The organism is Variovorax sp. SRS16, assembly GCF_901827165.1.
Taxonomy (GTDB): Bacteria; Pseudomonadota; Gammaproteobacteria; order Burkholderiales; family Burkholderiaceae_C; genus Variovorax.
In genome coordinates, this window is the sequence record NZ_LR594666.1 from 5,006,091 (window position 1) to 5,119,272 (window position 113,182).

A 113,182-nucleotide genomic window follows, 5' to 3' on the forward strand; every position below is an offset into this window, starting at 1 on the left:
TCGGCGTCGAAGCTAGTGCTGTGCGGCACCTTGACGGCGCTGGGGGCGCCGTTGAGAGCGATCGACAGGGTGTTGTTGCACACGACACGGATCGTGGTCGGCGTGGCCGTGGTGGCCAGCGTTCCATCGCAGGAGGTCGCGAGCAAGATGTAGCCCTTGACGACATCGGTGCCCTTGAGCGCCGACTCCTTGCCGGTACGCGCCAGCGCCCAGAACTTCCGGCCTGATTTCAGGACACCTGCGGTTTCAAGCTCATAGCCGCTCACAGTTGTTAGGTCTCGATAGAACTCGAGGACCTCCTTGGGCTGGACCACCTGATAGCGGTTGCTCACCACCGACAGCGGTGCCTTGGTGTCGCTGCGGTACAAAACTTTCTGGTCGTCGAACGTCATGATCGAGCCGAGCGCGCCGGCCTGGTCCGCCATGAAGCGCACCGGGGTTTCGCGGATGGTCCAGTCCATGCCGGCTTCTTTTGCCCAGACCTCGATGGGTTGCTTGGCTGGCAGTTGGTTGCCCAAGTCGTGCCACGGTGTTTGGCCGACGTAGGCCATTGATTGCAGAAGGTGAGCCATGAAGATTTCCTTTTTGAGAATTGAACAAAGCGACGCGCATGGCCAAGCCCGCCGCGGGATGCGGCCGATTCGGTTTGCGAGGGAGGAAAAAGGGAGAAAGACAAGCGTGCGCAAGACGCACGCAGTGGGCAGCGAGCCCTGAGGAAACTCAGACCGTTAGAAGGTCTTCGCGTTGAAGGTGTAGCCGCAATCCAGACATTCGCAGTTGTCCAGGAAGTTGTTGTCGACGGCCTCCCCTAAAGTCGATCCGAGTTCGCAGCCGGCGATGCCCCCTGCCAGGCCGCCCAACGCGGCTCCGGCAATGGTGCCCAGCACAGCGCCCGCTGGCCCTCCACCGGCACCGATCGTCGCGCCGGCTTGGGCACCGCGGAGGACGCCGGCAGCGCCACTGGCGGCGCCGGCCAAGGCGCCTAAGGCGCCGGCCGTCTTGCGACCACGGTTTCGCGTGCCAACACGCGTGGAAGAGCATTTGGAACAGGTTGGCATGGATGGACTCCGTTGAATATGGTTGAAGAGGAAAGACCTGCGAGCCCTATAGCAAGCCGCGTTCGGCGAAGCTGACGGCAGCGCTGCGAGTCACCAGGACATGGTCCAGCACCCGTATATCCACGAGCGCCAGAGCTGCCTTGAGGGAGTGCGTCAACAACTCATCGGCCCGCGAGGGTTCGGGTGTGGCCGCTGGGATGGTTGTGGGCCAGGATGACGGTTGCGGCGTTGCGCGCCAGCGCCTCGACGACGACCTCGCGCGGATAGACCGAGGTCTGCGTCAGCGTTCCCCGGAACAACTCGACGATGTCGAGCACGCGATGCATTGCATCCACGAAGACAACGGCAAAGACTTCATGCGGACGGTCTCCCAGAAGGAGGCGCAAGTAGTCACGCACGACATCCGGGGAAGTCAGCGCGTCGGCTGCACGCGCCTCGCGCGCCAGCAGTTGCAAGGCTTGCTGTACGACGCGCGGACGGGAGTAGATCGGGCAGCTCATGCTGCGGGCACCTTGGCTGCGCCAAGAAGACGAACGGGAACGATCATGAACATAGCTCCGGAAATAGAAAAGCCCCGAGCGACAAATCGCGCGGGGCTGGGTTGAGGAAGAAGACTTGAAGTGGATGCGGGACGCGGGGGCTGCGCCTCGCAGGCACTGGCAGCCGACAGCTACCCGGAAGACCGTGCCCTCTCGACGGCGCCGTCGACGTGGCGCTTTACCAGAACAACTGTCAGGATTCCGGCCACGAATGCAATTGCAAACGCGGCAAGGCCTTCAAGAGGCGAATAGGTTTCGATCATCAATTTCTCCTTGGGATCGTGCGAACGAAAGACAGACGAGGGAGACGGAATGCCTGAAATCCCAGACGGCATAGAGCCCGGCATGGCCTGTGCGCCAACCCGGGTGATCGAAAGTCGGGAAAAGTCGAGGCGGAGACTGTTCTTGTACAGGCTCATCACGGTCATATGTGGCTGAGATTTTCTGGAATCGCCAACGCTCGGATGGTCGTTCAAGACGGAACCCGCGAACGGCAAGGACGGACCCAATGCGGCCGGCGAGTTTCGCGAGTTGACCATCCGGAAGCGGTCGGACATGCCCGCCACCAGCGGTGGCCTTATGCGCTACGCCTCCAGCGCTCGTATGCAGCTCTAGCCGAACTGGCAAGTGAAATCGGGGCAAATGGCGCCTTTTAGGCCCGGCTATTCGCGGCTCATTGATGGCCGCGAGCGCCAGCGCCCAGATCCGACGCGGGTACATCAGGGCTGAATCAGGTCATTCGGTCCGGTGTACTCGAACGAGATCTGGTCTGGCGCACCGTTCGACGTTGCCACTGTGAGGCCGACGGCCGTCTGACTGAAGGGATAACGAACTCTGCCCAATTCTCGGTAGTCGCTGCTGTAGATGACGCCGGCTTTCGGTCCGGAGCCGGCGATGCGCAGGGGCATCCCGGGCGGCATCGGTACGCCACCGTTCCACTGAACCGGGCCGGTGTACCCCGTCATAGTCCACGGTGCTACGCTGCCTGCTCCATGCGGAGCAGTGAACTCCTTCCACAGCTCGTGCGAGTTTTCGGTCGGCCAGGTGGGAATGACGCTCCAAGCCAGCACAGTGTCTGAGGCAAGCCACGCACGCATGCCCCTGGCGTCGTCGAAATCCGCGGCAGTGGAGACCACCGCGCTGATGGCGCCAAGCCTCGACGCGAAGCCGGCCTTGATCAGCACCGCAGCCGGAATGGACAACGTTCCCGTCTCGACAGCAGCAACGGCGCTGCCGCTGCCCAGATTCGGCAGCAGGTCGATATCTAGGTCGAATGGATCCTCAACAGGCGCGTGGGCCTGCGCACGAACCCGCACGGCTTCCATTGCCCACGGCAAGTTGTAGACGAATGCATGCTCTATGAGCGATATCGCGTCGTCTGCGTCTTCGTCCCCCAGCTCGGTAACAGGCGCTCCCCTCAGCCACTGATCTAGGAACTTTCGCCAATCGAGCGGCAACGACTTCGGCTTGAACGGGGGGATCTCGAAAGCAATCTCGGCGAAAGTGATGATCGCCTTGACAGCTTCATCGGCCTCGCCGCCGTCTACAGCGGTATCCGCCCTGAGCAGCAAGAACTCGAGCTCGTCGGCCTTCTCATCCAGCTTTCGCCCCGTCTCAAGGCCAACTCCGGCGAGGAAATAGCCGCGCCGTTGCGCCGCTGTGGAGCCGTTCCAGATCAGCTTGGCGCGCGCCTTCAAACCAGAGAGAAGCGCCTTTTGAACACCCTCGCTCTTTCGAGCGAGCCGGCGCATCAGCAGCGATGACGTCAGCACCTCATCGATTTTTGACTCGAGCTCTTCATCAGCAACTTGCGCGTCCCCAAGCAAGCTGAAGATGGCAGTGTCGAGGCTCGTGAGATGACGCGGCCAATCGTCAGCCGCGGCCTCCGCCAACCTTTTTCCTTCTCCAGGCACCGCTGCAAAGCTCCAGGCACCCTGACCTGCCACATACGCCAGCAAGGCATCGACGTCCCTGGTCCCAAGCTTCTTGACCATGCGATCAAGCAGCCAGTAAAGCAGTCGGAAGATGCCGCTCTCCATCTCACGTTGCTTATCGCCGCGAATGAGCCCCTTCCATGCATCTCGGCGCTTGTTGTGCTCGTCGAACATCGGGTAGAGCACCAAGCCTTCAATGTCGACATATGCGCGGCCAGCCCGACCGACGACGTTGCGGAACTCCGACTCGTCGATAGCCTCGCCATGCCTGAAATGCCCATGGAAGATGAGGCTGGTGGCCGCAAGATTAAGTCCCTGCGCGAGCGTGGGGGACGACACCGTAAGCTTCAGGATGCCTTCACGGAGCAAGCGCTCCACCTCCTTGCGGAACTGGGTGGGCAGCTCGCCGTGGTGTACTGCCACGCCCATTCGAAGGCATTTCAAGATCTCGTGGTCCGCGCCGAACCACTCAGCGCCCACGGCCAACGCAGATGCGATGGCGGCGGCCGGCGGCGTCGTGATGGGCTGGAGCAGCCCCTTATTGCTGAGCTCGATGATGCGCTTGGCGAACGGCATGACCGACACGCGGATCGGACAAAAGACCAGAACCGACTGGCCATCCTCAATCAGGCGCCACGCCGTAAAAATGCAAAGGTCGGTCTGCGATCCGGGGATGATCGCCGCGTTTGCTCGATTGGATGTCCTCTTGCCGACTACAAACTTGGGAATGAACGGATGCTCGTCCCCGACCACCACGTTCAGCTGAGCGACCTTGGTCGCGGGGTTCCAGTCAACCTCACCAAATCGAAGCCGCGTTGGGCGCCAACCGTTCTTGATGAGTCCATCGGGCCGGTCGGCCGTGAGCCAAGCGGTGAAGTCAGCGAGTTGGTCACCATCAGGCAGGATCGCGGAAAGGCAGACGATGCGCCGGGAAGCTGCGTCAGGCCTCCGAAGCAGCCGCTGAATCTGTGCCTCGTAGCGCACCTCCCGCTCGCCGAGCCCGATCATGTGGCCTTCGTCGAGGACCACCAACCCCACGTCATCCAAGAGCGTCGGGTCGCTCCGTAGGGCGAAATCGAGCTTCTCGGGCGTCGACACCACGATGTCGCGCGACTTGAGCGTGTCGACATCGCCACTGCTGGCACCGATGCTGCCATAGAGGCTTGAGACGCTTTTGCCGAGCGCGCCAAACGTGCGACGCAGCGAGACCTCGGTTTGCGCGGACAGCGCACGCAAGGGCGTGACGAAAACAACTCGCTTGCCTGCCGCCAGGCACGCGAGGATGCACAACTCTGCGATGCGCGTCTTTCCCGCACTGGTGGGCAGTGACAGCACAAGGTTGGCGTCGTACTCCAGCACACGCTTCGCCGCGTCAATTTGGGACGGCCAAAGCTCAATCTCCGACCGACCTCGGCACAACAGCGCGGTGATGAATAATTTGCGCAGCGATGCCCAATCGCCAACTGCTGCTCCATCGGGACCTGCCATGGGCAGGATCGCGTGGAAGCTGCTGGACCATAGGGAGTCGACGACGTACACCGCCAAGCGATGCACCCACCACTGGCTGACGAAGTTCATGTCGCCAGCGACGGACAGGCCCTGCCTGAGCCGCGCCTGGGCTTCGCGGATGAGTTGCTGTTCGCCCCGCTCCAAAGCGAGCAGCGTCTGGGACATCGCCGACATGAAGTTGCCCTCCAAGCCAAGCAAGAGGGCCTCAGCCACACCTTCGCCGTCTTCCAGGGCCTCCCCCTGACTGTCTACTTCAAAAAGGGGATCCAGCGCAGCCATGACGTTGTCGTCGGAACCGGCGCCGGACTCGAACCAGCCTGCGACCGCACGGTTCACCCCAGCAAGATCCCGCAACACCAGTTGTGCCAGGCATCGCTCAATGACAGACAGGTTGGCCTGCTCGAAATCCGATCTCAGGAGTGAGTAGGCGCGCGCAGAGAATCGCCCCAGGTGGTACGCGCTGCCTGCGACCAAGCGGTGGAAATCCCGCGTCTCATCCAGCTCCCCTCGGGCAACGACCGCCTCGATGGACTCCGCCGCAACCTCGAACGCTTGTCGCGCGGTCGCGAAGTCTCCGCCTAGGTCTAGATACCGCAAGCCATGGAGCAGCAGCGAGTAGCCGAACGAGAGCAGGTCCTCCGACAGAAGCGGACTGAAATCCGGCGCATCGATTGGCAGCTCGCCCGAACGCCAAATCATGCCGCGCGCCTGCCCCCTTGCAAGCAGCTGTTGACGGTAACCCGCCTCAACCGCTTCACTGATGTTGGAGCGCAGTTCCTCGAGTGTGGATGCCATCAGGCCCCAACGGCCGTGAAAACGGCTTTGATGAACGTCTGATGCTCAGGGACTCGCAGCCCGACGTAGTGCTGGGTCGCCCCCCCGGTGTAGCCGCTCAAGTTTGCTTGCAACAGCTTGGTCGTGTCGTTGCCGGTAAAGGCGAACAGCATGTGCGTGATGTCTGTCGGCTTCAACGACTTCTTCAACTGCGCATCGTCGATTGCGTCACGCAGGGGCTTGTCGGCAAGGTCAAGCAGTCGGTCGGCGACGAATCCCATTGAATGGGGCGAAGGCAGCTCGGCAAAGCCCGAAAGCGCTTTACGGGCTGTCGCCACGGTGGAAGCGGGCATGGCCGCATTGCTCTTAGATTCCGCCTTGAGCACAGTGAGCTTGCCTGTAACTGGGTTCAAGTTGAAGCCCAACATGTCGTCACCTCGCATCGACATATTGCGGTGATCCTTGAACTGAAGGCGCTTTATGCCCAGCATAAACGGCGTCTTCTCACGGACGAAAGTTGTGCACAACACCTCGCCGAGATCGCCGGACTTGAGCTGCGCGCTTTCTGGCAGCCTGTTTTGAATCAACTCCGCGACTTCGTGCCGCTGCAGGCGAGCGAACATCTCGGCCAACCGGCTCGACGGCAAGAAGTGATCGGGCATCACATCTGCCACGATGGCGACCGACGCATCAAACTTCGATGCATCTGCGGTCATCATCGTGTGGCTATGCGGCGCAGTGCACCCAACGGTGACCTCCGTGCACCATTCGGCGAAACGCGTCATGCGATATAACCTTCGACTATGGAATGCCCTCGCACCCGCTCGGCCAGCAATACCGATCTCAGCGCGGATGGACTATGACGGCGGGGCCCATGCCGCCGCGCACGTGGGGCTCAGGGAAACAATAGTAACTTACCAGATGTCCGGGTCTCCAGACTCAGCTTCGCAGTTTGGATGCAATGCCCATCAACACATAGATCGCTCGAAAGCCGCCTCCCAAGGACGTGCTGTCGGTTGGTGTCAGGGGTCGGGTGCGGGCGCTGGCGGCTTTACCATTCCAGCGGTGCGTGACATATTGCCAACGCGGTCGAGCACGCGGGCCCGAGCGATGAAAAGTCTAAGGTAAAAGTCAGGCTCCGCATAAGTCCTGCCATAACGATGCGCCTGCTGTCCGTTCTTCCCCTCCTGCTTGTCGCGTCTGCCGCCACCGCCGGCCCGCCCGTATACCGATGCGAGATCGCTGGCAAGGTCAGCTACTCCGACGCGCCCTGTGTCGGCGCCAAGGTGGTCGACGCCACCCCGAATCAAGGCGTCGACAAGATGACCGGCCAATCGCGCAAGGGGAAGGACGTGCAAACCGCCGAGATGAATACCGCGTTCGACAAGGCCCTGCAACCGCTCACCGGCAAGCCGCACGAAGAAATGGATGTCATGCGGCGCAGGATCAAGCTGAGCGCGCAAGACCAGGGCGAGTGCACGCGTCTCGACAGCAACTTGCCGGGCCTTGAGGCCAACGCGGCCGGCGCCACGGGCACGACCAATGGTCGGACGGACGTGGAGTTGTACCAAGCGCGCAAGCGCTTCTTTGATCTCCGGTGCTAAAGGAAGCGGACGATGGCAAGAAGAAGAATGTCGAGTCCGCTGGAGGACTTCCTTGAGGTTGTCGCCCTGCTACCTTGGTGGGGCGGGGTCGTCGTGGCCGTGGTGTGCTACGTGATCCTGCACCGATGGGCACAACCGGTGCCGGTGACGAGCTTCCAGCCGGGCGATGTCGCCACGACGGCTGTCCGATCCGCCGGGGCCATGTTGGCGGTCTACGGGCAGTACATCGTGCCAGTGCTGTGCCTTATTGGCGCAGGCATGTCGGCCTGGCGCCGCAAAGCCCGCCAGACGCTCGTAGGCAACGTCGCACAGGCCAAGGGCGCCGATGCACTGGACGGCATGTCCTGGCGCGAATTCGAGGTGCTGGTCGGCGAGGCCTTCAGGCTGCAGGGCTTCCGCGTGCTGGAGACTGGCGGCGGTGGCGCCGATGGTGGCGTTGATCTGGTGTTGACGAAGGGCGGCGAGAAGTTCCTAGTGCAATGCAAGCAGTGGAAGGCCTTCAAGGTCGGCGTCGACGTAGTGCGCGAACTGTACGGGGTGATGGCCGCACGTGGCGCCACTGGCGGATTCGTGGTGACGTCGGGCACGTTCAGCGGCGACGCTCAAGATTTTGCGCAGGGACGAAACGTCAAGCTCGTCGACGGTGCCCGGCTCTTCGCCCTTATCCGGCAGGCCAAGAATTCGCTATCCACCCCGCGCGAGCCCGAACCAGCAAATAGGCCCCAGCCGGAGTGGACGCCTGCGCCACAGCCATCGTGCCCATCTTGCGGGGCGGGGATGATCAAACGCACGGCGAAGAAGGGAAAGAACGCTGGGCAGAACTTCTGGGGATGTTCAACCTATCCGACGTGCCGCGGCGTGCGCGCCACTGGCGAGATCGGCTAAGCGGCGGGCGGGTGTTCTAGAAGTTCAGGCAAGCAATCTGCAAATTCCCGCTGAATCCTAGACATCGCATTCGCACAAAGCTGATCGCCGGTCAGAACGGCCAGTGTCATGCCAGTCATCGTGGTCAGGCCGTTCGAATTGCGCAGTAGTTGTAGCGCGAGCACAGTGGGAAAGCCATCGGCAGACCGGCTCAAGGCGTGAACGCCTCCGTGAACGAACGAGTTCAGCGCAGGCCAGCTAACTTCCTTAAAGTGAGACAGCATCTGATGCGCCGCGGCCGGTGCCCTGCCCTTCTTCACCAAGTCATCGATCATGTCGCTCGCGCCCGGCAAATTCTTGGCAGCCTGTTCGCTCTCCTTCGCCAGGGGTGCCTGCATCTTGTCCACCGCCGAATCGGGCGCGGCATACAGCAGCCAGACGGCGCGCGTCAGCGCTTCGAACTGCAGGCGCACGAGCCCTACCGCGGACACGGCAAGGGCGAGGGACATAAGCACTTGGACGGCCTGTCCGTGCTCTACCGAAACCAGGCACATTCCCACGGCGGCCTGAGACCGCGGCGCGTCGTTAAAACCGTCCTCGCCGAGGATCTCGAATATGCGATCCTGCAGCCCCTGAGAGCGCCTGAGCATTCGCAGCAGATCGGGCGCAACGTTCGAATGTGTTGTGAGGTCCATCGACTCGAGATCGTAGACCACAGGCGGCGACCCTCGGCCATCCAGAGAGAGAATCGCTGCCGGCCTTGCCCAGCGTGTAGCGCCACGTGTCGTTCCGGTTTGACTGGTAGAAATCGAACATGGTCGGCCTCGGCAATTAGCCGCTGGCAACCAGAGCGTGCAGTTCCTTGGTGCGCTGCTCAGTCAGTTTCGTCTGGCAACCCGCAACTTCAAGTGCCATGGGAGAGCCTCCTGCGATGTCGCCCTTGATGTTGGCGGCAATCTTCGCCTCGCCGCACGTCGCTTCGCGTGTCTTGATCCAAGCCCGCTGCTCGTCGCGCAACGCTGCCTTGCCGGCGTCATCGAGGCGAGCCCTTGCCGCCGTATAGCCGCGCGTTGAGGCATCGCACCGGCCAAGTGCGGGGCTCCGAGCTACCGGTGGGGCGCTGGTGGCGGAATCGCGTCTAGGATTCCTGCTGTGGCGACTCAAGCCAACAAGCGGTGAGCAGCGAAAACCAAGAGATTTATGTTGCTCTGCGTTGACTGAGAATGCCTACATGATGCCTACACGGCGCCAGAAAGCAAAAAGCCCAACCACGAATGGTTGGGCTAAGTACTTGATCCCAAAGGGAAAATCTGGTGGCCTGGGGCTGAATCGAAAAACCAACTGCGGGCCGCGCCAGTACTCATTCCGCAAACGTCACGGTTCTTGGGGTACACGTTTGGGTACACCAGACCTCCGAAGCACATTTTATAGGCTTTGTAGATCCGGCGCGGATCGTGTCGCCACCCGTCGCTGACGGCGAGATCCGGATCGCGCTCCGGGCTGTGCGCCAGGGTACGGGGCGAGCCATCCGCCGCAACGCAAGCCCCGCTAGCCCATCGCGAGCCATTTCAGCGCGACTCGCGAAGGGGTGGCCATGCGCATCCAACACTCAAGGTGCACGTTGGGCGCCGAGCACCTCATTGAAAAGTAAGAGCAACTGGCGAGCGAACATATCCATGTTCAGCGCCCGATTCGCTTCATCCGTTTCGATCGTTCTGATCGCAGTGACGGCACCAACCATCCCGACACAAACATGACCGTATGGGTCCGGCCAAGTCATCTGTCGCTCACCCGCTACCGAGTGACCGTCGAGGAGGCCGCCGAGCGCCGCCCTGGCGCCGCGCCCGACACCGGCGGCCGAAGTTGCCGTCCAGCAAACCGCATTGGCTCCGGCTCAGGCGCTGCCCGCAAAAGAAGCCGAGGAGGCGTTTCGTCGTGACCACCAACAGTAATCACACGAGCCCGATCTTCCCGAACCTTGCCAAGGGCCTCGTGCCGGGTCCCGACCAGCTCTAAGTGGCAGACATCATGTACCCTTAGGTAGGCAGCCATTTCGCGTATCTGACGGCCCATCCTGGATGCAGGCTCGCGCAAGATCGTGAGCTACGCCATCGACAACACGATGGAGACACGGGGGCTTTCACGCTGGGCGCATCGCTCAGGCGGACCTCGACGCCGGAACGCGCCACCGTTGTAACGAGTTCGCTGTCGGGAACGGCCTGATGCTCGATGCGCACCAGCCCGAGGTATCCAGTGCAATATCGCCAACGCCAGAGATGCGACGCAGTTCCTTTTCGACCATTCCGAACTCGGCAGCACAACACATGCTGGGTACGGACAGCAAAGTAGTTGTCTTCGTGCGCGCCGCCAGTGCGACGGCCACGGCTGCCCCCAACTGGCACCCAGCAGGGCCACCTGACCATGTGAGGTCCCGTAATCCGCTACAAACGCAGCATGAGCATCTTGTTTCACCGCGGCATCGGCGCCGCCCTTGGCGCGGCGGCGCTTTTTGGCGCCGGCACACCCTTCGCTAAGCTGCTGCTGGCGCATGCCAGCCCCTGGCTGCTCGCCGGCGTGCTCTACCTGGGTTCGGGTGTCGGACTGCTTGTCTGGCGGCTTGTATCGCGCCCTCCGGCCGTGCGGCTTCGGCGCACAGAAGCAGGTTGGCTTGCCGGTGCCGTGATCGCGGGTGGGATGCTGGGTCCGCTACTGCTCATGACGGGCCTCGTCGGCATGGCTGCTGCCGATGCCTCCCTGCTGCTCAACGCCGAGGGGGTGCTGACCGCACTGATCGCCTGGTTCGCCTTCAAGGAGAACTTTGATCGCCGCATTGCCCTGGGCATGCTCGCCATCGTCGCCGGAGCCATGGTTCTCAGTTGGCCCAGCGAAGCGCGTGCTGGCGCCCTGTGGCCGTCGCTGGCCGTGCTCGGTGCCTGCCTTGCCTGGGCCTTGGACAACAACCTGACGCGCAAGGTGTCGGTGACCGACGCCTCGTTCATCGCCATGACCAAGGGACTGGTGGCCGGCGCTACCAACCTCGCGCTCGCGGTGGCCACCGGGGCCAGTTGGCCTTCTGCCACCGTTCTGGCGGGCGCTGGCGTCCTGGGCCTGCTGAGCTATGGCACGAGCCTGGTCCTGTTCGTGATCGCACTGCGACATCTCGGCACCGCCCGAACCGGCGCGTATTTCTCGGTGGCTCCGTTCTTCGGCGCCGTTGTGGCGATCGGGCTTCTGGGCGAGCCTTTCACCCTTCAACTCGCGTTGGCCGGCGTGCTGATGGCGATTGGCGTCTGGCTTCATCTGACCGAAAGCCATGGGCACCTGCATGTGCATGAGCCGTTGGAGCACGCCCATGAGCACGAGCACGATGAGCACCACCAGCACACGCATGCCGACGGTACACCGGCTGCGGCGAAGCACACGCACTGGCATAGGCATGAGCCCGTGGCGCACGCCCATTCGCACTACCCCGATGTTCATCATCGGCACACGCACTGAGAGAGGTTGGTGCTGCAGCGACGAAAGCCTGATTGCGGGGGCGTTGCTGCCTGTTACCCTTCATTGCAACAACCCTATTGGCAACGGCCCCCGGACGCCCATTGCTAAACTCCGGCCGCCATGCGCTGCATCCTGCTTTTCTTGCTGATCGCACTTCTGCCGTTCCACTCGGCCTGGAGTGCAGCGGCCGCGTTCTGCGAGCATGAAGAAGCGGGTGCAACTGCGCATTTTGGCCATCACGAAGGCCATCACCCTCAGGCCTCGCAGAGTCACGCTGCAGACGAGGTGTCGTCCGCGGCCGATGAAGGCACGGCCAACACCAGTGACGGGGACTACCATCACTTTTTGGGCGCCAATCCCCTGCCCTCCATGCCCAAGTTGCCCGCCCCCGTGTTCGCGGGCGGCCGAGAACCCGCGGAACCCACGGGTTTCTATCCCAGCACCCTGATCGCCGCGCTCGAACGCCCTCCCAAGAGCCTTGCCGAAGTCCTTCGGCGAGGTCAGTTCGAGTGCGCGTAGCCCTTTCTCGATAGAGCAGGAAAGCCAACGCAGCCCGAGCTTCGCCGAATTCCTCCATTCAGTGTTCAGCGGAGAATTCGATGCGCAGGTTTTTCTTGCCGCTCATAGCGGCGGTTCTCATGGTGCGTGTGGCGTCAGCCCAAGGCACGCCACCCCCTTCCAATTCATTGCCCCCTACGGCGATACCTGGCACGCCCGGGTCTTCGTCGCTGTCGGTACGCCAAGCCGTGGAATTGGCTCTGGCGCACAACCCCGAGCTGGCTACCGCCAGCGCGGAAGTCGATGCGACGGGTGGCGCCCGTCTACAGGCACAAGCACGGCCCAATCCCGAGGTAGCGTTCCTGCTGGAGGACACGCGGCGCGAAACCCGCACGACCACCCTGCAGATCAACCAGCCAATCGAACTGGGCGGCAAGCGCGATGCCCGCATCGCAGCGGCCGATCGAGCGACGGACGTGGCGCGGTCCGATCTGGGCGCACGCCGCCACGCGGTTCGTGCGGCGGTCGTCACGGCCTTCTTCGATCTGCTGGCCATCCAGGAACGCGCGCGCGTGTCCGAGGCGTCGCTCGCGCTGACGCAGCGCTCGTCGCGGGCGGCCGCACAACGCGTGCAGGCGGGCAAGGTCTCTCCGGTCGAGGAAACCAAGGCACGCGTGGCCGAAGCCAGCGCGAGGATCGAACTGGCCCAGTTGCGCGGAGAAGAAGTCGGCGCACGCGCGCGCCTCAACAGCGCCATGGGACAACCGCAGGGGAACCATACCCTTGATGGAACGCTGACCGACCTGCCTGCGCCGCTGTCGGAAAGCACCTTGCGCGCACAGCTGAACAGCGCGCCCGCGCTTCGCCGCGCCGAACTGGAGGTCGAGCGACGCAAGGCCATGACGGCCGTGGAAAACGCTCGCCGGATGTCTGACGTCACGATCAGCCTGGGTGCTAAGCGTGACCAGGAGGTGGGCCGCAACCAGGTGGTCATCGGCCTCTCGATTCCGCTGCCCTTGTTCGACCGCAACCAGGGCAATGTGCTCGAAGCGCTGAAGCGCGAAGACAAAGCGCGCGACGAGCTGCTCGCGGCCAGGCTGCAAATCGAAAGCGAAGCGATCCAGGCGCGCGAGCGGCTGGCGGTATCTCGCGCTGAAGCGCAATCCTTGGCCGCCGATGTCCTGCCCGGCGCTCAGAGCGCCTTCGACGCCGCAACCAAGGGGTTCGAGCTGGGCAAGTTCAGCTTTCTGGAGGCCCTCGACGCCCAGCGCACCCTGCTGCAGGCGCGCACCCAGTATCTGCGCGCACTCGCTGAAGCACACCGCGCGAGCGCCGACCTCAACCGGATGCTCGGCGTCGACAGCCTGTCGAACGCTCAATGAAACACGGAAGACTCCCATGAAATCCCCCGAACCCAAAAAGCAGCGCCTCGCCATCGGCGCGGTCGTCATCCTCACCGTCGTCTTGGGCGCCTTCATCCTCGGCAACAAGAAGACCACGTCTGGCGCCGACGAAAACGGCCACGGCCACGAAGAAACCATGGCCAATGACCACAAAGACGAGCGCAAGGACGAGCACGACAGTGGAAAAGCCAAAGAACCCGCGAAGGGCCCGCGCGGCGGCAAGCTGCTGAAGGACGGCAACTATGCAGTCGAGGTCACGATCTTCGAGACCGGCGTCGAACCCCAGTTCAGGCTCTATACCTATCTGGACGGAAAGCCGCTGGATCCGGCACAGAGTCAGGTCCAGTTGACGCTCGAACGGCTGGGGCAGGCGCCTCAACCCTTCAGCTTCCGCAAGGAAGGTGACTACCTGCAAGGCGACGCCATCGTTTCGGAGCCGCATTCGTTCAAGGTCGACGTGAAGGCGGCGCACGCGGGCAAGACTCATCAGTTCGGCTACGAGCAGATCGAAGCCCGGGTGACCATGACCGATGCCCAGTTGAAATCGGCCGGCGTCGAGCTCGCGGCCGCAGGGCCCGCCAAGATCGGCACCACCCTCCGGCTCCTGGGCGAAGTCAAATACAACAGCGACCGCACGGTTCAGGTGGTTCCCCGGGTCGCAGGCCTGGTGGAAGAGGTCTTCGCGAGTGCCGGAGACAACGTGCGCAAAGGGCAGGTGCTGGCGGTACTGAGCAGCCAGGGGCTGTCCGACCAGCGCGCGGAACTGCTGGCCGCGCAGCGCCGCCTGGCCCTGGCGCGCACGACCTACGAGCGCGAACGCAAGCTGTGGGAAGAAAAGATCTCGCCGGAGCAGGACATGCTGCAGGCGCGCACGGCGATGGAGGAGTCCACGATCGCCGTCCAGAGCGCGCAGGGCAAGCTTTCGACGCTGGGCGGCGCGCCGGGCTCCGGCAGCCTGACCCGCTATGAGTTGCGCTCACCGATCGACGGCGTGGTCACCGAAAAGCGGCTGTCGCTTGGCGAGACCGTCAAGGAAGACAGCGCGGTCTTCACCGTGTCCGATCTGAAGTCGGTCTGGGTGGAGGCTCCTGTACCCACGCAGGAGTTGGGCAGCATCGCCACCGGACAGCCGGTCGTAGTGCGGGCCAACGCCTTCGAGGCGCGAGCCGACGCCAAGATTAACTACATCAGTGCGCTGGTCGGCGAGCAGACGCGCAGTGCCATCGCGCGCATCACCCTGGCCAATCCCAAGGGCATCTGGCGCCCGGGCCTTCCCGTGTCGGTCGATGTGGTGATCGAAGAGAAGGACGTACCCGTCGCAGTCGCCGCGGAGGCCGTGCAGGACCTGCGCGACTGGAAGGTGGTGTTCGGACGGTACGGCACCAGCCTGGAGGCCAGACCACTGGAACTGGGCCGCAGCGACGGCGAGCACATCGAGGTGCGCGAGGGCCTGCGCGCCGGCGAGCGCTACGCGGGCACGAACAGCTTCGTCGTCAAGGCCGAGCTGGGCAAGGCTGGCGCGAGCCACGACCACTGAACCGGGAGCGAACCATGAAACAGATCACTGCCGTCATCCGTCCACACCGCCTCGAAGCCGTCGAAGCCGCACTCCACGAGTTGCCGCATCTGCCGGGCTTCACGCTCTTTCCGTCGCAGGGTCACCCGCGCGGGCACGGTCACGACCATCATTTCGCCAACGACGAGTGGAAGCCGGATTCGCATCAGCAAACGGTGCTGATGGTGTTCTGCGCCGACGCCGATGCCCAAAGCATTGTTGAAGCCATCGCGAACGCGGCCTATACGGGACACAACGGCGACGGCATCGTCGGCGTGAGTGAACTCACCGATGTCGTGCGCATCCGCACGGGCGAACGCGGCGACGCCGCGCTCTGAGGCACGACACCATGTTCGAACGCATCATCCGCTTTGCCATCGACCAGCGATGGCTCGTCATGCTCGCCGTGCTGGGCATGGTCGGGCTCGGTATCTTCAGCTACCAGAAGCTGCCGATCGACGCCGTGCCCGACATCACCAACGTCCAGGTCCAGATCAACACCGAGGCACCCGGCTATTCGCCATTGGAGGCCGAGCAGCGCGTCACTTTCCCGATCGAGACCGCCATGGCCGGCCTGCCCAAGCTCGAGCAGACGCGCTCGATCTCGCGCTATGGCCTGTCCCAAGTCACGGTGATCTTCAAGGAAGGCACCGACATCTACTTCGCCCGGCAACTGGTCGGCGAACGCATCCAGGAAGCCAAGGGCAAACTGCCTGGCGGACTGACGCCGAGCCTGGGGCCGATCGCGACGGGCCTGGGCGAGATCTACATGTGGACGGTGGAGGCCGAGCCCGGCGCCCGCAAGCCCGATGGCAGTGCCTACACGCCCATGGACCTGCGCGAGATCCAGGACTGGGTGGTCAAACCTCAGCTGCGCACAGTGCCCGGCGTGACCGAAATCAACACCATCGGCGGCTTCGCCAAGGAGTTCCAGGTCGCACCGTTGCCAGACCGGCTCGTGGCGCACGGCCTGGCGATCTCCGATCTCGTGACCGCACTGGAACGCAACAACGCCAACGTGGGCGCAGGCTACATCGAACGCCGCGGCGAGCAGCACCTGATCCGCTCGCCGGGCCAGGTCGGCACGGTCGATGACATCGGCAACATCGTCATTGCCACCGTCAAGGGCGTGCAGGTGCGCATCCGCGATGTCGCCGAGGTCGGCCTGGGCAAGGAACTTCGCACCGGCGCCGCAACGCAGAACGGCCAGGAGGTGGTGCTGGGCACTGTCTTCATGCTGATCGGCGAGAACAGCCGCGACGTGTCGAGCGCCGTCGACAAGCGCCTGGCGGCGATCAACACGAGCTTGCCCAAAGGCGTCATCGCCAAGACGGTCTATGACCGGACCGTTCTCGTCGACAAGGCGATTTCCACCGTCAAGAAGAACCTGGTCGAGGGTGCGCTGCTGGTCATCGCGATCCTCTTCCTGTTTCTTGGCAACATGCGCGCCGCCATCATCACCGCGACGGTGATCCCGCTGGCGATGCTGTTCACGTTCACCGGCATGGTGAGCAACAAGGTCAGCGCCAATCTGATGAGCCTGGGTGCGCTGGACTTCGGGATCATCATCGATGGCGCGGTGGTCATCGTGGAGAACTGCATCCGGCGGCTGTCCCATGCGCAGGCCACCCTCGGCCGGACGCTGACGCGCAATGAGCGCTTTCACGAGGTGTTTGCGGCGTCCAAGGAGTCGCGCCGCGCGCTGATGTTCGGCCAGCTCATCATCATGGTCGTGTACCTGCCGATCTTCGCGCTGACCGGTGTGGAAGGAAAAATGTTCCACCCGATGGCATTCACGGTGGTCACAGCACTGCTGGGCGCCATGATCCTTTCGGTCACCTTCATGCCGGCGGCCGTTGCGCTGTTCATCACCGGCAAGGTCAGCGAGAAGGAGAACCGGGTGATGCGGTGGGCCAAGCGCGGGTATGCCCCGTCGTTCGACTGGGCCATGGCGCGCAAGCCGCTCGTGCTCACCATCGCCGCAGCCTGCATTCTTCTGTCCGGCTTGCTCTTCACGCGCATGGGCAGCGAGTTCATCCCCAGTCTCGACGAAGGCGACATTGCGCTGCACGCGCTGCGCATCCCTGGCACGAGCCTGACGCAAGCCATTGACATGCAGACGCAGCTCGAGAAGGTGATCAAGGGCTTCCCCGAGGTCGATGCGGTATTTGCGAAGCTCGGCACGGCCGAAATCGCGACCGACCCGATGCCACCCAATGTCGCGGACAACTTCGTGATGCTGAAGCCGCGGAATCAATGGCCTGATCCTGGCCGCAGCAAGGCGGACCTGGTGGCGGCCCTGCAGGAGGCCGTCGGCAAGGTGCCGGGCAACAACTACGAGTTCACGCAGCCGATCCAGATGCGATTCAACGAGCTGATCTCCGGCGTGCGCAGCGATGTGGCGGTCAAGGTGTTTGGTGACAGCATGGATGAAATGAACGAGAACGCCGAGCGCATTTCGCGCGTGCTCGAAGGCATTCCAGGGGCTGCCGACGTCAAGGTCGAGCAGACCACGGGCCTGCCGATGCTGACGCTCAAGATCGATCGCGAGAAGGCAGCGAGGCTTGGCCTGAATGTCGCGGACATTCAGGAGAACGTCTCCGCGGCGCTTGGGGGACAGGAAGCCGGCGCTGTCTTCGAGGGCGACCGTCGCTTTGACATTCTCGTGCGCCTGCCGGATGGTGTGCGCGGTGACATCGAGGCCATCAAGCGACTGCCGGTGCGCCTCCCCGTAGGCGACAGCGGTGCGGCGCGCGGGTTCGTACGGCTGGCCGACGTCGCGACGATCCTTTCGGCCCCCGGCCCGAACCAGATCAGCCGCGAAGACGGCAAGCGGCGAGTCGTCGTGACGGCCAACGTCAGAGGACGCGACATCGGCAGCTTCGTCACCGAAGCGCAGCAGAAGATCCGCGAGCAAGTACAGGTTCCCAGCGGCTACTGGACCCAGTGGGGGGGCACCTTCGAACAGCTGCAGTCGGCCAGCAAGCGTCTGCAGATCGTCGTGCCGGTGGCGCTCTTGCTGGTGTTCACGCTGCTGTTCGTGATGTTCGGCAATGCGAAAGACGGGCTGCTGGTCTTCACCGGCGTGCCGTTCGCCTTGACTGGCGGTGTGCTCGCGCTGTGGCTTCGCGACATTCCCTTGTCGATCTCTGCGGGCGTCGGCTTCATTGCGCTCTCGGGCGTGGCCGTGCTGAACGGCCTGGTGATGCTTTCCTACATCCGCAGCTTGCGCGAAGACGGCATGCCGCTGGACGATGCCATCCGCGAAGGCGCGTTGACGCGCTTGCGACCCGTGCTGATGACGGCGCTGGTGGCATCTCTCGGTTTCGTACCGATGGCGATTGCCGTCGGCACTGGCGCCGAAGTGCAGCGGCCGCTGGCGACCGTGGTGATCGGTGGCATCTTGTCGTCGACGGCGCTTACGCTTCTGGTTCTGCCCATGCTTTACAGGCTCGCGCATGGGCGAGACGCCAAGCTGCACGAAAATCAGCACGACGCGAAGGCCGAAGGGCCGATGCCGCCAGCACAGATCGCCGGCGCGTAGCGCAGGCCTGACCTCGTTCGGTGGACCGGTCGCCCACTTGGGCTACTTCCGCAGCGAGTTCGTCGAACGCCGCCCGTGGCTGGACGACCAGACGTCCTCCGACCTGGTGACCCTGTGCCAATTCCTGCTCGGTCCGGCGAGCAGCCAGGTCGGCATGGCGCTCGGGATGGGACATGCGGGCTGGTGGAGAGCGCTGGCCGCGTATGGCGTTGCCCCCGCCGGTCTGCTACGACGGGGCGACGATCTTGTCGTTTTGATGGCTCGATTGGCGAATTGCCTGCTCGCTCACGACGGGCGAAGCGATCTCTGCGTTGGGCGAGATGCGGGAGAGTTTGCTCCCCACGCTCGGTCAGGTTGGCTATGAGGGTCTGCTGCGTATCGGAGCGCCTCTTGGAGGCTGAAGCGTTGACGCGCCCATCAAAGACCTGATCTGGACAGGCTGAACCAGCGCCGCTGTCCCTAGGGGTGCGCGGCGCCATTTAGGGGCGTCCTACGAGGCCCTGTGCTTCTGGACAGGCGCGCGCCCGTCGGCAAGGCGGGACAATTTGCAACTCCTTTTCGGAAAACTTCCTAGCTTGACAAGAAGTTGCGCGTCGTGGAAATGCCCACAGCAAGAAAGCGCTGGCGCGCGAACTCGACCTGGCCGCCTACTATCAGAGACGGCTGGACGCACCGATCGATCCGACCGACATCCCTCATCTCTGAAACCCGCGACCCATCGAGCACCGTGACGCAGCGAAAACTTATCGGCGTGCTGACGCCGTCTTCCAACACCGCGCTCGAGCCGCTGAGCAGCGCGATGGTCAGTGCAGTGCCCGGCGTTTCCGCGCACTTCTCGCGCTTCACCGTCACCGAGATCTCGATGCGCGATGCCTCGATGAATCAGTTCGACGACAGCAAGATCCTCGAAGCTGCGCGGCTGTTGGCCGATGCACGCGTGGACGTGATCTGCTGGAGCGGCACCTCGGCAAGCTGGCTCGGTTTCGAGAAGGACGAGAGCCTGTGCGCACGCATCACCGAGGCGACCGGCATTCCGGCCACCACCTCGGTCCTGGCGCTCAACGAATTGCTGGCCGCGCAAGGCGCTCGCACCATGGGCCTGATCTCGCCGTATGTCGAGGACGTGCAACGACGCATCATTGCCAACTACGCGCGCATCGGCATCGACTGCGTGGCTGAACGACACCTCGATCTGACGGTGAATTTCTCGTTCAGCGAGGTCGCGCCCGACACACTGCGCCGCATGCTGCGCGAGGCGGCACGGCAGCAGCCGGACGCGATGACTGTCATGTGCACCAACCTGCACGGCGCGCAGTTGGTCGAGGAGATGGAACGCGAGCTCGGCATTCCGATCTACGACTCGGTGGCCACCGTGGTGTGGAAAGCTCTGAAGGTGATCGGCGTCGACATGCGCAGCGTCAAGGGCTGGGGCAGCCTGTTCGGACCGCAGGCCTGAACCTGGATCAACACGCTCCTCCATTGCCAGGGGCGGTAGACATACGCCGCTCGACACCAGCCTTCGGTCTCCCTGTCCCATCGCGTCCAGATTGAACGTGCGGGGCCGAGCCAAGCGGGGCTGGCGCCTCGCTGTCGGGAGACCCAAAAGGAAGGCAATATCCCAGCTGCGACAAATATCACGCACACATGACAAACCCTTGTCTGCCGGTCGTCATTAATCCTTTCCCTTTATCCGATTGGGCCCACTGGGAACTAGACTTGACCAATGTGCCGCCGGCTCGCCGTATTTCTTTTGCTTTTGACTGCGTTTTGGCAGGCTTTGGCAATGGGCGGCCACACCTTTGTGATCGGTGATTCGCACGACATCACACATGCGGCCCTTCACTGGGAAGAAAAGCCGCACCATCACCACCCGGATGGTTCCGTGTCGCAAGACAGTTCCGCGGAATCTGCGCATCACATTTTTGCAGACGGGTGCCTCGTGGCTGCTGTGATTCTTCCCGCGCCGTTGGTTTTGTATTTCCCAGCCAAAGCCAGCCGGCCGATCGCGCCTGGAGCGGCCGTCCGACCTTGGCCGTACCTGGACGGCCTTCGACGGCCCCCTCGTCTGACCGCCTGAAGACGCCCTAGCCGGGGACACGCGCCTCGGAGACTCTCGGGCGTCGTTCGCGCTTACAGTGCCGATTGTTGGCCGCCCTATGCGGGCGGCTGACACTTCGTGCCGTTGATCCATCTGTCAACAAGAGCCCACTCCTCGGCAGGACGTCGAATCTATCGGAGCGACGGCCTCTGCCTCGTTGTCGTGGGATGCCGTGCGTTGACCTCCGCGCTGGCACCACTTAACCGCACACAAATCAGAAATCATGATCTCAACTCTTCTGGCGGCGCCTTGGAGCGTCGCCTCTTATCGTCGGAAGTTCCTCGCAAATCGCGAAGAGAACCTGTTCATGGGGTCCTTTGAAAGCTTCGCCGCCGCCGAAGCTGCGGCCCCCGCCTCAAAGGCCGTCGGCTATGACAACGCCGAGGCTGCAAAGACGCTTTACAGCCATCAGATCTATTTCTGGGACTACCCCGCATTGTTCTGGATCAAGCGTTCGATCGAGGACGGGATGCGAAGCTTCTTCGATCTCGGCGGTCACGTGGGCATCAAGTACTACGCCTTCCGGCGTGTTGCCAACTACCCCTCCGAGCTGCGCTGGCGAGTGTGCGATGTACCTGGCGTGGTCCAAGCCGGCGGACAGCTGTCCGTCGAGCGCGCAGCGACCGGGCAGTTGAGCTTCTGCACTGATTTCAGGGAAGCCAGCGGCTACGACGTCCTGTACGCGTCGGGAACGCTGCAGTATCTGTCCATTCGCATTGGCGAAATCCTCGCGGCGTTGACGGTCAAGCCGAAGCGTATCGTGCTGAACACCACCGCTGTGCATCCCGACCACACGATGCACACGCTCAACAGCGTCGGCTTCGCGGTGTGTCCCTACCGCATCCAGCACCACGATGAGCTCATGGGCGAACTGACGTCAGCCGGCTATCGGCGCCTTGATGGCTGGCGCAACGAGGGCAAGCCGATCAAGATACCGTTCGTTGAAGGCGGCGACAAACCCTATTACGCGGGCTGCTGCTTCGACCAACGCTGAGCAGGGGCCACCGCAGCAGCGGCTCTCGGCTCTTGGGCGTCCTGGTAATCCCGGTGACCACCGCTGCATGAGGCGCAGACAACTGCGATCTCGTGGCCCATGGCGATCCGCGCGAAGTCGTCTTGGCAGGTGCCAGATGGGTTGGCAACTACCGCGCGGCACAGGATCGCTCTTCAGCGGCCCGCTTTCCGCGCGGGTCCAGCAATCGCCTTCCTCATCATCGACGCCACCGACTATGGCCTGAGCTTGCGCTTCGATCTGCCCGCCCACTGCGCGTTCGGGGCTGCGCGAACCGGATCCGCCTTTTTTCTTCGAACCGTCCATCGGCGCAATGGTCGTGACCAAGTTCGGCGACCGAAGCGACAGGCGGATGATGACTGTGGGCGGCATGTTCATGGTGCTTGGGGGACTCAATCCGGCGAAATCGAATGCGAATGGCCGCGAGCATCGGCGCGTCCGGTAGTGCATGAACTCGATCATTCGCACGATGACGATCATCACGTGCACACCATGGGCGCTGCCCGTAGGGCCGCGCGGCCTAGGTACACAACAGCCCTTGTCCCATCCCATGCCCGTGTGCCTCACCACGCATCACCGGGAGGAGCGGGGATGCAATCGGTCGACCAGAAAACCGATGACCGGATCATTGCTCCGCTTCGGCGAGTGGGTCGAAGGCAAGCCAGCTCGCACCCCACAGCTTGCCGCCGAATGGACGCATGTAAGAAGTCCTGGAGAGACATGCTCGAGAGCACCTCGGGTGCTGCCGAGGTTCGGCGAAGCAACGAAGCGCAGACGTAGATGCCGTGATCGCCGCGCTTCGCTCCTATCTCAAATAATGCGTAACCGAATACCCAGGGTTTCCTCGAACGCACCTCGAATGCAAGAGAAGATGCGAAACGACTGGCTTGCGATCAATCGGCAGTCACCACTTTCACATAGAGCTCCATGACGAGCCATCCGACCAGCGCGGCAGCGCCGATCAGCAAGATCACCGACGACACGATCTTGCCTGCGACCCGTGATCCAGCGACTGGTGTTAGAGGGCCTTTGGGCCGAGCTTGTGAAGCGTTGTCCATTCCGCCATTTTGATCTTCAAGGGCCGCATTCGCTCAAAAACCGTGATCTCGCCGAGGATCACCATTCAAAGGTCGTGTCAAGGCGGGCATCAATCCAAAGCGGCAAGCGCCGCACCTCACATCGCCGGATAACCGGCCTCTGACAACGCGGCGACCACGCTCTCCCGGTCTTCTTCAGTCTGAACTCGGACCTTCTTGCTGGGAAGATCGATTTCGACCTGCGCCAGGGTGTCCAGTCCTTTGACGGCTTGGGTGACGCGGCTGGCACAGTGTCCACAGGTCATCGATTGAATGTCGAACTCATACATAAGGCGCTCCTTTTTTGACAGATCCGAAGTCTGAAGATTGCCACCATGGGAGGGTCAACGGGGCACCCCTATTGACCACACCCTTTTGAAGGACGAAGCGCAGGTCGTTTGACCTTTCCATAATGGGAAGGTTGAAGCTAGCGATCTGATTTTCAGGAAGTCATTTATGAACAACAGTGGTGTGCACGGCGGTGGCGGGCTGATGATGATTCTGGACGTGGAGGCCTGAAGCGGCCGCAGGCAAACGAACGGCTTCACTCGGTGTATCGACCCGCCCGCCTAGGTGTCGTTCGTGAAATAGAGGCCCGTGAAGGCCGGGAACGACCGATCAGGGTGGCCCGGCAGGTAGAGCGAACGCTCATGGACGGCCCACTCGTCGCCCAGCGTATAGCCCAACGCCGTCATATCCCCAATAAATGCCGCTCGGTTGTAAACGTGGAAAGGAGAAAAGGAACCCTCGCCGAGGTTCTGCGTGGTAATGAAGTCCTGACCGGTGTACAACGGGAGCTTGTTGAGGAGGATGTGTTTCGGCCTTGTTGTGCATCGCTTCAGCAGATCACTCGGGCGGCCGTCCTCGAAATACTGAATGGCGCCTGCGGAAATCCAGATGTCGACGCCGGAGAGCGCGGGCTCCAGGTCCTCCACGAAGCTGAGCGCCAGAGCGTCGGTTCGCAGCGCCATCTCTCGCCCTATCGAAGCGATGGCGGGCACCTCGACAATTCGCCAGGTCAGTTCCGGAGGCATCTCGAAGTAGCGTCGATAGGCATAGTAGTGAACGCCGACCGATCCGCCGATGTCTAGGACTCGAGTGGCGCCGTGGCGAATCGCGCGCTCGAGCCACCACATCATCGGGTAGTCGTAGGCGAAAATGCGCTTCGTGCGGACCTCAACATATTCGGTGGCGAGCGCGGCCTGATCGAACGCGAGGCTGGGCGGCAACGAGGCGCGTGCTTCCGCGAAGCTTTCGAACAAGCCATAGCAGGAGGCAAGACCTTCTTTGGACACGAAGTTGTTGGCGCCGGCCGAAATTTGACCCCCCCGTGAGGGTTGTGCCGGTTCAAATTTGACCCGGGTGTTCAGCCTACCCTGCTGCTTTTTTAAGCGGTGGGGGTATGAGGATTGATCACCATGGCCATGATTGGCAAGGTCCTGCGGATGCACCACCGCGAGAACAAATCGGTGCGAGAGATCGCGAGGGCAACGAGCCTGTCGCGCAACACGGTGAGGAAGTACCTGCGCGTGCCGGTGGCGCAGCCACCGAAGTACGTGCGCCGAGCGGCCTCGACGAAGCTGACGCCGTTCGTCGAGATGGTGAAGATGTCGTTGTTGGCCGACGCGCGTCGACCGAAGAAGGAGCGGCGAACTGCGCGAGCACTGCTGCAGCAGATTGCGGCGGCCGGCTATGAAGGCGGGTACACCCAGCTGACCGACTTCATTCGAGAGTGGCGAGCGCAGCAAGGGGGTGTTGCTGTCGGCAAAGCGTTCGTGCCCCTGGCATTCGAGCTGGGCGAGGCGTTCCAGTTCGACTGGAGCGACGAGGCGCTGGTGATCGGCGGGATCTACCGCAAGCTGCAAGTCGCGCACATGAAGCTGTGCGCGAGCCGGGCGTTCTGGCTGGTCGCGTACCCGAGCCAGGGTCACGAGATGCTGTTCGACGCCCACACCCGGTCGTTCGCCGCGCTGGGCGGTGTGGCTCGCCGTGGGATCTACGACAACATGAAGACCGCCGTGGACAAGGTTCACAAGGGCAAGGGCCGTACCGTCAACGCGCGCTTCTCGGTGATGTGCGCGCACTATCTGTACGACCCCGACTTCTGCAACGTGGCGTCGGGCTGGGAGAAGGGTGTCGTCGAGAAGAACGTCCAGGACAGCCGCCGGCGCATTTGGATCGACGCGCGAGAGCGGCGCTTCGCCAGCTTCGACGAGCTCAATGCCTGGCTGGGCGAGCGCTGCCGGGCGCTGTGGCAGGAGGTCAAGCATCCCGAGCACAAGCAGTTCAGCGTTGCCGAGATGCTCGAGCACGAGCGGGGGCAGTTGATGCCGATGCCCGCCGCCTTCGATGGCTACGTCGAGGAGGTGGCCCGGGTGAGCAGCACCTGCCTCGTCTCGGTGGCGCGCAACCGTTACTCGGTACCGTGCGAACTGGCCGGCCAGATGGTCAGCACGCACCTGTACCCGACGCGCGTGACGGTGGTGGCCGGCGACGCCCTCGTGGCCGAGCACGAGCGGCTCACGGACAAGGGCAAGACGCGCTACGACTGGCAGCACTACATCCCGCTGGTCCAGAGGAAGCCGGGAGCGTTGCGCAATGGGGCGCCGTTCACGGACCTGCCGCAGCCGCTGCAACGGCTGCGCCGCGCGCTGTTGCGCGAGACCGGAGGCGATCGCCTGATGGCCCGGGTGCTGGCTCTGGTGCCGACAGCGGGACTGGAGGCGGTGCTGGTGGCCGTGGAGTTGGCGTTGGACGGCGCGCCGCCCTCGGGGCGCGTGAGCGTCGAGCACGTCATCAACGTGCTCGCGCGTCTGAACGCGGCGCCGCGGCCGGCCAATGTGGAGACGGCGCTGCAGGTGCTGACACCGCCGATTGCCGACACAGCTCGCTACGACCGGCTGCGCAACATCCAGGAGGCCGACCATGCGTGACGTCATTGCCGAACTCAAGGCGCTGCGCTTGCACGGCATGGCCGGGACGTGGGACGATCTGATCGAGCAGAACAACGCCGAGCTGGAGCGATCGCGTTGGCTCGTCGAGCAGATGCTGCGCGCCGAGACGACCGAGCGCGCCACGCGCTCGGTCAGCCACCAGCTGAACGCGGCAAAGTTCCCGGTGCATCGGGATCTTGCGGGGTTCGACTTCGAGGTCTCTCCGGTGGATCGCAAGCTGGTGCTGCAACTGGCCGACATGAGCTTCACTGATGAAGCACACAACGTCGTGCTGGTGGGCGGGCCTGGCACCGGCAAAAGCCATCTTGCGACGGCCATCGGCGTGGCCGGCATCGTGCAGCATGGCAAGCGCGTGCGCTTCTACTCGACGGTGGACCTGGTCAACGCGCTGGAGCAGGAGAAGGCCCAAGGCAAGGCCGGTCGCATTGCGGCGAGCATGCTGCGCCTGGATGCGGTCGTCTTGGACGAGATGGGATACCTGCCCTTCAGTCAGGCCGGCGGGGCGCTTCTGTTCCACCTGCTCTCCAAGCTCTACGAGCACACCAGCGTGGTGGTGACGACCAACCTGGACTTCGCCGAATGGTCCAGCGTGTTTGTGGATCCGAAGATGACCACCGCGCTGCTGGACCGACTCACCCATCACTGCCACATCGTGGAGACGGGCAACGACAGCTACCGCATCACGCACGCCACGGCCAACACGAAGAAGCGCATCCGCGCTCGGGAACAGGAACGAAAGGAGGCCAAGGCGCCACCGGAAGACCTCGCCTGATCAACGCTTCGAAGGGACAAGGCGCTGCGGGCTTCGCCCTCCGCGCCCTCTAAGACCGAACATCAAGCAAAGCAAGAAAGGAGGAAACAGCTACAGTTATCCACAGTCGGCGACCACGATGCCGGCTTCCATCCCCGGGTCAAAGTTCAACCGGCAGGGTGGGTCAAAGTTCAACCGGCGCCGACAGACACGAAGTGCTTGCGTCGCCAATGCTCCAATACCGGTCGCATGACCGGTCCTTCGAAGATCTCACGGAGTTGTTGGACTGGGTTGTGGGTAGTCATACGTGTCTCCTTCCTTCTGTTGGCCGCCAAACCTCATGCGGCGGATCAGCTCCTTGAAGTCATTGCGTCACCGAGTCATTCGGGCACGATCTTCATGACGGTGATCTTTCCATCGACTTTTTCAGCCAGAAAGCGGACCTTGTCGCCGGCCTGGACCTCGTCCAGCATGGCATCGTCCTTCACTTGGAAAACCATGGTCATGCCAGGCATGTCGAGGTTCCTGAGAGGCCCATGTTTGAGCGTGAGCTTCTTGTTGTCCTTGTCCACCTTGCGAACTTCACCCTCGCTGAGTTCTGAGGCTGCCGAGGACGCAGTGGCGCTGGCGGCAGGCGCCGCGGCGTTGGTGGCGGCCTGGGCTTGGAACACCCCTGACAGGGAGAGTGCGGCGATCGATGCCGCGAGAGCGATGCGAATGTCGATCATGAGAATCCTTTGAATTGAATGAGAGAAGAGTGGATGCTGATCAATCAGGCCTTGTGGTGTGCGGCGTTCGGGCCACGGGGTCCGCACTACTTGCGCGCATATTTGTCGGAGGCTTTGGCCACATTGACCGCGCCCTTCATGCCCGCGTCGTAATGACCCGGCTGCAGGCAAGCGAAGTCCACCTCACCGGCCTTCGTGAACTGCCAGACGATGTCGCCTTTGGTTCCAGGGGCGAGCGACACCTGGTTCGGGTCGTCGTGCTCCATCTCGGGGTTCTTTTTCATCAGCTCGTAGTGCTCCTTGAGCTCTTTCTCGGTGCCGAGCATCAGCTCGTGCTTGAGCTTTCCGGAGTTCGTGATGACGAAGCGGACCGTCTCGCCCTGCCTCACATTGATGTTCGCGGGCGTAAAGCGCATGGCATCGGTCATCTCGATGTTGACGGCTCGAATTGCCTTGGATGCGATGCCTGGCTTGCCGATGGCGTCTGTTTCATCGTGGCTGTCACCGTGGGCACTGGCGCCTGCGGCCGCGAATGCGGTTAACGCAGCGAAGACTGCATAGCGGATGGTTCTCATGAGAATCCTTTCGTTTGGAGTGGTAGAAAAAATCAATGCTCGGAATGCCCGATAGGCTTGCGCACCTGGACCTCGATGTTTTCGGCTGGCATGTTCTGCGCTGGCATGGCCGCGGCGCCGGCGCCGCGCGAGCGAGCTGGCTCCGGCGGCGGTGCGTCGAGTTCGTGGGCCGAGGTCCCCGGCGGATGCTTGAACCAGCCGGGGTTGGCGTAGTCACCGGGCTTCTGGCCCTTGCGCACCTTGACCACGCTGAACATGCCGCCCATCTCGACAGAGCCGAACGGACCTTCGCCGGTCATCATTCGGGCCGTGTTGTCGGGCACAGGCATTTCCATCTCGCCCATGTCGGCCATGCCGCGTTCGCCCATCACCATGTAGTCGGGCACCAGGTTCGCGATCTTCTTGACGACGTCTCGGTGGTCGACGCCGATCATGGTCGGCACCTCGTGGCCCATCGCGTTCATGGTGTGGTGGCTCTTATGGCAATGGAATGCCCAATCGCCCTCCTCGTCCGCCAAGAACTCGATCTGGCGCATCTGGCCCACCGCCACGTCGGTGGTGACCTCGTACCAGCGAGCGCTCTGGGGGGTGGGGCCACCGTCGGTGCCCGTCACGAGGAACTCGTGCCCGTGAAGATGCATCGGATGGTTGGTCATCGTCAGGTTGCCGATGCGAACCCTCACCTTGTCGTTCTGCCGCACGTTGAGCGAGTCGATGCCAGGGAAGACGCGACTGTTCCAGGACCACAGGTTGAAGTCCAGCATGGTCATGATCTTTGGCGTCGCGCTGCCGGGCTCGATGTCGTAGGCATTGAGCAGGAAAACGAAATCCCGGTCGACCTCGGCGATCAGTGGATGCTTTCCCTTTGGATGCGTGACCCAGAAACCCATCATCCCCATCGCCATCTGCGTCATCTCGTCCGCATGCGGGTGGTACATGAAAGTGCCCGGCCGGCGCGCGACGAACTCGTAGACGAAGGTCTTGCCAGGCTGGATCGGCGGCTGCGTCAAGCCCGTGACGCCGTCCATGCCATTGGGCAGCCGCTGGCCGTGCCAGTGGATGCTGGTGTGCTCGGGCAGCCGGTTGGTGACGAAGATGCGCACGCGGTCGCCTTCGACGACTTCGATCGTGGGTCCGGGCGACTGGCCGTTGTATCCCCACAGATGAGCCTTGAAGCCGGGCGCCATCTCGCGCACCACCGGCTCAGCGACCAGGTGGAACTCCTTGACGCCGCCATTCATGCGCCAGGGCAGCGTCCAGCCGTTGAGCGTGACCACGGGGTTGTAGGGCCGACCGGTGGGAGGCGTCAGGGGTGGCATCGTGTCGGGCCGGGTCTGAAGCACTGGCTCGGGCAAGGCGGCCATCGCCACTTGACTCACCGAGGCGGCGGCCATCGCGCCCGTGATCGCGCCTGCGCCGCTCAGAAAGTTGCGTCTGTTCTTCATGTCGTTCAATGGATGGCTGTCCGCTCAATGCGCGGCGCCGAAAGGGGTTTGAGAGGCCGCGCCGGCCATCGACTCGCCCGTGGTCATGGGCTTGCCGATCACCGATGCGGCGAGCGCTGAATCCGCCAGCCAGAACTGCTGCTGGGCGTCGATGGCATGGGTCACGCTCACGATCTGGTCGCGTGCTTCGGCCAACAGCTCGAAGACGCCGATCAGCATCCCGTTGTAGCGGAGGACGTTTTCCTCGGCCATGGACTGGCGCAGGGGCACGATCTCGTCGCGGTAGTGGCGCGCGATGTCATAGGCCGTCCGGTAGGCCGAATAGTCCTCGCGCAATTGAGAGGTCGCGCTCCTGACCGTGGCGTCATAGCGGTTGGCCGCGGCCAGCGTCTGCGCATTCATTACATCGCGCTGGGCAGAACCCCAGTCGAACAGCGGCAGCCGAATATCGAACTCGAACCCGCGGCGGGTATTGCGCGTCCCACTGTCGAACACCGTGTCGTGCCGCACGCCGGCGTCCACGTCGACGAAGGTCGACAGCAGATTGATGCCCTGTGACTTCCCTGCTACATCGAGTTGCGCCCGGGCCAGCTGCACGTCGAGGCGCTGCTGGCTGGCAGTGGTGGCGACCTCGCGCGCGTCGCGTGGCGATTTTGGGAGATCCGGAAGGCGCTCGGGCAGCTGCAGCCTGGCGGCCTGCGAATCGTCCAGGCCCAGGCCGCGGACCAGTGCTTCGCGGCTGGCCGTGGCGGCGTGGCGCGCTGAGGCAAGCTGCGTCGTGGCGTCGGCATAGAAGACCTGCTGGCGCGCGCGCTGAAGCTTGCTGAAGTTGCCGATGAGCTGCATGCGGCGCGCCAGCTCGGCACTGGCTTCGGCCGACTGGTTGACCTGCTCCGCGTACTGGAGCGACTGCTGCGCGGCTACCGCCCGCACCCAGGCCTGCTTCACCTGCGTGACCTGGTCGACCACCGCGCCCGTGAGTTGAATCCTGGCCTGGGCTGCCTGGCTGCGCGAAATCGAAAGCCGTTGCGGAAGCAAGATGAGATCGACCAGGCCGAAGGACAACAGGCGGTCCAGCTCGAGCTCACTGTTCAGGCGCATGCGCTCGAAGGTAAAGACCGGGTTGGGCAATCTGCCGGTCTGGTCGGCCGAGGAGATGTCGGCCCCGCTTTGGGCGATCAGCGCCTGGACGGAAGGACTGTTCGCGAGTGCGAGGCGCACGGCGCCGTCCTCTGACAGCGGCTCGCTCAGCAGCTTGTCGGCGAGCGCTGCGCGGGCCTCGCGCTGTGCTTTCGTTCGACTGAGCTCGAGCTTTCCGCCAGTGAATTGGGATGCGGAGGAATTCGTTTCCTTCAAGGCGTCATCGATGCCGACCGAGGCACATCCCACCAGAAATACGGCGGCGAGCGCGCCCGCTGTGAGGCACAGCACGCGGCTCATGGCTTTTCCTTCGCAGGCTCGGTCATCGGCATCGACATCGAATGGGCCGCACGCGGGTTGACGCCCTCGGCAGGTGCGGCCTTGGCAGGCTCGTCCTTGGAGCCTTCCGAGGCCTCCTTGGCGTAAGCGCGCCAGCCGCCGCGCTGGTAGACGGTCTTGTTGGCCTGCTGCCAGGGGATGGGCTTTTCCTCGGCGAATGGCTTGTAGCCCTCCATGGCCGAATGAAAGGACAGCGAAGGCGCCGGCTCGGCCGATGCAGACGAAGGCGTAGGCGTAGGCGTAGGCGAGTTGGTCTGAGCGGCGGCCGTCAAGGCCACGAGGGCGGGTAAAGCAGCCAGCCAACGGGCTGACGACGAAGTGAACATGGAATCCTCGCGATGTTCATGAACGAAGAGCCGTCAGCGAACCCCGAAGGGTGTGACGACGACGAACGATGAATGGCGTTCAAGGGCGCGAGCAGCAGAGCTGCCCTGCGTGAACGCGATCAGGGGCGAGGAGGTTTGTCGAGGACGCTGGGCGAGACAGTCGCCATGACGCCAGAGGGTTCTGCGAGGTCAGCCTGAGGAAGGCTATAGCTCTCGATGGCAGAGAGCGTCGTGGTGAGTGCCACGGCGTGGCACGCACTGCACGTGCCGCAGGTGCCGCACGCGTGAGATGAATCCGGGAGGTCGCCTACATCGACGTGGTCGACGTGTTCAGCTCTGGCGGCGGGGTCCGAATGAACGCTGGAGCCTGAGTCCGCTTTGGCGTGATTCGCTGTCGCATGGTCTGCCACGCCGTGGTCATGTTTCGCGTGGTCGTGAGAGGCACCGACCAACAATGCTTCAGGCACGGCGCCCGTTTCACAAAACACCATGGCCGCAGCCGCATAACCCTGGAAGGGCACAGCGATCATGACGAGCCAAAGCAGGATTGCGCGGAAGCGGACCATTTGCAAGGATTCTAGATGGGCTTTGCCGACCTGAGATAGTGACCCTCCGCTACCTAAGACTTCCGTTGGTGAAACGAGGTTGGCCGTCGGATTCATGCTGCTACTCCGGCCGACGCACTTGATCCACAACGGCTTCTCGACGGTATGTCTGAGCTCCGAACGCATCACGCCGGACCGTCCGCGCGACACGGTGGTTTACGCGCTGCGACGGGTCAATGAGCTCCGTGCACGTGCTTACGCCCTTTGGGCGCCGAGGCGCGCGGCGTCACGCCGGCAGCAAGTCCTTTCAGGATCCCGCAGTCCCCGGCCGCATTGGCGTCGGAACACTGATCGCGTAAGCGGATGAGTTGCTTTTCCAACGCGCGCAGCTCTCGGATGCGCTGCGCCACGTGGCCGATGTGTTCGTCGAGGACCTCGTTCACGCCCGAGCAATTCTCCTGGGGAGACTCTCTGAAGAGCAGCAGCACGCGAATCTCGTCCAAGGTCATGTCCAGAGATCGGCAGTGCCGAATGAAAGTCAGCTGTGCAGCATGCTCGTCGCCGTAGATGCGGTAGTTGCTCTCGGTACGGGCCGCAGGTGCAAGCAGCTGTTCTCGTTCGTAGAAGCGAATGGTTTCAGTGGGCGTGCTGGTTGCGAGGGCCAAGTCGCCAATTTTCATGAAGGGTCTCCACGCGATTTGCTTGACTTTAAACCAACTACAAGGTTTCCAATGGACGCGAACAAGGAACTTTGAACATGGCAATAGCGAACGAAACCACCTCCACATGCGCTGGCGACGCCTGTTGCGCACCAGCGCTTTCCGCCGTGACAGCGCCGTTGCCAGCCGGCGCAGCAATGTATCGCATACCCACCATGGACTGCGCAGTGGAAGAAAGCGAGATTCGGCGGGCATTGGAGCGTATTGCCGGCATCAAGAGCCTGAATTTTCAGCTGGGCGCGCGCACGCTCGCGATCAATGCGCCGGCCGATGTCGTGCCGCAAGCCCTCGCCGCCATCAGGTCGGCGGGTTTCGATCCGCAACCAGTCGCAGGTCGTCGTGAGGGTGCTCCCAGCGCCGACGATCACGACCACGCCTCCGACGACCACGAACATGGCCTGAGCAGCGGCATCGGCCGCCTTGCCTTGGCGCTCGCTTTGGCAATCGGTGCGGAAGCGCTCCACTTCATGGCTGCAGACGCCACCCTGGTGAAGATCGCGGGGCTCGCCATCGCAGCGCTTGCCATCTGGCTGTCGGGCATAGAAACATTCACTAAGGGTCTCGCCGCGCTGCGCCGGGGTAAGCTCAATATCAACGCTCTGATGAGCGTCGCGGTCGCAGGCGCCTTCGTGATCGGCCAATGGCCTGAAGCGGCGATGGTCATGGCGCTCTACGCGATCGCCGAGCTGATCGAGGCACGAGCAGCAGACCGGGCGCGCAACGCGATCCAGGGCCTGATCGCACTGGCACCGGACCATTCAGAGGTACTGCAGCCGGACCAAAGCTGGAAATCCATTCCTTCGGCCGATGTACCGTTGGAGGCGGTCGTGCGCATCCGTCCCGGCGAGCGCGTCTCGCTTGACGGTGTCATCACCGTGGGCCGCAGTTCGATTAACCAAGCGCCAGTGACCGGCGAAAGCCTGCCGGTGGACAAGGCCGTCGGTGACACGGTTTTTGCGGGGACGATCAACGAGACAGGCGAGTTGCAGTTCCGTGTGACAGCGGCCGCATCGAACACAACGCTTGCTCGCATCATCCACGCGGTCGAGGAAGCCCAAGGAACGCGCGCGCCGACGCAGCGCTTCGTCGACCGGTTCGCCGCGATCTACACGCCGGCGGTCTTTGCGCTGGCGCTCGCCGTCGCCATCCTTGCACCGCTGCTCCTGGGCTTGACCTGGCTCGGCGCGATCTACAAGGCGCTGGTGCTGCTGGTCGTCGCCTGCCCCTGTGCGCTGGTAATTTCGACGCCTGTGACGGTCGTCAGCGCCCTCGCTGCGGCTGCGCGGCGAGGGATCCTCATCAAGGGCGGCACCTACCTTGAAGACGCCCGATCACTGAAGGCCATTGCGCTGGACAAGACCGGCACCATCACCGAGGGCAAGCCCAAGCTTGTGGAGTGGGCAGCGCTGCCAGCCGGGCAGGAAAAAGAGCGCATTGCACGAGTTGCCGCGAGTCTCGCGAGCCGCTCCGATCACCCCGTCTCCAAAGCGATCTTCCAAGGTCTGGCGCTGCAAGCGAGCGAGGTGGATGACTTCGCTGCGCTGGCCGGCCGTGGTGTGCAGGGCGTCATCGAGGGACATACCTACGTATTGGGCAACCATCGCCTGATCGAGGAGCGCCATCAGTGCAGCAGCGACATCGAAACTCTGCTCGAGATTCACGAGAACCAAGGACGTACCGTCACGCTCTTGGCCGATGGCACTGGCGTACTCGCGATCTTCGCGGTGGCCGACACGATCAAGGAGTCGTCCCGCCAGGCGGTGGCCGAGTTGAAGAATCTCGGTGTCATCCCGGTGATGCTGACCGGCGACAACGTCGCAACCGCCAAGACCATCGCGGCGCAGGCCGGAATCGACGAGGCCCATGGCAATCTGTTGCCCGAGGACAAGCGGATTGCGATCAAGAACCTTCAGGAACGTCATGGCGCAGCAGGCATGACCGGCGACGGCATCAACGACGCGCCGGCGCTGGCTCAGGCGAACATCGGATTTGCCATGGGCGGTGCAGGTACCGACATCGCGATGGAAGCGGCCGACGTGGTCATCATGAACGATGACTTGCGCCGCGTTCCGGAGACGATCAGGCTCTCGCGCAAGACCCACGCGGTGCTTTGGCAGAACATCTCACTGGCATTGGGCATCAAGGTCGTTTTCATGGTCTTGGCGCTGTTCGGGAGCGCGACCATGTGGATGGCAGTGTTTGCCGACATGGGTGCCACGCTGCTGGTCGTCGCCAACGGCCTGCGACTGGTGCGTTCATGATGAGGACCGCCTCGGCGCCAAGGCCGCGGTGGGAGCACTGCCCATGAACGCCCTGCACATCGCAAGTCTGGCCATCGTGCTGCACTGCGCTAGCTATTGCGCTGGCTGAAACAAGGGGGCTGGCATTTCTTCGGCCGCTATTGCCTCGCAGCCGCCCTGACCGTGCTGATCCTCGGGTGACCTATGGCTGCGCCAGCACGCACCACCAAAGTTGTGCTTAATCCTGAGTGAAAACTATAATCATTCGTACTTGAGTTTTCGAAAGCTTGCCATGTCTTGGTCACGACGATTCAACCCGCTGATTGCCTTCGTCCTCATGACGTGGGTCGGCTTCGCGTCGGCGGCAATCCCCGTAGAAATGTCCGTCGAAAACAAGGCAAAGCAGGTGTGGCAACTGCTCGACTACGTCGCCGTGGACTACGGCGGCGCCGTGTCGAACGGAGCGGTGCTCAAGGATTCCGAATATGCGGAGATGCAGGAGTTTGCGTCGACCGCCGAGCGGCAATTGGGCGAACTGCCGTCCGGCAACACCAGCGGCACGCTGCGACAGCGGGCGGCGCGATTGCGCAGCGCTGTGGCCAACAAGGAAGACCCTGGCACCGTGGCGCAACTGGCCCACAGCCTTGCCGATGCCGTGCAGAAGGCCTACCCATTCCCGGTCGCACCTGTGTCGTTACCCGATCTGGCACGGGGAGCCCGGCTGTTCCAGGCGCAGTGCGCTGCCTGCCATGGACCGCAAGGCCACGGCGATGGCCCGCTGGCCGCATCGCTCAATCCCAAGCCGATCGCGCTGGCAGCGCGGGCACGAGCGCGCGAGCGCACGTTGTTTGCGCTGCATCAGATCATCAGCAGCGGTGTCGAAGGTACTTCCATGGTGAGCTTCGGCGCGCTGCCCGATGAGGACCGCTGGGCGCTGGCGTTCTTCGTCGGCACGCTGCCCTACTCGGCCAACGACACAGCGGCGGGCGCCAAGCTCTGGCAGGAGAGTGCGCCGGCGCGCCAGGCGATGCCTGGGCTCGATGCACTGACTCAGACCTCGGAGCACGCCTTGGCCGCTCGCCTTGATGGCGAGTCTGCGAAAGCCCTGACCGCCTACCTGCGCACCAACCCGCAAGCCTTGGCGGAAAACAAGCCCGGGGGCACCTCGATCGCCAAGGCCAAGCTGACGCAGAGCGTGGACGCGCTGCGCGGGGGTGATCGGGCGGCGGCGACGAAGCTGGCCCTGTCGGCCTATCTGGATGGCTTCGAGCCGGTCGAGCCGGCGCTGGCGACGCGTGATCGCGCGCTGTTCGAGAAAATCGAGTCGGGCATGGTGGCCTTTCGAGCCAAAGTGGCCGAGGGCAACGTGGACGAGGTCCAGGCCTCTGCGCAAACGCTGCAGCGCCTGCTCGGCGACGCGGACAGGGTGTTGTCCCCCTCGGAAAACGATGCCGTCGCAGCATTCATCGGTGCCTTGACCATCCTGCTGCGCGAAGGCTTGGAAGCGCTGTTGGTCATCGTCGCGATGCTGGCGTTCCTGAAGAAGGCCCAGCGCCAGGACGTGCTGGTCTATGTGCACGCGGGCTGGGTCGTCGCTCTCGCCGCAGGCGGCGTGACCTGGGTGGTCGCAACCTATCTGGTTGGCATAAGCGGCGCGAGCCGTGAGTTGACGGAGGGCTTCTCCTCGCTGTTCGCCGCTGTGGTGCTACTCGGGGTCGGCATGTGGATGCATCAGAAGAGCGTCGCCGGTCGCTGGCAGGTGTACCTGAAGGAGAAGCTCTCGGCGGCGCTCGATAGAAGGGCCGCCTGGTTCCTGTTCTCGCTGGCCTTCGTCGCGGTGTATCGCGAGGTCTTCGAGACGGTCTTGTTCTATGCCGCGCTGTGGACCGAAGGCAATGGCTGGCCGCTGCTCGCAGGTTTGGCCACGGGCATGGCGCTGCTCGCAATCCTGGCCGTCGTATTGCTGCGCACAAGCGCGCGGCTGCCGATCGGTCAGTTCTTTGCAGCGAGTTCGCTGCTGGTCGCCGTGCTCGCCGTGGTGCTCGCAGGCAAGGGCATTGCGGCGCTGCAGGAGGCCGGTCTGTTGCACACGAGCCCGATTCCGATTCCGCGCATCGACGTCCTGGGCGTCTATCCGTCGTGGCAGACGCTGCTGGCACAGTTGGCCGTGCTGCTTGCGGTCGTGGTGGCGTTTCTGATCAACGTGCGTTCAGGTCGGTCGACGACAGCTCAGCAAGCCTGAAGCGCGGAACATTCCTTCGACGAGGCGGAGCTTGCCGGTGAGGCAACACCATCGGGTGTGGCTGGCAACCCGATGCGGCGCCTGCTTGGCGCCGTGACTTGGGTCGGCCTGCAGATAGATGGCGGTCGCAAAAGTGGCGTTGCACCTGCGCGGGAATCAGCTGCAGATCTGCCCGCCAAACAAAAGCCGAACCCTGCGTGATCCAACCGATCCCATGCCAAGGCCTATGCTTCGATAGCAATGCCGCGCCGCCATCTCCATGATCCCAAGACACACTAACAGCATCCTGCGCCAAATTCCGGCCGGCATCTGGGTGCTGGGCTTCGTCAGCATGCTGATGGACATCTCCTCGGAAATGATCCACAGCTTGCTGCCGATGTTCATGGTCTCGACCTTGGGCGCCAGCGCTTTGATCGTCGGTCTGATCGAAGGGCTGGCCGAATCCTCGGCGTTGGTCGTCAAGGTCTTCTCGGGGACGCTCAGCGACTATCTCGGCAAGCGCAAAGGCCTCGCCGTGTTTGGCTACGCCTTGGGCGCGCTGTCCAAGCCACTGTTTGCGCTGGCACCGACCATTGGGATGGTGCTCACAGCGCGGCTGCTCGACCGGTTCGGCAAAGGGTTGCGCGGCGCACCCCGCGATGCCCTGGTCGCCGACCTCGCGCCGGGCCACCTGCGCGGCGCCGCCTTCGGTCTGCGTCAATCGCTCGATACGGTGGGCGCCTTCTTCGGGCCATTGCTGGCCGTGGGCCTGATGCTTCTTTGGGCCAACGATTTTCGGGCGGTGTTCTGGGTGGCGATGGTCCCCGGCCTGTTGGCCGTCGCACTGCTTTTCTTTGGCCTTCGGGAGCCGGAGCATCACCAGGGTGAGAAGCGGATCAATCCGATTCGCCGTGAAAACCTGAAGCGCCTTGGCATGTCGTACTGGTGGGTGGTGGGCATCGGTGCAGTGTTCACCTTGGCGCGGTTCAGTGAGGCGTTCCTGGTGCTGCGGGCACAGCAAGGCGGCATCCCCGTCGCCCTGGTACCACTGGTGATGGTGGCGATGAACCTGATCTACGCGCTCTCGGCGTATCCATTTGGCAAGCTCTCCGATCGCATGAGCCATACCCAATTGCTGACGATCGGCCTGATCGTGCTGATCGCGGCCGACGTCGTGCTCGCAAGCAATGCTCATTGGTGGGTCGTGTTGGCCGGAGTCGCGCTATGGGGCGTGCACATGGGCATCACGCAAGGCTTGCTGGCCACCATGGTGGCGGATACAGCGCCTGCAGATTTGCGTGGCACGGCCTATGGATTTTTCAACCTGGTGAGCGGCGTGGCAATGCTGGTCGCCAGCGTGGTCGCCGGGCTGTTGTGGGATCGCCTCGGCGCATCGGTTACTTTTTATGCAGGCGCGGCCTTCTGCGTGTTGGCACTCACGGGAATGGCCATACGAGTCAAAAAAAGGACGGCCAAAGTCTGACCTGCCATTCTCCCTGCATGCCCAGGTGCTCCGTAGCGGCAACGCTTTCGCTGGAAGGGCTGATGCAGGCACGCGGGCTACGAAGCACGCCAGGCAAGAAATAGAATCCTCCGGATGGCCGATGTCCAAACTGAACTTGCAGGGCTTGCCCGGCATCTGGAATGGCGGCGGGCAGCCATCCTGCAGATCTGGCGCAACACCCTCAGGCGCGATCCCAGCCTGACAACTGGCGACGCACTTCCGCGTGCCCAGTTGAATGACCACATCCCCGAGGTTCTGACTGCATTCGAAAGACAACTTCGGGAGCCCGACGCGGTCCTCAAAGGTATGCGACCCAGCGAGGGGGGTGACGAGGCCGCCGCCCACGGGTTGCACCGCTGGCAGCAAGGCTATGACCTGCGCGAAGTAACGCGCGAATTGGGCCTACTCAATGAAGTCATGGTGGCCGAACTGGACGCCTATGCGCAGTCCGAGCACGCATCGCACGAGGTCATGGGCGCCGCCCGCCGGGCTTGGGCTGCCACTTGCACCATGGATGTGGAGGAGAGTACGGCGCAATTTTTCCGTCTGCAGCGTCTTGAGGCCGCCGGACATGTCCAGGATCTCGAACAGGCATTGCGCGATATCGGCGAGCTGGATCAGCAGCGAGCGGAGCTCTGGCGCCAGATCGCGCACGACCTCAGAGGCAATGTCGGGGTAGTCGCTAGCGCTGCGCACGGCCTCACGCTCAAGGGCGCGCCTGCGGAATATCGGGAACGATTTGCCCACATGCTGGAGCGCAACATCAGGTCGTTGCGACATCTTTTGGATGACGTCACCAGCCTCACGAAACTGCAAGCAGGAGGAGAAAAACGCCAGCTCGCGGAAATGGATGCGGCATCGCTTCTGAGCGAACTGTGCGAAGGCCTTCAGGCATTCGCCCACGTGCGCAATCTGTATCTGCGTGCTGAAGGTCCAGCGCCCTTTGTCGTCGAAGGGGACGCGCTCAAAACCCGGCGTATCGCGCAGAACCTGATCTTGAATGCCCTGAAGTACACCGTAGCGGGAGGCGTGACGGTGACCTGGAGCCTAGGCGATAGCGAGGACAAAAAACGGTGGGCCCTGACGGTGCGAGATACCGGCCCGGGATTTCGAGCCGGCCCCGGGAAACCAGTGGCTGGCGCCCTCAAAGAGGCGACGGAACTAACGCATGCGGCCGACGCCTCGGCAGGCGCCGGGGATTCAGTCCATTCTTCCAGCGACCCTCAGCTTTCGCATTTGTCCAAGGACGATCGACCTGTCCATCATGGACCCGGCGAGGGAATAGGCCTGTCGATTGTCAAGCGGCTATCGGATCTGCTGGACGCATCGGTCGAAGTGGAATTCGATGGTGCTAGTGGGACGACCGTGCGCGTTCTGGCACCGATGAAGTATTCGGAATAGCTTAGAGGCCGAGGCTTGCGGGTCCGGATATTTCACGCCAGCACATGTGGTGGGGGCGCTGGGCTCGTTTCCAGTGTCGGAGGACCGTCAGTGTGTTGGCGCCGTCCGGCCTGTCCACCCGAGGGGGGTCACTCCCCTGGTGGTCAATATTGAATCGGCACCGATAGCGAGCGCAAAGAACGCGCCGAGCACCTCTCCAAGCGCGTCAACTTGCGCTACATCTGATTGACCGTCGAACCGCTCCGGGGTCGTTGCCGCACTGGGCATGACGCAAACCCTGGTGGCCGTCCTTGTGCTGATGCCCTTCTGTCGACGGCATCGCCTAGAAGCGCTTTCCGAAACTCGCGATCTACGGTAAACTACGTACTGAATCACAGAGTTAGTCATGCCGACCCATGCGTTCACCATCTCCAAACTCGCGGACGCTGCAAGCGTCGGCGTGGAGGCGGTGCGCTATTACCAGCGCAGTGGATTGCTGGCTGCGCCGAATCGCGTGGACGGTGGCTTCCGGAAGTACTCGGAAGACGATGTTCGTCGTTTGCGCTTCATCAAACGGGCTCAGGCATTGGGGTACTCGCTGGAAGACATCGCGGAATTGATGTCCTTGAGCACCACACGCGACCGCTTACGCGTTCGGGAGATCACACGCGAACGCGTCGCGGAGATCCGGGAACGCATGGCCGACCTGCAGTCGATGGCTTCGGCGCTGGAGGGTCTGGCCGATTGTTGCGCCCAGGCGCCCGAAGGCTCGGCGTGTTCAATCATCGCCGCGTTGAGCGCCAGCCACGATTCCGATCCGATCATGGACGATGCCGGTCTCATTGCGCAGGCAGGCAGCGCCGGTGGACGTTCTTCCCCGCGCCCACGCGCTGAAGCACGTCGCCACGCTCGCAGGGTGGCCTCTTGACGATGACACGCGCGATGAAGCGATTCGTCTGCCGGCTGATGCTCGGGGTGCTGGTCTTTGGCCAGATGGCCATCGCCGCCTATGCCTGCCCTGCGCTGTCGGGCGCGCCGCAGTCTCTCCCGATGATGGCCATGGGAGCGTCCGTCGCAACGATGCCAGGTGATGAGGCCGGTGCCTCTATGGCCGTGTCGTCCGACACGTCCGCGGCCCCAGACGTCGTCGCCATGACGGGCTGTGACCAGATCGACGACAGCGCCGCCAATCTGTGTGCAGAGCACTGTCGGTTCGGCCAGCAAAGTGCCGACCATGCAGCTGCCCCGACCGTACCCGCGGCACTGCTGACCACCCTCTACACCCTCCCTGTGCAACCCGAACCTGTCGGGCATGGTCGGCCTTCTGCCGACTGGAAATTCAAGCACGTCACGGCGTCGCCACCGCTCGCCATCCTGCACTGCTGCTTTCGCATTTGATCTCCTGACGATGCTGGTGTGACCGGCCTGAGCCGGCCTGCACCAGACCTATCGGTCGCGCTTGCGCGTGCCCGCGAGTTTTCGCTCGCAACGCACAAGTTCCGCTCGACCTGATGACGTTCGTCAACCGGAGATCTCATGTTCATCGATTCCCTTTCTTTTCGGGCGCGCAGTTGTCCTGTGCAGCCGCGCCGTCTCGCTGTCGGTATCGCCGTGGCGCTGGTGATGGGCGCCGGCGCGGCCCACGCCGCCACTGACGCTCTCACTCTCGATCAGGCCCTGCGTCTTGCAGAGAACCGTTCTCGAACCCTCGTGGCCCAGGATGCCACGGCTTCGGCCGCACGGGACATGGCCGTCGCCGCCGGTCAGCGGCCCGACCCCACGCTCAAGGTCGGCATCAACAACCTGCCCGTGAACGGAGCCGATCGATTCAGCCTCACGCGCGACTTCATGACCATGCGTTCGGTCGGCGTGATGCAGGAGTTCACGCGCGAAGACAAACTTAAGGCCCGCTCCGCTCGCTTCGAGCGCGAGGCCGAGGTCGCTGAAGCAGGGCGCAGCCTTGCGCTGGCCAACCTGCAGCGCGATACCGCAATGGCCTGGCTGGACCGCTCCTATCAGGAGCGCATGCGCGACGTGTTGGTGAGCCAACGGGACGAGGCCCGCCTGCAGATCGAAGCCGCCGACGCCGCCTACCGAGGAGGGCGTGGCGCGCAAGCCGACGTTTTCTCTGCCCGATCGGCAGTTGCCCAGATCGACGATCGCATCGAGCAAACCGAACGGCAGGTTGCCACGGCCCGCACGCAACTGGCGCGCTGGATCGGACCGGCCGCGAGCGATCCCTTGGGCACTGCGCCGGCGCTGGAAACAGTGCGCCTGAACCCGCAGGATCTGGAGACACAGTTGGCCCATCACCCCGAAATCGCCGTGATGGAAAAGCAGGAGGAAGTGGCCCAGGCAGAGGCGGACATCGCACAAGCCAACAGAAAGACCGACGTGAGCGTCGAGCTGATGTACAGCCAGCGCGGGCCAGCCTATTCGAACATGGTCTCGCTCAATGTCTCGATTCCGCTGCAATGGGACCAGAAGAATCGGCAGGATCGCGAGCTGACCGCCAAGCTCGCGGAGGTCGAGCGCAAGCGCGCTGAGCGCGAAGAGGCCACGCGCGCGCATGTGGCCGAGGCGTTGGCGATGCTGCAGGAGTGGCACAGCGACCGCGACCGCCTGACCCGCTACGACGGTTCGCTGCTGCCCTTGGCCGCCGAGCGAATGCGCGCCTCGATCGCCGCCTATCGCGGCGGCGCGGGCTCTCTGACCCCCGTGCTGGAGGCCCGTCGTGCCGAGATCGACGTCCGCATCGAGCGTCTGCGCCTGGAAATGGAAGCAGCGCGCCTGTGGGCGCAACTGAACTACCTGGTGCCGGCGGACCACGATATGGCCGCACCGCGGCCCTGAGAACGACCGAGAGAGATTGCTCATGAAAACCAAAACCCTCGTGATGGCCCTCGTCACCACCGGCGTGCTGGGTGCCGCTGGCTACGGCCTCTACGCCCTGGGCATGCACCGCGGCATCGGAATGGCGGCCACGCCTGTCGGAACCGCTGCGCCAACTCCCGCGAACTCCGCAGGCGCCTCGCCAACGCAGGCCGCCGTGCCTGGTGTCGCGCCAGCCAACGAATCTGGCGAGGACGCCACCCGCCGGCACATCGCGGCCGGCATCAAAGCCGGCGACGTCGATCCAGCCAATGGCAAGAAAATCTTGTACTACCACGACCCCATGGTGCCCGGAAGCAAGTTCGACAAGCCGGCCAAGTCGCCCTTCATGGACATGATGATGTCGCCGGTCTACGCCGATGGCGAAGCCGACCAGGGCAACGTCACCGTCAGCTCGCGCATCCAGCAGAACCTCGGTGTGCGCACCGCCGAAGTGACCGAGGGCATGCTTTCGCCTCTGGTGTCGGCCGTAGGCAGCATCGCCTTCAACGAGCGTGACCAGGCGATCGTGCAGGCGCGCGCCACCGGGTACATCGAGCACCTGTACGTGCGCGCCACCCTGGATCCGGTTGCCAAGGGGGAGCCCCTGGTCAGCCTCTACGTTCCGGACTGGATCGCTGCGCAGGAAGAATTCCTGTCGGTACGGCGCATGAAAGGTAACGATCTGGAGGGGCTCGTTGACGGTGCGCGTCAGCGGATGCGCCAGGTCGGCATGGATGATGCCCAGATCGCATTGGTTGAGCGCAGCGGAAAGACCCAGCCGCGCATCACCCTGACCGCGCCCCTCGGCGGCGTCGTCGTCGAGCTGCTGGCGCGCGAAGGCATGACCGTGATGCCCGGCACAACGCTGTTTCGCATCAACGGTCTTGCCACGGTCTGGGCCAACGCCGAGGTTCCGGAGAGCCAGGCCGCGCTGCTGCGCCCTGGGGCAAAGGTGCAGGCCAGAAGTCCGGCCGCGCCAGGCCGCACCTTCGATGGCAAGGTCCAAGCGATCCTGCCCGAAGTGAACCCAGGTACGCGCACGCTGAAGGCACGCCTGGAACTCGCCAACCCTGGCAACCGGCTGGTGCCAGGGATGTTCGTGACGATGAACTTCGTGGACATGCGCCCCGACAAGACGTTGCTCGTGCCCACCGAAGCGGTGATCCAGACGGGCAAACGCACGGTCGTGATACTGGCGGAAGACAACGGACACTTCCGTCCGGTCGATGTCGAGGCGGGCCTGGAGAGCGGTGGCCAGACCGAAATCAAGCGCGGCCTTTCCGCAGGCAACCGTGTCGTCGTGTCGTCGCAGTTCCTGATCGACTCGGAGGCCAGCCTCAAAGGCGTCGAAACCCGCTTGAACAGCGCGCCGGCCGCCATTGCCGCGCCACCGACCCCGGCGGTCGCCAGTGCGCCACGGCATGTCGGTGAGGCCAAGGTCGTCAGCATCGGCAAAGACGCGTTGACCTTGTCGCACGGCGCCATCCCGACGATGAAATGGGGTCCGATGACCATGGACTTCAAGATGCCTCCCGGCGGCGCGCCGCGTGGCGTTCAGGTCGGCGATCACGTGAGCTTCGAGTTCTTTATGGGCGCGGACGATTTGCCGCAGCTCACTCGGGTCACGCCGGTGGCGGCCGAGGCCAAAGCTGCCGCACCCGCAGCTGCGCCGGGAAGCAGGCCATGATCGCCAAGCTGATCCGCTGGTCCATCGCCAATCGTTTCCTCGTGCTGCTGGCGACCGTGATGCTCAGTGCCTGGGGCGTCTATTCGGTGCTTCGAACACCGCTGGACGCGCTGCCCGACCTGTCGGACGTGCAGGTCATCATCCGCACGACCTACCCGGGCCAAGCGCCGCGCATCGTCGAGAACCAGGTCACGTACCCGTTGACGACGACGATGCTCTCCGTGCCGGGCGCGAAGGCGGTGCGCGGCTACTCGTTTTTTGGCGACTCCTTTGTCTATGTGCTGTTCGAAGATGGGACCGACCAGTACTGGGCGCGCTCCCGGGTTCTCGAATACCTCAACCAGGTGCAGTCGCGGCTGCCAGCCCAGGCCAAGGCCTCGCTCGGTCCGGATGCATCCGGCGTGGGCTGGATCTACGAGTACGCGCTGGTCGACCGCAGCGGCAAGATGGACATCTCGCAACTGCGCTCCTTGCAGGACTGGTTCCTCAAGTACGAGCTGAAGACCGTGCCCGACGTCGCCGAAGTTGCCTCGGTGGGCGGCATGGTGCGCCAGTACCAGATCGTGCTCGATCCGGACAAGCTCGCAGCCTACGGCATCCCACACACCAAGGTCGTGGAGGCGATCCAGCACGCGAACCAGGAGACCGGCGGCTCGGTGCTCGAGCTTGGAGAGGCGGAATACATGGTGCGTGCCTCGGGCTACCTGCAAAACCTCGACGACTTTCGCAAGGTGCCGCTCATGACCACTGCCGCCGGCGTGTCGGTGCGCCTGGGGGACGTGGCCCGGTTGCAGATCGGCCCGGAGATGCGGCGCGGTATCGGCGAGCTCAATGGCGAAGGCGAAGCCGTCGGCGGCGTGATCGTGATGCGCTCGGGCAAGAACGCGCTGCAGACCATCGCCGCGGTCAAGGAGAAGCTCAACGGCCTACGAGCCAGTCTGCCCCGAGGCGTGGAGATCGTACCGGTGTACGACCGCTCCGGGTTGATCGAGCGTGCGGTCGACAACCTCACGCACAAGCTGATCGAGGAATTCATCGTCGTTGCGGTGGTCTGCTTCATCTTCCTGTTCCACCTGCGCTCGGCGCTGGTCGCGATCATCTCCCTGCCCCTGGGGATCCTGGCAGCGTTCATCGTGATGCACTACCAGGGCGTCAATGCCAACATCATGTCCCTGGGCGGCATCGCGATTGCCATCGGCGCGATGGTCGACGCGGCGGTGGTGATGATCGAGAACGCCCACAAGCATCTCGAACAATGGAGCCACGAGCACCCTGGCCAGTTTCTCGAAGGGCCGGCGCGCTGGCGGGTCATCGGCGATTCGGCAGCCGAGGTCGGGCCGGCGCTTTTCTTCTCGCTGCTGATCATCACCCTGTCCTTCGTCCCGGTGTTCACGCTGGAAGCACAGGAAGGACGCTTGTTCTCGCCGCTGGCGTTCACCAAAACCTACGCGATGGCCGCCGCGGCAGGCCTGTCGGTGACCTTGATCCCGGTGCTCATGGGTTACCTCATCCGCGGCCGCATTCCGGACGAGAAAAGCAATCCGCTGAATCGCCTGCTGATCGCGGTTTACCGGCCGCTGCTCAACATGGTCCTGCGCGCCCCGAAACTCACGCTCGTGGTGGCAGCCGTGGTGTTCGCCACCAGCCTGTGGCCGCTGCAGCACATTGGCGGCGAGTTCATGCCGAGGCTGGACGAAGGTGATCTGCTGTACATGCCCTCGGCGTTGCCGGGACTGTCAGCAGGAAAAGCCGGAGAGCTGCTGCAGCAGACCGATCGCTTGATCAAGACGGTGCCTGAGGTCGCGAGCGTGTACGGCAAGGCGGGCCGCGCGGAGAGCGCGACCGATCCGGCGCCGCTGGAGATGTTCGAGACGACGATTCAGTTCAAGCCGCGTGAGCAATGGCGCGCCGGCATGACGACAGACAAGTTGATCGAGGAGCTCGACCGCATCGTCAAGGTGCCAGGCTTGTCCAACATCTGGGTGCCGCCGATTCGCAATCGCATCGACATGCTGGCCACGGGCATCAAGAGTCCTGTGGGCGTCAAGGTGGCGGGCACCGACCTGGCTACCATCGATCGCATCACCGGAGAGATCGAGCGCGCGCTCAAGGACGTGCCCGGCGTCAGCAGCGCATTGGCCGAGCGGCTTACCGGTGGGCGCTACGTGGACGTGAACATCCGGCGTGACGACGCCGCGCGTTACGGCCTGAACATTGCCGATGTGCAATCGGTGATCTCGTCCGCGGTGGGCGGCGAGAACATCGGCGAGACGGTGGAAGGCCTGCAGCGCTTTCCGATCAACCTGCGGTATCCGCGCGAGATGCGCGATTCGTTGGAAAAGCTGCGCACATTACCTGTCGTGACCGAACGCGGCCAGCGCCTGGTGCTGTCCGACGTGGCCGACATCCGCATTGCCGATGGGCCGCCGATGCTGCGCAGCGAGAACGCGCGATTGTCAGGCTGGGTGTACGTCGACATCCGGGATCGGGATCTTCGCTCCGCGGTGCAGGACATGCAGAAAGCCGTCGCCGAGAAGGTCAAGCTGCCGCCGGGCTACTCGATCTCCTGGTCGGGCCAGTTCGAATTCCTGGAGCGGGCCACCGCCAAGCTCAAGGTGGTCGTGCCGTTCACGCTGCTCATCATCTTCGTGCTGCTGTACCTGACGTTCGGCGCATTTGGCGAGGCGCTCCTGATCATGGCTGCGCTTCCGTTCGCGCTGGTGGGCGGCATCTGGCTGCTGTACCTGCTGAGCTACAACCTGTCGATTGCGGGCGCGGTGGGCTTCATTGCGCTGGCCGGCGTGTCGGCCGAGTTCGGCGTGATCATGCTGCTGTACCTCAAGAACGCCTGGCAAGAGCGCGCCGACCAGGGCCAGACCACCGAGGCAGATTTGCTGGATGCGATTCGTGAGGGCGCTGTGCTGCGCGTGCGACCCAAAGCGATGACGGTGGCCGTCATCCTGGCCGGCCTGCTGCCGATCATGTGGGGCACCGGGACGGGCTCCGAGGTGATGCAGCGCATCGCCGCGCCGATGGTGGGCGGGATGGTCACTGCACCGTTGCTGTCGATGTTTGTCATCCCCGCGGCCTACCTGTTGATGCGCCGGCCGCGCGAACAAAGATCATCGCGGCGGACGTTCTGGAGGAGTCGTCGTGCAGCCGCTTGAAGGCTCCGGTCGCTTCCGCGCGTTGGCTGCGGTAACGCTTTGCTTGTACCTGGCGCTGCTTCTCGGGACTGCAGCGCGGGCGGCCGTGTCCGTTTCGGCGACTCAGCAAATCGGCCCGATGACGATTGCGTCGATGGCCTCGCGCTCGCTGCCCATCAGCGTTGAGGATTGCCAGACGTGCGCGGCTTGTGCCTTTGCTTCGGCGCCAGCGGCTCACGCATTCACCGGCGAGGGCGAAGCGCGAGAACAAGCACCGGCGGCCTGGCTCGCGCACGCGACATCGGTGCGGGCGCCAACCTGGTTTTTTGACGCTGGAGGCGGGCGACTGCGATGGCCTGTGCGCATCGCGTTCTGCCGGTGGCTGGATTGATCCGATGAAGTTCCCCTCGAGCTTTCAGATCAGACCAACCGTAGGAGAACATCATGAAGAAACTGCTCATTTCCCTCGTCGCCACCCTGCCGCTGGGCGCGGCGTGGCCCGCGTTTGCCGGCCCCGACTTCCAGCTCATCGAGAAAGCACGCGCGGACAGGCAAGCAGCCGTGGCCGCGCAAATGGTCAACGCCAGCAGGGTCGACCGCGCCACTGGCCAGCGGGTGAACTGCCCGCCCGAACCTCTTGCGCTGCCGCTGGACCACGGGCCGCGTGCTCAAACGACACCCGGCGAAAACCGGATGCGCAAGGCGCGCTACGAGGCCCAAGTGAAGGCGTGCACGAACCCCGCGCTGTGAGCGCCTGACAGCACCGTCCGATGCGAGCCATCAGCCCTTGAGCCCGCATCACACCCACCCTTTTGAATAGGACCCAGAAATGAAAAACACCCTTGTATTTGTCGCAGCGACCCTGCTCTTGTCCGGCGCCTACGCTCAAAGCCGATCGCAAGAAGCGGCACCGCAGTTCCGCAGCCGGCCCCAACTCGTGGCCGAGTCTCTCAAGAGCGCCAAGCCACGCGGCATCGTGCAGCTCAACGATGGCAGCACGGCCGCGGGCGCAGGTTCCGGCGTGATGAAGTTCGGCCAGGCCGCATTGAAAGGACAGCAATTCGCCGATGCCCGTGAGGCACGTCCCCACCAACTCGCCCTGCAAGGAGGTACGCCGCAATAACCCTTGGCCGTACATCGGCGAGTGACTCTCAGAAGCGGCCATCGCAGGTGGCCGCTCTCACCCCGGGGCCAGTCAGAAGGCGGCCCCATTTTTAAAGCTCATAAAAGGAAACTCATCATGAAATTCGTTTCAACCGCAACGCTGATCGCCGCTCTGTCATTTTCAGCCGCCACGTTCGCCCAGTCCGGCGACATGGGCAACATGAAGATGGAGGGCAAAGACATGCAGAACTGCATGGACATGAAGGGAATGAAGGGCATGGACATGAAGGACATGGATGCCAAAAAGTGCAAGGACATGATGAAAGGCATGAACGCAAAGGGCACGTCCAAAGCAACCAAGTCCGCGTCTCACGAGGCCGATGCGGTGGTGAAGGAATTCGATGCGGCCCAAGGCAAAGTCACCCTTGCGCACGGCCCTGTCAAAAGCCTCGGATGGCCCGCGATGACCATGGCGTTTGGCGTCAAAGACAAGGCGCTGTTCGACAAGCTCGCAGTGGGCGCAAAGGTCCACGTCGGGTTCAAGAAAGACGGTGACGACTACGTCGTGACTTCTGTCAAATAGAGCATCGAAAACATCGATGTGACCAACGCGCGCAGGATTCCAAAATGGAAGAGCTCTTCAGTGCCTCGTTGGAGATCGTTGGGTCGAATGTCCAGGTCGCCGGAATCGCGACGGTGAAACCCGTCGAGCGCATTTTTTCATCTGCGTGCCGGAACAGAGGGCCCCTACCCTCTCGGAGAGTAGATGCGTTTGCGAAGTACAGACTTTAGAAGGATCAATGTCATGAAGTGCGATATGAAAACAGTCGTCAAGCTTTTGATCGGGTTGGGTGTCGGATTTGTGGTGGCGTATATCGCGTTGCCTGCCGCAAGGGCTTTCATTCTTTCAATTTCACCGCTTCTGCTGGTGCTTGTTTGCCCGCTGGCAATGGGAGGCATGATGCTCGCGATGAAGGAGGGGAAACCCGATGAGAAACCACATGCGCAACCGCCTGCAAGTTCCGGACTTGACCAAGAGAAACTCTAGCAACGCAACACGAGGCGAAAAACCGTGCTCGCATGTGGCACGATCCATGGTTGATGGCCCTGGCATTGCGACAAGCGCGTGTTCGCTGTCCGTTTGAGCGGTTCGTCGTTCTACTCAACGCAGCAGTGCAGATGCCTGACGCCGCCTCTTGGCTCGCCAACCCAGGATCGCGCAACGGTAAGCCGCAAAGCTTTGATTCTTTACTGTCCGAAGAAAGCGATTGAGATATTTTTTGAAGCGCAAGCGGCGCGGCGCATCGGCTCTTGAAATCTGCTCAGTTGCCGGCCGATAGGCTTGATGGCGCTATTCATCGATGCGCACGCCGCGCAATCGCAGCGAGTTGCTAATGACACTGACCGAGGACAACGCCATGGCCGCGGCAGCCATTACCGGCGACAGCAAGATGCCGAAGAAGGGATACAACACACCCGCGGCCAAAGGCACTCCAGCCGCGTTGTAGACAAAGGCAAAGAACAGGTTCTGCCGGATATTGCGCATCGTTGCCTGCGACACCCGCCTGGCGCGCACGATGCCCAGCAAGTCACCTTTCAACAGGGTCACCCCGGAACTCTCCATCGCCACATCGGTACCCGTGCCCATGGCAATGCCCACGTCGGCGGCAGCGAGCGCCGGCGCGTCATTCACGCCGTCGCCGGCCATGGCCACGATGCGCCCCTCGGACTTCAGCCGCTGTACGACCAGGCTCTTGTCTTGCGGAAGCACGTCGGCAATGACTTCGTCGATACCCAACGCCTTTGCGACCGCTTGTGCCGTGGTCTTGCCGTCGCCAGTGAGCATCACGACTCGAATGCCGTCTGCGCGCAGCGCCTTGATGGCTTGGGGCGTGCTTTCCTTGACAGGGTCGGCAATGCCGACAAATCCGGCGAGCTTGCCATCAAGGCCGACGAAGATGACTGTGGCGGCCTGAGCCCGGACCGCTTCTGCCGCAGCGGTCAGGCTTCCTGCATCAATGCCCTGTTCTGCAAGGAACTTGGCGCTGCCGCAGACGACCTGGATGCCCTCGACCGCGCCGACCACGCCCTTGCCGGCCGGCGAGTCGAAACCTGTGACTGGCGACAGCGTCAGCTTGCGCTCCATGGCAGTAGCGACGATGGCGGCGGCGAGCGGGTGCTCGCTCGCGCGCTCCACACTGGCCAGGTGCTGGAGAACCATGTCGCGATCGAATCCAGGCGCCGGCTCGATTTGTGTCACCCGTGGCCGGCCCTCGGTCAGAGTCCCTGTCTTGTCCAGCACCACGGTGTCCACTTTTTCCATGCGCTCCAGGGCTTCGGCATCCCGGACCAACACGCCCACCTGGGCACCGCGCCCCACTCCCACCATGATGGACATCGGTGTGGCGAGACCCAGGGCGCACGGGCATGCAATGATGAGAACCGACACCGCCGAAATCAATGCATAGGTGAAGGCCGGGCTCGGCCCCCATACCTGCCACACCCCAAAGGTCAGTACTGCAATCGCGATGATGAGCGGCACAAACCAGTTGGCCACCTGGTCAGCCATGCGCTGGATGGGGGCACGGCTGCGCTGCGCCGAGGCCACCATGTGTACGATCTGAGCGAGCAGCGTATCGGCGCCGACCTTCTCCGCGCGCATGACCAGGCTGCCGGTCTGGTTCAGCGTCCCAGCCGTGACGCTGGAGCCTGGCGCCTTGACAACCGGCATGGACTCGCCGGTCACCATGGATTCATCGACGCTGCCCTTGCCCTCGACGACCGAACCATCAACGGGTACTTTCTCGCCGGGGCGCACGCGCAGCAAGTCGCCCACCTGCACCGCCTCCAGGGGCACGTGCTCGTCGCTGCCGTCAGATTTGACCCGCATGGCATGCTTTGGCGCCAGGTCCAGCAGCGCGCGGATGGCGCCCGAGGTTTTTTCCCTGGCGCGCAGCTCGAGCACCTGTCCGAGAAGAACGAGCACCGTGATCACAGCCGCCGCCTCGAAATAGACCCCTACCGCGCCGTCCTCCATACGGAACGCCGCAGGAAAGAGCTGCGGCGCAATGGCGCCCACCATGCTGTAGATCCAGGCCACGCCCGTGCCGAGTGCGATGAGGGAAAACATGTTCAGGCTGCGGTTTTTCACGGATGCCCATGCGCGTACGAAGAAGGGCCAGCCGGCCCAAAGCACCACCGGCGTTCCGAGCAGCAGTTGCACCCAGTTCGAGGTCTGCTGGGCAATGAGGTGGTGAATGTCGACCAGATGCCCACCCATCTCCAGGGCAAACACGGGCGCCGTGAGCGCCAGTCCGACCCAAAAGCGCCGTGTCATGTCGCGCAACTCCGGGCTCTCGCCTTGCTCGGCCGTGGCCACCAGAGGCTCCAGCGCCATGCCGCAGATGGGACAGTGGCCTGGCCCCATCTGGCGCACTTGCGGGTGCATCGGACAGGTGTATTCGACGTTGGTGGCGCCGACCGGAGCGCGTTCCATGTTCGCCATATCAGGATGCATTCTGTGATGGGCGTGGGCCGCGTGGTCATGGGCGGCGTGGCTATGGTGCGCGTGCGGGTCTACAGGCGGCGCCGCGGCCGGGGAGGCTTTGAGGTCTGGCATGGCTGCTTCCTTGTTACACAATGATTGTTGACCTTCCCCCAGAGGCAAAGTCAATACTTCATCCGCAGAAAGTGGAAACTCTTTGCCTGCACGCAGCCTGGGCTTCACTGCTCATGATCTCTATGCGCAAACAGATCTTGTGATAGCGTCGAAAGTGTAAAAACGCCAGGCCACGCCGCCGGCCTGATCCTCGCGGCCCCTGATCGGCTCGAACTTCACTTCGACGAAGCCGTCGGTGATCGCTGCATTGGTGCGAACGCACCAGGGAAAATACCCCAGCCGGATTGCATGAGCACGTTGGGTGGGCTCGGTGCACTGGCGTCCCGCTCGACAATCCATCGTGGATTGCCGCGGCCCGTGACCCCGCAAGTCCAGCCCGTCGGCGGGCAGCCGGCCGGTTCTATATCGAAGCCGGGGGTCTGCGCGAAAGGCGCACCGGCCGCGAGCAAGGTCGCTGCGAGCAATATGACGCGCCTCATGGTGGCCTCACGTCTTGGTTGCGCCGCTGGCCGCGAGCCGTGTAGCGACCTTGTCCCATTGGATGTTCTGGAAGAACGCGTCGATGTACTTCGCTGCGGCAGCGCCGAAGTCCATCTGGTAGGCGTGTTCGTACATGTCCATCACCAGGATCGGAGCGGTGGCGGCCGGGCTGTGCGCGTGATCCGGCATCCAGTAGTTTTCCAGCTGTCGCGTATGCTGATTGAAGCCCAGCACCACCCAGCCCGAACCGCCGCTCAGGCCGGCCGCGATGCGACGGAACTCGGTCTCCCAAACATCGAAACTGCTGAAGGCCAGCGCGATCGCCTGGCGCTCAGCGGCGCCCGCCTTGCCGTTGCCGCCGAGGTTGTCGAAATAGTCTCCATTGCCACCTTGCGCACCTGATCGACGGGCACGTAGAGGAGCTCGGGCTCGTTGTCGATGAACCGAGCGATCAGCCAGGGACAGGCGATGCAGTCGATTTTCGGGCGTTCGCGAGTGACCCATTTCATGCGAGTTCTCCGTGGAACTGGGGATGACTCAGCTGTGGCTCAGCATAGGATGGAGCAACAGTCCCAGCAGCGCAGCGGTGAGGACAATGACCGGCTCTGGAAATTTCTTGAAGCGCCACAAGACCGCAACCGTGACGAGCGCGAGTGCGGCGGTGATCCAGTCGGTGATCGAGCGCTGCCCGATGACGATCACGGCCCCGGTGATGGCGCCGATCGCAGCGGCCGTCACTCCGTCGACGAACGCGACGATGGCCGGCCGCTTGCCGTACTTCTTGAAGTAGGGTGCCGGAATGACGGTGAACAGGTAGCAGGGAACGAAGGTGGCCAGGGCGGCCACCACGGCGCCCCAGAAGCCACCAACCAGGTAGCCGATGAAGCCCGTCGTGATGACCACCGGGCCGGGCGTGATCATCGCTACTGCAACCGCGTCGACGAACTGGCGGTCAGTGAGCCACGCGTACTCCTTGACCACACCGCCATAGAGAAAAGGCACGATCGCCAGGCCGCTGCCAAACACGAAGGTGCCGGCATAGGCGAAGTAGGCACCGATCTGGCCGAGCTTGTGCCAGTCGATCGCGTCCAGCGTGAGCCAGGCCGCCACGGGCGCGGCAAAACTGTTGAGGCTGCGGCCGAACTTCGGCGGCGCGCGCCACAGCCACACCAGCACGCCAGCGCCGAGAAACACCCAGACGACCTCTGACTTCGTGATCACCGTGACGGCCGCGCTGATGAGAAAGATGGCCCATAACAGCTTGTCCTTGCCGATGCTCTTGGTCGTGAGCTTGTAGGCGCTCATGGCGATGATGCCGATCACCGCTGCACCGACGCCATAGAAGACCGCCTGCATCCAGCCGATGCCGCCGTATGCGACGTAGGCCGCGCCCAAAGCCACCACCATGAAGAACGAAGGCAGCACGAAGGCCAGGCCGACGACCGTGGCGCCAATCAGGCCGTGGTGCACGAAACCCAGATAGATCGACAACTGGGCCGCCAATGGACCGGGCATCAACTGGGCCAGCGCCAAGCCTTCTTTGTAGTCGCTCTCGGAGATCCATCCGCGCCGCTCGACCAGGTCACGGTACATGTAGCCCACCAGCGCCACAGGACCGCCGAATCCCCATGTGCCCAAGGCAAGCATGTAGCGCACGAGTTGCCACACGGTATATCGCGCCGAGACGGGAGGGCGCTCCAGATCGGTTGTGATTTTTTTCACCGAGTTCATCCGCTTCAAGCCTTGGCGCGCACGGCGTCACGCTCGAAGTGCGCGTACAACGAATCCAGAACACCGCCGATCTCCGCGAGAAGAGCATCGTCGTCGGGAAGACGCTCGCGCGCACCGGCGAGCACCGCTTCGAACCCGGCGCCTTCCGCCACCGAGCCGGCGCCCATGTCCAGCGAACGCACCATCGCGCCCATGCGCATCAGGGCGCGGTCGTCCTCGAGCTCGAAACTCGCCATCAAGGTCTCGAAGGTGACCCGTTCTCCGACGTGGGTGAAGACGGCGCCGTCGAAGTCGAAGCCGAGCGCCCTGCGCGGGCAGTCGCTCGTTTTGGCAAGCCACTGGAAGCGCGCGCCAGGATCGATGAAGCGGCGAATCAGCCAGGCGCTCGCCACCCTGTCAACCCACAGGCGCCGACGTGTCGCCCATAGGCGGCCTTGGTAGTCGGCGGCGTCAAGGCGCGGAATCTGGCCCTCGGTTTCGTGCGGTTCATCCGGCGACAGAACGCCGTCAATGCGTTGGTTGAAGTCGGCCCATGCCAGCTCGGCTTCGAGGCTCGCTTCGCCGGGGAAGAAATCCGTGGCAACGAGCGCTTCGTAGTCACGACGCAGCTTTTTTTGCAGGCGCGTCAGTTCGGCAACGCCCAGCGAGGGAAAGCTGGCCGCGGCTTGTTTCCAGCCCTTGACTGCTGCTGCATAGTCAGCGCTGCGATCGAAGAGCTGGGTGTAGGCACCGGCATCGGTAGGGGTGGCCGGCGTTATCACCATGAGCCAGGCGCTGCCTCCTTCGCGCACGCATTCATCTGCAAGTTCCTGCAGCGCATCTCGATGCTCTGTCTTGTCCGGCAGAAGGTAGGCGCCATCCCGCAGGGCCGCACATCCCATGGCTTTCAGCGCCCGCCAGATCCGCATGCGCGCCGTGGCACCCTGCGTGGGCAGCGAGACGATCAGCAATAGCCATTCGGTCGGGTCGGGCGATGTGTCGAGACGAGGCATGTAGTGAATAATACATTCATGTCTCGATCACTACACTATTCAATGACCTTCGTAGCCGCGCACCGATGAAATCAGCCTCTTTGCCTTGTCGCCGCCCCGGATTCGGCTTTCTGCTGCGAGCCGGTGTCGATGCGGGCGCGTTGCCGTTGCTCGCAGCCAGAGCGCTGCGCGCCTTCGGCGACGGCTACATGGCGGTGCTGCTGCCGGCCTATCTGCTGTCGATCGGGCTCGGCACGCTGGAGGTCGGCATCGTGAGCACGGCGACGATGCTGGGGTCCGCGCTGGCCACGCTCGCGGTCGGCGCCTGGAGATACCGCTTCGCCGGCGGGAAACTGCTGCGCAGCGCGGCCTGGTTGATGGCCGCCACGGGCCTGGGCTTCGCGAGCTTGTCGTCGTTCTGGCCATTGCTGATCGTTGCACTCATGGGCACGCTCAACCCCAGTTCGGGGGGCGACGTGAGCGTCTTTCTGCCGCTGGAGCACGCTCGCCTGGCCGCGGCTGCGCAAGGCCATGCGCGAACCGCTCTCTTTGCACGCTATAGCTTGCTGGGTGCGCTGTGCGCGGCGCTAGGCGCACTGGCGGCCGCCGTGCCGGACTAGCCTCCATGGGGGATGCTCCATTGGGGACTGAGGAGGCCACGAAGCTATTGGGATTCGCGCAGCGTGATCGAGTTGGTGCCGGTGACGCGACTCAAGACTTCGGCCCATGGCGTCATTGAGACGCCGCGGGTCGACGGCGACGCATTGAGTCGGCCAGCGATGCGACCAGTGGCAAGGCCTTTGCCGAGTCCGAAGGCAAGACCGCCCCGCATCGAAGCTCAGACCGGAGGCTGATGCAGATGTGCACTCATGGTGACCGAACCACTTGAGCCGGCGCACGGATCGACTGCCCGCGAGCAAAGGTCTGCAGGACGAACATCGGGCTGCCGCAGCGCGGGCAGAAGAATCTCGGTCGCAGGGTTCGGCCTCGGAGTAAATGCCCGATGTGCGCGCAGCGGCATCAGCTTCCCGCAGCGGAGAGGATAGGACAGACACGGCCGTCCGAAGTTGTGTGGGTCATCCTGCCATCGCCCCCGTAAGCGTTAAGTGATCCCATCTTGACGCCGGATCAGTCAGCGGCCAGTGCGTGGATGATCGGGCAGTTGCCCTTGGTCGACCCCATATCGCTTTGGGTATCGCATCGGTGCAACAGCGCCATCAACGCTTTGCGCATCGCCTTCAGATCGGCGAGCTTTTCATCGATGACCTGCAGCTTGTGCACAGCTAGGTCACGCGTTTCAGCGCAGGCGTGAGCCTCTTCGAACTCGAGCAAGCTGCCGATCTCATCCAAGGTGAAGCCGAGCACTTGCGCCCGCTTGATGAAGCGCACACGTTTGACTGCATCCGGGGCGTAGCGGCGATGCCCGTCCATCGGCTTGTCCGGTTCAGCCATCAATCCGCGTCGCTGGTAATAGCGGATCGTCTCGACGTTCACGTTGGCCTCGTCGGCCAGGCGCCCTATCGTTAAGTCAGTTTTCGTGTGCACTTCTTGACTCCGTACCATGGTACGGAATCTAGACTGTCCGTCATCGAAAAGGTTCACGGAGTTGATGGCAATGTTCAGAGTCAAGGGTTCGCTTCTCGCCGGCGCGATGGCCGCCGTCGGCGCGTCGGTATGTTGCGTTGGACCGCTCGTGCTGCTGACGCTGGGCATCGGCGGCTCCTGGATTGCCAACCTGACTGCGCTGGAGCCGTTGAGGCCGTGGTTCATCGCTGCGACGCTGCTGTTCCTGGGCCTGGCGTTCCGGCGTCTTTACCTGCAGCCGCAGTTCTGCGAGCCCGGTGCCATGTGTGCCGAGCCGATCGTCCTCAAGCGCCCGCGGCTGATCTTCTGGGGTGTCGCGTTGGCGCTCCTCGCGTTGTTGTCCGTGCCTTGGTTGGCGCCGCTTTTCCTTTGAAGGGGCTTCCCATGCGCAACTTGCTTGCCGCTGCGCTTGTCACGCTGATGCCATTGGCGGCACTCGCCGCAACGCCACAGACCGCGGTGTTCGATGTCCAGAACATGACCTGCGAGCTGTGCCCGGTCACGGTGAAGAAGTCGCTGGAGAAGGTATCCGGCGTGAGTCAGGCGCGGATCGACTTTGCCAAGAAGACGGCGACCGTGACGTTCGACGCTGACAAGACCAGCACCACGGCATTGGTCAAGGCCACGACGGACGCGGGCTACCCCTCGACGGTTCACAAGTGATCACCACAGCCCCCCAACTGGAGTCCGTGCTGATCTGCCCCGAGTGCGGCCACGCCAAGCGGGAGGTTATGCCGACTGACGCCTGCCAGTTCTTCTACGAGTGCGAGCGCTGCAAGACTGTGTTGCGACCGAAGACGGGTGACTGCTGCGTGTTCTGCTCGTACGGTTCGGCCAAGTGCCCGCCCGTGCAGATGCAGCGGAGCTGCTCAAGCTGCAGCGCCTGATGACTGCCAACAGTGCGGCAGCAAGGCGTGAATCTGGCTGGGCGGCTGCATAGGCGGTCGATGGAGCACCTCTGGCAGATACATGTAGGAACCGTGACCGTTGGGCCGGGCTCTGTGCAGCGGCCTTATCACCGCGGCAGAGCGCTTTCGAGGGCGCTGCCGCGTTCTTGGGTCTCATGGGCGCCAACCGTAGCTGGCGCTCACCGACGACGCCAGCCATGTCAGGTATTCAAAGGGCCCGTCGACTCCTACGATGTTTGCCGCCACAGGTTGTACACATTGGTCGGCTCGTAAAGTGCTGCGCCCATGTTGCGGCCCCGAATACACCCCAGCACGATACAGGCAGCGCTTGACCCGCGGGGGCCGCGGGGCCGAGGCTTGCACTGAGACCGGCTCTGAACCCAGGAAGTTCGCTGACCCGCCCCTCTGAAGTGAGCATCTTGACTTTGAGCGCATCTACCAGCTTGTCGGGTTGTACCTATTAATCCAATGATCGTTAGAATGAACGCATGAGAGAACTGAAAAATCGACTCTACGAGCAGGTAGCCCGCATCGGCAAGGCCATGGCGAGTCCGAAGCGGCTCGAGCTGATCGAACTGCTGTGCCAAGGCGAGAAGACGGTTGAGGCGCTCGCCGCGCAGTCGGAGATCAGTGTCAAGCTCGCCAGCGCCCATCTCAAGGAGCTTCGACAGGCGCGCCTCGTGGATACACGCAAGGACGGCAAATACGTCCTCTACCGGCTCGTCAGCACAAGCGTCGCCGATCTGTGGGTGACGCTGCGCTCTGAGGCAGAGGAACGATTGGTGGAACTGCAGGTGGCACTGGCGAGCATCGTCGCGCACGGCAAAGACCTCGAAGGCTTCGATCGCAAGGCCATTCTGAAGATGGCCGCGACCGGGGAAGTGCTGGTGCTGGACGTGCGACCCGCCGAGGAGTACGCCACGGCGCACCTCCCACACGCGCGCTCGCTGCCGGTGAACGAACTGAAGAAACGCCTCGCTGAGTTGCCGAAAGACACCCCCGTGGTGGCCTATTGCCGCGGCCCGTTCTGCCTGATGGCCAAGGACGCGGTCGCGTTGCTGCGCCAACGAGGATACCGGGCTTTCCACCTGACCGACGGTGTCGCCGAGTGGCGCGCCCATGGGATGCCCATCGAGGAGTGACCGAGCATGAAGACTCTCTTCATCCCGAACGACGAGACTTGCGGCAGCGAGCGCACGCATAACGGAGCACGCGTGGCTGGCGCCCTGGCCAAGCAGACCGACTGCGAGGTGCGTCTGTTCCTCGTCGGTGATGCCGCAGCGGCGGACCACAACAAACGGAAGGTGCCGGCGGCCTTCTACAACCTGGAAGTGATGCGGGCGCCTTGGTCTGGCACGCGAGCGTCATCGGTGTTTGCGGTGCCTGCATGGATGCAACAGGCGTCCCTGTGGAAGAGCTCATCGAGGGATCCCAGTGCAGCGGCATGAAGGAGCTGGGCTGGCGGACCACCTGAGCCGACAAGATCCTCGTGTTCTGAGACAAGGAGAGCATCATGTTCTTTCGACAACGCACGGCCGCGAACGCGACCCTGTCCTATCTTTTCGGCTGCACCGGCGTGGGCAAGTCGGTGGCGGTCGATGTGGTGGCCGGCGATGAGGACTGGTTCCTCGCCGAGGCCGCGAAGGTGGGCGTACCAATCTCCTATGTGATCGACACCCATGTGCATGCCGACCACTACTCCGGTGGCCCCGAACTGGCGCGCCGGGTCGGCGCCCCGTACTGCTTGCACGAGAGCAACGAGGGGCGAGTGGCCTTCGACTTCACGCCCTTGGCGGATGGCCAGCGGCTGGCTGCCGGCAACGTGGTCGTCGACGTGCTGCATACCCCCGGTCACACGCCGGACAGCGTGTGTCTGCTGGTGAGAGACCTGCGCCGGGGCGATGATCCCTGGTTCGTGATCACCGGCGACACGCTGTTCGTCGGCGCCGTCGGCCGGCCCGATCTGGCCGGGCACGAGCGTGAGATGGCGGCGCAGCTGTACGAGACCTTGCACCGCAAGCTGCTGACGCTGCCGTCCGACCTCGAGCTCTATCCGGGCCATCAGGCGGGCAGCACTTGCGGTGCCGGCCTGTCGGGCAAACCGTCGTCGACCCTTGGTTTCGAGAAGCGGTGGAACCCAAGTCTGTCGATGGGCGAAGCTGCGTTCGTCGAGACTCTGATGCGGGACATTCCGCCGTCTCTACCCGACATGGACGCCATGGTGCGCTTCAATCTCGGCCTCGTGCGCTGAGTTATGCGCACGGCTTCCATCCGGTTGGGATTGCGTGAGAACCTCGGCCAGTTCTCGCTGCTGGTGCTCGTCAACGCCTTCGTGGGCGCGATGGTGGGCTTGGAGCGCAGCATCCTGCCTGCCATTGCCGAACAGGAGTTTCACATCGCGGCGCGTGCGGCGATCCTGTCCTTCATCGTCGTGTTCGGCGTCACCAAGGCGCTGACCAACTACTTCGCCGGTCGCCTGTCCGACCGCTTCGGTCGCAAGGATGTGCTGGTCGCGGGTTGGTTGGTCGCAGTCCCGGTGCCGTTCATCCTGATGTGGGCGCCCGACTGGGATTGGGTGGTTGGCGCCAATGTGCTGTTGGGCGTCAGCCAGGGACTGACCTGGTCCACAACGGTCATCATGAAGATCGACTTGGTGGGCCCCAAGAAGCGCGGGCTCGCCATGGGCCTCAATGAGTTCGCCGGGTACTTTGCAGTGGCGATCAGTGCGCTGACCACCGGCTGGCTCGCAGCTCGGTATGGGCTGCGACCCCAGCCCTTCTATCTGGGCGTCGTCTATGTCGCCGCCGGCTTCCTGCTGTCGTTGCTCGCGGTCCGTGAGACCCGGCACCACGTGATCCATGAGGTGCGCGTGCACCAATCCGAGGATCACGGTGGCGCCTTGAGCCAGAGCGCGATCTTCCGCCGGACCTCGCTGACGGATCGCAATCTCTCCAGCGTCAGCCAGGCTGGGCTGGTCAACAATCTCAACGATGGCATGGCGTGGGGCCTGTTCCCGCTCGTGTTCGCTGCCGCCGGCATGACGTTGGCGCAGATCGGCATCCTCGCCGCAATCTACCCAGGGGTCTGGGGTGTCACGCAGATCGTCACCGGTGCCTTGTCCGATCGGGTCGGACGCAAATGGCTGATCGTTTGGGGTATGTGGGTACAGGCGCTGGGCATCGCTACCACGGCGCTCACCGTGGACTTCGTCTTCTTCGGGCTGGGGGCCGTGTTGCTCGGCATCGGCACGGCGATGGTTTATCCGACCTTGCTGGCGGCGATAGGGGACGTGGCCCACCCGACATGGCGCGCATCCGCGGTCGGCGTCTACCGGCTGTGGCGCGACCTCGGCTACGCAGTGGGTGCGCTGCTCGCCGGAATGACCGCTGACTTGTTCGGTGTGGCAGCGGCACTGTGGCTGGTGGCCGGATTGACGTTGCTTTCCGGTGTGATCGCGGCGCTGCGGATGAGCGAAACCCTGACCAGTCGCAGTTCACTCCCAACTCCTTGACGACCGGACGCGCAATCTCGCTGCGGATCTGGACGAATTTGCCTTCGCCGACCCGATGCGGAAAGCGACGAATCAAAAAACAAAGGCCAGTCGGCCAATCTCGGCTTACGCCTGCCTGGTCTGCGCCGTCGGCATGGAGAGCGGCTGGTCACTCCCGGCGGCCGTGCCAACCAGTCCGGCCGCGATAGCGGCGGCGCACGCCGCCCGACCCCACCCTCGATCACTGCAGGTTGATGAAGACGTCGCTGTCGAACGGAGCCAGGTTCTTGTTGTCGGCGTAGCCCAGGTATTCGCGCGTCTGGAAGATGTTTTCCAGACTCTTGAGAAGCGAGTAATGGTTGTAAGGCGTCTCGCTGACCGTTCCGGGCTTGATGAATTTCGACAGCAGCAAGGCGCCGGTACGGTCTCCGCCAACGCCCTGATAGTGCAGCTTGTATGCCAACTTTGCGGAGACCGGGATAATCGCGTCGTCCGGCCGCTTCACGTTCGGTCCGACCTGTTGGCCGCAGCATGATTCGCCCGGCAGATTGAGCGTGATCGTCGTCACGCCGCCTGACTCGCTCTTGCCGGCCGGCACCATGTCGGCAGACTCATCGAAGTTGATGATGACCAGGCCGTCCTTTTGATATGCGGGCGAGGCCTGGATGATCGGCACCCATTTCTTCAGGAAGGCATTGACCGAGGTCAGGCCACCCTTGTCACCGTTGGCACAGGGTTGGGCGCCGGTGCCGTCGCCATCATGACCGTCGTCGCACAGGTTGGGTGTGATGAATGCAAAGTTGGGCGTGGTGTCGATCGACCGCAAGTCCTTCTGCAGGTTGGCTTCCAAGTTCACGTCATGGCTGTTGCAGTAGGCTTGATCGTCGATGATCGAGTGGAAATACATGAAGGGGTTGTGACGTGTCGCGTACTGATCCCCCTGGGGCACATCGGCCGTGGGCGCCTGTGCCGAGTGCGTGTTGTCGATCGCGCCGATCTTCGGGTGGCCGCAGGTGGCGGCCTCTCGCGTCGGGTCGTTGCCCATGTCACCCATGTAGCCCTTCCAGGTCAGCCTGACCTCGTCAAGCTGGTTGACGAAGGTCTTCACTTCCTTGGGATAGACGCAGCCCATGCCGTTTTTGGCTTTGAGCACCTTGGGATTGGCTGCATCCCAGCCGTCAGCCACCACATCGTTGAATCCCTGGACGCAGTCGCTCTGCGTCTCCTTGGTGGAAGGCTGGCCGCTCATCATGGCGACGTAGTTGTCCAGGCTGACGTGGCCGGTGCCGTAGTACTGCGTCAGCAGCGCGCCCTGCTTGGCCATGGCTTGCAGATCGGGGGCTTGTTTACTCGTGCCAAAGGTGTCCTTGAAGCTCTTGTTCTCCATCGTGATCACGAACACGTGCCGGATGGACTGCTGCTTTGGCGCGACCGGAATACCTCCACGGTTTTCTATCGGACCACTATTGCTGCAACCCGTGGCAGTCCAGGCGATGGCTCCCAGCACGGCGCAAGACAAGAGTGCATTGGCGGCCCGGCGCGACGTCAAGCGTCCTTTTGATGGCATGGTGGGCATATCAGATTTCCTCTCGGCAGGACCCCGCAGCTCTTGAGGGTTGTTCTTGCGGGTTGTCGCCATTGGGTAGTGGGGGTCAAGAACGGCAGGCAATATAGCCGATCGGTAGGTGCGCATAACCATCGGCGTTCAGTCCCCGAGGAGTTGCGCATCGCCGATCTCGCGTACTTCCGCAGGCAGAAGAACGCCGAACACGCGAACCGGAAGCGCGTTGTGGTTGACCGCAGGCAGAGGCATCGCGACCACGTCGAGGTCGGAAGCCGGGTTTTGCTCCAGGCCACGCACGATCACCAGCGCGTAGCGGAACAACTGGTTGAACCAGGGGCGGACCTTCTTGGCGACGGAGAGCGCCTTGCGTTTTTCGATCTTGGCGATGACCTCCAGCAGATCAGGCCGCTTGATGTCGTAGATTGAGCACTTGCCCAGTGTCGGCAGCACGTCCTTGGCAAACACGCGCGGTAGGATGGAGCGCGTGACTATCTCAGGTTGCCGGTGTGTCCCAGTGAATAACGCCCAGGCTGAGGCCAGACCGTCAATCCGTGAGGCTCACGGCCGACCTTGATCTTGTCGACGCTGCCGGATCGGGTGTCAAAACGGTACACCACATCGTCGTATCGGCCCGAGAGCCACAGATGCGCGCCATCGGCGCTCACATTGCCCATGTCCGGGCTGCCGCCACCTGGGATGGGCCAGTTCTTGATGACCTTCCGAGTAGCAAAGTCAATCACCGAGACGCTGCCCTTGCCGCCCGGTTTGCCATGGATCTCGTTGGTGCCGCGGTTGGCTACATACAAGCTCTTGCCGTCGCGACTCGGGTACAGCCCGTGGGCGCCAGCGCCGGTCGGAATGAAGTCGATCTGCCTGAAGGACTCCGCATCGACCACGTGCACGCCGTCGGCCATCATGTCGGCAACGAAGAACACCTTGCCATCTGGCGATGCACGAACATCCTGCGGCATGCCTGGGGTCGTGCAGATCTCCTCGCCCAGTTCGCTGGGGTCAGGAATTTTTTTCGGCTTCTTTCCTGGCCCGGCGATGAGCGCGAGCACCTCCGGGCGCCGGAAGTACTGACTGAGCTTGATCGTGCCGACCACGCGACGATTGACCAGATCGATCTTGGTAATGGCGCCGCCAAACTCGCAGGTAAAGAAGACGAACTTGCCATCGATTGAAAAATCGGCATGGTTGATGCCACTGCATTCCGGCGTCGCAATCGAATACTGCAGACTCATGGTGCGCGGATCGCGGAAGTCCAGCCGTTTGTATGCTTCCGCCACCACGATCGCGGACTGGCCGTCCGGCGTCCAATAGAGGTTGTAAGGATCTTCGACCCGAATCGAGGGGCCTGGTTTACCTGTCTTCGGATCGATGGGCGTCAAGCTGCCGTCCGGTCGTCCTTCGGCATTGTTTGCGACCCACAAGGTGTGCAGATCCCAGGCCGGCACGACGTGCTGCGGATTGATGCCGACCTTGAACGTATCGATCACCTTCAGAGTCGCCGGGTCAATGACGGACACCGTATTTGCGGTGTGATTCGGAACGTAGACGCGCTCCAACGCTCCTGCTGTTGCGGCGCTCATGTGGGTTGCCCCAATCTCGCTGTACAGGTTCTGGGGGTCAACCACGGCCGGCATTCCACGCACCGTGATCACCGCCGCGGCTGGACGGACATCGGATAGCGGCGGCTTGGCGGCGGTCTGCGCCGCGACCCACCAAGCCGCCGACCCCAACAGGACGATCAAAATGGAAATGACTGCTACGCGGTGCTTACGCATCATCGACTCCTTAAATTCCCTGTGCACAGAACGGGATGACGCAGCGGGGTCAGCGCGGAGCGCTCTTCGCGGCGCGGATGGCCGCTACCGTCTTCGCTACGATCAAATCGACACCCATCTGACCCAGGGCCGCACTGGAAGCGCGCGGATCGCCTGCGACGCCATTGGCTTCACCTTCGCTGGGATTGCGAGCCATCTGGGCTGGCCGAACCAACGCGGGATCAATCGCCATCATCAACGAGGTATCAGCCGCGCCTGCATGCACACCAATCTGAGCGTCGTTCAAGCCCTTGGCCTTGAGTGCCTGCACGTAATCGGTCTGGGTAACGCGGTAGTAGTCGCCGATGAAATGAGCCCGGGCAGGCGTCGCCGCCCAGTCGCGATTGAGACGTGTGGCCACCGCCTTGAGTTGGGCCTGGTATCCGCCGTGATCACCGATCAGTACCACATCGACAAAGCCGCTCTGCTTGAAGCTGCGGGCCGCGCCCTCGAGTACGCCCTTGAAGGCGTCGTCCGGCACCGAGATCGTGCCCGCAAAGCGCATATGTCCTGCGGGCGGAGTGATGCTTCCTTCGGGCACATAGGCCACAACCGGCGCGACCAGCGTCTGACCCAGCGACGTAGCGATCCGTCCTGCCAGCACCTTCGCTCGGACATTGTGTTTGCCCAGCGCCATGTGCGGGCCGCTCTGTTCGGTCCCGCCCACAGGAATGATGATAGTGGTCGTGCCGGCGCGAATGGCATCTCGGACCTCGGTCGAGGTCAATTCTTCAAGGTAAACACTGGTGGATGCGGACCATGCAGCGGAGCTGAAAACGACCGCTCCCATCGTGAGCAAGCGAGGTAGATTGAGCATCGAGGTTGGGTGTGTTGGTTGCAGTTACGAAAGGCTATGTGCAATCGAAGAGCGCCATGAATCCGAAATCCATGTGCAGTTGCATGTGACAGTGGAACAGGGAAAGTCCCAACTGGTCCGCGACAAAGTCCAGTTCCATCGTCTGGTAGCCGCCCAGCATGGCGACATCCTTGATCACTCCGCCCGTGGGTTTCCCGGCGATGCTGGCGATCTCAAAGCTGTGGCGATGCAGGTGCATGGGATGAATGTCGTCGCTCGCGTTTTGCATCCTCAGGCGGTAGCGTTTCCCATGTTGGAGGCGGAACATCACTTCCATCTTGTCCATTGAAAACGCCTTGCCATTGATGGTCCAAACATTGAAACCATGGTCGGCCGCGTTCTGCTTTTCGAAGCGCATGTCGATCACATCATCCGGCACCGAAGGTGCAGCGCCCGGCTTGGAGAAGCGTCGGTAGTCCCACGAGAAGGGCTTCGGTTTTGCCCACTGGGGCTTGCCTCGATGGCCGGCATATTCGATAACTATCCCCATGCCGCGTTGACGATCGTCATCCGCCAGGTCGCCCAGCACCCAGACGCCAGGGTGTTTCATGTCGACCACGGCGGAAACACGTTCGGCGGTCCCGATCCACAGGACCGGGACCTCGGCCAGCCTGGGCACGGGATTGCCATCCAGGGCGACGACTTTGAAGGTGTGGCCCGGGAGGGCAAGACTGCGAATTTCCGTGGCGCTTCCGTTGAGCACATGGAAGAGCACGCGTTCGCCCGCCTTCACACGGATCGGGTCCCCGTGACCGAGCATCTGTCCATTGATGGAGAACGCCTGGTAGCCCACCTCATAGCCTCGGACCTTGTCCATGGCAAGGGAGGCGCGCATGGCAGACTCCCCACTTTCCTTCAGGTCGGCTCGCTGCCCTCCGGGCGACAGGAAATCCATTGCCATGTCGCCACCGCGGCTGAACGACGGCTGAAACTCCTTGAGCACCAGAAAGACTTCTCGATCGTAGGCACCGGGTTCGTTTCGCGGTTCGATGTAGACCGGACCCACCAAGCCGTTGTACTGACCGATATTCAAGTCGGCGCCGGCGACAAGATGGGTATGGTAGAAGCGAAAACCTGCGGGTCCCGGTGTCAAGGCGATCCGGCGCATACCGCGCGCCGGGATGAACGGCGTGCCTTCTTCGGCAGCACCATCGACAGCAACAGGTTGGAACTGCCCGTGCCAGTGCAGCTGTTCAGGGGTATCCGTGTCATTGTGAACGTCCACGATCGTGCGCACACCCTCTTGGAGCCGCAGCAGCGGTCCTGGAAACTGACCGTTGTAGGTCGTCGTGGAAACGATGCGGTCGGGCGCCAGTTCGACCAAGCTGGCGCCGATGCGGAGAGTGATGTCTGCTTTGCGTTCAGGCGAAGGGAGCGCCGCAGTCGGGTGGCCCATTTCTTCAGCCAGTCCGGGCATGCTGGCCGCCAAGGAAGTCAGGCTTCCAAGCTTGAGGAGGTCGCGGCGTCTGAGGGGCATGGCAGTCTTTCGAAGGGAAAGCGGACAGTGCAATCTTGTGGGCCAGTAATGGCAGCTTGGGTCGCCCTATGCGGCAGGGCCCGGCAGGTCCGCTCTGTCCTCGAAGAGCTCGCCAAAAAGCTCCATCACCTTGAGCTTGGCGACGGCCAGCGCTTCGCGGCCCTGCGGCGTGATTTCATACACCCGCCGCGAACGCTTCCCATGGCGTTCAGAGCGCGACGACAGGTAGCCCTTCTTCTCCATGCCATGCAACATTGGATACAGCGTCCCGGCGCTGAGTTCGTAGCCATGGCGGCGCAATTCCTCGATGATGCCGAGGCCGAAGATGGGTTCTTCGCCCGCATGGTGGAGGACGTGCAATCGAATCAACCCACCGTACAGATCCTTGTCGGTCATAGGTCGCCTCTCGATGTTGGCCCCTAGACCACGACGCTCAACAGCCATCCTGCGGCCCCGCACCCCAACACCACAAGCCAGGGCGGCAGCTTCCAGAACATCAAGGCGACCAGCGCCATGAGGGCCAGCCCGAAGTCCGCCGGCTTGAAGATCGCGCTGGTCCAGACCGGCTGATAGAGCGCGGCGAGCAACAAGCCCACCACCGCCGCGTTCACACCCATGAGCGCCGCCTGGGTACGCGGGCTGCGGCGCAGTTGTTCCCAGAACGGTAGCGCGCCGATCACCAACAGAAATGAGGGCACGAAGATGGCGACGAGGCACACCGCTGCGCCGATCCAGCCATTGGGCGCGGAATTCATCGACGCACCCAGAAAAGCTGCAAAGGTGAAGAGCGGACCTGGGACGGCCTGCGCCGCACCGTAGCCCGCCAGAAACGTCTCGTTGGTCACCCAGCCGCTCGGGACGACGGCGGCTTGCAAGAGCGGCAGCACGACGTGGCCGCCGCCAAAGACCAACGAGCCAGCGCGGTAGAAGGCGTTGACCATGGCCAGTGTCTGATTTGGCCAAGCCTGCGCAGCGATGGGTAAAGCGGCCAGGAGGCCGAAAAATAGACACAGTAGAGCGGTGCCGATGCGTGGACTGACCGAGATGGGGAGCGGATCGTGAGTCAGGTCCCGGGCCGGCTTGAAGAGCATCAATCCCAGCACGGTCGCCGCCGCGATCACCCCGACTTGTCCCCACGCATTCGGCCACAACAGTGCGACGCAGGCCGACACCGCAGCGATGGAAACCCGCGTCGTGTCCGTGCAGAGATTGCGAGCCATCCCCCACACGGCCTGTGCCACCACTGCAACGGCGACCACCTTCAGACCATGCAGCACCCCCGCAGGAAAGGCGCTACCCCATGTCGACAGGCCCAATGCAAACAACACCAACATGATCGCCGATGGCAACGTGAACCCCGCCCAGGCGGCCAGGGCCCCTGGGAATCCGGCGCGCGACAGGCCAAGCGCCATGCCAATTTGGCTGCTGGCCGGCCCCGGCAGGAACTGGCACAACGCCACGAGATCGGCATAGCTGCGCTCGCTGAGCCAGCGCCGACGCGTCACGAATTCATCCCTGAAGTAGCCCAGGTGGGCGATCGGACCACCAAAGGATGTCAGCCCTAGGCGCAAGAAGACCAAAAATACCGTCCAGGCTCCTTCCTGAGCCGCTTTCTTGATTTCGCCTTCTGCGAACAGCATCCACGACTCCGCTGAGAGAACCAGCGTTATTGTAATCGATTTTCGATATCGAATTGTGATTGTTAGTGCGTGATCCCGAGGCACCCGGGTACCCGGGGCAGCGTGCAGGGCCGAAGCTATGCAACTTTCGACAGCCCGATGCGATCGAGTAAAGCTTGACGGTTGGCCGAGGGAGCGCATCTGAAGATATGCAGTACCAAAGCAATCGCATAGTGCCGCGAGGGGCATGAGATTCGGTGACTTTTTTCTGAAAGTGAGGCAGCGCAGCGCCGTCGAGGCATTGCCTTGGTCGAGATCGAAAGGTCTCTGGCGCCACGGTGAGCCTGCAAACTACCGCAAGCCAATCGTGATGCAGCAAAGCAAGACGGGCTACGTGACTGAGCCGGTCGACTTCGCTGCCGAGCCGTACGCCGCCTTAAAGCCTCGATCTCGCGCGATGAATGCTGCAAGCATGTGCGGAATCAGCGCCGCCGCATCCACCGGCCCATGCAGCCGGCTATGAGCCTCGGCGTACGCATCGAGCAGCGCTTTCAGTTCGCCCGATACGGCGATCGTCAGCTTCACCTTCTCCGCGCGGGGCAGCGCGCCCAAGCTCAATCGCCCAGTGTTCTTGCTCATTGCGAAGACCCCCTCTGAAAAAACAGTGGCTGGTACGGCCGTAGGATGAGGTCCTTGTTCACCATCACCCGCACCGGAAACCCCGGCCGGATGGTCAGCGTGGGTTGAGTACTCATGCTGCGCTTGGTGAGTTCCTGCCCGACTTGATTCACCGAGTCCTGTGCGCCCTCGCGTGTGGCAACGACGATCCGATTGCCGTCGGTGCGGTTCTCCGGTGCGGCCAGTTCCGCACCGACGCCCAGCAAGGTCGACAAAGCCGCTCCGGCAAGAATGCGATCCCAATGCCAATCGACGCCATCCTCCAGGCCGGCATAGCCAGCAGGATCGATCCCTGGCAACCGGTCCAGCGACACCGAGGACGTGTCAGGCAGGACCAGGCGTGACCAAACCAGCAGCACGCGCCGCTGCCCGAACGAAACCTGGCTGTCATAGCGACCAATCAGCCGCGAGCCCTGCGGGATCAACAGGTAGCGCCCCGTGGCCGTGTCATAGACCGCCTCAGTCACGTTGGCGATGACCTGCCCCGGCAAATCGGAGTTGATCCCCGTCACCAGCGCAGCCGGGATGATGGTCCCAGCCATGACCTGATACGGCGAGGCCGGCAACTGCAAGCTGCCCGGATTGCGCGTGGTCGCCTCGCCGGCCTTTGCGACGAATGCTTCCTTCTGATCCTGACGGTTCTGCGCGGCCGTAGGATCCACTGGCTGGGGTGATGCCGATGCCATCGGATTGAAGGACTGATTGCTCGTGGCCGATGTCGGAGAATCGACAGCCGATGCCGCAGCCGCGGCGGCCTTCGCGCCGCCACTGGCGCCGCTGCTGCGAAAGAAAACCGAGGACCGCGCCGCCTCTTCGGCGGCAAGCCGCTCGGCCTGTGCCGGGTCAATGCCACCGGCCGGAACGCGAGTTTCCATCGGCTGCTGCGCCTTCACGATGGCTGGCCCCAGGTCGCCCGGCAGCGGCTCACCCAGCATCGGCACGGCGGACTTGGCCGCGGGCAGCAGCTTCGAATAGTCCTTCGGCAACTGGTCCAGGCCGTCAGCGCGCGAGACACGGTCCACGTTGTAAAGCTCGTTGGCTGGACTACGTTCTCGTTTGGTCGACTGCAGCGACCACAGGGTTCCTCCGAGTACAGCGGCAGCCAGCGTACCGGCGCCGACAGCGAGCATGCGCCGGTTGAGCCGCGTGACCGGGCGCGGCGAAGCACGCAAGGCCATGGACTCCGGATCAACCTTCGGCACCGTGCGTGGGATCTCATCCGGCATCTCAGCGGTACTCATGCTCAGTTCCTTTGCGACGTGGCCACACCATCCGTGCGATCGATGCGAACTGCCTGCGCCTTGTCACCACCGAGTCGCAGCTCGGCGGTGCCAAACAGCCGGTCCACCACGTAGTAAGGCGAGCGGAAGCGGTAGTTCACCAATTGCCCATCACCCAGCGGCCCGATCACGAACAGCGGCGGCAACTCGCCCTGCGCAATACCGCTCGGGAACTGGATGTAGACCCGCTCGCCATCGTCGAACGCGCGCAGAGGCTTCCAGGGCGGGTTGTCGCCCGTGATCGCGTAGCGAAACCTGAGCTTTTCCAGCGTCATGCCGGTTTCAATCGGCGTGCTGGCCTGGGCCTGCTGCGCCTGCTTCTGCAGTGCGACCATCCCGTCCTTCGCATAGTCCCAGGACACCGAAGCCATCCACGCCTGCGGCGTCGAGGACAGTTCCAGCAGGTAGGTACGACGGTTGGTCGTGATGACCAGATTGGTTTTCAGGGCCACGCGCGTGGGCTTCACGAGGATGTTCACGCGCAAAGTCGCGCCGCTGCCGCTGGCTGTGTCGCCCACGATCCAGCGCACCGTGTCGCCGGCCGAGACGGTGACCAGTTCCTCGCCTGCCTGCAAGACGATGACCGTCACGCGGCCCGGACTCGTGTAGACCTGATACAGCGCACCATCCGTATACGGCCAGACCTGGATCGCGTTGATGTAGCCCTCACGTGTCGGCGCGATGCGCGCCTCTTCGTTGGCCTGCGAGACGCGGACCTTCTCGTCGACAGGCTCAGGCGCCGGCTTCGCTTCCGGCTCTTTCGGAAGCGCTTTCAACTGCTCGGGCAGCGGCAACGGCTTCGGAACTTCTACAACCTCGACGGGCTTGATCGGCTCCGGCAATGGTTGAGCTGCCCCGGCAACCGGCTCGTCCAGCTTGATCGTCGGTGGCGGCTTGCGCTGCGTCGCGCAGCCAGCGACGACTCCCAATGTGGCCAACAGAACCAACGGCAATACGGAGACGGACTTACGGAATCGTGCATTCATGGCTTTGCTCCTTTCTTCATATCGGTCGCTTCGAGTTCACGGCTCCAGGACAAACCGTTGACGTAGATGCCCAGCGGGTTCTTGCGCAACCGTTCCTCGGTGCGCGGCGCCTGCAGCACGATGGCCAGCACCGCGGTCCAGCGCTCAAGCCCATCCGCTTCGCCGTTGGCATAGCGCCGCTCCGTCCAGCGCACCTGGAATGAGGAATCGCTGGCGCGCACCACACTGTTGATCTGTACCGCCACTGAGTTCTGTCCGATGCGCGAGAAAGGGTCGTTGGCGCGTGCGTAGTCGTTGAGAGTCGCCGCACCCCGGTCAGTCGTGTAGTCGTAGGCTTCGAGCCAGTTCTGCCGCACCACGATCGGATCGATGGAGAGAGACCTCACATCCGTGACGAAGCGCGCAAGGTGAAACGCGATCTGCGCGTCATTGGGCTTGTAGGGCGTGGCGGCTTCACCGACCGCGCGCACCTGTCCGGCGCTGTCCACCTCCACCACATAGGGCGTCACGATAGACTGTGCCGAACGCCAAACAAGGCCACCGGCCATCAGCAAGGCCAGCGACAGGCAGCCAAAGGCCATCAACCGCCAGTTCTTCGCCTGCACGCGCGCGCTACCGATGCGCTGATCCCAGACCTGCGCAGCAGCCTGGTATGGGGTGACGGGCTCGGGCGTTTCCGAGTACCGCACCTGGGGTCGCTTGAATCGCATGGATGGTTCTCCTCAGGAATTCGAGTCAGGTGTTGGAGTTGTCATGGAGGCTCGGACTGGCGCCGCTGCCGCTGTGATCGCCCGAGCGCAGCGTGTGCGCCGCCGTCGTGGCTGCATGGCCAATGTGCTGTTTGCGGCGCATTTTTTTGGCCCACGCGGGCTCAGGCGCCGAGGCACTCGCTTCGCTCAGATCGGTTGCGAGCTTGCTCGAGGCGGCCGGTGTGATTGCTTCGGACACGAAGTCCGCAACGCGACCCTTGACCGTCTTTGCGCCGGCCGCGACGCGTTGTCCGACGGCGCTCGCGCCGGTCTTCGCGACGTTGGCAAGGCCAGCGCCGGCGGCGCGGACACCGCCACCGCCCGACGCGGCGGCGCCGACCTGGTAGGCAGACTTCGCGCCGCTTGCGACCGCGTTTGTCATGGCACTTGCAGAACGCGCGGCCGCCGCGCCACCGCCAATGGTTGCGCGTGCGGCACCAGGGACTATGCGCGCACCGGCCGCGACGGCTGAACTTCCGGCCGCTCCAACCGTGCCTGCGGCTACGGCAAGTCCTGCTGCGCCGATGGCGGTCCCGGCAACAGCGCCCGCGCCGAGCTGCGGCGCGCCCGATACGAGCCCGGTCGCGATGCCCGGCCCGAAGATGCCCAGACCCAGCATCGCGAGCGCGGCAAGCATGATGACCAGCGCGTGATCGATCGACGGCTCTGCCCCGGCCGGTGTCTGGAACTCCGCGAACAAACCCGTTCCGATGCCCACGATCACCGCCTGCACCAGCACCTTGATCCCGGAAGAGACGACATTGCCTAGCACCCGCTCAGCCAGGAACGCTGTCTTGTTCCAGAGCGCAAACGGCACCAGCACGAAGCCCGCGAGCGTCGTCAACTTGAACTCGAGCAGCGTGACGAAGATTTGCACCGAAAGCACGAAGAAACTCACGATCAGCACCAGCCAGGCCACGAACAGCACGGCAACGGTGTCCAGGTTGGCGAACACCTCCGGGAAGCCTGTCATGTCGCTGATCTGCACCATGATCGGCCGGCCCGCGTCGATACCGACCTTGGCAAGTTGCCCCGGCTGCAGCAGCTGGGCCTGCGTCATGCCCGAGCCCGAGGCCATCAGTCCCAGGCCCGCGAAGGACCGGAACACGATCCCCGCCAGGTGATTGAAGTTGCCGATGATGAAGGCGAAGGCGCCCACGTACAGCACCTTCTTCACCAGCTTGCCGATCACGTCCTCGCCGGCCATGGCCCAGAAGAGACCCGCCAGCGTCATGTCGATCGCGATCAGCGTCGCGGTGAGGAAAGCCACCTCGCCGTGCAGCAGCCCGAAGCCCGAGTCGATGTAGCGCGAGAAGACATCGAGGAAGCGGTCGATGACCGCGACGTCGTCCATGACCTCAGTTCGCCACCGGCGAAGAGGCCGTTGCGGCGGTTGCAGTGGGCGCAGACGCAGCGTTGCGCGTGTACGGCGTCCCGCTGCCCATGAAGCGCTGTCGCGTCGCCTCGGCTACCGCACTGCACTGGGCGTCGCCCACCTTCTCATGGTCAGCCTTGCACTGCGCGCGCAGCTCCTTCAGGCGCTCGGGATGGGCGACCAGCGATTCGACTGACTCGATGGCGGACCCGGAAGGTCCGGGCTTGCCGCAGGCCGACAGAAAGAGCACCACGGCAAGGATCAAGAGCTTCTTCACGGGATGTCCCTCACTGGCTGTAGAAATTGACCGTATAGGGCGTGTACGGCGTGCCGCCGCCCTGGAAACGCCGGCGCACCTCGCGGGCGCGTTCCTGCACCGCGACCTGGCGTGCCTGCTCCAGCGCGGCGGCGCGGTCCTGCGTGATCTGGAGCTGCTGCGCCTGCATGGCCTGGCGGGACTGCAACGCCAGCAGCTGGTTCGTTGCCTGCGTGGCCTGCAAGGCCCCGACGGCCGACTGGCTGCGGCCCACCATGTCGGTCAGCGTCTGTTCGTCCGACGCGAAGTTCTGCACCGCCTGCGATTGAACCTGGGTTGCGGTGCGAAGCGCCTCGAGCGAGTTCTGCCAGCGCTGGCGCGCATCGGCCGCCATCTGGCTGCCCGAGACGGAGGCTGAGTACGCCTGCGGATAGAGGCGCTTGAAATCGCTCTCCATCTGCGTGACGTTGAAAGCTAGTCCCTGCGCCTGCTTGATCAGCTGATCGGTAGCGGCAAGCGCCGACCGCAATTCGGCCAAGGCGCTGAAGTCCAGCCCCGTGAGGTTCCTGGCCTGGTTCATCAGCGACTGCGCCTGGTTCTGCAGCTGCTTGACCTGGTTGTTGATCTGCTCCAGCGTGTTGGCCGCCGTCATGATGTTCTGGACCAGGTTGGTCGGATCGACGACGACCCACTGCGCATGTGCGGCGGGCGCAAGCGCCATGAGGCAAGCCACCGAGGCGGCAATCAGGGTTTTCTTCATGGTGCGTTCTCCTGAAGCGATGGGGATGAGGGGAATGAGGGGAAGGAAGGGATGAGGTCGGCGGCCCAGTCCAGGCCGCGATGGCGCAGCCAGGCGGTCGCAAAGCCCGATGGCACAAGCGAGGTCGGCAGCGCGTCGCAAACCTTGTCGATCTGGCGCTGGTCCTCCGGCGTGGACGCCCCCGCGAAAGCCAGCGCGACCGGCCCAAGCCCAAGGTCGAAGACACGGTTGCCAAGGCGCGACTGGTAGTAGTAGTCCCGCTTGGGCTGCGCCTGCCCAACGATGTCGATCTGCCGGCTGTTGAGTCCGAAGCCCTCGTAGATGACGCGGATCTGCGGCTCGGTCGCCTGCGGGTTCGGCAGGAAGATCCGGCTCGCACAGCTCTCCACGATCGCTGGCGCAATCGTGGAGTCCTTGATGTCCGCGAGCGACTGGGTGGCGAAGATGACAGAAACGTTCTTCTTGCGCAGCGTCTTGAGCCATTGCCGGATCCGAGAGGCAAACACCGGGTCGTCGAGGAAGAGCCACGCCTCGTCGAGGATGAGCAAGGTCGGCGCACCGTCGAAGCGCTCATCGAAGCGCGCGAAGAGATAGCCGAGCACGGCCAGCACCGCCGCCTTGCTGTGCATCAGCTCTTCCATCTCGAAGCCCTGCACGGATGCGGAGCCGAGCCTGTCGGTATCGGCATCGAGCAACCTGCCGTGCGCGCCGCCAAGCACATAGGGCTGCAGGGCCTGGCGCAGCGCATTCGACTGCAGCAGCACGGACAAGCCCGTCATGGTCCGCTGCTCGACAGGGGCAGTGGCCAGGCTGTTCAGCGCCGACCAGACAGTCTCTTTCTCCGGCGGGCCGACGGCCACGCCTTCGTGCACCAGGCGACCTTCGACCCATTCGGCGGCCCACGTGCGATAGGCATCCTGGTCGATGCGCGCCAAAGGCTGGAAGGCGATGCTTCCGTCCGAACCGAGGTCGTAGTGCTCGCCGCCAAGCCCGAGTATGGTTGCCCGCATCGAGCGCCCCATGTCGAACGCGAAGATGCGCGAGCTGGCATAGCGTCGGAACTGCATCGCGAGGATCGCCAACAGCACCGACTTGCCCATGCCGGTCGGGCCGACCACCAGCGTGTGGCCCACGTCGCCGATGTGGGTCACCAGCCGGAACGGCGTGGCGCCATCGGTGCGCGTCACGATCAGCGGCGGCCCGTCGAGATGGTCATTGCGCTCGGGGCCCGCCCACACGGCCGACACCGGCATCATGTGCGCGAGGTTCAGAGTCGAGACAATGGGCTGGCGCACGTTCGCATAGGCATGGCCCGGGATCGACGACAGCCAGGCATCTACCGCGTTGAGCGTCTCGGGGATCGTCACGAAGCCGCGCCCCTGGATCGTTCGCTCCACCGCACGCAGCTTCTCGTCGGCGGCGGTCGCGTCGACATCCAGGACCGTCACGGTCGCAGTCACGTAGCCGAAGGAGACGTTGTCGCTGCCGAGTTCCTGCAGCGCGGCATCCGCATCAGCCGCCTTGTTCGAGGCATCCGAATCGACCAGCGGGCTCTCCTGCTGGAAGATGGTCTCGCGCAGCAGCGCGACGATGTTCTTGCGCTTGGCAAACCACTGGCGGCGAAGCCGAACCAGTTCGCGCTCGGCTTCGGCCTTGTCCAGACAGAGAAAACGCGTGCTCCAGCGGTAGGCGAACCCGAGACGGTTCAGGTCATCGAGCAGGCCCGGCCAGGTCGAGGTCGGAAAGCCCCGCACCGACAGCACGCGCAGATGATGCACGCCGAGCATGGGCGCAAGCCCTCCGATCAGCGGTTCGTCGGCCAACAGCGCGTCGAGGTGCATGGGCACCTCGGGCACGGCGACCGCATGTCGGCGCATGGACACGCAGCTGTGCAGATAGGTCAGCGTCTGCCCGTCACCCAGCCAACGGATCTCGGGCATCACGCCGTCGACCAGCCCGAAGAAGCGTTCGGACTCGGACACGAAGGCTTCGAGCCGCCCTCTCCAATCCGACCCGTCCGTGCCTTCGGTGGAATTGTTCTCGTACAGCAGCCCGGCGGCGCGGGCCTTCGACTCCTCGGGCGGCAGGTACAGCAGCGTCAGGTGGTACGCGCTCTCGAAGTGACTGGCGTCTTCCTCGAAGACAGCGCGCCGCTCCTCGTCGACCAGCCAGGACAACGGCTCCGGGAACGTCGACTCCGGATAGCCGGCCGCCTCACGCCGCTCGGCCTCCACGAAGAATGCCCAGCCGGAGCCAAGGCGTCGCAGCGCGTTGTTGAGGCGCGCCGAGGTGGCGACGAATTCACCCTGCGTCGCACTGTCCAGGTCCGGCCCACGAAAGCGAGCGGTGCGCTGGAACGATCCGTCTTTGTTGAGAACGACGCCGGGCGCAATCAGCCCGGCCCAGGGGAGCCAGTCGGCCAACAGCGCGGGACGCCTGCGGTATTCGGCGAGGTTCATCATGGCGTGTCGTTAATATCGACCTCACACATCCAGCAGGGTGCGGTGCTTGATATGTCGTGCGAAGACCTGCATGAATTGCGGATCCAAACCCGCACCCCACACCGCCAGCAAGTGCCCGACGATCCAGAGCGCGATGCCGGGCAACCAGAGCTGCAGCCCAAGGCCGACCGCTGCCGCCAGCGTGCTATTCGCAATCGCCACGGTGCGCGGCGCGCCGCCGAGCAGGATCGGCTCAGTCAGCGACCGGTGCAGCGGGATCTCGAAGCCGGGAGCGAAGCCCGGCGAAGAACTCGCCGAGAAGGCGGTCGGCGCATTCATGCCGCCACCGCGCCGCCCGCGAAGCTGAAGAAGGTCAGGAAGAACGAAGAAGCGGCGAAGGCGATCGAGAGGCCGAAGACGATCTGGATCAGCCTGCGGAAGCCGCCACTGGTATCGCCGAACGCCAACGTCAGCCCCGTCACGATGATGATGATCACCGCGACAATCTTGGACACCGGTCCCTGGATCGAGTCGAGGATCGATTGCAGCGGTGCCTCCCAGGGCATGTTCGAGCCGGCCGCATGCGCGGGCAGCGCGACGGCCAGCAGCAACGCCGCCCAGACATCCGACCGCAAGGCGCGTCGCAGATACGGTTTTACGGAAGTACGCGATTGCGTCATGACGACTCTCCGGGGGTTGAGGACATAGGTGGGAAGGACGGCCCGAGCTCGGTGTCGAGCCGATAGCCCTGGCCGTCAAAGCCGGTGACACGCACGATCTCGCGCACACGGCGCGCTCGGCCGCGGCCGGCGATGAAGACGATGACATTGACTGCCTCGGCGATGAGGGCGCGCGGGACGGTCACGGAGACTTCCTGGACCAGTTGCTCCAGCCGAGTGAGCGCGCCGTGCGCCGAGCCGGCATGCACGGTCGCGATGCCACCGGGGTGTCCGGTCCCCCAGGCCTTGAGCAGGTCGAGCGCTTCGGCGCCGCGCACTTCGCCCACGACGATGCGGTCCGGCCGCAGCCGCAAGGTCGCGCGCACGAGGTCGGCCATGGTGCTGACACCCGGCTCGGTACGCATCCCCACGTGATCGTCGCTGCGGCATTGCAACTCCACCGTGTCTTCGAGAATCAACACGCGGTCACGGGTCTCGGCAATCTCATCGAGCAACGCGTTCGCCAGGGTCGTCTTGCCCGTGCTGGTGCCACCGGCCACGACGATGTTCAGCCGCTCGCGCACGGCGGAACGAAGAAAGCTGGCTTGTGCCTCGGTCATGATGCCATCGGCCACGTAGTGCACGAGCGTCATGATGCGAAGCGCCCGCTTGCGGATCGCGAACGAGGGTGCCCGCACCACCGGCGGCAGCACGCCCAGAAAACGCTCGCCGGTCTCGGGCAGCTCGGCCGACAGGATCGGCAGGCCCGCATTCACCTCGGCACGCACATGCGCGGCCACCAGCCGGATGATCCGTTCGGCCACCTGCGGTGGCAGCGACGCGCCGGTGGGCGCGCGTCCGGTGCCCAGCCGGTCCACCCACAGCGATCCGTCAGGGTTGAGCATCACTTCCACGATCTCCGGGTCCGCGAGCGCCGCAGCGATCTCCGGCCCCATGGCCGTGCGCAGCATGCGGATGCGCCGCGCCAGTGATGCGTCCGCGGAGGTCCCGTCTCCGGACGTCGATTCAGGCGTTGGATTCACGGTCGATTCCCTGTGTTTCGGTCGCATGCGCCGCATACGCGGCAGGTTCAACAGACGCGCCGGGCGCGAGGTCTTCATGGACTTCGCGCACCAAGCCGCGTCCGCGCTGGATGTGGCGAGCGAGCTGTTCAATGAACTGGACGTAGCGGGCATGGCCTTGCGCGCGTGCGGCCTTTTGATGCCCTTCGGGTACGGGCAGCGAGACCGTGAGGAAGTAACGCACGTACAGCGCCAGCGTCTCGATCAGCACATTCTGGTCGCGCTCCAGGCGGTCGAACTGGCGAGAGAGGCGGTCCAGGCGCTTGGCGATGGCTGCCTCGCGCTGATCCTCGCCATCGGGCGACAGAAACGAGGCCAGCGCGGTGGCGATGACTGCCGACTTCGAGACGCCCTTGTGCACCGCGATCTGGTCCAGGCGCTTCGCGTGGTCGGGCTCGATGAAGATGTTCAGGCGAGTGCGGGGATGATTGAGGCTCATAGCGCAATCCCGTCGTCAGGGTCCAGGGCCGCGAAGCGCGCGGTGCGGGTCAGTTGCCGATCCACCTGGCGGTCCAGATCGCGCGGCGACACCGGTGTGTCGTACTCGTCGCGTTCGTCGTCCAGCATCAGCAAGTCATCTGCCTCGGGTTCGTGCATCGCTTCGCCTGCGACGTCCAACTCGGGCTTGAGCTGGTGACCGCCCTCATCGGCGAAGGCGCCCACATTGGCAGCAGCCGATGTCCCGGGCACGGCCAGCGGGGCCAGCCCGCTCCAATCGTCTTGACGCACCGCTGGCCGATCCGCGTAGACGCTCGAAGCGAGCACGGGTGGTGGCAGCACACGTCGCATGAAATTGCGATCCTGGTAATAGCGCAGCTTCCGCGCCCTGATCGGTGGATGGCCCGATACCATCACCACTTCATCGTCGGACGGCAGCTGCATGACTTCGCCCGGTGTGAGCAGCGGCCGTGCTGTCTCCTGGCGGGACACCATCAGGTGCCCGAGCCAGGGCGCGAGACGATGGCCCGCGTAGTTGCGCTGCGCGCGCAGCTCGGTGGCCGTGCCAAGCGCCTCCGAGATGCGCTTGGCCGTGCGCTCGTCGTTGGTCGCGAACGCGATGCGCACGTGGCAGTTGTCGAGGATCGAATGGTTCTGGCCGTAGGCCTTGTCGATCTGGTTCAGCGACTGCGTGATCAGGAAAGCGCGCAGGCCGTAGCCGGCCATGAAGGCCAGGGCCGACTCGAAGAAGTCCAGCCGGCCGAGCGCCGGGAACTCGTCGAGCATCAAGAGCAGCTTGTGGCGGCGGGCGATGCCGTCCGAGCCATCGAGCGATTCGGTCAGGCGCCGGCCGACCTGGTTGAGGATCAAACGAATCAGCGGCTTGGTGCGGCTGATGTCCGAGGGTGGAACGACCAGGTATAGGGAGACAGGATGGTCGGCCGAGATCAAGTCGGCGATGCGCCAGTCGCAGCGCGAGGTGACTTCGGCCACCGTGGGATCCCGGTAGAGACCGAGGAAGCTCATCGCCGTGGAGAGCACGCCTGAGCGCTCGTTGTCGCTCTTGTTGAGCACCTCGCGAGCGGCGGACGCCACCACGGGATGGGTTGCCTCGCCCTTGTCGCTCGCGAGGTGTAGCGTCGTCATCATCCGGTGCAGCGTGATTTCGAACGGGCAGGCCGGGTCGGACAGGAAGTTGGCGACACCACGCAATGTCTTGTCCTCTCCTGCGTAGAGCACATGCAGGATCGCGCCGACCAACAAGGCGTGGCTGGTCTTCTCCCAGTGGTTGCGCCTCTCCAGCGCGCCTTCGGGATCGACCAGGATGTCCGCGATGTTCTGTACGTCACGCACCTCGTGCATGCCGCGTCTCACTTCGAGCAGCGGGTTGTACGCGGCCGACTTCGCATCGGTTGGGTTGAACAGCAGACAGTGCGAGAAGCGCGAGCGCCAGCCGGCCGTGAGCTGCCAGTTCTCGCCCTTGATGTCGTGAATGACCGCCGAGCCTGGCCAGGACAGTAACGTGGGCACTACCAGCCCAACGCCCTTGCCCGAACGGGTGGGCGCGAAAGCCATCACGTGTTCGGGGCCCTCGTGACGCAGGTAGTTGACATCCTTGTCTGCCGTCTCGCCGAGGAACACGCCGGCCGGCTTCGTCAGCCCGGCCTTGTCGATCTCTTCGCGCTCGGCCCAGCGGGCAGAGCCGTAGGTCGTGACGCGTTTCGCGAGACGCGAGCGCCACACCGCCATACCGATGGCCGCCCCAGCGGCAAGCATCCCTCCGGATGCCGAAATGGCGCCGCCGCGAACAAACACGTCCGGCGCATAGGCGTCATAGAAATACCACCACTCGAACAGCTTCCAGGGTTCGTAGACGGGAACACCCGACAAGTTGAACCATGCCTCGCCCAAGCGTGTCTGATGGCCCAGCGCGTGGGCCGTCCACTGTGTGGCCGCCCAAACGCCGCCCCCGGCCAGGCCCAGCACCACGAAGATCTGTCCGAACAGAATGCCTGTGGGCATCGCCCACCCCCTTTTGCCGTCTTGGTTACGTCCTTGTTTGCGCGCTGGTTCCAGCACGCGGGTGCCGCAGCGGCACCGCGTGCCTGAGTCTGGAATCGAGTCGCCGCGATGAACACCCAGCGGGGCGTGGCGCGGCGTACGCTGGCGGATACGTGAAGACGTAGGTGGCCGGCCCGGATCAGCGTGGCCTGCAGGCCGTGGAGTTCACAGCATCGCAAGGGACACACGGCGTGTCCAACGCCGATGGCGCGGCGCATCGCCGCAATGCAGCCGGGGCTTGTAACGATCAGTGCGAGGTCTTGGCGTGCGTCAGAAAGCGCTGCAGCTCGTCCGTCAACCCGGAGCGCTGGTGCTTGTGCAGCACGCGGGTGACGATGCATTCGTCTTCCCGGATCGGCACAGAAACTACGTCGGTACGGCGCAGCGTGGCGACGTGGCCGGCATCGACCAGACCGACACCCATTCCGGCGGCGATGCGCGTGACATAGCCCGCGAGGCTGCAGGCCTCGCCCGTGATCGTGGGTTGCGGCCTGTAGCGCCGCACGATGGCTCGCATCTGCTGCACTAAACCCGGTTGACGGTCTGCCTGGCAGGAGATCAGCGGAAAGGCCAACAGGTCGGCCAGGGCGAGCGTCTCGAATGCGGCCAGCTCGTGCCCGAGCGGCAGCAGCGCCATCAGCGGGTAGCTCCAGGCCGGCTCCTGGGCAATGGCTTCGTCATCCGGCAGGCCGAAAGAGATGCCGGCATCGATCTCTTCGCGCCGCAGCGCCGCGGCCAATTCGCCGGCGGTCATGTCCGAAAGTTCGAGGGGTGTCTCGGGTGTCAGCGTCTGCCAGCCGGCGAAGCATTCGGACAGCTTGGGCTGGGCGATGCCATCTGCCACGCCGATACGCAGCGGCGCGCGGTAGCGGGCATCGGTCGCACGCACGACGCGTCGCGTTCGTTCCAGCCGGAGGAAGAGCTTGCGAGCTTCCTTGAGCAGGCGTGCACCGGCGGGCGTAAGGCGTAGCTTGCGCGGCATGCGCACGAACAGCAGCACGCCCAGTTGGTCTTCCAGATCGCGGATGGTGCGCGACAGGGGTGTCTGATCGATGTGGATGCGCTCGGCGGCGCGGCGAAAGCTCAGTTCCTCGGCAACGGCAATGAAGTGACGCAGATGCCGCAGCTCAATCATCGTCGCGCGTCACCAGTGAGCAAGCAGGAAAGTGCGCAGCGGCGGGTTATTGATATCGGCACCAGCTCACGGCGGGGCGCCGGCTCAGCAAATGCGCCCCAGGAACTGGACGCTGCGCTCGCTCGCCTGCGGCCCAAAAAAATGCGCCGGCGTGGTGTCTTCAACGATGTGGCCGCCTTCCATGAAAACGATGCGGTCGGCCACTTCCTGCGCGAAACGCGTTTCGTGGGTGACCACCAGCATGGTCATGCCCTTGCCGGCAAGATCGCGCATGACCTTCAGCACTTCGCCGCGCAGCTCGGGGTCGAGCGCCGACGTAGGCTCGTCGAACAGGATCACTTCCGGATCCATCGCCAGGGCGCGCGCGATCGCCACGCGCTGCTTTTGCCCGCCCGACAGGCGGCCGGGGTATTCGCCGGCCTTCTCCAGGAGGCCGACCTGCGCGAGCAGTTCCCGCCCGCGCACGTTGGCCAACGCGCGCTTAACGCCGCGCACCGACACCAGCCCTTCGACAACGTTGTCCAGCGCCGTCATGTGGCCGAAGAGGTTGAACGACTGGAACACCATCGCTGTCTTCTTGCGGATCTCCGTGATCCGGCCCCGCTCGGCCCGGCCGGGCTTCGCCCCCGCGTCGGACACCTCGATGCCGCACACCGACACGCTGCCGCGATCGGGCAGCTCAAGGAAGTTCAGCGAACGGATGAACGTCGTCTTGCCGGAGCCTGACGGGCCCATGATGACCACCACTTCGCCCTGCGAGACGGTGAGGTCGATGTTGCGCAGGACATGGTTGTCGCCGAAGCTCTTGGCGAGACCACGCACCCGCACGGTCGTGTTGGTTTGTCCGTTCATTGGTAACGCCTCGAAAGCCGGCCTTCCAGCCCGGTTTGCAGGATGGTGAGGATCTGGTTGATGACCCAGTAAATGGCGCCGACAATGAGGAACATCTCCATATACCGAAAGGTGGTGGCGCCGATCTGATCGGCCACACGGGTGAGCTCGACCACGGTGACGGTGGAAGCCAGCGAGGTGTCCTTCATCAGCGCGATCAGGCGGCTGCCTACGGGCGGCAGCGCGATGCGGAAGGCCTGCGGCAGCACCACGCGGAACAGCGTTTTCCAGTAGCCCATGCCCATGGACCACGCCGCCTCCCACTGGCCTTTGTCGACGGCCACGATCCCGGACCGGAAGTTCTCGCTCAGGTAGGCAGCCGCGAACAGGCTGAGCGCCAGCAGCGCGGCCGGGATGGGGCCGATCACGATGCCGTAGGCGGGCAGGCCGAAATAGATCAGCAAGATTTGAATCAGCAGCGGCGTGCCGCGGAAGACGGACACGTAGGCGAAGGCGAACCACCGCAGCGGCGTGAAAGGCGAAATTCTTGCCAGCGCGATCAGCAGCCCGAGTGCGCAGCCAAGAAAGAAAGCCGACAGGCCCAGCCCGAGGGTGACGAGGACAGCCTTCTCCAGCAGCGGCAAGGCCCTGAGGAACAGTTCATACATGTGTTCTTCTCCTTTGCCCATTCATTGCGGCGCCGGGACCGCATCGCAGCGCAGCCGTCGAGTGCCGCGCCCCGGTCAGCGCTAAGCGCTTCTGGGACTTCAAAGCCCTATTGCTTCTGTGCGTTGGCGATCTCCGCCGACATGTCGTAGCTGACACCGACCCAGCGCCGGGACAAGCGGTCGATGGTGCCGTCGGCCCGCATGTCAGCGATGGCTTTGTTGACGGCCTGCATCAGTGCCGGCTGGTTTCTCGGCATGGCCGCAGCCGAGAGCTGGTAGGTCAGAATAGGGCCGACTTCTTTGATCGGCAGTTTGTTCACTGTGGCGTATTTCATTCCACCAAAGTGCGAACTGATGGTGGCGTCGATGCGACCAATGGCCAAGTCGTTAAACACCAATCCACTGTGATCATAGGTGACGATCTCGGAGTCCTTCAGGTTGGCGCGCGACCACGACTCGTTGCTGGTGCCCGTGGAGACGCCAATGCGCTTGCCCTTGAGATCAGGCTTATCTTTGATGTCGTTGTTGACGGCCCGCACGAAGATGCGGAAGTCCTCCACACCGTAAGGCGAGCTGAAGTCGACCTCCTTCGCGCGCTCCACCGTCGGTGTCAGGTCGTTCATGACCAAGTCGTACTTGTCGGCCTTCAAGCCCTCTATGAAATTCTTCAACAGATCAGCAATGAATTCGACGCGGGCCACGCCGATGCGCTTTGCTACCTCCTTGGCCACCTCCACGTCATAGCCCGAAGGTTGGTTCTTGTCGTCGAGCAAGCTCCAGGGCGGACTGCTCTGGGTATTGGCGATGCGGATCACGCCCGCCGCTCGTGTGGTGGCAAGGATGTCCTTGCTCTGGGCCCATGTCAGGCTGCCGCTGCACAGCGCGCTCACAACGAAGGTCGAGAGTATGGCGTACCGACTCAGGGATAGGGTATTCATGTGATGGCTTTCGGTTGAAGATTTCGTCTGGCTTATTCGAACTTGATCTGGGCTGTTGTAATAACCTTCTCCCAGCGACTAACGTCTTCTGCCATGAAAATGCGGAGCGCATCAGGCGTACTCGGCGCTGCTTCCATACCCAATTCAGAGAGTTTTGCCAGGACTTCGGCGTCTCCAAGTGCAGCTCGAATCTCGCGGTTCAAAATGTCGATCACATTTGCCGGCGTACCCGCCGTTGTGAGAAAACCGTACCAACTCTGGTATGAGAAGGAAGGTAAACCGGATTCGGCGACAGTCGGAACGTCGGGAAGCATCCTGCTCCTCGTCCTAGAGCCGACGGCAAGCGCTCTGATCTTTCCGCTTTGAATCAAAGGCAAGGCGGCTGGATCGGCAAAGGCGACGTCCACCTGACCACTCATCAGCGCTGTCATGATGGTTCCGCCCCCTTGAAAAGGAACGTGCAACAAATCGATGCCTGCCGATTGCTTAAGCAGTTCACCAGCCAAGTGTTGGGAGTTTCCAACGCCGCCCGAAGCATAGGTGAGCGCTCCAGGCTTGGCCTTGGCCATCGAGATAAGGCCTTTAACGTCCTTGATCGGAGACTGCGCTCCGGTCACCAACAGCGGAGAAATGATGACACCCATGGAGACTGGAGCCAAATCCTTCATCGGGTTGAAACTCAGCTTTCGACCCGATGCCGCCGCGATGGTTGTCGATGGTGTGCCAATCAGCAACGCGTATCCATCTGGGGACGCTCGCGCAACAATCTCGGTCCCGATCAGACCGGTCGCGCCCACTCGGTCCTCGACGATGACTGCCTCCTTCAGCGAGATTGCCATCTTGTTCGCGACCAGACGCGCAAGCAAATCGGGAGCTGAACCCGCGGGGAAGGGGACAACGATTCGGATAGGTCGGGTTGGAAATGCATCGGCAGCCAAGGCGTTGCTCGATACCGCAATGGAAAGCAGGGGAATGATGAGCATCAGAACCGCTCTGCTGTAGATCTTCTTCATGAAAAGCTCCTAATTAGTTGATGCACAAAATAAGGAAAAGATCAACTGGTCGGGCGCAGCGCGGCGTTGGTCCGAACGAGAATCTGTTCAACGCTTCCGTTCTCTACTGGAAGGTCTGACCATGCAGATGTAGATCTTCCCGTGTCCTTCAGTCCCGACGCTGTGGCCAGACAAATCACGCTGTCGGTTGGTTTGATCAGGTCGGCAATTCGAAGACGCTGCACGGCCAAGAAGGGCATGACACTCGCCAGTTCGAGAAAAATTCCTTCTTGCGAAGCCAGTTGCTCCTGCATGGCAACCAAGCCCTCGTTGCCAATCCTTATGGCGACACCTTCGGTCTTCCGAAGCGACCAGAGCGCTTGATACGTGCTTTGCGTGGCTGCCACGGAAGCTGCGAGAGTCTCATAGCTGGCGGCGACCGGCTCGACGATGTCGCCCCCTTTCTGAAGGGCCTCCGACAGAGAACCATGCGCTTCCGCCGCGATGAAACGTGGGAGTGCATGGATTCTCTGCGCGGCCAGGAGATCCATGAATCCCTGACAGATGCCGGCAAGCGCATCACCGTAGCAGACCGGCATTGCCATCCAGTCCGGCGCCTTTCCGAGGTCTGCGTAGATCTCGTATGCGATGGTCTTGTACCCCTCGATGCCGATGGGTGAGCTACCGACCACTGGCGATGTGTAAGGCGAAGTCAGGTACCAACCTGATTGCTCGGTCGCCGCCTTCAGGTAAGACCATCGCAGAGACTTGTCGGCCATCAATACGGCGTGCGCTCCAAACTTGCGAATCTGTGTCAGCATCGGCCCTGACGCACCTGCCATCGACGCAACCACACAGGCCATTCCTGCCTTGGCTGCATACGCTGCGAGAGATGCTCCGGCGTTTCCCGATGACGCTGTTGCCACGACCGTGGCCCCGGTCTGCTTTGCATGAGACACCGCTACGGTGCTGAGACGATCCTTGTATGACTGCGTGGGATTCTGTGTTTCATCTTTCACGTACAGATCCTGAATGCCAAATGCGCGTCCTGTCCTTTTGGCTGAAGTCAGCGGCGTTGAACCCTCACCCAAGGTGACGAAGCTATCGCCTTCTACCGGAAGCAGTGCTTCATAGCGCCACATTCCAAGACCTGCATTTGCGACACCTTCGAAATCGAAGTCGCGATATGTCTGTGACGGGTAACTGACACGAAGATTCGATGGCGCCGTCGGAGCGCAGACAACGCAACCGGATCCTCGGTAGGCCAAAGGGTATTGCGCGTTGCACCGAAGGCACCTTAAGCAGACTGCGCTATTCATGACAAAACGGTCAGATTTCCATCGTCTTCGTGCAGCAACTCAATGCCGTTGGCTCGAACGACTATGGTGTTCTCGACTTGCAGACCGCACCACCCCAACTCGTAGTACGGCGTCTCGACACACATCACCATTCCCTCTTCGATCAACTGATCGTTGCCGGGGGTGAGATTGGGAACGTCGTAGCCATCGACTCCGATCCCGTGTCCGACATGACTTCTGGCGTAGTGCGGAATTCCGGCCTTTCTCGTTGCCTGCACGGCGACTTCGAACACAGCGGAAGCTTTGACGCCGGGCCGTATGACGTCGAACGCAGCCATTACTCCGGCATGCAACGCCTGGTGGTACTTGCGAACTCGCGGATCTGGCTCTCCAAACGTGGCAATTCTCGCGATGTCGGCACGGTAGTGCTTGTATCGTCCACCCACGTCGAAGCGAATGACGTCGCCACGCTGTAGCGTAGCTTTGGAAGGATGCACATTGGGCATTGCGCTGCGCGTACCGAAACCGATGCACCCAAGAACAGGGGTAGCGTCGTCTTGAACTGTCTGCGTGTGGAACGCGCGCGCCATCTCGATTTCGCTGATTCCAACGCGCGCTTGCTTCAAAGCGGCTTTGACTGACCGTTCGGCAATTGTTGCCACAGTGCGGAGTCGGCGCACTTCTTCGTCAGTCTTGACTGCCCGGACCCCTCGGAACAACTCCGTGGCCTGAACCAGCGAGGCACGCGGAAGCTCTCGTGCCAGATGCTCCCATTGTCCTGGCAGCAGACCAAGCTCATCTACAGCCAACGTGGCGGACTCCAAGCCGTCCTTGCGGATGGACTCAATGAGCGCGTTTAGCGCGTTCTTGCCGTCGGGCAGTGCGTAGAGCTCCTGCTGACGCGAGTCCAGTGCTGTCATCGGAGCTTCGGAGGTATCCATATGGAAATAGCCGAATCTTGTGATGTTCGGGATCCATACATCGTCTTGGTCGGCGAGTTGATCCAGCAACGAGGTCGGGGCAAGGATTCGCGAGGCCTGCAGTTCCCTGACCGGTAGCACGACAAACGCTTGAGGCCCGCGTCGAATCCACTGGGAGAGCGCCCAGTAGCCGCTTGAGTAAGTGACGTTTTCTGGCGATGTCGCGACAAATGCATCGATACCGCTTTTGCGGCCGGCCTGGACCAGACGATCCTTGTTAAGAAGACTTGTTTTCATGGGTTCTCAATGGTGTTTGACGGCTGTCGCACCCAGACCTGCACTGCGAAGCGGCAAAGGTTGCGGCTTTGAATTCGGTGAGTACCCGAGTGCGCCCGAGCACTTCGCGGCCGCGCCGACCACAAGATTTGCTATCGCAGCCCAATCCTTCTTGCTGTGCTGCGACGTGAGAAATGCGACGCTGATCGCGGCTATGGCAGCCGCCTGACTGTTTCGGATCACTGCGCCGATGGAGACGATGCCCAGCTCGTTCTCTTCATCCGAGATCGCATAGCCGCGTTTGCGGATGGCTTCCAGTTCGCGATTGAGGGCATCGATGTCGGTGATCGTCCTGGCAGTTCGGGCCGCGTAGGGCGCGGGTCCGAGAACGGCTTGCGCCTCATCAACCGGTAGTTCGGCGATGAGGGCCTTGCCCATGGCTGTCGAATGCGCCAGCACCCGCGAGCCCGCTTCGGCGCGAATCGCGATCGCCCCGCTGCTTTGGACGGTATGCAGGTAGACGACGTTGTTCTGTTGGATGACGCCTAGATAGCCATTGAGCTGTCGATGGTCTGCAAGCAATTTCAGTTCGGCTGCGGCATTCATGTACAGAGCGTCGCTGCGAACCATCGACGACCCAATGGCAAGTGCCCGGTAGCCGAGACGATAGCGACGCGTCTCGACGATCTGCTGCAGATATCCAGCTTCTACCAACGTGTTCGCCAAGCGTTGGGCGATGGACGGGCTGATATCCAGCGCACGCGCCAGTTCACGAATACCCATGGATTCCCCACTGCCGTCGATTGCATCAAGCATCGCGAGACCGCGAAACAAAGATTGATTGGTTGACATATGTTCCTATAATCGGTACAGTGTGCCGATAAATGAATTATCAGTTTCCATTCTTTGCTTGTCAAGGAGGCGCTCGCTATAGGCGCGTGCGCTTTTTGCGAGCTGTGGCCGCGCTTTAGGCAAGAAAAATGGCGAAGTCACAGCAGCTTTGCAACCACTCCAAGGGCGCGTCATTGCGACATCGCGGTTCTGTTCATTGGTCGTGGGCGGAGATGTCCGAAGCACAGAGCCGTTCCAGGCTCTCGTTTACATGGACAGGTTTCTCTGTTTTTGGAATTGCCAAGTAACGGACGCGCCGCGAACTACGGCTGAGACACTCATGCCGAGCTTGGGCTCAATCACCGGACGCCAGGGCACCAGACTGAAACCCAGTCCATCGCTGACCACTGCGAAGCGGCCGCTGGCGAGTTGGACGGAGCGGCGGTAGATACCAGTGGCGATTTCACCGTCAAGGAGCGGGCGATAGGCCAGCCCGATCTGCTCTTGGAGCGCCTTGGCCGCCGTCGTCAATTCGCGCCGTCGCAAGGTGGACAACAGGTTGCCCGCGAGCACGATGCGCGAGCCTCGGTGCTCTGCCAATCCCTGCTCGACTAGGAAGTGCGCGCGGCTTTGCATCGCATCGCGTACCTGGGCACCAAAACCTTGCGCTGCCAAGCCGCTGCCGCCTCCCACCAATTGCTTGTCCAGCCAAGTCGCGCCAACGGCGCGCACCTGCTGGTCGATGGACAGGTGCGAGCGCAGCTCGATGGTCGGGCCCGTAGCTTTCTGCCCATCGTGCTGCCGAGCCTTCTCCGTCAGGTCCGGTGGTACTTGCCAGACGCCATCAGCAATGCGCTCCACGATGCCTGCACGGCGTAAGGCTTCAAGTCGGCGCACGTGGGCATCGACAGTGGATTGCGGATCTCGACCGTTAGCCTGCTTTAGCTGGGCCAGATGCTCGGCGGTCTTGTAGATGCCGTCTCGGGCGCCGGTCGCGATGTTTCGATCAACCACTCGCTCCTGTCCTGGGGGCCTCGCCTCCACGATACCGCCCATCGGCAGCGCCGTCAGGTCGGCACCGGTCGGCAACTTCAGGTAGTGCGCCCGGCCATCGATGCCATCGAGCACCAAGTAGCCCCGGTCATGGAGCTCATCGGCCAAGCCCTTGCCGGCGATGCGCCCGATGAGCGGTGCTGGCAGACTCGCTTCCATCACCAGTTCACGCTCCTCACTTTTCATCGCCCGGTGCATCGCGCGCAGGATGTCTCCGCGCTCGCCCATGGCGGTCAAGGTCTGTTCCATGCGTGGTACCAGCCGCCAGCGGTTCGCGTCGACCCGCTCGGCCAGCGCCATGGCTTCGAGCCGCTGCAGTCGAGCGCGCAGCATGGTTTGGCGCTCGCGGTTGTCCGAGGTTCCGGTCAGGTCCACCACATCGACCACCGCCTGCCGCAGCAACGCGCGGTCCAGGCTGGTCAGTCGCTCCTGCTCCACCTCGCGCAGGAGCCCTTGGCGGATCTCCAACTCGGTGCGCGGACCGAGCCACTCGGTCGCTATCTCGCTGGCACGCATCCGCATGCCGTGGGCCATGTAGTCCGGGGCGATGACCAGATCGTGGCCTTTCTTTCCTTCGCCCGCCCGTCCGCGCAGAACGACGTGGGTGTGCGGGTTGTCCGTGTCCCAATGGTCGACCGCCACCCAGTCCAGCCGGGTTTCCAGGTCCGCCTCCATGCGCCGCATGAGTTCGCGTGTGTAGCTGCGCAGCTCTTCAAGCTCCCCAGCGTCCTCCACCGAGACGATGAAGCGGAACTGATGGCGGTCGCCCTGCCCTCGTTCCTCGAACGCCTTGAGGTCAACGGCGTCAGTCGCGGCGCCGTAGGCGTGGCCGCGCTGGCCGTCGCAGGTGACTCCATCGCGCTCGATGTAGCGCAAGTGCGTGGCAACCGAGTTGGCGGCGGCTTTCTTGAGGACCACGAAGCGGGACTTGACGACCACGCGTCGGGCGTTCGCGCCGAGGCGATTGCCAGCCATGCCCGCAGCCACGCGGCCGCGACCGAAGGTAGATGCTGGCCGCGCACCGCGCGGCCCCGGAGCAACCGCGCCGGCCTTCGAAACCGCCTTCAGGACTTGCGAGACGAAGCGCTGCGAGCGCGGCCCGGAACGCGATTTCGGCGCAGCTGGCTTGACGCGGAAACGGTCGTCATCATGCGCATCCCTACGCGACGCCATGGCTCAAGCTCCAGCGTAGTGGGGCGCACGGCGACGCACACGGCACGCGAACGTCCTGGATGGCCAGTGGCATTGCGTGCCCGCGCGGCACAGGCACTGCAAGGTGCCGTGCCGCGCCAACCCCGCGTGCAGACTGGCTTGGCAGGCCGAGGCGTGCCGACCCTTTTATCTTGCCCTCCGTCCCCGCCCCTCGCATTCGCTCCCGGCTCCGACCCATCGCCAGCCGCGCACGGGGTGCGCACCGCTGCCCAAGGGCCAGCGGCGGTGCAGCAGCCGCTGCACGCTGGCGACCAGACTTCTGCACATCGGAGCGCAGCGCGAACCACGTCGGCGCTGGCAGGGCTGCGGTTCGGCGACACGCCGGCTGTGCAGTTGGGCGCAGCGTCGGCCCACGCGCGGTGCAAGTTCGGCGCTTGCGCGGACGCACACAGATCCACAACGAGATCACCATTCGGCGACGGAGCGAATCAAAGCTCATGGCGTGCCCCACGTCCACAGTGGCCGCGCGATGCCGATCACGGCAGACGCGGCGATGGGACCAAAATAGCGGCTGTCAAACGACGCCGGGTTCGTGTTGCTAAGCAGGAAGAGCTCTCCCCTTCCCAGGTGTCGGCACTGTTGCCAGTCAGTCAGCGGTCGACGCATCCCATCATGCGTTCGCGCGGTCGCGGCAATGTCGCCGTCGATGCGGATCACTTGCTCTTGCACGCATACCGACTGCGGTGCCACAGCGCCTATGCGCTTGAGGAGCGGCACGCCGGATGGCAGGTAGCCGCGCTGCGCCGCGAACGCAGCGACCTCAGCGGGAAGCTGGGCCAGCACGATGCTGCCGACGTGCAGCGAGCCAGGGCTGGCGACGGGATCGACGCTGTACCAGCCGCGCCGTACGCTGTCGCTCGGGTTGTAGATCAGGAGCACCCGGCCGTGCGCCGGCATCGTCAGGACGGCCGGCGCGCACAGCGCCGCGAGGCCGAGGCCCATCCAAGCCAAGAGCAGGCGCCTTCTCGTCGTCATGATGATCGCAGTGCGTAGCCCGCAAGGTGCGCCGCATGCCGCTCGGCGGTGTAGGTCGGCAACGGCTGGCGTGCAGCCAGCCGGTTGCCGACCATGCGCCAGAAGGCCACCGCCGCCGCGCACGGATCGATGCCCGAGGCCTCAATGGCGCCGATCGCTTCGAACACGGCCTTGACCTGCTGTTCGCCATCGGCGCGCAGGAGGATTTGCGCGCTGGGCGCCACGCCGGCGACGCGCTGGGCATCGTCGAACGGCATCGGTGCTTGCAGCACCATGAGCTGCCATAGCGCGGTGCCGTAGTCGTTGCCGATCCACTTCACGCGGCAGCAAACCGCGCCCGGCTCGAACACCGCAACGCGGCGCCAGCGGTCCAGGACGCGTTCGCGCACGGGCTTGCCGAAGCGCAGCCACACGTTCACGCGATGCTCGACGAAGGCGAGCGACACATGCATCTGGCTGGGCATGTGCATGGGCGGAGATGACAGCGCTGACAGCTGCGAACTTTGTAGAGCATGGACATCGGGCTGCGTCACGACGTGTCTCCCCCGAACTCCCGCTCCAGCAGTTCGCGCAGCATCTCGGCCGCAGTGACGCCGCGCCGGAACGCAACCATCTTGATGCGTCCGCGCAGCGCAGGTGTCACATCGATGGTCAGGCGCGCGGTGTAGACCGATGCTTTTGCAGCAACCTCAGGCACATCTGGTTGCCGAACCCATGCCGATGCAGGATCGGCAGCAGGCCTGCGGCCGATCGGCGCCCGCTTCGGCGCCCGCTTCGGCGCCCGCTTCGGCGCAACGGATACCGGTGGTCTGGTCATTGCAACATCTCCCGCACCACTTGGGCGAGCGCCGCGACCTCGCGCGCGGCTGCACATCGCGGCGCTACTTCGCATGCAAGCCGGCCCGCTGCCACGCTGTCGGCGAAGACGATGCGCTGCGAGACTTCTGCGCTCAGGGCAGGGAATGGCTGGTCCGCCAGAGCGGCACGCGCCTCGCGCCCGATGACAGTCCCGACGACGCGACGGTTGACCACGAATGCCGCGCGCAGCTGCGGCCGAAAGACCTTGGCCTCGGCAACAAGGAGCACCATCTCATGGCTGGCCCAGACGTCGTAGGCACTGGGCTGGACCGGGATCAGCACCAGGTCCGCGGCCAGCAGCGCGGAGCGTGCGAGGGCTGCGACCCGGGGCGGTCCATCGATCACGACGAAATCGCTCCCCAGCGCAATCTGCGGCGCCTCCTGGTGCAGCGAGTCCCGCGCAAGCCCGAACACACCGCAAAGCCTCTCCTGGCCGTTCTGAAGACGTCTTTGCGCCCAGTCCAGGGCCGACCCTTGCGGATCGGCATCGAGCAGCGTCACACGACTTCCTGTCATCGCGAGCTCGCCTGCGAGGTGCGTGGCAAGCGTGGTCTTGCCTGCACCGCCTTTCTGGTTCAGCAGCGCGATGACCTTGCCGGGCTGACGTCCACGGCCTTCTGGAAGACGGTTTTCAGCGCCAACGGATGAGGCACTGCCCATTCTTTGGGCGACGGTGTTTTCCCTTTTATCCATGGTTATGTATTCAGTTAGATAAGTTAAGGAAGGCCGATACCGTTGCTGGGCGTGGCTTGCCGGCCGGTCCGTGCGTGTGATTACCCGAGCCCTTTGCGGGCGATTACCCGAGAGCCATGCGGGCGATTCCCCGAGTCCGGCCACAGCTTTTCCACAGAGTCTTCACCATGGGCTGTGGACAAGTCAGTTGCCGAAGCAGAGCGCGGCCAGCTCCGGAAACGCAGCCACTCGGTACCACCCGCGCGCTCGATGGCGAGCCAGTAGCCGGGGAGTGACTGCCGGTGCACCAGGCGCCGTAGCTGCAGCGCGAAATCGCTGTAGCGCTGCAGGCTGGCGGACTTCACATAGAGGTGCCGCAGGTCGAAGCGCCACCCAGCCTGCTGCTTGCCCCCGTGCTTGCGCACCAGCCTGTAAAGCCAGCGCTCGATGCCGCCGGACAGCCGGAAATACGCCGGGTCCAGCGTGAGCACGAGCGCGTTGTCCATGACGCCCGAGAAGAACCAGTCAGCCAGGATCAGCTCGATGCCGTCGGAACGGCCATCCGCGCGCAGGTGCTCCTTCCACTCGTTGATCCACGAGAAGCGGTGCAGCCGCTTGCCCGCGGGCTGGCGAATGGACGTGGCCACCGTGGTGGATTGCAGGCGGTCCAGCGCGGCCTTGAGCATCCGGTAGTCGGTCTGGCCGGTACCGCGCTGGGCGAAGCGCAGGATCTCGTAGGGTGTCGCCGCCATCAGGCGGGAAGGGCGGATGCCGTCGTCGCGCGCCTGCACGATCTGGCTCGCAGCCCAGATCAGCACGTCGGCATCCCAGATGGTTGCGATGCCGTGTTCAGGCACCCCTTCGACGGTGAGCAAGATGCCACCGGCCTCGAAGCGGATGGGCACCACCCTGCGCGACTTCGCCAGCGAGAAGAACGGATAGGCCATGAGGTCCTGTGCATCACGCGGTGCCATGCCGCCCGCCGGCAATGCGCGGAAAAGCTGAAGCTGTTCGCGTTCGCTGGAGCGCTTCGACACGACGGAACCTCGGCTGGACGGGAGCACTTCAGCCAATCAGCGAACCGAATCCCGTTGCACATAGCCGGGATCGGAGGTCATGTCGTAGGCGCGGCTGTCGGCCCAGCTGCGCAGGTCCTCGGCCGCGTAGACCACGCGCGCGCCGAACTTGCGAAAGCGCGGCCCGCCGCCCAGCACACGCTGCTTCTCCAGCGTGCGCGGTGACAGGCGCAGGAGGGCCGCCGCCTCCTCCGTCGTCAGGAATTGCGCCTGCGCAGTCGAAGCTTGGACAGCAAGCTGCGGCGCACCCGCTGCCGTGCCGTGAGAAACCAGAGAACTCGCACCTGCCATGAAGGCCTCCATCGACGGGGGTCACCGACAGGCGGGATGCCGTCGGATGGAGGCAGTCTCGGGAAACGCCGCTCAGTTGAGCAGGGAGATATTCAGTGCACGGGTTCGTCTCCCTGGGCACCAGGGCACTTCCGGCGAACGCCGGCCAAGGCGAGGTAGCCGCCGCGCATCAAACCCTCGGCTCGTGAAATGAGGTACCGGACTTGCGCGCGCACTTCGCTATCGGCATGCCAGTGCCGGCGCACGGCCTCGGCGCCGAACAGGGTTTCGGCAATGTCACGCTGGGCTGCGCCGGCCTGGGTCGCGTCGAGCGCCTGCAGGGCGCGAAGATGCAGCAGGCAGGTGCGGGTCGCAGGCCGTGCAAGCAAAGACTGCGGCAGATGGCCCTCGATCGCCCGGGCGTGCGCCTGGTAGTCGAGCAGGCGCGTGCGCAATCGCGCATCGAGCGGGATCGCAAAAGTGCAGGGCAAGCCGTCCTCCAGCTCAGTGGACAGCGAGGTCCGCAGGCCCCGCAACCCGGTGCCGACTGCCATGACCAACTCCGAGCCCGCATGCGCAAGGCGCTTGCGGCCGAGAATGCGCCAGAGGCTGAAGGTCTGCCGGACTCGTGCATCGTGCGCGGACATGGCGCGCACATGCAGCAGATCCTCGGTGCCGACGATCCACAGAGGCTGCGCGTCGCGCGCATCGAGGTGCGGGTCTTCGCCAACATCGCAAGCCCCAGCGGGGCGCGACGACCTGGCGCCGGCGGAATGCACCGCGAGCCCAATCCGCGCGGTAGCCGGGATGGCGCCGCAGATACTCCCAAGCCAGCGCAGGACCATCGAGGTCCAGCGTATAGAGGTACGCGGCTGGCGCGCGCCAGGGCGCAGCGGAATCGACTGGGTCGCGATGGATCGTCAAGGCGAGAGCTCCATTCGGTGGGCCGGAGAAGCTGCCACGATGCGCGCTGTCATGGGTGGCTTTTGAGGCCACGAGGGGTCGCGCAAAAGGCTTCGCGCTCAAGCGACGTCGGGTGTTGCCTCTCGCCGCAATATGCGAAGGCAGACTGAATTTTCTGTCAGTCGTTGATCGAGCCGTCGCGCATCGCATCGGACGTATAGGCCGACAACGGCTGGCGCGCCTTGAATTTCGGATCGGCCACGATACGCAGGCCTTTCGGGCCGCGCGCATCTTCGAGGGCCGATAGGCTCACATGCCCCAGTTCGGGGAACCCCGTCCCGGCATCGCACAGCCCATAGGCCCTGTCGCCATCGACATCGAGTTCGGTCAGCAGCCAGACCGCCCCAGCGTCGAGCGTGTAGAGCTTGACAACCGGGAGCGGATCAGGAGCTTCACCACGAGCACGGGCCGTCCCGTTAGCCAGCATCTGACTGCGCTGTTGTTCGACTAGGAAAGTCATGAGTTTCTTCCCTGCAGGCGTTCCGGATGCTACTGCTGCCGGTTGAGATAGCGAAGCCACACCGGCTACTCGTCAACGGCTAGATTCGATCCGAAAAGCCTGGTCAGTAAGGATTGAGTTAAAGATAACGTGGTTTAAATTGTGCTGAATCTCGACGCTTCTGTCCATGCAGAAGCGAGCCATTCAGCGGGGGCGGCCATTGGGCGCAACAACCTTCGAGGTTGCGCCCGCCCGTGCCTTCGGGGCTGTGGTGCGCGCAACGAGAACCGAGGAGGGCGTCGCGCAGGAAACGTTGGCGCACCTGGCCGGTATCGAACGTTCACACATGGGCAAGATTGAGCGTGGCGAGCACATGCCCACTCTGGCCCTCGTATTCAAGATCGCCCGCGCGCTCGGCCGCAGTGCCGGCGAGCTGATGCTCGAGACCGAGGCCAGACTGCCGAAGGAATGGCATCAGCCTCCCGCAGAAGGCTGATCCCCGCGGCGCTACGCCACGATACGTCCCGCCATCCGGGCCTCACGCGCATAAGCGCTGATGGGCTTGTCGGCCCTGAAGTACAGATCCCGTTCAATGGGCAGACCCCATTTCCCGCGCAAGCCCTCCAGCTCCGCCAGGCTCACATAGCCCAGCTCGGGAAAACCTTGCCCGAGGTCGCAGAGTCCAAACGCGGTTTCGTCAGAATCGAGTTCGCTCAGCAACCACGTCGCGCCGGCGTCCGGTGTGAACAGCTTGACCACGGGCTGTGGATCGAAGTGGGGGTTCTCGGTCGACTCCCGGCCATTGGCCAGCAGTTGTTCGCGTTGGTCGTCGGTAAGAAGCTTCGTCATAATTTTTCCTTGAAAAAGGATGCAGAGCGGGATTGCCCGAGACCGAAGCCGCACGACGCAGCGCAGCCGTCAGGGTTCGCAGACGGCCGCGGCCGCAAGCGCACGACGTGCGCGCAGACCTTGACGGCGAGAACGCCGTGCAACGATGAAGGGAACAGAAAACCAGCCTCCTTCCCTGTCTTCGCTTGGGGCAAGCGGAGCGCGCAGGCCGGGAACGAAGTGAAGCCCGCAGGCGCCAGGGATGGAAGCCGAAGGGGCGAGACGCCATCGGCGGCTCGATGCGCAGCACGACAGCCCGGCCCGGCACCGCCGGGAGACGCACGAATGCCTTCGGCGCCGATGCGGATGCACGTCGATTCGTAAAACCTGCGATGCATCTCTGCACAAACCCACGAATCCGCAGAAATGCCTCTCGCACATCCACTGCTGCCCGTGCATCCGTAGAACCGCAAAATCGGGGTCACGACGATCCACAGATCAGGAAATCAGAAAACACGGATTGGTGCCAATCCGCACTTTCGCCATTCAGCGCGCACACGCAGATACGAGACGGCCCGCGACGAGTGCGGGCCATTGATGGAACCCAGAGGTAAAACGCCCCACCTGCTGGTGGGGCGCCGGGGCGACGATCAGTCGCCCTTGCTGCGCGACCAGATCAGGTTGTGCGCGCCGTCATCGCCCTCGACCAGACGGGCGTAGATGGTCGCCGGGAACGACGGGTCATCCAGCGTCACCGACAGATAGGGTCGGTCCGCCTTGCTGACTTTCTTCCATGCCGCGCCGATCTCGTAGCCGGTGCCCGCCACGATGCGGTAGTCCGGGGCGTTCTCGCTTTCCTTGTCACTGGGAGCGATCTTGACCTTGACGTTGAGCGTCAGGGTGCGAACCGTGCCGGTGAAGCCGTTGTTCTGTGCGGTGAAAGTGCCGATGTTGGCCATGATGAAATCCTTTCGAAGTTGACCAGGTCCGCGCCCATCGCGGCCTTGGCGTGATCCGGACGGTGCGGGTCCGGGCGCGTCGCACCGAAGGCCGCAACGCAGTGAAGGACCGGAAGGCCCGAGAAATTTGCTTCGCGAGGAAGACCGCAGGTCGGGGAAATTTGTCGGGCCGCACGGTTGCGGCGATGAAGCCCGAGGCGAAGCGCAACGAAGAGAAGCGCCGCCGTGCCCGCGCCAGGACTCACGGCAAATACAAGGCCGTGGGCGTGAACCTGATCCCGAAAGGATGCATAGCCCAGGCACTGGTGCCGCAGCAATGGCCTTCCGGTATGAGCCCGGAGCAGTCCAGGTTCAGCCCGGCTGACCAAGAAAGCGCCACCGGAACGCCCCACGGCGTCGAGGCTGCAGACGTGATGGCATCGGCGGCATGGAGATAGTCAGCCATCCACGGCGAGGGATTGATCCGTGACGCTCGATGACCCATCGTTCCCTGCCGTCAGACCCGCTGCCCGCCGCGGGCCGTCTCAAGCGCATCGACCTTCATGGCAATACGTGACTCGATGCTGGCCCGGTGAGCCGCAACAAGCGTGACAGTCCCGTCGAGCACGAGTTCGTGGTCGTCATGGGCCTGGACACGGAACGTCGCACTGCGCTCACCCAGTCTCTCGACCCATCCCCGTACGCGCAGACTTGTCGTCGGTGGAATCGGACCGCGATGCTCGATGTACACGGTGCGGCCCACCACCACTTCCACCATCGAATCGACATGCATCTGCATTTCGCGAATGCAGATGGATTCGACAACCGCGACCAGGTATCCGGTCGCCAGACATTCGATCAGCGTCTGCGCGTAGGCGCTGCCGTGCGGCAGCCTCGCAAACAATGATCGCGCAGTCTGGTCCTGCGGTACTGCGTAGGTTTCTTCAAAGCAGATTTCGCTGACGCCTTGTTGGTTCATGAGGATGTGAGGAGTGAAATCGTGGAGTTCTCCGAATCCGATCCAGAAGCGAACGCATCTGGATCGGAACTCTCACGATGCTCACGCGATGCACTGGTGCAGCCAACCTAGCGAGGCATACCTGGGCGAACCATGACGTAGAGGTTGCCTCGATTGCGAACTTCCCCGATGCCACTATGTGTCGATCGCCCCACCCGTCGCAAAATGAAAACGCGCGCGGCATACCTGCCGCGCGCGTTTGCGCTCGCACATCCAAGGCCCCGGCCTCCGGCCGGGTCCTCATTCCTATGCGCCTGTCGCCAGTTCCTCGCGGTCCTTGGCCTCGGCAGCGGCTTCATCCGCTTCCAGCACCGCTTCGATCCCCGAAGATGTCGGCGTCTCAGGGCCCGGTTCTGCCTCGCCCCTGAACATCAGCGGCAGCCACCCGGTCCCGGCCGCGAGCCTTTCAGCCTCGCTCGCGATCTCGGCCTTCTTGAGCTTGGACAGACGGGTCACGTGATCGGGCGCAAAGGCCAGCACCGCCTCCAGCGCCTTCGCCTTGGACACGTGCGCGAAGTAGCCTTGAGCGGTCGGCTTCCACCAGTCGTGCATGTCGAGGCTCACGGCCTTGGCCAGCCCGGCGGCAGGCACCTCGTCCTCGCGGGACGCCAGCACGCTGACTGTGGAAGCCACACACACCGCCAACAGCGACAGCAGTTCGCCCTGCGGCAGGGCCAGCAGTTCGGCAAAGAGGGCCTTGGGATCTTTCGGCAAGCGCGCCGCCCAAGCCTCGCTTACCTTGCCCATACCCACCGCCGCAGGAGAGTCCGCCAAATCCGGGGCATGCTGCGCCAGCCCATCCTGCGGTGTGGCGATGATGTCGATCGGCGAACTACCGGAACCGTAGCTGTCGAAGACCACGCGCAGCGCGAGCCGATGCACCATGGCCACCAGCGCCACCTGCGGATGCCGCGCGACCTCTGCCTGCAAGGCGGCCGTGCGGTGCGCGCTCAACCGCTTCGCCAGCTTCTCCGAGATGCCGGGCTTGGCCGACTCATCGGCATCGCCACCGTGGCCGCTGCGCTCCTCGCCTGCCGCGCTGGCCTCCTGCCGCTCCTGCGCCCGCAGCGCCTTGGCCTGTTCCTCGCGCAGCAGCCCACGGTGCACCACCACGCCGCCCATGTGATCCACCGACACCACGGCGCCGGCCATTTCCACCGCGCCGGGCGAATAGATCATCAGGGTCTGCTCGATCGCTTCCAGTTCGCTGCCGAGCCGGTCCAGTTCCTCATGGATCGCGCGCACGCCGTCATCGCTCAGTTCCGCATCTTCATCATCGAGGCGGTCCTGCAGTTCGTTCTGCTTTCCTTCGAGCTTGGCGATGCGCTTGGCCTCGGTCCTGTTCGGATCGCGGCGCGTGCGCCGCACCCGCTCGAAGAGGTGCAACTCGGCAGATGTGGCACGCGGCGCGACCTCCACCCACCCCCAGCCCTCCAGCTGAACCTGTTCGACGACGGCGGCGAGCTTGTTGCGCGCAAGCGTGTCCAGCAACCCGGCATCGGTGAGATAGCCTCCCTGCTGTTCGTCCGAGAACAGGTCGCGGCGCACACCGCCGCCTGCGGCCTCGTAGGCCTCCAACCCGACGAAGCGGGCCAGCGCATCCCGGCTGGCATCGATCTCTTCATGGGTCAGATGCTCGCGCAGCGCCTCGGGGCTGCGCTGCCACGCCGGGCTGTCGTAGAACGCGGCCTCCTGTGCCGCATGGTCGTCCGTGATGGCCAGCGCCATCAACTGGTCGAGGGTCACGGCCTCGGCCTGATAGTCCGCCAGCAGGCGCGGCGAGACGTTGGCGAGCCGCAGCCGCCTCTTGACCACCAACGGCGTCACACCGAAGTCCGCAGCGATGGCCTCCACCGAGCGGCCCTCGGCCACCAGAGCCTTCCATGCGCGCAGCTCGTCCACGGGCCCCATGGCCTCCCTCTGCACGTTCTCGGCCAGACTGGCCGTGCGCGCCAGCGTGTCAGCCACCAGCAGGCAAGGCACCGGCCAATCCTCTGCGATGTGCCGCTTCCTCGCGAGCAGCTTCAAGGCCGCGAGGCGCCGCCCGCCGGCGACGACCTCGAATTCTCCGTCATCGCCGGAAGCAATCACGGTGAGGTTTTGCAGGAGGCCCAGACGCCGGATGCTGGCAGCCAACGCAGCAATCGACGTGCAAGCCTTCCGGCGTACGTTGCGCTTGGACGGCCGCGAACGCAACCGCGAAAGCGGCACCAGTACCATGTTCTGCGCAGGTACGGCCGCTTCAAGGGCGGAATCTTCTGGCGTATCAACAGTATTCATGATCGAACTCCTGTCCCATGTCGGGACGTTGGAAAACAAAACTGGAAAAAACGAAAGCCGAAACTGGGTTCAGAGGGTGGGTCTGTGCATAGGCGCTCTCCTTGGTGTGTGGGCTCCGCAGGGGCCGCGAAGCCCTTTCGCGGCCATAGAGGCCGGCTGGGGCCGGCGCGGGTGCGCCGTCAAGGGAGAACAGCGAAGGCGCTGGCGCGGCCCGCAGGCGAAGCCGAGGACACGGGTGCCGCAGCGGCCCTTGACGGGAGGAGCGCCCGCAGAGGCCAGGCAAGCCGCACGCAGCGCGGCGCGCAGGTGGCGCGAAGCAACGCGCAGCGCCACCGGAGAGAAAGAGATCGAGGGAGTCGGCCAGCAACGGCCGCCAGCCAGGCTCACGCGCGCAGCGCGCACGCAACGGGAAGAAAAAGGGGCCGAAGGCCCCAGCAGCTACATCAGCCCATGCTCAGCCATCGAGTAGATGACCTCGCCACCAACGATCAGGTGATCCAGCACCAGCACGTCAACCATCGCCAGCGCGGTCTTCAAGGTCCGAGTCAGCGCCTCGTCGGCCCGCGAGGGCTCCGCCACCCCTGCGGGGTGCCCGTGGACCAAAAGCAGCGCAGCGCTGTTGCGCGCGAGCGTCTCCTTGACCACCTCTCGCGGATAAACCGACGTCTGTGTCACCGTCCCGCGGAACATCTCCACGTAGTCCAGTACACGATGCTGCGAATCGAGGTGCACCACCGCGAACACTTCGTGCTCCAGCGGCCCATGTCGCAGACGCAGGAAGTCCCGCACCGCCGCCGGCGATGTCAGGATGTCGCTACCACGCACCCGCCCCGCTAGCAGCCGCTGTGCGGCCTGCAGCACTTCATTGGCCTCGGCTGGACGGTATTCGCCCGCGACATCACGAACGAGAAGCGAAACACAAGCGGAAGACTCGAAGGAAGCGAGGGAAGAAAATTGATCGTGCGACATGGTCGGCTCCGTGAATCGGGCGGGATTGCCCGAGACCAGAAGCAGCACGGCGCAGCGCAGCCGTCAGGGTTCGAAGACGGCCGCCAGGACGCAAGCGCACAACGTGCGCGCAGACCTTGACAGCGAGAACGCTGTGCTACGGTGAAGGGAACAGCAAGCCAGCTCCACTCCGTGTTCATCTGCCTAAATTGCAAGCACAGCGCGCAGGCCTGCAGCATCGCGAAAGGCCGCAGGCGTCAGCGATGGAAGCCCGCAGGGGCGATACGCTATCGGCGACTCGATGCGCAGCACGCCCAGCGCGGCCCGGTTTCGCCGGGAGACGCACGCAAATCCGTGGAACCGGAATGTCGTTGTTCCGCTTTTGGCGCCCTCACCCGGTCACAAGATCTCACAAAAGGATGCAGGAGGCTGCCGCCGCTGAAAACCGGGCGGCGCAGCTCTCCTGCGTACGGCCGCGTTGCTGCGGTTAGCAGGCAAGCAACTGGCCGCAAGCATCCCTCGGCTCACCAGAACCGCCACCACGGCCGAGAACGAACCGACAGTGGACGCGTGTCCAGCGGAGCGCTCAGGGTCGCTGCAGGACCCATGCGTCGGCGAAACTCAGCCTCGTAAGCGTGGGCATATCCACGCGCGTGCAGCACGCCACGCAAGGCTTCCCGACGCCAGTCGCGCGCAAGTGCAGAAAGCTCCTCGTCGGAGAGTTCGCTCGGATCCGTCATGGACCGATTTTGGCGCAGCAGAGATTGAGGTCAGCTGTAGACAGCCGATCAAGACGCACCGTCAGAGGCTGAAGATATCGGCCTGAGCCACTCTGCCGCTGCCTCCGAGGGAGACATCGAACGCAGATGAGCGTCGCGCCTGAGATCCACAGCGACCTCCTCCAGTTGCACGGGAGCTACCGTGTGCCAGTGCTCATGCAGCCGCTCGGCGCACTCGGCAATCCATTGGGTCGGCGACAGCTTGTCCATGCCGACATAGTACTGTATGTTTATCCAGTCCGTCCAGTAAAATGCATCGAACCCCAAGAACAACATCGAGGCGACGCCATGATCCATTCCAACCTCGCCCCAGCCACTGCGCGGGTGCTTCCCTTCGCGCCCCCGCAGCGAATCGTCAGAGGCTCGTCCTGGCCCTTTCCAGTGGCAACGCGCGAGGAGTTGAACACCCACGCCGCGCGGGTCATCGCGACCACGTCGCGGCACTGGCTAGTATCCCGATGATCCAAGCCTGAGATGATCGCTTTGGCGGTATGCGCGCCGGTCACGACAGCAGATTGGTTCAGCGCAAGCGGCTCAAATCTTGAATGCACGGGCCGCTGGGCGCATGTGACGCGAAGCGAGAAGTCAGCGCGATAGCTCCTCGAGCGTCTTGCCGCTGGTCAGGGCTTCCTTCAACCACCGTGGCTGCGGCCCGCGACCGGTCCACGTGTGTCCCGCTTCATCGCGATAGAGCAAACTCGACGGACGCCTCTTGGACATCTTTTTTGGTTTGCTCTCGGCCTTCGTCGGCTTGGCGCCTGCGGCGGTGAACTCATCGAGCGTCCTGCCCGCATTCAGAGCATCTCTGAGCCAATGCGGCCGAGATCCGCGACCGGACCAGACATTGCCTTGGCCATCGCTGTACTTTGCGGAGTGACTTGGGGCCGCCGTCTCCTGCTTCGACCTGGTCGGACCGGACTTGGCCCCGACGCCCAGCTGCTCCGCGGTCAGACCGTAGTGCTTGATCGCGACCTTGATCCTGGAAACCACTCCCTGGATCTCACTGTCTCGCAACTTATCCGCCTGGCGTTGCAGCGCTTCAATCTGCTTCTGAATCTGCTTGAAGGTTTGAGCCATGGAGGTTATCTTGAAGTCAATTACAGGCGAAGCTTACTGCTTTCTGAAAGCGCCCCACCGTGCGAGCTTCCAAGCGGCCTCGCATTGCCTCGAAGACTCAGATGAATCGCAACCCAAGATAAGCAAGTTCAACACGGAGGTCCTGCCTCTCGCATGTCGCCCCACTGGGACAATGTCTGCAACGCAAGTGGGCTCCGTCATTCGCGACCGCAGCCTGAGTTCATGGTCTCGTGCACATTCCAGCAGTCCATTTACCCGAGAAATCTCCTCTCCAACAATCAATCTCAATGTTCTACGAACATAGCCTGTCGCCAGCGCGCGGCGACATTTTCTCCATGTCGGCGACTCGATCGAGGCTGCCGCCATCCGGCGTCGAAACCGATCGAATGTTTTCTGGTCAAGCGCTCCAATTGGCACTGCCGACCCGAGACGGAAGTACGCAATCAGCGCTGCTTGGCAGAGCAGACAGTAGACTGCTGGCACCGCCTCCATCTTGAGTCACCGCGCTGACAATCGAGTGAGCTACCCGATCGGTGCGCGAACTCTGCACGCATGCGAGTTTGGAGCCCGAGGGCTCGGTGCTCGCCGACATCGGCGCAGCTCCGAAATAGCGTGTATTCCAGTGTCGGTGCCAATATGAAATTCTGAAAGACGCTCGTAAGGACTCAATGGCTGCTGTATTAGATGACCTGCTCAACGACGGCCGGCTGGCGCGGCTGTTCTCGAAGGATGCCCGCCACTGCGCGCTCCAGCTGTGGATCTTGCAGATCAAGTCCGAGCAATCGATTGAAAATCGCATAGTCTACGGCCGCCTGCTACCCTACAGCCATTCCAGAGACAGCTGGTCAGGCAGCGACGACGACAGATTCCATAGCTTCGGGCAAGTCCAGGCCCAGGTTGCGCGCCTCAACCTGTATGTCAAAAGCGTCCACTGCGCGGACCTGCTACGGCAATTGAGCGCTGGCCGAGCTGTCTCGGCAATCAGCAATGAGCTGAAGCTCGGTCTCGCGGACCTATTGAATGCGAGGTTCGGAACGACCGCGCTCGCCGCAGAGGACCTGGTCTACCGCCCCGTCGCCTACCTCCTCAACCGCGACGCGTTTGACCGGCATTCGTCCTCCAGCCCGCATGGCGGAGCCGGCGCCTTCAGCGCTTCGATAACCCAGACCGACAAGGGGGCGCTGTTCCGCCTGGGCCAAGACTATGACGTCGCCCTGACCGCATCCGTGATCAAGCAACTCAACGCAGATACAGGCCTCGACTTCGGTGGCGCCGATACCACTCGATTTGGCGACCTTGAGTTGCTGGTCTTTCCTGCGCTGGACGACCAGGAGCGGCGCTTGCTGAGCGTGAGCTGGGCCGATGCCCCGCATGCCCTGGTCGCCCGTTTTAATCCGATGCAGGTCCCGCACTACAGCGGCTTCCAGTTCCGCCTGAGCATCGCAAATGACGGCCGAATCGTTCACGCGGTTGTCGCCACGGCAGAACGCGATGCAGAAGACGTGTTTGAGTGCAAGTTCGAACTCGGCGAACAGCTACGCGCGATGACCGACAGCACCGAACTGGAGATCTTCGGCTTCCACGGTGACCATCCCCGCGAGGGTTCACTGTGTTGCCGGTGGCGGATCGGGTACTTCCGGGAGTTTCATCTTCAAGGGCATGTGGCGGGCAACGGGGCTAACCCGGTCAAGTTCGACTGGCTGGAAAAAACAACTCGGCCGTCCGTGTCGACGCGGGTGAAGGCAGCCCTAACGATCAATCGTGGCAACCTGGGATTTACCAACCGCATCGGCGGGCGTGAGGCGGACCCTTGGGTCCCGGTCAACCGCGATCTCATATCTCTTTTTGCGCGGCTCCATCCGCCGCAATCGGAGGGGCAGTTCTTCCTGCGCTGGGGCAAGGGCGACGGCGCAGGACGGCTGCAATTCGTGGAGTGGTTCAGAGCGCTACTGGCCAAGTACCAGCAGCACCAGATGGTCATTTTCGATCCCTATTTCGAGACCGCGGGCTTGGGTTTGGTGTTGCTCTGTGCGGCGCCGGAAGCCAATTACATCGTCTTCAGGTCCCTACCCAAGCCATCCAAGGAAGGCGAAGCTACGCCTGGCGAATCCGACAAGCCTACCTCTGACGGGATTAACAACCTGGTGGCCAGCTGTGAGCACAACCGGCACCTACTGAAGCGCATGAACCTCCGCATCTACGGCCTGAAGGATGGCCGGCTGCATGATCGCTACATTCTGATCATGGGACCTGAAAGGCTACCGGTTGCAGGCTTCAACCTGTCCAACTCGTTTCAGAAAGCCGCCGAAAACCACCCCTTGCTGGTTACTCCGATCCCTGCGGATATTCTGCTCAAGGTTGAGCAATACAAGGTTGGGCTGATTCAGGAAGCCGAGGCGGCGCAGACCGAAGGCGAGGCCGAGAATCCCAACATGCGGCTTCTCTTCGACTCCACGGCGTCGTCAACGGCGCCGCGACGCTACGAGCCACTACGCTTCCTCGAGAAGGCGCTGGCAGGCGACGCGCTGAGCGTATGGACCGGCGAGCCGTCGCTAAAAGGCTTGAGCGGCGATCCGCTGAAGGAGCGGATGGCAGCGCTGATGCTGCTCAAGGATGACTCGCTCACGCTGCCCGAGACGGCAGGCCTGCGCAATTGCCTGGGCCAGCAGGCGGGCGATTTCGCGGACTTTACGGCGACCTGGGAGGTGCTCGGGGAGGTGCTCGCGCATTCACGCGCCGGGGATCGCCGCTTTCGCGAGCTTGAATTCGAGCGTGGCTTTCTGGAGTTCCTGGCGCGGTTTCTCAAGGCATCTTTCTACCGCGCTCACGACGAGGTGGACAAGGAATTGTTCGTGACGGACGCTCGGTTTTTTCGGGCGCCGGTAGAGACCCTGCTACGCAGCTCCTATCACCCACATCACTTGTTTCATGCGACAAAATACGCAGCTCTGACCTGGCCGGAGTACTTCGCCATCAGGTTTCTGTGGTGGTATGCCCCAGACGCCCTGCTCTCCATCGCCGAAGCCCAAGTGGCAAGCGCACCTATGGAGCCTCAAAGCCCGGACGCGGTGCGACTGTCCCTGTTGAGCCAGATCGTCAGCGACATCTCGCTGTCGATACAGTTCGAGATCAGCGAGGTGCAACGGGAACGCCTCGTTCGCAGCCGCAATGGCCTGCTGCAATGGATGGGACTGAATGCGATTGAGATGCAGCTGGAAAAGCCGGAAGGGCTTGCCACAGTTCTGCAGTTAGTGGCCGCCTTTGCCTACCCGGAGCGGGTGCGTGCCCTGGGCTGGATGGTTCATCACGCGGCAGGGAACCCGAAGAAAGCCGAGATCTACAACGGCCTAGTCGCGGCACTACACGAGGCACTGCCGGCGACCGTTCCCGATGGAGAGCTGAGGCGGCTGGTCGACTCCATGCGCGGACATATGCGGCAACTGGCGTGGACCGAGCCGTGGCTGTTCCAGGATGTGATCTCTCCCTTGTTGAGGAACGACCGCGCCAGCACTGACGATGCGTGCGAGATCTGGGTTCAGGAGCTGGTTGCCTTGCTTGGCCCGGAACTGAAGCGCCAGCCGCGGCAGTTTGCCCGAGCGCGTGAGGGCCAGACGACCGACACCGCCGCGTTTCTCTTCGCCTACAGTGGCTCCAAGCGAAAGCAGGCCAGTCTGATGTCCATGCGGGCGATCCTGAAACGGCAGCGACGAATCGTGCAACAGCCCCTCGCCAGCACTTCAGGCTGGGCGCAGTGGGACGATGCCCTGGTGGTATCGATGTGGATTCTGGCGTTCGCCCGAAGGTGTCAGTACCACCTGTGGGCGCGCGGCATGACCGACCGCGAGTTAGAGGAAGTGTCACGGGGCGCCCACGAGCTTGCGATGGTCAGGCCGATGAGCGAATGGCGGTCCGGGGGCGCCGGCAAGCAGGGCGAGCTCGCCGCGTTCCTCGACTAGGCGGCGGAAATTTCCACCTCAAGTGACGAGTCGAAGAGGAAAATTCAATAGCTAGTTCATGAGATGGAATCGGAACAATCAGCTCTTATTTTGGCAAACGCCATGTCGAACCAATCGCCCAATCCGGCACGCTCTCAATCTGCTCGATGAACCTGTTGTGCCCGCGATCGAACCAAAGAAAGAACTACGTATTGAAGTGTCTGGAAATTCCGGGCAAGCAGTCTGTGCGCTACGGATTTTGCGGAACGTCGTCTGTGGCCAGGCACGAGATTCCCCCAATCCGATGGTTTCGATAAGGCGCGGGCATGTTATATGGCGTATGTAGAGACTCTCAATAAGCACTCGCAACGCTGCCGACGAGAGCACGAGACTGCGCGTTGCGCTTGCAGGCAGCGAGCCAGGATTAGGCATGGCCCGAGTCGCCTAAAACCGAAATCTGAAGTACGCTGTGTCTTGTGTTTCAACTTCAACAACTGCCTAGATGCAGTGTTTTAGGCTTCGGCGTGATGCCGACCCGAAAGGACCTGACATGCTTGATTTTCTGCCCGCGTTTTGCCTCGAACAACCCCGGCGTCTGTTGACGCTTGGGCGCGCGCTCGCGTGCGCCGGCTGGCTCATCCTGTTTGCGGGCGCGATAGGCCACGCAGCCACAAGCGCCACGGCGGCAATTCACAGCATCGCCAAACAGGCGGGCGTGGCGAGTACGTTGGCGGATATCTATCCATCCCAGCCCACCTGGTGGGTGCCGGAATCGATCGTTGGCTGTTTACCCGCCGTGATGCTGCTAGCGCTTGGCCTGTGGCTCGTCTCACTCGGCAAGCAGTTGCAGCGCCTCCTTCGTGGCTAAGCGAACCGGCCGTGCCTTGCGCTCAGGAAGGGTGACAGGAATTGTTTCCCTCGTTTGAATCTGTGAGTGACGAGGACGAGCGTGACCTTGCCGGACTCGAACCGGCATGGGGTAAGGTCGCAGCATTCTTTCGCACTGGGCATCGCTTCGGTCATCCCAAAGGGTCGATGCGTTGCCAGTCACTTTTCGAAGTGCATCGCCTTCTCGATGTCTTTCGCAAGCGCTACGAAGAGGGCAATACGCTCTCGCTGCTGCAAGCCATCAGCATGTGCGCGGAAGAAAATCTGCCGTTGCCGCAATGGCTGGCAGAAGCCTTCCGCAAGAGCATGGACAACTTCCTGCAGCCCGGCAAAGTGCATTCGCTTGACGAAGTCTTCACAGCCGCCAACATCCCGACGAACTCGCCCAAGAAGGCGGCTGCTGCCCGTCTTGACTGGCAGCTTGGCGGAAAGATCTGGCACGACGTGTGGGATGCCGTACTGGCAGATGAGACGCTGGTGTCGTTCGATGGCGCAGTCAGCCGGACACTGGCGGCGCGGGACTATGGCGTCGGCAAAACCAAGGCGAAGGCGCTGATCGGCATGATCGAGAAGAGCCAGTCGGAGTTTCTGAACAAGGACGCGTCGCTTTCGGCGTTTTTGACGAAACGGCGAAAACGGATGACGTAGCGTGGCCTCTTGCCTATCGTGACGGCAGTGCGCAGTACAGCACGCTCCTCACGAAAGGATTTATCTTGGTCCGTCTTCCCAAGCTCACCGATATCGCTGCCTTGGTGCAGGTCCTTGAACGCAACCCCTTCGGCGCTCTGGTCTTGCTCCTGCTGACGTTGAGCATTGCCCTGGTCGTATGGGTCGCGCATTGACCCATGCGTGTTCATGCCGTCGCCGTGAAGTGGCTGTTGGTAATGAGTGCCAACAGATTGGAAGCGGATATCCACGATGGTGGCCCGGTACGGCCGAGATCAGTCTGAAGGGGCCTTCGGGCCATGCTTACCGCGCCTCGCCGCGAAATCAGCGCGTGCGGATCGAACAGGAAATCGGCCAAAGCGGATGTGAGCTTCATGCTCACTGCTCTTCCTCAGTTTCGTCACCCCAGTAGCAACTAATTCGCCACGTGCGCGCACTTGTATTGCTTGCGCCGAGGCGCGTCTTGTTGGGTTTTCCCAAGTTTGGTCCGGACGCATCCTTTCGACGTTACTCACAAGGACGTGCTGTGCTCTTCCATCAAACATTGCCTAAGCCCAACCAATCAAAAGCGCCACCTGCCTTCTATCGCCTGCGCGACGTGGTGCGCATCACAGCACTAAGTCGCACCACGCTGTACCGCCGTATCTCGGAGGGACGCTTCCCTGCCCCCGTCCACCTCGGGGGCCGGGCCTCGGCTTGGCCCAGCGAAGCGCTTCAAGCCTGGATCGACGATCCGGACGGGTACCGCTCGAGAAGGCCTGGTTCGTGATGATCGCCACGTGCGGACTGCATCGCGCGCGACCTTTCAAGGCTTGCCAATAGTCCAATCCTGGCCGGGACCACGCCGCGCCTAGACGCGGCTGTACGGCCCCTACTCTCCGCTCTGCCCACGTGCCCCGGTTTGTACGCATGCACGTTGCCTTACGGATCCCTGACCGCACACCCCCGAGCGCTATCGCGTGCGGCCCTTCCCGCGGAAACCGCCGCCGCGGGCCTCCAGCATGCGCCGTGTCTTCTCGAGTTCGGTTTGAAGCAACTCTGCATCCGGCAACACAGTCCTATAGTTCGCCGCCATGATCTTGCTGGGCAGCCCTTCCAGCGCGTACTTCGCCAGCGCATGGCCCTTGTCGGTGCACAGGATCAAGCCGACCGGCGGATTCTCTTCGGGAAGGGTCCAGTTTTCTCTCGCGTAGTTGCAGTACATGTGCATCTGGCCCACGTCGGCGTGGGTTAGCGCCCCAAGCTTCAGGTCGATGATGACGAGGCAACGCAACCGGCGATGAAAGAACAGCAGATCCACGCGGTACCAGGTCTGGTCGATGCGCAGCCGCCTCTGGCGACCGACAAAGCTGAAGTCGCTACCCAGCTCGAGCAGGAAGTCTTCCAGCCGGCGGATTAGTGCTTCTTCCAGGTCGGATTCCGAATACTCATCCTTGAGGTCCAGGAACTCCAGCACATACGGATCCTTCACTGCATCTCCGGGCGCCACGGCATCCTCTGGCCTCGCTATCGCGCCCTTGACCAGCATCGCGGCCTTGTTCCTCGACAACGCGGTACGCTCATAGAACTGGCTACCGATCTGGCGATCCAGCTGGCGCACACTCCACCCTCCACGCAAAGCCTCGGTCTCATAAAACCAGCGCGCATCGCCGTCCTTGACCGCCAGCAGCCGTACGTAGGCAGACCAGGGCAGCGCGAAGACCTCCGCCAGTTCCTCAATGCGTGCTGGTCGGGATGAGCATGTGACACTGAACCCGGCCGCTGGCGGCGTATCCACTGCCGGCGCCTTTGCTCTGCTTCTAGGCGACGGCAGTTCGAGGGATTCGCCAGACACCGTCTGGCGAATTGGCCAGCTCAGAAAGAACGCGCGCATCTGCTGCAGGTTCTGACGGCTGAATCCCCGGCCAAACTGGCGCGTGAGGTCGAGCGAAAGCCGCTCGATTAGCTGTTCGCCATAACTTGCCCGGCGCCGGCCTTTCTGCTCGGCTTCGACTATGCGGCGCCCGATCTCCCAGTAGCTGGCCGTCATCAGCGCATTGACACTCCGGGCAGCCGCCTGCCGTGCGGCATCGAGCAGTTCGACGATGCCGCCACGAAAATCGGCATACCCGTCAGGCGAGCCGACCGCTTTCGCCTTGGTCGTGGAAGCAGTGGCTTTGCTCATGGATTTCTGACCCATGGCACCGCTACTCCGCGATACCGGCCAAAACAGCCACGCGCGATAGCCGCAGGTCATCGGCAGAAGGGACCGCCTTCACCGCCCGCCTCTCGCGCGCTCTTGGCTTTGGGAACGCGGCACCAAGCACCGTCAACACCTTGCCCGCGGCAAGATCATCGAGCAAGTCCGCCCATAGTTGAATCATCTTGCGCCGCTGGGCCAGGAACGTGGTGCGGTCGTAGGCGCTGCCCAGCTCCTCGTCGGAGCCGTGCGCCATGTGTCGCTCGATCACTTCTCTGTCCCATCCGAGGTACTCGCGGATGAGCGTGCGCGCCGTGGCGCGGAATCCGTGACCGGTGATCTCTTCCTTCGTGTCGTAGCCAAGCGTGCGCAACGCGCTATTGATCGTGTTGTCGCTCATGTAGCGGGTTGCTTCCGTGCGCTTGGCCATGCTGCGGAAGATCGGGCCGGTGGGGCCGGTCAGCGGATACAGGTCCTGCAGGATGGCCACTGCCTGCAGAGGCAGCGGCACCAGGTGCGCCGGGGTGCGGCTGTCCCGTTTCTTCCACTCTCTCAGCTTCATCTTCTCGGGTGGGCACCGCCAAAGCTGCTGCTCGAAGCTGAGGTCTTCCCAGTGCGCCAGCCGCAACTGGCCAGGCCTTTGGAACAGAAGCGGAGAGAGCTGCAAGGCGGCACGGGTAATGACATTGCCCTTGTAGGCGCGAA

105 protein-coding genes and 6 pseudogenes (2 of these 111 only partly in view) are annotated in these 113,182 nt (G+C 63.3%); 40 read left to right on the forward strand and 71 right to left on the reverse strand.

What is annotated here, in order from left to right:
- The 6 genes and pseudogenes from E5P2_RS24195 to E5P2_RS24220 all read right to left on the reverse strand — a co-directional run.
- A protein-coding gene (locus E5P2_RS24195; RefSeq protein ID WP_162570642.1) for a DUF932 domain-containing protein crosses the window boundary here: on the reverse strand, window positions 1-572 show its 5' portion. 397 nt of this gene lie to the left of the window's left edge; 572 of the gene's 969 nt are visible here — the first part of the coding sequence; it begins with the start codon at window positions 570-572; its stop codon lies off the left edge, out of view.
- A 156-nt stretch (window positions 573-728) separates the two neighbouring features.
- Window positions 729-1,058: a hypothetical protein gene (locus E5P2_RS24200; RefSeq protein WP_162569665.1), complete on the reverse strand. Its 330-nt coding sequence runs from the start codon at window positions 1,056-1,058 to the stop codon at window positions 729-731.
- Between the two features lie 46 nt (window positions 1,059-1,104).
- A pseudogene (locus E5P2_RS24205) lies at window positions 1,105-1,465 on the reverse strand (JAB domain-containing protein); the annotation flags it as partial.
- A 263-nt stretch (window positions 1,466-1,728) separates the two neighbouring features.
- The gene (locus E5P2_RS24210; RefSeq protein WP_162565134.1) at window positions 1,729-2,154 is read right to left on the reverse strand and encodes a hypothetical protein; all 426 of its coding nucleotides are present in this window, start codon (window positions 2,152-2,154) and stop codon (window positions 1,729-1,731) included.
- Between the two features lie 162 nt (window positions 2,155-2,316).
- A complete protein-coding gene (locus tag E5P2_RS24215) occupies window positions 2,317-5,835 on the reverse strand; it encodes a DEAD/DEAH box helicase (protein ID WP_162569666.1) in 3,519 nt (1,172 codons plus the stop codon).
- Window positions 5,835-6,599 (reverse strand): Hachiman antiphage defense system protein HamA, encoded by a 765-nt coding sequence (locus E5P2_RS24220; RefSeq protein WP_162569667.1) that lies wholly within the window; start codon window positions 6,597-6,599, stop codon window positions 5,835-5,837. The genes E5P2_RS24215 and E5P2_RS24220 overlap by 1 nt, the downstream gene beginning before the upstream one ends.
- A gap of 375 nt (window positions 6,600-6,974) precedes the next feature.
- Here E5P2_RS24220 and E5P2_RS24225 point away from each other — a divergent pair, with 375 nt between their 5' ends.
- Window positions 6,975-7,418 (forward strand): DUF4124 domain-containing protein, encoded by a 444-nt coding sequence (locus E5P2_RS24225; protein WP_232080824.1) that lies wholly within the window; start codon window positions 6,975-6,977, stop codon window positions 7,416-7,418.
- A gap of 12 nt (window positions 7,419-7,430) precedes the next feature.
- The gene (locus tag E5P2_RS24230; RefSeq protein WP_162569668.1) at window positions 7,431-8,303 is read left to right on the forward strand and encodes a restriction endonuclease; all 873 of its coding nucleotides are present in this window, start codon (window positions 7,431-7,433) and stop codon (window positions 8,301-8,303) included.
- Here the strand turns inward: E5P2_RS24230 and E5P2_RS24235 are convergent.
- Both E5P2_RS24235 and E5P2_RS38185 read right to left on the reverse strand, forming a co-directional pair.
- Window positions 8,300-8,977, reverse strand: coding sequence for a DUF6988 family protein (locus E5P2_RS24235; protein WP_162569669.1), 678 nt, complete (start codon window positions 8,975-8,977; stop codon window positions 8,300-8,302). The genes E5P2_RS24230 and E5P2_RS24235 overlap by 4 nt on opposite strands.
- Window positions 8,978-9,113: 136 nt before the next feature.
- Window positions 9,114-9,446, reverse strand: a complete 333-nt coding sequence (locus tag E5P2_RS38185) for a lysozyme inhibitor LprI family protein (RefSeq protein ID WP_269475700.1) — start codon at window positions 9,444-9,446, stop codon at window positions 9,114-9,116.
- 1,290 nt (window positions 9,447-10,736) lie between these two features.
- Here E5P2_RS38185 and E5P2_RS24245 point away from each other — a divergent pair.
- The 9 genes and pseudogenes from E5P2_RS24245 (at window position 10,737) to E5P2_RS24285 (ending at window position 21,872) form a co-directional block, all read left to right on the forward strand.
- Window positions 10,737-11,780 (forward strand): DMT family transporter, encoded by a 1,044-nt coding sequence (locus E5P2_RS24245; RefSeq protein WP_162569671.1) that lies wholly within the window; start codon window positions 10,737-10,739, stop codon window positions 11,778-11,780.
- A 120-nt stretch (window positions 11,781-11,900) separates the two neighbouring features.
- The gene (locus tag E5P2_RS24250; RefSeq protein ID WP_162569672.1) at window positions 11,901-12,299 is read left to right on the forward strand and encodes a hypothetical protein; all 399 of its coding nucleotides are present in this window, start codon (window positions 11,901-11,903) and stop codon (window positions 12,297-12,299) included.
- Between the two features lie 227 nt (window positions 12,300-12,526).
- On the forward strand, window positions 12,527-13,660 hold the full coding sequence (locus E5P2_RS24255) for a TolC family protein (RefSeq protein ID WP_232080825.1): 1,134 nt from the start codon (window positions 12,527-12,529) through the stop codon (window positions 13,658-13,660).
- Between the two features lie 16 nt (window positions 13,661-13,676).
- Entirely contained in the window at window positions 13,677-15,218 is a 1,542-nt protein-coding gene (locus E5P2_RS24260; RefSeq protein ID WP_162569674.1) for an efflux RND transporter periplasmic adaptor subunit, read from the forward strand.
- Between the two features lie 14 nt (window positions 15,219-15,232).
- Window positions 15,233-15,574, forward strand: a complete 342-nt coding sequence (locus E5P2_RS24265; protein ID WP_162569675.1) for a P-II family nitrogen regulator — start codon at window positions 15,233-15,235, stop codon at window positions 15,572-15,574.
- Window positions 15,575-15,585: 11 nt separating this feature from the next.
- Window positions 15,586-18,780 (forward strand): efflux RND transporter permease subunit, encoded by a 3,195-nt coding sequence (locus E5P2_RS24270; RefSeq protein WP_162569676.1) that lies wholly within the window; start codon window positions 15,586-15,588, stop codon window positions 18,778-18,780.
- 4 nt (window positions 18,781-18,784) lie between these two features.
- Window positions 18,785-18,985, forward strand: a pseudogene (locus E5P2_RS24275) (chromate transporter); the annotation flags it as partial.
- A gap of 522 nt (window positions 18,986-19,507) precedes the next feature.
- Complete coding sequence (locus E5P2_RS24280) at window positions 19,508-20,236, forward strand: maleate cis-trans isomerase family protein (protein WP_162569677.1); 729 nt, start codon at window positions 19,508-19,510, stop codon at window positions 20,234-20,236.
- 865 nt (window positions 20,237-21,101) lie between these two features.
- Window positions 21,102-21,872 carry a methyltransferase, TIGR04325 family gene (locus E5P2_RS24285; RefSeq protein ID WP_162569678.1) on the forward strand — a complete coding sequence of 257 codons (771 nt, stop codon included), beginning with the start codon at window positions 21,102-21,104 and terminating at the stop codon, window positions 21,870-21,872.
- Between the two features lie 911 nt (window positions 21,873-22,783).
- Here E5P2_RS24285 and E5P2_RS24290 read toward each other — a convergent pair.
- The 3 genes from E5P2_RS24290 to E5P2_RS24300 all read right to left on the reverse strand — a co-directional run bounded on the left by E5P2_RS24290 (window position 22,784) and on the right by E5P2_RS24300 (window position 24,261).
- Window positions 22,784-22,948: a hypothetical protein gene (locus E5P2_RS24290; RefSeq protein ID WP_162569679.1), complete on the reverse strand. Its 165-nt coding sequence runs from the start codon at window positions 22,946-22,948 to the stop codon at window positions 22,784-22,786.
- A gap of 116 nt (window positions 22,949-23,064) precedes the next feature.
- Window positions 23,065-23,256 (reverse strand): heavy-metal-associated domain-containing protein, encoded by a 192-nt coding sequence (locus tag E5P2_RS24295; protein ID WP_162569680.1) that lies wholly within the window; start codon window positions 23,254-23,256, stop codon window positions 23,065-23,067.
- A gap of 279 nt (window positions 23,257-23,535) precedes the next feature.
- Window positions 23,536-24,261, reverse strand: a complete 726-nt coding sequence (locus tag E5P2_RS24300) for a methyltransferase, TIGR04325 family (RefSeq protein ID WP_162569681.1) — start codon at window positions 24,259-24,261, stop codon at window positions 23,536-23,538.
- Window positions 24,262-24,384: 123 nt separating this feature from the next.
- Between E5P2_RS24300 and istA the strand changes: the two genes are divergently transcribed.
- The gene (istA, locus tag E5P2_RS24305) at window positions 24,385-25,899 is read left to right on the forward strand and encodes an IS21 family transposase (protein ID WP_162569682.1); all 1,515 of its coding nucleotides are present in this window, start codon (window positions 24,385-24,387) and stop codon (window positions 25,897-25,899) included.
- Entirely contained in the window at window positions 25,892-26,692 is an 801-nt protein-coding gene (gene istB, locus E5P2_RS24310; protein ID WP_162569683.1) for an IS21-like element helper ATPase IstB, read from the forward strand. Before istA ends, istB begins: the two co-directional genes overlap by 8 nt.
- A 359-nt stretch (window positions 26,693-27,051) precedes the next feature.
- On the opposite strand, the gene E5P2_RS24315 is transcribed toward istB, so the two are convergent.
- The 7 genes from E5P2_RS24315 to cadR form a co-directional block, all read right to left on the reverse strand.
- The gene (locus tag E5P2_RS24315; protein ID WP_162569684.1) at window positions 27,052-27,399 is read right to left on the reverse strand and encodes a copper-binding protein; all 348 of its coding nucleotides are present in this window, start codon (window positions 27,397-27,399) and stop codon (window positions 27,052-27,054) included.
- Window positions 27,400-27,485: 86 nt separating this feature from the next.
- Window positions 27,486-27,974 (reverse strand): cupredoxin domain-containing protein, encoded by a 489-nt coding sequence (locus E5P2_RS24320; RefSeq protein WP_162569685.1) that lies wholly within the window; start codon window positions 27,972-27,974, stop codon window positions 27,486-27,488.
- Between the two features lie 32 nt (window positions 27,975-28,006).
- A complete protein-coding gene (locus tag E5P2_RS24325) occupies window positions 28,007-29,419 on the reverse strand; it encodes a multicopper oxidase family protein (RefSeq protein WP_162569686.1) in 1,413 nt (470 codons plus the stop codon).
- A 24-nt stretch (window positions 29,420-29,443) separates the two neighbouring features.
- Window positions 29,444-30,859 carry a TolC family protein gene (locus tag E5P2_RS24330; protein ID WP_162569687.1) on the reverse strand — a complete coding sequence of 472 codons (1,416 nt, stop codon included), beginning with the start codon at window positions 30,857-30,859 and terminating at the stop codon, window positions 29,444-29,446.
- Window positions 30,856-31,224 carry a hypothetical protein gene (locus E5P2_RS24335; RefSeq protein WP_162569688.1) on the reverse strand — a complete coding sequence of 123 codons (369 nt, stop codon included), beginning with the start codon at window positions 31,222-31,224 and terminating at the stop codon, window positions 30,856-30,858. The genes E5P2_RS24330 and E5P2_RS24335 overlap by 4 nt, the downstream gene beginning before the upstream one ends.
- A 119-nt stretch (window positions 31,225-31,343) precedes the next feature.
- A complete protein-coding gene (locus tag E5P2_RS24340; protein WP_232080826.1) occupies window positions 31,344-31,886 on the reverse strand; it encodes a hypothetical protein in 543 nt (180 codons plus the stop codon).
- 116 nt (window positions 31,887-32,002) lie between these two features.
- Window positions 32,003-32,449: a Cd(II)/Pb(II)-responsive transcriptional regulator gene (gene cadR, locus E5P2_RS24345; protein WP_162569689.1), complete on the reverse strand. Its 447-nt coding sequence runs from the start codon at window positions 32,447-32,449 to the stop codon at window positions 32,003-32,005.
- A 77-nt stretch (window positions 32,450-32,526) separates the two neighbouring features.
- On the opposite strand from cadR, the gene E5P2_RS24350 reads away from it, so the two are divergent.
- The 13 genes from E5P2_RS24350 (at window position 32,527) to E5P2_RS24415 (ending at window position 49,692) form a co-directional block, all read left to right on the forward strand.
- Window positions 32,527-34,749: a heavy metal translocating P-type ATPase gene (locus tag E5P2_RS24350; protein WP_162569690.1), complete on the forward strand. Its 2,223-nt coding sequence runs from the start codon at window positions 32,527-32,529 to the stop codon at window positions 34,747-34,749.
- 316 nt (window positions 34,750-35,065) lie between these two features.
- Entirely contained in the window at window positions 35,066-36,970 is a 1,905-nt protein-coding gene (locus tag E5P2_RS24355) for a cytochrome c/FTR1 family iron permease (protein ID WP_232080933.1), read from the forward strand.
- Between the two features lie 259 nt (window positions 36,971-37,229).
- Window positions 37,230-38,432: an MFS transporter gene (locus E5P2_RS24360; protein ID WP_162569691.1), complete on the forward strand. Its 1,203-nt coding sequence runs from the start codon at window positions 37,230-37,232 to the stop codon at window positions 38,430-38,432.
- A 114-nt stretch (window positions 38,433-38,546) separates the two neighbouring features.
- Window positions 38,547-39,854: a sensor histidine kinase gene (locus E5P2_RS24365; RefSeq protein ID WP_162569692.1), complete on the forward strand. Its 1,308-nt coding sequence runs from the start codon at window positions 38,547-38,549 to the stop codon at window positions 39,852-39,854.
- A gap of 385 nt (window positions 39,855-40,239) precedes the next feature.
- A complete protein-coding gene (locus E5P2_RS24370) occupies window positions 40,240-40,761 on the forward strand; it encodes a MerR family transcriptional regulator (protein ID WP_162569693.1) in 522 nt (173 codons plus the stop codon).
- A 14-nt stretch (window positions 40,762-40,775) separates the two neighbouring features.
- Complete coding sequence (locus E5P2_RS24375; RefSeq protein WP_232080827.1) at window positions 40,776-41,231, forward strand: hypothetical protein; 456 nt, start codon at window positions 40,776-40,778, stop codon at window positions 41,229-41,231.
- Between the two features lie 138 nt (window positions 41,232-41,369).
- Window positions 41,370-42,686, forward strand: coding sequence for a TolC family protein (locus tag E5P2_RS24380; RefSeq protein WP_162569695.1), 1,317 nt, complete (start codon window positions 41,370-41,372; stop codon window positions 42,684-42,686).
- Between the two features lie 22 nt (window positions 42,687-42,708).
- Window positions 42,709-44,394 (forward strand): efflux RND transporter periplasmic adaptor subunit, encoded by a 1,686-nt coding sequence (locus E5P2_RS24385; protein ID WP_162569696.1) that lies wholly within the window; start codon window positions 42,709-42,711, stop codon window positions 44,392-44,394.
- A complete protein-coding gene (locus tag E5P2_RS24390) occupies window positions 44,391-47,561 on the forward strand; it encodes an efflux RND transporter permease subunit (RefSeq protein ID WP_162569697.1) in 3,171 nt (1,056 codons plus the stop codon). The genes E5P2_RS24385 and E5P2_RS24390 overlap by 4 nt, the downstream gene beginning before the upstream one ends.
- A gap of 423 nt (window positions 47,562-47,984) precedes the next feature.
- Window positions 47,985-48,290 (forward strand): hypothetical protein, encoded by a 306-nt coding sequence (locus E5P2_RS24400; RefSeq protein WP_162569699.1) that lies wholly within the window; start codon window positions 47,985-47,987, stop codon window positions 48,288-48,290.
- A gap of 79 nt (window positions 48,291-48,369) precedes the next feature.
- A complete protein-coding gene (locus tag E5P2_RS24405) occupies window positions 48,370-48,663 on the forward strand; it encodes a hypothetical protein (RefSeq protein WP_162569700.1) in 294 nt (97 codons plus the stop codon).
- A gap of 117 nt (window positions 48,664-48,780) precedes the next feature.
- Window positions 48,781-49,227 (forward strand): copper-binding protein, encoded by a 447-nt coding sequence (locus tag E5P2_RS24410; RefSeq protein ID WP_162569701.1) that lies wholly within the window; start codon window positions 48,781-48,783, stop codon window positions 49,225-49,227.
- A gap of 234 nt (window positions 49,228-49,461) precedes the next feature.
- Complete coding sequence (locus tag E5P2_RS24415) at window positions 49,462-49,692, forward strand: DUF2933 domain-containing protein (protein ID WP_162569702.1); 231 nt, start codon at window positions 49,462-49,464, stop codon at window positions 49,690-49,692.
- A 303-nt stretch (window positions 49,693-49,995) separates the two neighbouring features.
- Here the strand turns inward: E5P2_RS24415 and E5P2_RS24420 are convergent, their stop codons facing one another.
- The 5 genes and pseudogenes from E5P2_RS24420 to E5P2_RS24440 all read right to left on the reverse strand — a co-directional run bounded on the left by E5P2_RS24420 (window position 49,996) and on the right by E5P2_RS24440 (window position 55,466).
- Complete coding sequence (locus tag E5P2_RS24420) at window positions 49,996-52,263, reverse strand: copper-transporting P-type ATPase (protein ID WP_162569703.1); 2,268 nt, start codon at window positions 52,261-52,263, stop codon at window positions 49,996-49,998.
- Between the two features lie 486 nt (window positions 52,264-52,749).
- Window positions 52,750-53,064 carry a Fe-Mn family superoxide dismutase gene (locus tag E5P2_RS24425; RefSeq protein ID WP_197908608.1) on the reverse strand — a complete coding sequence of 105 codons (315 nt, stop codon included), beginning with the start codon at window positions 53,062-53,064 and terminating at the stop codon, window positions 52,750-52,752.
- 53 nt (window positions 53,065-53,117) lie between these two features.
- Window positions 53,118-53,252: pseudogene (locus E5P2_RS37865) on the reverse strand (chromate resistance protein ChrB domain-containing protein); the annotation flags it as partial.
- 28 nt (window positions 53,253-53,280) lie between these two features.
- Entirely contained in the window at window positions 53,281-54,456 is a 1,176-nt protein-coding gene (locus tag E5P2_RS24435; RefSeq protein WP_443083562.1) for a chromate transporter, read from the reverse strand.
- 23 nt (window positions 54,457-54,479) lie between these two features.
- Window positions 54,480-55,466, reverse strand: a complete 987-nt coding sequence (locus E5P2_RS24440) for a chromate resistance protein ChrB domain-containing protein (protein ID WP_162569706.1) — start codon at window positions 55,464-55,466, stop codon at window positions 54,480-54,482.
- A 65-nt stretch (window positions 55,467-55,531) separates the two neighbouring features.
- Between E5P2_RS24440 and E5P2_RS24445 the strand changes: the two are divergent.
- Window positions 55,532-56,062: pseudogene (locus E5P2_RS24445) on the forward strand (MFS transporter); the annotation flags it as partial.
- A 511-nt stretch (window positions 56,063-56,573) separates the two neighbouring features.
- Here E5P2_RS24445 and merR read toward each other — a convergent pair.
- A complete protein-coding gene (gene merR / locus E5P2_RS24450; protein ID WP_443083528.1) occupies window positions 56,574-56,990 on the reverse strand; it encodes an Hg(II)-responsive transcriptional regulator in 417 nt (138 codons plus the stop codon).
- A gap of 64 nt (window positions 56,991-57,054) precedes the next feature.
- Between merR and merP the strand changes: the two are divergent.
- From merP to E5P2_RS24480, 6 genes and pseudogenes are all read left to right on the forward strand, one after another.
- A pseudogene (gene merP / locus E5P2_RS38385) lies at window positions 57,055-57,692 on the forward strand (mercury resistance system periplasmic binding protein MerP).
- The gene (locus E5P2_RS38190) at window positions 57,689-57,916 is read left to right on the forward strand and encodes a GDCCVxC domain-containing (seleno)protein (protein ID WP_162569708.1); all 228 of its coding nucleotides are present in this window, start codon (window positions 57,689-57,691) and stop codon (window positions 57,914-57,916) included. The pseudogene merP and the gene E5P2_RS38190 overlap by 4 nt, the downstream one beginning before the upstream one ends.
- A 509-nt stretch (window positions 57,917-58,425) precedes the next feature.
- Window positions 58,426-59,079 carry an ArsR/SmtB family transcription factor gene (locus E5P2_RS24465; RefSeq protein ID WP_162569709.1) on the forward strand — a complete coding sequence of 218 codons (654 nt, stop codon included), beginning with the start codon at window positions 58,426-58,428 and terminating at the stop codon, window positions 59,077-59,079.
- A gap of 6 nt (window positions 59,080-59,085) precedes the next feature.
- Window positions 59,086-59,385, forward strand: a complete 300-nt coding sequence (locus E5P2_RS24470) for a hypothetical protein (RefSeq protein ID WP_232080828.1) — start codon at window positions 59,086-59,088, stop codon at window positions 59,383-59,385.
- A gap of 65 nt (window positions 59,386-59,450) precedes the next feature.
- A complete protein-coding gene (locus E5P2_RS24475) occupies window positions 59,451-60,188 on the forward strand; it encodes an MBL fold metallo-hydrolase (protein WP_162569710.1) in 738 nt (245 codons plus the stop codon).
- A 3-nt stretch (window positions 60,189-60,191) separates the two neighbouring features.
- Window positions 60,192-61,448, forward strand: a complete 1,257-nt coding sequence (locus E5P2_RS24480) for an MFS transporter (protein WP_162569711.1) — start codon at window positions 60,192-60,194, stop codon at window positions 61,446-61,448.
- Window positions 61,449-61,668: 220 nt separating this feature from the next.
- Here the strand turns inward: E5P2_RS24480 and E5P2_RS24485 are convergent, their stop codons facing one another.
- The 38 genes and pseudogenes from E5P2_RS24485 to E5P2_RS24665 all read right to left on the reverse strand — a co-directional run bounded on the left by E5P2_RS24485 (window position 61,669) and on the right by E5P2_RS24665 (window position 96,962).
- A complete protein-coding gene (locus E5P2_RS24485) occupies window positions 61,669-63,003 on the reverse strand; it encodes an alkaline phosphatase family protein (RefSeq protein ID WP_232080829.1) in 1,335 nt (444 codons plus the stop codon).
- 210 nt (window positions 63,004-63,213) lie between these two features.
- Window positions 63,214-63,477 (reverse strand): annotated as a pseudogene (locus E5P2_RS24490) (phage integrase central domain-containing protein); the annotation flags it as partial.
- Between the two features lie 2 nt (window positions 63,478-63,479).
- Window positions 63,480-64,781, reverse strand: a complete 1,302-nt coding sequence (locus tag E5P2_RS24495) for a YVTN family beta-propeller repeat protein (RefSeq protein WP_443083529.1) — start codon at window positions 64,779-64,781, stop codon at window positions 63,480-63,482.
- A gap of 46 nt (window positions 64,782-64,827) precedes the next feature.
- The gene (locus E5P2_RS24500; RefSeq protein ID WP_174262695.1) at window positions 64,828-65,634 is read right to left on the reverse strand and encodes a creatininase family protein; all 807 of its coding nucleotides are present in this window, start codon (window positions 65,632-65,634) and stop codon (window positions 64,828-64,830) included.
- 34 nt (window positions 65,635-65,668) lie between these two features.
- Window positions 65,669-67,150: a multicopper oxidase family protein gene (locus tag E5P2_RS24505; RefSeq protein WP_162569713.1), complete on the reverse strand. Its 1,482-nt coding sequence runs from the start codon at window positions 67,148-67,150 to the stop codon at window positions 65,669-65,671.
- A 66-nt stretch (window positions 67,151-67,216) separates the two neighbouring features.
- The gene (locus E5P2_RS24510; protein ID WP_162569714.1) at window positions 67,217-67,546 is read right to left on the reverse strand and encodes a PadR family transcriptional regulator; all 330 of its coding nucleotides are present in this window, start codon (window positions 67,544-67,546) and stop codon (window positions 67,217-67,219) included.
- 23 nt (window positions 67,547-67,569) lie between these two features.
- A complete protein-coding gene (gene chrA / locus E5P2_RS24515) occupies window positions 67,570-68,790 on the reverse strand; it encodes a chromate efflux transporter (protein WP_162569715.1) in 1,221 nt (406 codons plus the stop codon).
- Between the two features lie 369 nt (window positions 68,791-69,159).
- Window positions 69,160-69,408, reverse strand: a complete 249-nt coding sequence (locus E5P2_RS24520) for a DUF2274 domain-containing protein (RefSeq protein ID WP_162569716.1) — start codon at window positions 69,406-69,408, stop codon at window positions 69,160-69,162.
- Window positions 69,405-70,688 (reverse strand): TrbI/VirB10 family protein, encoded by a 1,284-nt coding sequence (locus tag E5P2_RS24525; RefSeq protein ID WP_162569717.1) that lies wholly within the window; start codon window positions 70,686-70,688, stop codon window positions 69,405-69,407. Before E5P2_RS24525 ends, E5P2_RS24520 begins: the two co-directional genes overlap by 4 nt.
- Window positions 70,689-70,690: 2 nt before the next feature.
- Window positions 70,691-71,713, reverse strand: a complete 1,023-nt coding sequence (trbG, locus tag E5P2_RS24530; RefSeq protein WP_162569718.1) for a P-type conjugative transfer protein TrbG — start codon at window positions 71,711-71,713, stop codon at window positions 70,691-70,693.
- Window positions 71,710-72,423: a conjugal transfer protein TrbF gene (gene trbF, locus E5P2_RS24535; protein ID WP_162569719.1), complete on the reverse strand. Its 714-nt coding sequence runs from the start codon at window positions 72,421-72,423 to the stop codon at window positions 71,710-71,712. Before trbF ends, trbG begins: the two co-directional genes overlap by 4 nt.
- A gap of 25 nt (window positions 72,424-72,448) precedes the next feature.
- Complete coding sequence (gene trbL, locus E5P2_RS24540; protein ID WP_162569720.1) at window positions 72,449-73,816, reverse strand: P-type conjugative transfer protein TrbL; 1,368 nt, start codon at window positions 73,814-73,816, stop codon at window positions 72,449-72,451.
- A gap of 4 nt (window positions 73,817-73,820) precedes the next feature.
- Window positions 73,821-74,114 carry an EexN family lipoprotein gene (locus E5P2_RS24545; protein WP_162569721.1) on the reverse strand — a complete coding sequence of 98 codons (294 nt, stop codon included), beginning with the start codon at window positions 74,112-74,114 and terminating at the stop codon, window positions 73,821-73,823.
- A 10-nt stretch (window positions 74,115-74,124) separates the two neighbouring features.
- On the reverse strand, window positions 74,125-74,853 hold the full coding sequence (gene trbJ / locus E5P2_RS24550; RefSeq protein ID WP_162569722.1) for a P-type conjugative transfer protein TrbJ: 729 nt from the start codon (window positions 74,851-74,853) through the stop codon (window positions 74,125-74,127).
- A complete protein-coding gene (gene trbE / locus E5P2_RS24555; RefSeq protein WP_162569723.1) occupies window positions 74,850-77,315 on the reverse strand; it encodes a conjugal transfer protein TrbE in 2,466 nt (821 codons plus the stop codon). The genes trbJ and trbE overlap by 4 nt, the downstream gene beginning before the upstream one ends.
- Before the next feature lie 21 nt (window positions 77,316-77,336).
- Window positions 77,337-77,633, reverse strand: coding sequence for a VirB3 family type IV secretion system protein (locus E5P2_RS24560; protein ID WP_162569724.1), 297 nt, complete (start codon window positions 77,631-77,633; stop codon window positions 77,337-77,339).
- A complete protein-coding gene (locus tag E5P2_RS24565) occupies window positions 77,630-77,974 on the reverse strand; it encodes a TrbC/VirB2 family protein (protein ID WP_162569725.1) in 345 nt (114 codons plus the stop codon). The genes E5P2_RS24560 and E5P2_RS24565 overlap by 4 nt, the downstream gene beginning before the upstream one ends.
- Window positions 77,971-78,996 (reverse strand): P-type conjugative transfer ATPase TrbB, encoded by a 1,026-nt coding sequence (gene trbB, locus E5P2_RS24570; protein WP_162570650.1) that lies wholly within the window; start codon window positions 78,994-78,996, stop codon window positions 77,971-77,973. The genes E5P2_RS24565 and trbB overlap by 4 nt, the downstream gene beginning before the upstream one ends.
- Window positions 78,980-79,474, reverse strand: a complete 495-nt coding sequence (locus E5P2_RS24575) for a CopG family transcriptional regulator (protein WP_162569726.1) — start codon at window positions 79,472-79,474, stop codon at window positions 78,980-78,982. The genes trbB and E5P2_RS24575 overlap by 17 nt, the downstream gene beginning before the upstream one ends.
- Window positions 79,471-81,495, reverse strand: coding sequence for a conjugal transfer protein TraG (locus E5P2_RS24580; protein ID WP_162570651.1), 2,025 nt, complete (start codon window positions 81,493-81,495; stop codon window positions 79,471-79,473). Before E5P2_RS24580 ends, E5P2_RS24575 begins: the two co-directional genes overlap by 4 nt.
- A 286-nt stretch (window positions 81,496-81,781) precedes the next feature.
- Window positions 81,782-82,669, reverse strand: coding sequence for a LysR family transcriptional regulator (locus E5P2_RS24585; RefSeq protein WP_162569727.1), 888 nt, complete (start codon window positions 82,667-82,669; stop codon window positions 81,782-81,784).
- Window positions 82,670-82,753: 84 nt separating this feature from the next.
- Window positions 82,754-83,521 carry an amino acid ABC transporter ATP-binding protein gene (locus E5P2_RS24590; RefSeq protein WP_162569728.1) on the reverse strand — a complete coding sequence of 256 codons (768 nt, stop codon included), beginning with the start codon at window positions 83,519-83,521 and terminating at the stop codon, window positions 82,754-82,756.
- Window positions 83,518-84,168: an amino acid ABC transporter permease gene (locus E5P2_RS24595; protein WP_162569729.1), complete on the reverse strand. Its 651-nt coding sequence runs from the start codon at window positions 84,166-84,168 to the stop codon at window positions 83,518-83,520. Before E5P2_RS24595 ends, E5P2_RS24590 begins: the two co-directional genes overlap by 4 nt.
- Window positions 84,169-84,275: 107 nt before the next feature.
- Window positions 84,276-85,106 (reverse strand): transporter substrate-binding domain-containing protein, encoded by an 831-nt coding sequence (locus tag E5P2_RS24600; RefSeq protein WP_162569730.1) that lies wholly within the window; start codon window positions 85,104-85,106, stop codon window positions 84,276-84,278.
- A 32-nt stretch (window positions 85,107-85,138) separates the two neighbouring features.
- Window positions 85,139-86,119 carry a Bug family tripartite tricarboxylate transporter substrate binding protein gene (locus E5P2_RS24605; protein WP_162569731.1) on the reverse strand — a complete coding sequence of 327 codons (981 nt, stop codon included), beginning with the start codon at window positions 86,117-86,119 and terminating at the stop codon, window positions 85,139-85,141.
- Between the two features lie 41 nt (window positions 86,120-86,160).
- Window positions 86,161-87,240, reverse strand: coding sequence for a pyridoxal-phosphate dependent enzyme (locus E5P2_RS24610; protein WP_162569732.1), 1,080 nt, complete (start codon window positions 87,238-87,240; stop codon window positions 86,161-86,163).
- A 173-nt stretch (window positions 87,241-87,413) separates the two neighbouring features.
- Complete coding sequence (locus E5P2_RS24615; protein WP_162569733.1) at window positions 87,414-88,613, reverse strand: M24 family metallopeptidase; 1,200 nt, start codon at window positions 88,611-88,613, stop codon at window positions 87,414-87,416.
- Between the two features lie 6 nt (window positions 88,614-88,619).
- Window positions 88,620-89,444 carry an IclR family transcriptional regulator gene (locus tag E5P2_RS24620; protein WP_162569734.1) on the reverse strand — a complete coding sequence of 275 codons (825 nt, stop codon included), beginning with the start codon at window positions 89,442-89,444 and terminating at the stop codon, window positions 88,620-88,622.
- A gap of 246 nt (window positions 89,445-89,690) precedes the next feature.
- Window positions 89,691-91,649: a DUF3363 domain-containing protein gene (locus E5P2_RS24625; protein WP_162569735.1), complete on the reverse strand. Its 1,959-nt coding sequence runs from the start codon at window positions 91,647-91,649 to the stop codon at window positions 89,691-89,693.
- Between the two features lie 474 nt (window positions 91,650-92,123).
- Window positions 92,124-92,663 carry a S26 family signal peptidase gene (locus E5P2_RS24630; RefSeq protein WP_162569736.1) on the reverse strand — a complete coding sequence of 180 codons (540 nt, stop codon included), beginning with the start codon at window positions 92,661-92,663 and terminating at the stop codon, window positions 92,124-92,126.
- Complete coding sequence (locus E5P2_RS24635; RefSeq protein WP_232080831.1) at window positions 92,660-93,133, reverse strand: DUF2840 domain-containing protein; 474 nt, start codon at window positions 93,131-93,133, stop codon at window positions 92,660-92,662. The genes E5P2_RS24630 and E5P2_RS24635 overlap by 4 nt, the downstream gene beginning before the upstream one ends.
- 59 nt (window positions 93,134-93,192) lie before the next feature.
- Window positions 93,193-93,480, reverse strand: a complete 288-nt coding sequence (locus E5P2_RS24640) for a chromosome partitioning protein ParB (protein WP_162569737.1) — start codon at window positions 93,478-93,480, stop codon at window positions 93,193-93,195.
- The gene (parA, locus tag E5P2_RS24645) at window positions 93,477-94,181 is read right to left on the reverse strand and encodes a ParA family partition ATPase (protein ID WP_232080832.1); all 705 of its coding nucleotides are present in this window, start codon (window positions 94,179-94,181) and stop codon (window positions 93,477-93,479) included. Before parA ends, E5P2_RS24640 begins: the two co-directional genes overlap by 4 nt.
- A 113-nt stretch (window positions 94,182-94,294) precedes the next feature.
- Entirely contained in the window at window positions 94,295-95,230 is a 936-nt protein-coding gene (locus E5P2_RS24650; RefSeq protein WP_232080833.1) for a replication initiator protein A, read from the reverse strand.
- A 36-nt stretch (window positions 95,231-95,266) separates the two neighbouring features.
- Window positions 95,267-95,560: a helix-turn-helix transcriptional regulator gene (locus E5P2_RS24655; RefSeq protein WP_162569738.1), complete on the reverse strand. Its 294-nt coding sequence runs from the start codon at window positions 95,558-95,560 to the stop codon at window positions 95,267-95,269.
- A gap of 92 nt (window positions 95,561-95,652) precedes the next feature.
- Window positions 95,653-96,093, reverse strand: coding sequence for a DUF2285 domain-containing protein (locus E5P2_RS37870; protein WP_232080834.1), 441 nt, complete (start codon window positions 96,091-96,093; stop codon window positions 95,653-95,655).
- Complete coding sequence (locus E5P2_RS37875) at window positions 96,044-96,733, reverse strand: transcriptional regulator domain-containing protein (RefSeq protein ID WP_332107558.1); 690 nt, start codon at window positions 96,731-96,733, stop codon at window positions 96,044-96,046. Before E5P2_RS37875 ends, E5P2_RS37870 begins: the two co-directional genes overlap by 50 nt.
- On the reverse strand, window positions 96,621-96,962 hold the full coding sequence (locus E5P2_RS24665; RefSeq protein ID WP_162569739.1) for a DUF2958 domain-containing protein: 342 nt from the start codon (window positions 96,960-96,962) through the stop codon (window positions 96,621-96,623). The genes E5P2_RS37875 and E5P2_RS24665 overlap by 113 nt, the downstream gene beginning before the upstream one ends.
- Before the next feature lie 166 nt (window positions 96,963-97,128).
- Between E5P2_RS24665 and E5P2_RS24670 the strand changes: the two genes are divergently transcribed.
- A complete protein-coding gene (locus E5P2_RS24670) occupies window positions 97,129-97,437 on the forward strand; it encodes a helix-turn-helix domain-containing protein (protein ID WP_162569740.1) in 309 nt (102 codons plus the stop codon).
- Between the two features lie 11 nt (window positions 97,438-97,448).
- Here the strand turns inward: E5P2_RS24670 and E5P2_RS24675 are convergent, their stop codons facing one another.
- Together E5P2_RS24675 and E5P2_RS24680 are read right to left on the reverse strand one after the other, a co-directional pair.
- A complete protein-coding gene (locus E5P2_RS24675) occupies window positions 97,449-97,790 on the reverse strand; it encodes a DUF2958 domain-containing protein (protein WP_174262696.1) in 342 nt (113 codons plus the stop codon).
- A gap of 629 nt (window positions 97,791-98,419) precedes the next feature.
- On the reverse strand, window positions 98,420-98,728 hold the full coding sequence (locus E5P2_RS24680; RefSeq protein WP_012747205.1) for a DUF736 domain-containing protein: 309 nt from the start codon (window positions 98,726-98,728) through the stop codon (window positions 98,420-98,422).
- 185 nt (window positions 98,729-98,913) lie between these two features.
- Between E5P2_RS24680 and E5P2_RS24685 the strand changes: the two genes are divergently transcribed.
- Window positions 98,914-99,165: a hypothetical protein gene (locus tag E5P2_RS24685; RefSeq protein ID WP_232080836.1), complete on the forward strand. Its 252-nt coding sequence runs from the start codon at window positions 98,914-98,916 to the stop codon at window positions 99,163-99,165.
- Window positions 99,166-99,224: 59 nt separating this feature from the next.
- Here the strand turns inward: E5P2_RS24685 and E5P2_RS24690 are convergent, their stop codons facing one another.
- The 4 genes from E5P2_RS24690 to E5P2_RS38195 all read right to left on the reverse strand — a co-directional run bounded on the left by E5P2_RS24690 (window position 99,225) and on the right by E5P2_RS38195 (window position 104,809).
- On the reverse strand, window positions 99,225-99,686 hold the full coding sequence (locus E5P2_RS24690; RefSeq protein WP_162569742.1) for a thioesterase family protein: 462 nt from the start codon (window positions 99,684-99,686) through the stop codon (window positions 99,225-99,227).
- 285 nt (window positions 99,687-99,971) lie between these two features.
- Complete coding sequence (locus E5P2_RS24695; protein ID WP_162569743.1) at window positions 99,972-102,005, reverse strand: ParB/RepB/Spo0J family partition protein; 2,034 nt, start codon at window positions 102,003-102,005, stop codon at window positions 99,972-99,974.
- A gap of 438 nt (window positions 102,006-102,443) precedes the next feature.
- Window positions 102,444-102,974: a JAB domain-containing protein gene (locus E5P2_RS24700; protein WP_162569744.1), complete on the reverse strand. Its 531-nt coding sequence runs from the start codon at window positions 102,972-102,974 to the stop codon at window positions 102,444-102,446.
- Window positions 102,975-104,317: 1,343 nt separating this feature from the next.
- Complete coding sequence (locus E5P2_RS38195) at window positions 104,318-104,809, reverse strand: H-NS family nucleoid-associated regulatory protein (RefSeq protein WP_162569745.1); 492 nt, start codon at window positions 104,807-104,809, stop codon at window positions 104,318-104,320.
- Between the two features lie 668 nt (window positions 104,810-105,477).
- On the opposite strand from E5P2_RS38195, the gene E5P2_RS24720 reads away from it, so the two are divergent.
- From E5P2_RS24720 to E5P2_RS38200, 4 genes are all read left to right on the forward strand, one after another.
- Window positions 105,478-108,765 (forward strand): VPA1262 family protein, encoded by a 3,288-nt coding sequence (locus tag E5P2_RS24720; protein WP_162569746.1) that lies wholly within the window; start codon window positions 105,478-105,480, stop codon window positions 108,763-108,765.
- A gap of 529 nt (window positions 108,766-109,294) precedes the next feature.
- On the forward strand, window positions 109,295-109,612 hold the full coding sequence (locus E5P2_RS24725) for a hypothetical protein (protein WP_162569747.1): 318 nt from the start codon (window positions 109,295-109,297) through the stop codon (window positions 109,610-109,612).
- Window positions 109,613-109,674: 62 nt separating this feature from the next.
- A complete protein-coding gene (locus E5P2_RS24730) occupies window positions 109,675-110,280 on the forward strand; it encodes a hypothetical protein (RefSeq protein ID WP_162569748.1) in 606 nt (201 codons plus the stop codon).
- A 65-nt stretch (window positions 110,281-110,345) separates the two neighbouring features.
- The gene (locus tag E5P2_RS38200) at window positions 110,346-110,474 is read left to right on the forward strand and encodes a hypothetical protein (protein ID WP_269475701.1); all 129 of its coding nucleotides are present in this window, start codon (window positions 110,346-110,348) and stop codon (window positions 110,472-110,474) included.
- Window positions 110,475-110,485: 11 nt separating this feature from the next.
- On the opposite strand, the gene E5P2_RS24735 is transcribed toward E5P2_RS38200, so the two are convergent.
- The gene (locus tag E5P2_RS24735) at window positions 110,486-110,674 is read right to left on the reverse strand and encodes a hypothetical protein (RefSeq protein WP_162569749.1); all 189 of its coding nucleotides are present in this window, start codon (window positions 110,672-110,674) and stop codon (window positions 110,486-110,488) included.
- Window positions 110,675-110,824: 150 nt separating this feature from the next.
- Here E5P2_RS24735 and E5P2_RS24740 point away from each other — a divergent pair, with 150 nt between their 5' ends.
- A complete protein-coding gene (locus E5P2_RS24740) occupies window positions 110,825-111,067 on the forward strand; it encodes an AlpA family phage regulatory protein (RefSeq protein ID WP_162569750.1) in 243 nt (80 codons plus the stop codon).
- A 183-nt stretch (window positions 111,068-111,250) separates the two neighbouring features.
- On the opposite strand, the gene E5P2_RS24745 is transcribed toward E5P2_RS24740, so the two are convergent.
- Together E5P2_RS24745 and E5P2_RS24750 are read right to left on the reverse strand one after the other, a co-directional pair.
- Complete coding sequence (locus E5P2_RS24745; protein ID WP_162569751.1) at window positions 111,251-112,462, reverse strand: PDDEXK nuclease domain-containing protein; 1,212 nt, start codon at window positions 112,460-112,462, stop codon at window positions 111,251-111,253.
- A gap of 22 nt (window positions 112,463-112,484) precedes the next feature.
- Window positions 112,485-113,182 carry the 3' portion of a tyrosine-type recombinase/integrase gene (locus E5P2_RS24750; RefSeq protein ID WP_232080837.1) on the reverse strand. 649 nt of this gene lie beyond the right edge of the window, so the window shows 698 of its 1,347 coding nt (coding positions 650-1,347); its start codon lies beyond the right edge, outside the window; its stop codon occupies window positions 112,485-112,487.

Excerpts from the sequence above, each read along its gene's own strand:
- trbL (WP_162569720.1), bottom strand. The coding sequence starts at position 73,816 with ATGGACGACGTCGCGGTCATCGACCGCTTCCTCGATGTCTTCTCGCGC.
- istB (WP_162569683.1), top strand. The coding sequence starts at position 25,892 with ATGCGTGACGTCATTGCCGAACTCAAGGCGCTGCGCTTGCACGGCATG.
- E5P2_RS24485 (WP_232080829.1), bottom strand. The coding sequence starts at position 63,003 with ATGCCCACCATGCCATCAAAAGGACGCTTGACGTCGCGCCGGGCCGCC.
- E5P2_RS24500 (WP_174262695.1), bottom strand. The coding sequence starts at position 65,634 with ATGCTCAATCTACCTCGCTTGCTCACGATGGGAGCGGTCGTTTTCAGC.
- E5P2_RS24510 (WP_162569714.1), bottom strand. The coding sequence starts at position 67,546 with ATGACCGACAAGGATCTGTACGGTGGGTTGATTCGATTGCACGTCCTC.
- istA (WP_162569682.1), top strand. The coding sequence starts at position 24,385 with ATGGCCATGATTGGCAAGGTCCTGCGGATGCACCACCGCGAGAACAAA.
- E5P2_RS24230 (WP_162569668.1), top strand. The coding sequence starts at position 7,431 with ATGGCAAGAAGAAGAATGTCGAGTCCGCTGGAGGACTTCCTTGAGGTT.
- E5P2_RS24250 (WP_162569672.1), top strand. The coding sequence starts at position 11,901 with ATGCGCTGCATCCTGCTTTTCTTGCTGATCGCACTTCTGCCGTTCCAC.
- E5P2_RS24285 (WP_162569678.1), top strand. The coding sequence starts at position 21,102 with ATGATCTCAACTCTTCTGGCGGCGCCTTGGAGCGTCGCCTCTTATCGT.
- E5P2_RS24625 (WP_162569735.1), bottom strand. The coding sequence starts at position 91,649 with ATGGCGTCGCGTAGGGATGCGCATGATGACGACCGTTTCCGCGTCAAG.
- E5P2_RS24245 (WP_162569671.1), top strand. The coding sequence starts at position 10,737 with ATGAGCATCTTGTTTCACCGCGGCATCGGCGCCGCCCTTGGCGCGGCG.
- E5P2_RS37875 (WP_332107558.1), bottom strand. The coding sequence starts at position 96,733 with ATGCGCGCGGCCCGAAAGGCCTGCGTATCGTGGCCGATCCGAAATTCA.
- E5P2_RS24610 (WP_162569732.1), bottom strand. The coding sequence starts at position 87,240 with ATGTGGCGCTATGAAGCACTGCTTCCGGTAGAAGGCGATAGCTTCGTC.
- E5P2_RS24465 (WP_162569709.1), top strand. The coding sequence starts at position 58,426 with ATGAGAGAACTGAAAAATCGACTCTACGAGCAGGTAGCCCGCATCGGC.
- E5P2_RS24400 (WP_162569699.1), top strand. The coding sequence starts at position 47,985 with ATGAAGAAACTGCTCATTTCCCTCGTCGCCACCCTGCCGCTGGGCGCG.
- E5P2_RS24215 (WP_162569666.1), bottom strand. The coding sequence starts at position 5,835 with ATGGCATCCACACTCGAGGAACTGCGCTCCAACATCAGTGAAGCGGTT.
- E5P2_RS24595 (WP_162569729.1), bottom strand. The coding sequence starts at position 84,168 with ATGTATGAACTGTTCCTCAGGGCCTTGCCGCTGCTGGAGAAGGCTGTC.
- E5P2_RS24495 (WP_443083529.1), bottom strand. The coding sequence starts at position 64,781 with ATGATGCGTAAGCACCGCGTAGCAGTCATTTCCATTTTGATCGTCCTG.
- E5P2_RS24350 (WP_162569690.1), top strand. The coding sequence starts at position 32,527 with ATGGCAATAGCGAACGAAACCACCTCCACATGCGCTGGCGACGCCTGT.
- E5P2_RS24580 (WP_162570651.1), bottom strand. The coding sequence starts at position 81,495 with ATGCCCACAGGCATTCTGTTCGGACAGATCTTCGTGGTGCTGGGCCTG.
- trbE (WP_162569723.1), bottom strand. The coding sequence starts at position 77,315 with ATGATGAACCTCGCCGAATACCGCAGGCGTCCCGCGCTGTTGGCCGAC.
- trbJ (WP_162569722.1), bottom strand. The coding sequence starts at position 74,853 with ATGAAGAAAACCCTGATTGCCGCCTCGGTGGCTTGCCTCATGGCGCTT.
- E5P2_RS24620 (WP_162569734.1), bottom strand. The coding sequence starts at position 89,444 with ATGTCAACCAATCAATCTTTGTTTCGCGGTCTCGCGATGCTTGATGCA.
- E5P2_RS24690 (WP_162569742.1), bottom strand. The coding sequence starts at position 99,686 with ATGAACCAACAAGGCGTCAGCGAAATCTGCTTTGAAGAAACCTACGCA.
- E5P2_RS24370 (WP_162569693.1), top strand. The coding sequence starts at position 40,240 with ATGCCGACCCATGCGTTCACCATCTCCAAACTCGCGGACGCTGCAAGC.
- E5P2_RS24200 (WP_162569665.1), bottom strand. The coding sequence starts at position 1,058 with ATGCCAACCTGTTCCAAATGCTCTTCCACGCGTGTTGGCACGCGAAAC.
- trbF (WP_162569719.1), bottom strand. The coding sequence starts at position 72,423 with ATGCGATTCAAGCGACCCCAGGTGCGGTACTCGGAAACGCCCGAGCCC.
- E5P2_RS24260 (WP_162569674.1), top strand. The coding sequence starts at position 13,677 with ATGAAATCCCCCGAACCCAAAAAGCAGCGCCTCGCCATCGGCGCGGTC.
- E5P2_RS24340 (WP_232080826.1), bottom strand. The coding sequence starts at position 31,886 with ATGAATCCGACGGCCAACCTCGTTTCACCAACGGAAGTCTTAGGTAGC.
- E5P2_RS24480 (WP_162569711.1), top strand. The coding sequence starts at position 60,192 with ATGCGCACGGCTTCCATCCGGTTGGGATTGCGTGAGAACCTCGGCCAG.
- E5P2_RS24670 (WP_162569740.1), top strand. The coding sequence starts at position 97,129 with ATGCAGAAGCGAGCCATTCAGCGGGGGCGGCCATTGGGCGCAACAACC.
- E5P2_RS24295 (WP_162569680.1), bottom strand. The coding sequence starts at position 23,256 with ATGTATGAGTTCGACATTCAATCGATGACCTGTGGACACTGTGCCAGC.
- E5P2_RS24270 (WP_162569676.1), top strand. The coding sequence starts at position 15,586 with ATGTTCGAACGCATCATCCGCTTTGCCATCGACCAGCGATGGCTCGTC.
- E5P2_RS24575 (WP_162569726.1), bottom strand. The coding sequence starts at position 79,474 with ATGAGCCTCAATCATCCCCGCACTCGCCTGAACATCTTCATCGAGCCC.
- E5P2_RS24700 (WP_162569744.1), bottom strand. The coding sequence starts at position 102,974 with ATGTCGCACGATCAATTTTCTTCCCTCGCTTCCTTCGAGTCTTCCGCT.
- E5P2_RS24725 (WP_162569747.1), top strand. The coding sequence starts at position 109,295 with ATGCTTGATTTTCTGCCCGCGTTTTGCCTCGAACAACCCCGGCGTCTG.
- cadR (WP_162569689.1), bottom strand. The coding sequence starts at position 32,449 with ATGAAAATTGGCGACTTGGCCCTCGCAACCAGCACGCCCACTGAAACC.
- E5P2_RS24600 (WP_162569730.1), bottom strand. The coding sequence starts at position 85,106 with ATGAATACCCTATCCCTGAGTCGGTACGCCATACTCTCGACCTTCGTT.
- E5P2_RS24225 (WP_232080824.1), top strand. The coding sequence starts at position 6,975 with ATGCGCCTGCTGTCCGTTCTTCCCCTCCTGCTTGTCGCGTCTGCCGCC.
- E5P2_RS37870 (WP_232080834.1), bottom strand. The coding sequence starts at position 96,093 with ATGGCAGTCGGCACCGGGTTGCGGGGCCTGCGGACCTCGCTGTCCACT.
- E5P2_RS24605 (WP_162569731.1), bottom strand. The coding sequence starts at position 86,119 with ATGAAGAAGATCTACAGCAGAGCGGTTCTGATGCTCATCATTCCCCTG.
- E5P2_RS38195 (WP_162569745.1), bottom strand. The coding sequence starts at position 104,809 with ATGGCTCAAACCTTCAAGCAGATTCAGAAGCAGATTGAAGCGCTGCAA.
- E5P2_RS24380 (WP_162569695.1), top strand. The coding sequence starts at position 41,370 with ATGTTCATCGATTCCCTTTCTTTTCGGGCGCGCAGTTGTCCTGTGCAG.
- E5P2_RS24525 (WP_162569717.1), bottom strand. The coding sequence starts at position 70,688 with ATGAGTACCGCTGAGATGCCGGATGAGATCCCACGCACGGTGCCGAAG.
- E5P2_RS24385 (WP_162569696.1), top strand. The coding sequence starts at position 42,709 with ATGAAAACCAAAACCCTCGTGATGGCCCTCGTCACCACCGGCGTGCTG.
- E5P2_RS24685 (WP_232080836.1), top strand. The coding sequence starts at position 98,914 with ATGAAGCCCGAGGCGAAGCGCAACGAAGAGAAGCGCCGCCGTGCCCGC.
- E5P2_RS24220 (WP_162569667.1), bottom strand. The coding sequence starts at position 6,599 with ATGACGCGTTTCGCCGAATGGTGCACGGAGGTCACCGTTGGGTGCACT.
- E5P2_RS24290 (WP_162569679.1), bottom strand. The coding sequence starts at position 22,948 with ATGGACAACGCTTCACAAGCTCGGCCCAAAGGCCCTCTAACACCAGTC.
- E5P2_RS24505 (WP_162569713.1), bottom strand. The coding sequence starts at position 67,150 with ATGCCCCTCAGACGCCGCGACCTCCTCAAGCTTGGAAGCCTGACTTCC.
- E5P2_RS24520 (WP_162569716.1), bottom strand. The coding sequence starts at position 69,408 with ATGAGCAAGAACACTGGGCGATTGAGCTTGGGCGCGCTGCCCCGCGCG.
- E5P2_RS24615 (WP_162569733.1), bottom strand. The coding sequence starts at position 88,613 with ATGAAAACAAGTCTTCTTAACAAGGATCGTCTGGTCCAGGCCGGCCGC.
- E5P2_RS24655 (WP_162569738.1), bottom strand. The coding sequence starts at position 95,560 with ATGGCAGGTGCGAGTTCTCTGGTTTCTCACGGCACGGCAGCGGGTGCG.
- E5P2_RS24355 (WP_232080933.1), top strand. The coding sequence starts at position 35,066 with ATGACGTGGGTCGGCTTCGCGTCGGCGGCAATCCCCGTAGAAATGTCC.
- E5P2_RS24330 (WP_162569687.1), bottom strand. The coding sequence starts at position 30,859 with ATGAGCCGCGTGCTGTGCCTCACAGCGGGCGCGCTCGCCGCCGTATTT.
- E5P2_RS24675 (WP_174262696.1), bottom strand. The coding sequence starts at position 97,790 with ATGACGAAGCTTCTTACCGACGACCAACGCGAACAACTGCTGGCCAAT.
- E5P2_RS24590 (WP_162569728.1), bottom strand. The coding sequence starts at position 83,521 with ATGAACGGACAAACCAACACGACCGTGCGGGTGCGTGGTCTCGCCAAG.
- E5P2_RS24475 (WP_162569710.1), top strand. The coding sequence starts at position 59,451 with ATGTTCTTTCGACAACGCACGGCCGCGAACGCGACCCTGTCCTATCTT.
- E5P2_RS24265 (WP_162569675.1), top strand. The coding sequence starts at position 15,233 with ATGAAACAGATCACTGCCGTCATCCGTCCACACCGCCTCGAAGCCGTC.
- E5P2_RS24210 (WP_162565134.1), bottom strand. The coding sequence starts at position 2,154 with ATGTCCGACCGCTTCCGGATGGTCAACTCGCGAAACTCGCCGGCCGCA.
- E5P2_RS24360 (WP_162569691.1), top strand. The coding sequence starts at position 37,230 with ATGATCCCAAGACACACTAACAGCATCCTGCGCCAAATTCCGGCCGGC.
- E5P2_RS24375 (WP_232080827.1), top strand. The coding sequence starts at position 40,776 with ATGAAGCGATTCGTCTGCCGGCTGATGCTCGGGGTGCTGGTCTTTGGC.
- E5P2_RS24640 (WP_162569737.1), bottom strand. The coding sequence starts at position 93,480 with ATGACCAGACCACCGGTATCCGTTGCGCCGAAGCGGGCGCCGAAGCGG.
- trbG (WP_162569718.1), bottom strand. The coding sequence starts at position 71,713 with ATGAATGCACGATTCCGTAAGTCCGTCTCCGTATTGCCGTTGGTTCTG.
- E5P2_RS24680 (WP_012747205.1), bottom strand. The coding sequence starts at position 98,728 with ATGGCCAACATCGGCACTTTCACCGCACAGAACAACGGCTTCACCGGC.
- E5P2_RS24320 (WP_162569685.1), bottom strand. The coding sequence starts at position 27,974 with ATGAGAACCATCCGCTATGCAGTCTTCGCTGCGTTAACCGCATTCGCG.
- E5P2_RS24665 (WP_162569739.1), bottom strand. The coding sequence starts at position 96,962 with ATGACTTTCCTAGTCGAACAACAGCGCAGTCAGATGCTGGCTAACGGG.
- E5P2_RS24335 (WP_162569688.1), bottom strand. The coding sequence starts at position 31,224 with ATGTTCACTTCGTCGTCAGCCCGTTGGCTGGCTGCTTTACCCGCCCTC.
- E5P2_RS24695 (WP_162569743.1), bottom strand. The coding sequence starts at position 102,005 with ATGAATACTGTTGATACGCCAGAAGATTCCGCCCTTGAAGCGGCCGTA.
- E5P2_RS24315 (WP_162569684.1), bottom strand. The coding sequence starts at position 27,399 with ATGATCGACATTCGCATCGCTCTCGCGGCATCGATCGCCGCACTCTCC.
- E5P2_RS24440 (WP_162569706.1), bottom strand. The coding sequence starts at position 55,466 with ATGCCTCGTCTCGACACATCGCCCGACCCGACCGAATGGCTATTGCTG.
- chrA (WP_162569715.1), bottom strand. The coding sequence starts at position 68,790 with ATGCTGTTCGCAGAAGGCGAAATCAAGAAAGCGGCTCAGGAAGGAGCC.
- E5P2_RS24720 (WP_162569746.1), top strand. The coding sequence starts at position 105,478 with ATGGCTGCTGTATTAGATGACCTGCTCAACGACGGCCGGCTGGCGCGG.
- E5P2_RS24415 (WP_162569702.1), top strand. The coding sequence starts at position 49,462 with ATGAAAACAGTCGTCAAGCTTTTGATCGGGTTGGGTGTCGGATTTGTG.
- E5P2_RS24235 (WP_162569669.1), bottom strand. The coding sequence starts at position 8,977 with ATGGACCTCACAACACATTCGAACGTTGCGCCCGATCTGCTGCGAATG.
- E5P2_RS24410 (WP_162569701.1), top strand. The coding sequence starts at position 48,781 with ATGAAATTCGTTTCAACCGCAACGCTGATCGCCGCTCTGTCATTTTCA.
- E5P2_RS24390 (WP_162569697.1), top strand. The coding sequence starts at position 44,391 with ATGATCGCCAAGCTGATCCGCTGGTCCATCGCCAATCGTTTCCTCGTG.
- E5P2_RS24420 (WP_162569703.1), bottom strand. The coding sequence starts at position 52,263 with ATGCCAGACCTCAAAGCCTCCCCGGCCGCGGCGCCGCCTGTAGACCCG.
- E5P2_RS24630 (WP_162569736.1), bottom strand. The coding sequence starts at position 92,663 with ATGACGACGAGAAGGCGCCTGCTCTTGGCTTGGATGGGCCTCGGCCTC.
- E5P2_RS24470 (WP_232080828.1), top strand. The coding sequence starts at position 59,086 with ATGAAGACTCTCTTCATCCCGAACGACGAGACTTGCGGCAGCGAGCGC.
- E5P2_RS24565 (WP_162569725.1), bottom strand. The coding sequence starts at position 77,974 with ATGACGCAATCGCGTACTTCCGTAAAACCGTATCTGCGACGCGCCTTG.
- E5P2_RS24735 (WP_162569749.1), bottom strand. The coding sequence starts at position 110,674 with ATGAAGCTCACATCCGCTTTGGCCGATTTCCTGTTCGATCCGCACGCG.
- E5P2_RS24635 (WP_232080831.1), bottom strand. The coding sequence starts at position 93,133 with ATGCACATGCCCAGCCAGATGCATGTGTCGCTCGCCTTCGTCGAGCAT.
- E5P2_RS24745 (WP_162569751.1), bottom strand. The coding sequence starts at position 112,462 with ATGAGCAAAGCCACTGCTTCCACGACCAAGGCGAAAGCGGTCGGCTCG.
- E5P2_RS24585 (WP_162569727.1), bottom strand. The coding sequence starts at position 82,669 with ATGATTGAGCTGCGGCATCTGCGTCACTTCATTGCCGTTGCCGAGGAA.
- E5P2_RS24560 (WP_162569724.1), bottom strand. The coding sequence starts at position 77,633 with ATGAATGCGCCGACCGCCTTCTCGGCGAGTTCTTCGCCGGGCTTCGCT.
- E5P2_RS24365 (WP_162569692.1), top strand. The coding sequence starts at position 38,547 with ATGGCCGATGTCCAAACTGAACTTGCAGGGCTTGCCCGGCATCTGGAA.
- parA (WP_232080832.1), bottom strand. The coding sequence starts at position 94,181 with ATGGGCAGTGCCTCATCCGTTGGCGCTGAAAACCGTCTTCCAGAAGGC.
- E5P2_RS24325 (WP_162569686.1), bottom strand. The coding sequence starts at position 29,419 with ATGAAGAACAGACGCAACTTTCTGAGCGGCGCAGGCGCGATCACGGGC.
- E5P2_RS24405 (WP_162569700.1), top strand. The coding sequence starts at position 48,370 with ATGAAAAACACCCTTGTATTTGTCGCAGCGACCCTGCTCTTGTCCGGC.